Annotated in this window: 109 protein-coding genes, 4 tRNA genes and 1 pseudogene; 72 read left to right on the top strand and 42 right to left on the bottom strand. The window is 38.0% G+C overall.

What is annotated here, in order from left to right; genetic code table 11:
• Positions 1–73 precede the first annotated feature (73 nt).
• The 6 genes from FTV17_RS04725 to FTV17_RS04700 form a co-directional block, all read right to left on the bottom strand.
• A complete protein-coding gene (locus FTV17_RS04725) occupies positions 74–514 on the bottom strand; it encodes a hypothetical protein (RefSeq protein WP_179998379.1) in 441 nt (146 codons plus the stop codon).
• 11 nt (positions 515–525) lie between these two features.
• The gene (locus FTV17_RS04720) at positions 526–1,332 is read right to left on the bottom strand and encodes a hypothetical protein (RefSeq protein WP_179998378.1); all 807 of its coding nucleotides are present in this window, start codon (positions 1,330–1,332) and stop codon (positions 526–528) included.
• Positions 1,333–1,335: 3 nt separating this feature from the next.
• A complete protein-coding gene (locus FTV17_RS04715) occupies positions 1,336–1,890 on the bottom strand; it encodes a PAAR domain-containing protein (RefSeq protein ID WP_179998377.1) in 555 nt (184 codons plus the stop codon).
• Between the two features lie 181 nt (positions 1,891–2,071).
• Complete coding sequence (locus FTV17_RS04710) at positions 2,072–2,602, bottom strand: gamma carbonic anhydrase family protein (protein ID WP_179998376.1); 531 nt, start codon at positions 2,600–2,602, stop codon at positions 2,072–2,074.
• 85 nt (positions 2,603–2,687) lie between these two features.
• Positions 2,688–3,836, bottom strand: coding sequence for a D-alanyl-D-alanine carboxypeptidase PBP5/6 (gene dacC, locus FTV17_RS04705; RefSeq protein WP_179998375.1), 1,149 nt, complete (start codon positions 3,834–3,836; stop codon positions 2,688–2,690).
• A 119-nt stretch (positions 3,837–3,955) separates the two neighbouring features.
• Positions 3,956–4,354, bottom strand: a complete 399-nt coding sequence (locus FTV17_RS04700; RefSeq protein ID WP_035270480.1) for an MCR_0457 family protein — start codon at positions 4,352–4,354, stop codon at positions 3,956–3,958.
• A gap of 291 nt (positions 4,355–4,645) precedes the next feature.
• Here FTV17_RS04700 and surE point away from each other — a divergent pair, with 291 nt between their 5' ends.
• The 3 genes from surE (at position 4,646) to FTV17_RS04685 (ending at position 7,420) form a co-directional block, all read left to right on the top strand.
• Positions 4,646–5,416 (top strand): 5'/3'-nucleotidase SurE, encoded by a 771-nt coding sequence (surE, locus tag FTV17_RS04695; RefSeq protein ID WP_179998374.1) that lies wholly within the window; start codon positions 4,646–4,648, stop codon positions 5,414–5,416.
• Between the two features lie 128 nt (positions 5,417–5,544).
• Positions 5,545–6,384, top strand: coding sequence for a peptidoglycan DD-metalloendopeptidase family protein (locus FTV17_RS04690; protein ID WP_179998373.1), 840 nt, complete (start codon positions 5,545–5,547; stop codon positions 6,382–6,384).
• 103 nt (positions 6,385–6,487) lie between these two features.
• Entirely contained in the window at positions 6,488–7,420 is a 933-nt protein-coding gene (locus tag FTV17_RS04685) for a LysR family transcriptional regulator (protein WP_179998372.1), read from the top strand.
• A 55-nt stretch (positions 7,421–7,475) separates the two neighbouring features.
• Here the strand turns inward: FTV17_RS04685 and FTV17_RS04680 are convergent, their stop codons facing one another.
• Positions 7,476–8,687: an aspartate aminotransferase family protein gene (locus tag FTV17_RS04680; protein WP_179998371.1), complete on the bottom strand. Its 1,212-nt coding sequence runs from the start codon at positions 8,685–8,687 to the stop codon at positions 7,476–7,478.
• 161 nt (positions 8,688–8,848) lie between these two features.
• On the opposite strand from FTV17_RS04680, the gene grxD reads away from it, so the two are divergent.
• Both grxD and FTV17_RS04670 read left to right on the top strand, forming a co-directional pair.
• Entirely contained in the window at positions 8,849–9,190 is a 342-nt protein-coding gene (gene grxD, locus FTV17_RS04675; RefSeq protein ID WP_092766094.1) for a Grx4 family monothiol glutaredoxin, read from the top strand.
• Positions 9,191–9,270: 80 nt separating this feature from the next.
• Positions 9,271–9,660 (top strand): hypothetical protein, encoded by a 390-nt coding sequence (locus FTV17_RS04670; RefSeq protein ID WP_179998370.1) that lies wholly within the window; start codon positions 9,271–9,273, stop codon positions 9,658–9,660.
• A gap of 72 nt (positions 9,661–9,732) precedes the next feature.
• Here FTV17_RS04670 and FTV17_RS04665 read toward each other — a convergent pair whose 3' ends face one another.
• Entirely contained in the window at positions 9,733–12,351 is a 2,619-nt protein-coding gene (locus tag FTV17_RS04665) for an ATP-binding protein (protein WP_179998369.1), read from the bottom strand.
• Positions 12,352–12,534: 183 nt separating this feature from the next.
• Here FTV17_RS04665 and FTV17_RS04660 point away from each other — a divergent pair, with 183 nt between their 5' ends.
• The 4 genes from FTV17_RS04660 to rpmE all read left to right on the top strand — a co-directional run bounded on the left by FTV17_RS04660 (position 12,535) and on the right by rpmE (position 16,634).
• Positions 12,535–14,712: an MFS transporter gene (locus FTV17_RS04660; protein ID WP_179998540.1), complete on the top strand. Its 2,178-nt coding sequence runs from the start codon at positions 12,535–12,537 to the stop codon at positions 14,710–14,712.
• Positions 14,713–14,721: 9 nt separating this feature from the next.
• A complete protein-coding gene (gloA, locus tag FTV17_RS04655; protein WP_179998368.1) occupies positions 14,722–15,123 on the top strand; it encodes a lactoylglutathione lyase in 402 nt (133 codons plus the stop codon).
• 98 nt (positions 15,124–15,221) lie between these two features.
• On the top strand, positions 15,222–16,193 hold the full coding sequence (locus FTV17_RS04650) for a bile acid:sodium symporter family protein (protein ID WP_179998367.1): 972 nt from the start codon (positions 15,222–15,224) through the stop codon (positions 16,191–16,193).
• Positions 16,194–16,409: 216 nt separating this feature from the next.
• A complete protein-coding gene (gene rpmE, locus FTV17_RS04645; protein WP_004971624.1) occupies positions 16,410–16,634 on the top strand; it encodes a 50S ribosomal protein L31 in 225 nt (74 codons plus the stop codon).
• A gap of 56 nt (positions 16,635–16,690) precedes the next feature.
• On the opposite strand, the gene FTV17_RS04640 is transcribed toward rpmE, so the two are convergent.
• Genes FTV17_RS04640 through epmB form a run of 3 tightly spaced genes read right to left on the bottom strand, consistent with a single transcriptional unit; the run spans position 16,691 to position 21,684 of the window.
• On the bottom strand, positions 16,691–18,901 hold the full coding sequence (locus FTV17_RS04640) for an EAL domain-containing protein (protein ID WP_179998366.1): 2,211 nt from the start codon (positions 18,899–18,901) through the stop codon (positions 16,691–16,693).
• Entirely contained in the window at positions 18,898–20,655 is a 1,758-nt protein-coding gene (locus FTV17_RS04635) for a GTPase (RefSeq protein ID WP_179998365.1), read from the bottom strand. Before FTV17_RS04635 ends, FTV17_RS04640 begins: the two co-directional genes overlap by 4 nt.
• 12 nt (positions 20,656–20,667) lie before the next feature.
• Positions 20,668–21,684 (bottom strand): EF-P beta-lysylation protein EpmB, encoded by a 1,017-nt coding sequence (gene epmB, locus FTV17_RS04630; protein WP_179998364.1) that lies wholly within the window; start codon positions 21,682–21,684, stop codon positions 20,668–20,670.
• 347 nt (positions 21,685–22,031) lie between these two features.
• Here epmB and efp point away from each other — a divergent pair, with 347 nt between their 5' ends.
• The 14 genes from efp to FTV17_RS04560 all read left to right on the top strand — a co-directional run bounded on the left by efp (position 22,032) and on the right by FTV17_RS04560 (position 39,316).
• Positions 22,032–22,601 carry an elongation factor P gene (gene efp / locus FTV17_RS04625; RefSeq protein WP_179998363.1) on the top strand — a complete coding sequence of 190 codons (570 nt, stop codon included), beginning with the start codon at positions 22,032–22,034 and terminating at the stop codon, positions 22,599–22,601.
• Positions 22,602–22,771: 170 nt separating this feature from the next.
• Complete coding sequence (locus tag FTV17_RS04620) at positions 22,772–24,865, top strand: carbon starvation CstA family protein (RefSeq protein ID WP_179998362.1); 2,094 nt, start codon at positions 22,772–22,774, stop codon at positions 24,863–24,865.
• Positions 24,862–25,164, top strand: coding sequence for a YbdD/YjiX family protein (locus tag FTV17_RS04615; protein WP_179998361.1), 303 nt, complete (start codon positions 24,862–24,864; stop codon positions 25,162–25,164). Before FTV17_RS04620 ends, FTV17_RS04615 begins: the two co-directional genes overlap by 4 nt.
• Before the next feature lie 127 nt (positions 25,165–25,291).
• A complete protein-coding gene (locus FTV17_RS04610) occupies positions 25,292–26,308 on the top strand; it encodes a 2-dehydropantoate 2-reductase (protein WP_179998360.1) in 1,017 nt (338 codons plus the stop codon).
• Between the two features lie 98 nt (positions 26,309–26,406).
• Entirely contained in the window at positions 26,407–27,366 is a 960-nt protein-coding gene (locus FTV17_RS04605) for a MoxR family ATPase (RefSeq protein WP_179998539.1), read from the top strand.
• Between the two features lie 10 nt (positions 27,367–27,376).
• Positions 27,377–28,282: a DUF58 domain-containing protein gene (locus tag FTV17_RS04600; RefSeq protein WP_179998359.1), complete on the top strand. Its 906-nt coding sequence runs from the start codon at positions 27,377–27,379 to the stop codon at positions 28,280–28,282.
• 27 nt (positions 28,283–28,309) lie between these two features.
• Positions 28,310–30,322 carry a DUF3488 and transglutaminase-like domain-containing protein gene (locus FTV17_RS04595; RefSeq protein ID WP_179998358.1) on the top strand — a complete coding sequence of 671 codons (2,013 nt, stop codon included), beginning with the start codon at positions 28,310–28,312 and terminating at the stop codon, positions 30,320–30,322.
• A 26-nt stretch (positions 30,323–30,348) separates the two neighbouring features.
• A tRNA-Val gene (locus FTV17_RS04590) sits at positions 30,349–30,425 on the top strand.
• A gap of 565 nt (positions 30,426–30,990) precedes the next feature.
• The gene (locus FTV17_RS04585; RefSeq protein WP_179998357.1) at positions 30,991–33,222 is read left to right on the top strand and encodes an NADP-dependent isocitrate dehydrogenase; all 2,232 of its coding nucleotides are present in this window, start codon (positions 30,991–30,993) and stop codon (positions 33,220–33,222) included.
• 235 nt (positions 33,223–33,457) lie between these two features.
• Positions 33,458–35,662 (top strand): OsmC domain/YcaO domain-containing protein, encoded by a 2,205-nt coding sequence (locus FTV17_RS04580; RefSeq protein ID WP_179998356.1) that lies wholly within the window; start codon positions 33,458–33,460, stop codon positions 35,660–35,662.
• 239 nt (positions 35,663–35,901) lie between these two features.
• Positions 35,902–36,018 carry a hypothetical protein gene (locus FTV17_RS04575; RefSeq protein WP_092766106.1) on the top strand — a complete coding sequence of 39 codons (117 nt, stop codon included), beginning with the start codon at positions 35,902–35,904 and terminating at the stop codon, positions 36,016–36,018.
• A gap of 451 nt (positions 36,019–36,469) precedes the next feature.
• On the top strand, positions 36,470–37,789 hold the full coding sequence (locus FTV17_RS04570; protein WP_179998355.1) for an NCS2 family permease: 1,320 nt from the start codon (positions 36,470–36,472) through the stop codon (positions 37,787–37,789).
• A gap of 73 nt (positions 37,790–37,862) precedes the next feature.
• Positions 37,863–38,861: an adenosine deaminase gene (locus FTV17_RS04565; protein WP_179998354.1), complete on the top strand. Its 999-nt coding sequence runs from the start codon at positions 37,863–37,865 to the stop codon at positions 38,859–38,861.
• A 92-nt stretch (positions 38,862–38,953) separates the two neighbouring features.
• Positions 38,954–39,316 carry a hypothetical protein gene (locus FTV17_RS04560; protein WP_179998538.1) on the top strand — a complete coding sequence of 121 codons (363 nt, stop codon included), beginning with the start codon at positions 38,954–38,956 and terminating at the stop codon, positions 39,314–39,316.
• Positions 39,317–39,328: 12 nt separating this feature from the next.
• Here the strand turns inward: FTV17_RS04560 and FTV17_RS04555 are convergent, their stop codons facing one another.
• Positions 39,329–39,886, bottom strand: coding sequence for a cytochrome b (locus tag FTV17_RS04555; RefSeq protein ID WP_179998353.1), 558 nt, complete (start codon positions 39,884–39,886; stop codon positions 39,329–39,331).
• 203 nt (positions 39,887–40,089) lie between these two features.
• Between FTV17_RS04555 and FTV17_RS04550 the strand changes: the two genes are divergently transcribed.
• Together FTV17_RS04550 and rnhB are read left to right on the top strand one after the other, a co-directional pair.
• Positions 40,090–40,470: a hypothetical protein gene (locus tag FTV17_RS04550; RefSeq protein ID WP_179998352.1), complete on the top strand. Its 381-nt coding sequence runs from the start codon at positions 40,090–40,092 to the stop codon at positions 40,468–40,470.
• 65 nt (positions 40,471–40,535) lie between these two features.
• On the top strand, positions 40,536–41,102 hold the full coding sequence (gene rnhB, locus FTV17_RS04545; RefSeq protein WP_179998537.1) for a ribonuclease HII: 567 nt from the start codon (positions 40,536–40,538) through the stop codon (positions 41,100–41,102).
• 67 nt (positions 41,103–41,169) lie between these two features.
• Here the strand turns inward: rnhB and csrA are convergent, their stop codons facing one another.
• The 3 genes from csrA to alaS all read right to left on the bottom strand — a co-directional run bounded on the left by csrA (position 41,170) and on the right by alaS (position 45,707).
• Positions 41,170–41,424, bottom strand: coding sequence for a carbon storage regulator CsrA (csrA, locus tag FTV17_RS04540; RefSeq protein WP_035265869.1), 255 nt, complete (start codon positions 41,422–41,424; stop codon positions 41,170–41,172).
• A gap of 243 nt (positions 41,425–41,667) precedes the next feature.
• Positions 41,668–42,948, bottom strand: coding sequence for an aspartate kinase (locus FTV17_RS04535; RefSeq protein WP_179998351.1), 1,281 nt, complete (start codon positions 42,946–42,948; stop codon positions 41,668–41,670).
• Between the two features lie 65 nt (positions 42,949–43,013).
• Positions 43,014–45,707, bottom strand: a complete 2,694-nt coding sequence (alaS, locus tag FTV17_RS04530; RefSeq protein ID WP_179998350.1) for an alanine--tRNA ligase — start codon at positions 45,705–45,707, stop codon at positions 43,014–43,016.
• Between the two features lie 368 nt (positions 45,708–46,075).
• Between alaS and gap the strand changes: the two genes are divergently transcribed.
• The 5 genes from gap (at position 46,076) to FTV17_RS04505 (ending at position 51,216) form a co-directional block, all read left to right on the top strand.
• Complete coding sequence (gene gap, locus FTV17_RS04525; RefSeq protein ID WP_179998349.1) at positions 46,076–47,107, top strand: type I glyceraldehyde-3-phosphate dehydrogenase; 1,032 nt, start codon at positions 46,076–46,078, stop codon at positions 47,105–47,107.
• Between the two features lie 227 nt (positions 47,108–47,334).
• On the top strand, positions 47,335–48,501 hold the full coding sequence (locus FTV17_RS04520; protein ID WP_179998348.1) for an ATP phosphoribosyltransferase regulatory subunit: 1,167 nt from the start codon (positions 47,335–47,337) through the stop codon (positions 48,499–48,501).
• A 70-nt stretch (positions 48,502–48,571) separates the two neighbouring features.
• Positions 48,572–49,891 carry an adenylosuccinate synthase gene (locus FTV17_RS04515; protein WP_179998347.1) on the top strand — a complete coding sequence of 440 codons (1,320 nt, stop codon included), beginning with the start codon at positions 48,572–48,574 and terminating at the stop codon, positions 49,889–49,891.
• A 137-nt stretch (positions 49,892–50,028) separates the two neighbouring features.
• A complete protein-coding gene (locus FTV17_RS04510) occupies positions 50,029–50,337 on the top strand; it encodes a hypothetical protein (RefSeq protein ID WP_179998346.1) in 309 nt (102 codons plus the stop codon).
• A gap of 102 nt (positions 50,338–50,439) precedes the next feature.
• The gene (locus FTV17_RS04505) at positions 50,440–51,216 is read left to right on the top strand and encodes a M48 family metallopeptidase (protein ID WP_035265878.1); all 777 of its coding nucleotides are present in this window, start codon (positions 50,440–50,442) and stop codon (positions 51,214–51,216) included.
• Positions 51,217–51,332: 116 nt separating this feature from the next.
• Here FTV17_RS04505 and FTV17_RS04500 read toward each other — a convergent pair whose 3' ends face one another.
• Entirely contained in the window at positions 51,333–52,382 is a 1,050-nt protein-coding gene (locus FTV17_RS04500; protein ID WP_179998345.1) for an NADP(H)-dependent aldo-keto reductase, read from the bottom strand.
• A gap of 159 nt (positions 52,383–52,541) precedes the next feature.
• A complete protein-coding gene (crp, locus tag FTV17_RS04495; protein ID WP_035265881.1) occupies positions 52,542–53,255 on the bottom strand; it encodes a cAMP-activated global transcriptional regulator CRP in 714 nt (237 codons plus the stop codon).
• Positions 53,256–53,404: 149 nt separating this feature from the next.
• Between crp and FTV17_RS04490 the strand changes: the two genes are divergently transcribed.
• On the top strand, positions 53,405–53,830 hold the full coding sequence (locus FTV17_RS04490) for an OsmC family protein (protein ID WP_179998344.1): 426 nt from the start codon (positions 53,405–53,407) through the stop codon (positions 53,828–53,830).
• Positions 53,831–53,894: 64 nt separating this feature from the next.
• Here the strand turns inward: FTV17_RS04490 and FTV17_RS04485 are convergent, their stop codons facing one another.
• Positions 53,895–54,383 carry a rhodanese-like domain-containing protein gene (locus FTV17_RS04485; RefSeq protein WP_035265884.1) on the bottom strand — a complete coding sequence of 163 codons (489 nt, stop codon included), beginning with the start codon at positions 54,381–54,383 and terminating at the stop codon, positions 53,895–53,897.
• Between the two features lie 442 nt (positions 54,384–54,825).
• On the opposite strand from FTV17_RS04485, the gene clpB reads away from it, so the two are divergent.
• From clpB to FTV17_RS04460, 5 genes are all read left to right on the top strand, one after another.
• A complete protein-coding gene (gene clpB, locus FTV17_RS04480; RefSeq protein WP_179998343.1) occupies positions 54,826–57,402 on the top strand; it encodes an ATP-dependent chaperone ClpB in 2,577 nt (858 codons plus the stop codon).
• Positions 57,403–57,605: 203 nt separating this feature from the next.
• Positions 57,606–58,442, top strand: coding sequence for a hypothetical protein (locus FTV17_RS04475; protein WP_179998342.1), 837 nt, complete (start codon positions 57,606–57,608; stop codon positions 58,440–58,442).
• Entirely contained in the window at positions 58,442–59,965 is a 1,524-nt protein-coding gene (locus FTV17_RS04470) for a GH3 auxin-responsive promoter family protein (RefSeq protein WP_179998341.1), read from the top strand. Before FTV17_RS04475 ends, FTV17_RS04470 begins: the two co-directional genes overlap by 1 nt.
• A gap of 10 nt (positions 59,966–59,975) precedes the next feature.
• Positions 59,976–61,118 (top strand): GNAT family N-acetyltransferase, encoded by a 1,143-nt coding sequence (locus tag FTV17_RS04465; RefSeq protein WP_179998340.1) that lies wholly within the window; start codon positions 59,976–59,978, stop codon positions 61,116–61,118.
• Positions 61,119–61,271: 153 nt separating this feature from the next.
• The gene (locus tag FTV17_RS04460) at positions 61,272–61,652 is read left to right on the top strand and encodes a hypothetical protein (RefSeq protein WP_179998339.1); all 381 of its coding nucleotides are present in this window, start codon (positions 61,272–61,274) and stop codon (positions 61,650–61,652) included.
• 50 nt (positions 61,653–61,702) lie between these two features.
• Here FTV17_RS04460 and rlmKL read toward each other — a convergent pair whose 3' ends face one another.
• Complete coding sequence (rlmKL, locus tag FTV17_RS04455; protein ID WP_179998338.1) at positions 61,703–63,907, bottom strand: bifunctional 23S rRNA (guanine(2069)-N(7))-methyltransferase RlmK/23S rRNA (guanine(2445)-N(2))-methyltransferase RlmL; 2,205 nt, start codon at positions 63,905–63,907, stop codon at positions 61,703–61,705.
• A 170-nt stretch (positions 63,908–64,077) separates the two neighbouring features.
• Between rlmKL and FTV17_RS04450 the strand changes: the two genes are divergently transcribed.
• The 7 genes from FTV17_RS04450 to FTV17_RS04420 all read left to right on the top strand — a co-directional run bounded on the left by FTV17_RS04450 (position 64,078) and on the right by FTV17_RS04420 (position 71,077).
• Positions 64,078–64,638 (top strand): LysE family translocator, encoded by a 561-nt coding sequence (locus FTV17_RS04450; protein ID WP_257219886.1) that lies wholly within the window; start codon positions 64,078–64,080, stop codon positions 64,636–64,638.
• Between the two features lie 84 nt (positions 64,639–64,722).
• Positions 64,723–65,121, top strand: coding sequence for a hypothetical protein (locus FTV17_RS04445; RefSeq protein ID WP_179998337.1), 399 nt, complete (start codon positions 64,723–64,725; stop codon positions 65,119–65,121).
• Between the two features lie 586 nt (positions 65,122–65,707).
• On the top strand, positions 65,708–66,724 hold the full coding sequence (locus FTV17_RS04440) for an aspartate carbamoyltransferase catalytic subunit (RefSeq protein WP_035265895.1): 1,017 nt from the start codon (positions 65,708–65,710) through the stop codon (positions 66,722–66,724).
• Between the two features lie 10 nt (positions 66,725–66,734).
• Entirely contained in the window at positions 66,735–67,970 is a 1,236-nt protein-coding gene (locus FTV17_RS04435; protein ID WP_179998336.1) for a dihydroorotase, read from the top strand.
• A gap of 191 nt (positions 67,971–68,161) precedes the next feature.
• A complete protein-coding gene (locus FTV17_RS04430) occupies positions 68,162–69,061 on the top strand; it encodes a lysozyme inhibitor LprI family protein (RefSeq protein ID WP_179998335.1) in 900 nt (299 codons plus the stop codon).
• A 128-nt stretch (positions 69,062–69,189) separates the two neighbouring features.
• A complete protein-coding gene (locus FTV17_RS04425) occupies positions 69,190–70,215 on the top strand; it encodes a DUF1311 domain-containing protein (RefSeq protein WP_179998334.1) in 1,026 nt (341 codons plus the stop codon).
• 85 nt (positions 70,216–70,300) lie between these two features.
• Complete coding sequence (locus tag FTV17_RS04420; RefSeq protein WP_179998333.1) at positions 70,301–71,077, top strand: Rossmann-like and DUF2520 domain-containing protein; 777 nt, start codon at positions 70,301–70,303, stop codon at positions 71,075–71,077.
• 29 nt (positions 71,078–71,106) lie between these two features.
• On the opposite strand, the gene trmB is transcribed toward FTV17_RS04420, so the two are convergent.
• Entirely contained in the window at positions 71,107–71,823 is a 717-nt protein-coding gene (gene trmB, locus FTV17_RS04415) for a tRNA (guanosine(46)-N7)-methyltransferase TrmB (RefSeq protein ID WP_035265903.1), read from the bottom strand.
• 210 nt (positions 71,824–72,033) lie between these two features.
• Here trmB and FTV17_RS04410 point away from each other — a divergent pair, with 210 nt between their 5' ends.
• Positions 72,034–74,496 (top strand): ExeM/NucH family extracellular endonuclease, encoded by a 2,463-nt coding sequence (locus tag FTV17_RS04410; RefSeq protein ID WP_257219885.1) that lies wholly within the window; start codon positions 72,034–72,036, stop codon positions 74,494–74,496.
• A 37-nt stretch (positions 74,497–74,533) separates the two neighbouring features.
• On the opposite strand, the gene FTV17_RS04405 is transcribed toward FTV17_RS04410, so the two are convergent.
• Positions 74,534–75,979 carry a SulP family inorganic anion transporter gene (locus tag FTV17_RS04405; protein ID WP_179998332.1) on the bottom strand — a complete coding sequence of 482 codons (1,446 nt, stop codon included), beginning with the start codon at positions 75,977–75,979 and terminating at the stop codon, positions 74,534–74,536.
• A gap of 209 nt (positions 75,980–76,188) precedes the next feature.
• Here FTV17_RS04405 and FTV17_RS04400 point away from each other — a divergent pair, with 209 nt between their 5' ends.
• The 3 genes and pseudogenes from FTV17_RS04400 to FTV17_RS04390 all read left to right on the top strand — a co-directional run bounded on the left by FTV17_RS04400 (position 76,189) and on the right by FTV17_RS04390 (position 77,724).
• Positions 76,189–76,800, top strand: coding sequence for a glutathione S-transferase N-terminal domain-containing protein (locus FTV17_RS04400; RefSeq protein WP_179998331.1), 612 nt, complete (start codon positions 76,189–76,191; stop codon positions 76,798–76,800).
• 312 nt (positions 76,801–77,112) lie between these two features.
• A pseudogene (locus tag FTV17_RS04395) lies at positions 77,113–77,319 on the top strand (glutathione S-transferase family protein); the annotation flags it as partial.
• Between the two features lie 93 nt (positions 77,320–77,412).
• Positions 77,413–77,724 carry a glutathione binding-like protein gene (locus FTV17_RS04390; RefSeq protein ID WP_179998329.1) on the top strand — a complete coding sequence of 104 codons (312 nt, stop codon included), beginning with the start codon at positions 77,413–77,415 and terminating at the stop codon, positions 77,722–77,724.
• Between the two features lie 31 nt (positions 77,725–77,755).
• Here the strand turns inward: FTV17_RS04390 and FTV17_RS04385 are convergent, their stop codons facing one another.
• The 5 genes from FTV17_RS04385 to FTV17_RS04365 form a co-directional block, all read right to left on the bottom strand.
• Positions 77,756–78,541, bottom strand: a complete 786-nt coding sequence (locus tag FTV17_RS04385) for a thiazole synthase (RefSeq protein WP_092766137.1) — start codon at positions 78,539–78,541, stop codon at positions 77,756–77,758.
• A 12-nt stretch (positions 78,542–78,553) separates the two neighbouring features.
• Positions 78,554–78,751, bottom strand: a complete 198-nt coding sequence (thiS, locus tag FTV17_RS04380) for a sulfur carrier protein ThiS (protein WP_035265912.1) — start codon at positions 78,749–78,751, stop codon at positions 78,554–78,556.
• Positions 78,752–78,766: 15 nt separating this feature from the next.
• The gene (locus tag FTV17_RS04375) at positions 78,767–79,132 is read right to left on the bottom strand and encodes a DUF423 domain-containing protein (RefSeq protein WP_179998535.1); all 366 of its coding nucleotides are present in this window, start codon (positions 79,130–79,132) and stop codon (positions 78,767–78,769) included.
• Positions 79,133–79,250: 118 nt separating this feature from the next.
• Positions 79,251–80,120 (bottom strand): RNA polymerase sigma factor RpoH, encoded by an 870-nt coding sequence (rpoH, locus tag FTV17_RS04370; protein WP_035265916.1) that lies wholly within the window; start codon positions 80,118–80,120, stop codon positions 79,251–79,253.
• A 141-nt stretch (positions 80,121–80,261) separates the two neighbouring features.
• Positions 80,262–80,483 carry a sulfurtransferase TusA family protein gene (locus FTV17_RS04365; RefSeq protein WP_035265917.1) on the bottom strand — a complete coding sequence of 74 codons (222 nt, stop codon included), beginning with the start codon at positions 80,481–80,483 and terminating at the stop codon, positions 80,262–80,264.
• Between the two features lie 387 nt (positions 80,484–80,870).
• Between FTV17_RS04365 and FTV17_RS04360 the strand changes: the two genes are divergently transcribed.
• Both FTV17_RS04360 and rhlB read left to right on the top strand, forming a co-directional pair.
• Positions 80,871–81,083 (top strand): cold-shock protein, encoded by a 213-nt coding sequence (locus FTV17_RS04360; RefSeq protein WP_004824348.1) that lies wholly within the window; start codon positions 80,871–80,873, stop codon positions 81,081–81,083.
• Positions 81,084–81,189: 106 nt separating this feature from the next.
• A complete protein-coding gene (gene rhlB / locus FTV17_RS04355) occupies positions 81,190–82,341 on the top strand; it encodes an ATP-dependent RNA helicase RhlB (RefSeq protein WP_179998328.1) in 1,152 nt (383 codons plus the stop codon).
• Positions 82,342–82,390: 49 nt separating this feature from the next.
• Here the strand turns inward: rhlB and FTV17_RS04350 are convergent, their stop codons facing one another.
• On the bottom strand, positions 82,391–82,774 hold the full coding sequence (locus tag FTV17_RS04350; protein ID WP_179998327.1) for a hypothetical protein: 384 nt from the start codon (positions 82,772–82,774) through the stop codon (positions 82,391–82,393).
• A gap of 231 nt (positions 82,775–83,005) precedes the next feature.
• Between FTV17_RS04350 and FTV17_RS04345 the strand changes: the two genes are divergently transcribed.
• The 14 genes from FTV17_RS04345 to FTV17_RS04280 all read left to right on the top strand — a co-directional run bounded on the left by FTV17_RS04345 (position 83,006) and on the right by FTV17_RS04280 (position 96,286).
• Positions 83,006–83,581, top strand: a complete 576-nt coding sequence (locus FTV17_RS04345) for a nitroreductase (protein ID WP_179998326.1) — start codon at positions 83,006–83,008, stop codon at positions 83,579–83,581.
• Positions 83,582–83,634: 53 nt separating this feature from the next.
• Positions 83,635–84,708 carry an NAD(P)H-dependent glycerol-3-phosphate dehydrogenase gene (locus FTV17_RS04340; protein WP_092766141.1) on the top strand — a complete coding sequence of 358 codons (1,074 nt, stop codon included), beginning with the start codon at positions 83,635–83,637 and terminating at the stop codon, positions 84,706–84,708.
• 73 nt (positions 84,709–84,781) lie between these two features.
• Positions 84,782–85,237, top strand: a complete 456-nt coding sequence (locus tag FTV17_RS04335) for a phosphoglycerate mutase family protein (RefSeq protein ID WP_179998325.1) — start codon at positions 84,782–84,784, stop codon at positions 85,235–85,237.
• A gap of 42 nt (positions 85,238–85,279) precedes the next feature.
• Entirely contained in the window at positions 85,280–86,422 is a 1,143-nt protein-coding gene (gene gspL / locus FTV17_RS04330; RefSeq protein WP_179998324.1) for a type II secretion system protein GspL, read from the top strand.
• The gene (gene gspM / locus FTV17_RS04325; protein ID WP_179998323.1) at positions 86,422–86,901 is read left to right on the top strand and encodes a type II secretion system protein GspM; all 480 of its coding nucleotides are present in this window, start codon (positions 86,422–86,424) and stop codon (positions 86,899–86,901) included. The genes gspL and gspM overlap by 1 nt, the downstream gene beginning before the upstream one ends.
• Before the next feature lie 88 nt (positions 86,902–86,989).
• The gene (locus FTV17_RS04320; RefSeq protein ID WP_179998322.1) at positions 86,990–87,994 is read left to right on the top strand and encodes a quinone-dependent dihydroorotate dehydrogenase; all 1,005 of its coding nucleotides are present in this window, start codon (positions 86,990–86,992) and stop codon (positions 87,992–87,994) included.
• Between the two features lie 3 nt (positions 87,995–87,997).
• On the top strand, positions 87,998–88,582 hold the full coding sequence (locus FTV17_RS04315) for a CvpA family protein (RefSeq protein ID WP_179998321.1): 585 nt from the start codon (positions 87,998–88,000) through the stop codon (positions 88,580–88,582).
• 24 nt (positions 88,583–88,606) lie between these two features.
• A complete protein-coding gene (purF, locus tag FTV17_RS04310; RefSeq protein ID WP_179998320.1) occupies positions 88,607–90,145 on the top strand; it encodes an amidophosphoribosyltransferase in 1,539 nt (512 codons plus the stop codon).
• Between the two features lie 84 nt (positions 90,146–90,229).
• Positions 90,230–92,119 (top strand): M48 family metalloprotease, encoded by a 1,890-nt coding sequence (locus tag FTV17_RS04305; RefSeq protein WP_179998319.1) that lies wholly within the window; start codon positions 90,230–90,232, stop codon positions 92,117–92,119.
• 106 nt (positions 92,120–92,225) lie between these two features.
• Positions 92,226–92,954 (top strand): hypothetical protein, encoded by a 729-nt coding sequence (locus FTV17_RS04300; RefSeq protein WP_179998318.1) that lies wholly within the window; start codon positions 92,226–92,228, stop codon positions 92,952–92,954.
• A gap of 29 nt (positions 92,955–92,983) precedes the next feature.
• Entirely contained in the window at positions 92,984–93,943 is a 960-nt protein-coding gene (locus FTV17_RS04295) for a D-glycerate dehydrogenase (protein ID WP_179998317.1), read from the top strand.
• A 96-nt stretch (positions 93,944–94,039) separates the two neighbouring features.
• Positions 94,040–95,479, top strand: coding sequence for a M48 family metalloprotease (locus FTV17_RS04290; RefSeq protein WP_373687184.1), 1,440 nt, complete (start codon positions 94,040–94,042; stop codon positions 95,477–95,479).
• A 9-nt stretch (positions 95,480–95,488) separates the two neighbouring features.
• On the top strand, positions 95,489–95,860 hold the full coding sequence (locus tag FTV17_RS04285; RefSeq protein ID WP_179998315.1) for a GFA family protein: 372 nt from the start codon (positions 95,489–95,491) through the stop codon (positions 95,858–95,860).
• Between the two features lie 63 nt (positions 95,861–95,923).
• Positions 95,924–96,286 (top strand): hypothetical protein, encoded by a 363-nt coding sequence (locus FTV17_RS04280; RefSeq protein ID WP_179998314.1) that lies wholly within the window; start codon positions 95,924–95,926, stop codon positions 96,284–96,286.
• Positions 96,287–96,399: 113 nt separating this feature from the next.
• Here FTV17_RS04280 and FTV17_RS04275 read toward each other — a convergent pair whose 3' ends face one another.
• Both FTV17_RS04275 and rpsU read right to left on the bottom strand, forming a co-directional pair.
• Positions 96,400–96,846 (bottom strand): GatB/YqeY domain-containing protein, encoded by a 447-nt coding sequence (locus FTV17_RS04275; RefSeq protein ID WP_035268744.1) that lies wholly within the window; start codon positions 96,844–96,846, stop codon positions 96,400–96,402.
• 33 nt (positions 96,847–96,879) lie between these two features.
• A complete protein-coding gene (rpsU, locus tag FTV17_RS04270) occupies positions 96,880–97,095 on the bottom strand; it encodes a 30S ribosomal protein S21 (protein WP_001136722.1) in 216 nt (71 codons plus the stop codon).
• A 144-nt stretch (positions 97,096–97,239) separates the two neighbouring features.
• Between rpsU and tsaD the strand changes: the two genes are divergently transcribed.
• Positions 97,240–98,256: a tRNA (adenosine(37)-N6)-threonylcarbamoyltransferase complex transferase subunit TsaD gene (gene tsaD, locus FTV17_RS04265; RefSeq protein ID WP_179998313.1), complete on the top strand. Its 1,017-nt coding sequence runs from the start codon at positions 97,240–97,242 to the stop codon at positions 98,254–98,256.
• Between the two features lie 47 nt (positions 98,257–98,303).
• Here tsaD and FTV17_RS04260 read toward each other — a convergent pair whose 3' ends face one another.
• The 3 genes from FTV17_RS04260 to FTV17_RS04250 all read right to left on the bottom strand — a co-directional run bounded on the left by FTV17_RS04260 (position 98,304) and on the right by FTV17_RS04250 (position 100,638).
• Positions 98,304–99,251, bottom strand: a complete 948-nt coding sequence (locus FTV17_RS04260) for an aldo/keto reductase (protein WP_179998312.1) — start codon at positions 99,249–99,251, stop codon at positions 98,304–98,306.
• A gap of 152 nt (positions 99,252–99,403) precedes the next feature.
• Positions 99,404–99,931: an Ail/Lom family outer membrane beta-barrel protein gene (locus tag FTV17_RS04255; RefSeq protein ID WP_179998311.1), complete on the bottom strand. Its 528-nt coding sequence runs from the start codon at positions 99,929–99,931 to the stop codon at positions 99,404–99,406.
• A gap of 152 nt (positions 99,932–100,083) precedes the next feature.
• A complete protein-coding gene (locus FTV17_RS04250) occupies positions 100,084–100,638 on the bottom strand; it encodes a DUF4385 domain-containing protein (RefSeq protein WP_179998310.1) in 555 nt (184 codons plus the stop codon).
• A gap of 330 nt (positions 100,639–100,968) precedes the next feature.
• Here FTV17_RS04250 and FTV17_RS04245 point away from each other — a divergent pair, with 330 nt between their 5' ends.
• Positions 100,969–101,847: a LysO family transporter gene (locus FTV17_RS04245; RefSeq protein ID WP_179998309.1), complete on the top strand. Its 879-nt coding sequence runs from the start codon at positions 100,969–100,971 to the stop codon at positions 101,845–101,847.
• Here FTV17_RS04245 and FTV17_RS04240 read toward each other — a convergent pair.
• Both FTV17_RS04240 and FTV17_RS04235 read right to left on the bottom strand, forming a co-directional pair.
• On the bottom strand, positions 101,779–102,540 hold the full coding sequence (locus FTV17_RS04240; protein WP_179998308.1) for a hypothetical protein: 762 nt from the start codon (positions 102,538–102,540) through the stop codon (positions 101,779–101,781). The two genes, FTV17_RS04245 and FTV17_RS04240, sit on opposite strands and share 69 nt — an antisense overlap.
• Positions 102,541–102,928: 388 nt before the next feature.
• Positions 102,929–103,801 carry an ATP-binding protein gene (locus FTV17_RS04235; protein ID WP_179998307.1) on the bottom strand — a complete coding sequence of 291 codons (873 nt, stop codon included), beginning with the start codon at positions 103,799–103,801 and terminating at the stop codon, positions 102,929–102,931.
• 204 nt (positions 103,802–104,005) lie between these two features.
• On the opposite strand from FTV17_RS04235, the gene FTV17_RS04230 reads away from it, so the two are divergent.
• From FTV17_RS04230 to FTV17_RS04210, 5 genes are all read left to right on the top strand, one after another.
• A complete protein-coding gene (locus tag FTV17_RS04230; protein WP_179998306.1) occupies positions 104,006–105,550 on the top strand; it encodes a DUF3336 domain-containing protein in 1,545 nt (514 codons plus the stop codon).
• Positions 105,495–106,343, top strand: a complete 849-nt coding sequence (locus tag FTV17_RS04225) for a protein kinase (protein ID WP_179998305.1) — start codon at positions 105,495–105,497, stop codon at positions 106,341–106,343. The genes FTV17_RS04230 and FTV17_RS04225 overlap by 56 nt, the downstream gene beginning before the upstream one ends.
• Before the next feature lie 108 nt (positions 106,344–106,451).
• Positions 106,452–106,536 (top strand) — tRNA-Leu (locus FTV17_RS04220).
• A 38-nt stretch (positions 106,537–106,574) separates the two neighbouring features.
• A tRNA-Trp gene (locus FTV17_RS04215) sits at positions 106,575–106,648 on the top strand.
• Between the two features lie 38 nt (positions 106,649–106,686).
• A tRNA-Leu gene (locus FTV17_RS04210) sits at positions 106,687–106,771 on the top strand.
• Positions 106,772–106,925: 154 nt separating this feature from the next.
• Here the strand turns inward: FTV17_RS04210 and FTV17_RS04205 are convergent.
• Positions 106,926–107,129 carry a hypothetical protein gene (locus FTV17_RS04205; RefSeq protein ID WP_035267651.1) on the bottom strand — a complete coding sequence of 68 codons (204 nt, stop codon included), beginning with the start codon at positions 107,127–107,129 and terminating at the stop codon, positions 106,926–106,928.
• A 256-nt stretch (positions 107,130–107,385) separates the two neighbouring features.
• On the bottom strand, positions 107,386–108,117 hold the full coding sequence (gloB, locus tag FTV17_RS04200; RefSeq protein ID WP_179998304.1) for a hydroxyacylglutathione hydrolase: 732 nt from the start codon (positions 108,115–108,117) through the stop codon (positions 107,386–107,388).
• Between the two features lie 225 nt (positions 108,118–108,342).
• Between gloB and FTV17_RS04195 the strand changes: the two genes are divergently transcribed.
• Positions 108,343–108,729: a DUF4951 domain-containing protein gene (locus FTV17_RS04195; protein WP_257219884.1), complete on the top strand. Its 387-nt coding sequence runs from the start codon at positions 108,343–108,345 to the stop codon at positions 108,727–108,729.
• A gap of 40 nt (positions 108,730–108,769) precedes the next feature.
• On the opposite strand, the gene FTV17_RS04190 is transcribed toward FTV17_RS04195, so the two are convergent.
• The 4 genes from FTV17_RS04190 to FTV17_RS04175 form a co-directional block, all read right to left on the bottom strand.
• The gene (locus tag FTV17_RS04190; RefSeq protein ID WP_179998302.1) at positions 108,770–109,465 is read right to left on the bottom strand and encodes a methionine ABC transporter permease; all 696 of its coding nucleotides are present in this window, start codon (positions 109,463–109,465) and stop codon (positions 108,770–108,772) included.
• On the bottom strand, positions 109,462–110,487 hold the full coding sequence (locus tag FTV17_RS04185) for a methionine ABC transporter ATP-binding protein (RefSeq protein ID WP_179998301.1): 1,026 nt from the start codon (positions 110,485–110,487) through the stop codon (positions 109,462–109,464). The genes FTV17_RS04190 and FTV17_RS04185 overlap by 4 nt, the downstream gene beginning before the upstream one ends.
• 71 nt (positions 110,488–110,558) lie before the next feature.
• Entirely contained in the window at positions 110,559–111,428 is an 870-nt protein-coding gene (locus tag FTV17_RS04180; protein ID WP_179998300.1) for a MetQ/NlpA family ABC transporter substrate-binding protein, read from the bottom strand.
• Positions 111,429–111,791: 363 nt separating this feature from the next.
• Entirely contained in the window at positions 111,792–112,877 is a 1,086-nt protein-coding gene (locus tag FTV17_RS04175; protein WP_179998299.1) for an AraC family transcriptional regulator, read from the bottom strand.
• A 237-nt stretch (positions 112,878–113,114) separates the two neighbouring features.
• On the opposite strand from FTV17_RS04175, the gene FTV17_RS04170 reads away from it, so the two are divergent.
• Positions 113,115–114,509 (top strand): cytochrome P450, encoded by a 1,395-nt coding sequence (locus tag FTV17_RS04170; RefSeq protein WP_179998534.1) that lies wholly within the window; start codon positions 113,115–113,117, stop codon positions 114,507–114,509.
• A 111-nt stretch (positions 114,510–114,620) separates the two neighbouring features.
• On the opposite strand, the gene FTV17_RS04165 is transcribed toward FTV17_RS04170, so the two are convergent.
• On the bottom strand, positions 114,621–114,908 hold the full coding sequence (locus FTV17_RS04165) for a hypothetical protein (RefSeq protein ID WP_179998298.1): 288 nt from the start codon (positions 114,906–114,908) through the stop codon (positions 114,621–114,623).
• An 84-nt stretch (positions 114,909–114,992) separates the two neighbouring features.
• Positions 114,993–115,343: transposase family protein (locus FTV17_RS04160; RefSeq protein WP_179998297.1), on the bottom strand; the 351-nt coding region annotated here is incomplete at its 5' end.

Here is a 115,343-nt window from a genome sequence, read left to right as displayed (position 1 = left end):
TTTTGATTTAAATAATAAAATCAAAACAATCTCGTATCAGGTTTATTATGTTGTTTTTTAAAAAAATTAAAAATTATTGACATGACTCTATAGCATTTTTTCTGTCCTTGAAATTCACTAAACTATTATTTTTTAAACAAAAATAATTTTCGAATTCGTATTGCCGAAAAGTTTTTCCCTTTTTTAGCTCAACTTGAATATATGTTTCTAAAAAATCTGATTTCAAATTATTTTTAGAAAAACAAAAAATATATTTACTTTTATTATTTGATAGATTTTTTAAACTTTGTTTATAAATAGTTTCTGATAATTCATCATTAGGGTTTCCACTAATATCTCTAAAAAATGTATCGAACATTGAAAATTCTTGAGATTCAAAAACTTCTTCATGTTTCAATGAGCAAATATTCTCATTATCTACAATTTCATATTGAAAATAATCAACTCTTTTTTCTTTACAGCCACTTATTGCTATTGAGGCTAATAATATGCTTAAAAAAGTTATATATTTCATTGCTATATGCTTCAATAAAGTAAAAAAAGAAGTGGGACTACAGGAATTAATGAGATATTTGAGACTAGTTGATATCCTATAGGATCATTAATGATTGGTTGCATAACCTGTTTAATGTATTGTGAATTATTATTTCTGTGATTCCGCCAAGCGATACTAAAATTGATTTCATTATAACCTTCAATTATTCCAAAATAATCAGCGACTATATTCGCTTGTTGTTCGGGATTCAATTTTTTAAAGTCAGTATCTTTTGTTAAGCTGTAGTCATACGGATCATATACTGAGTCTGGTAAAGTCCACTCTAAAGTTTGTAATACCGCTCCTCTACTCAATACATTCATGCCTTTTTGAAATTGCCACACATGAGTCATTTCATGAATGAAAGTGAGTTTAGCTCTTATTCTTAAATCACTACCATTCACTCTGATTGGATTTTCTTGAAATTTAGGATTGGAAAAATCATCTTGATAAATATCAGATCCTGTTAATCCATCAGGATAGTGAGCATGTCCTCTTGGTGTCATAGGAACTTGCTGCTTGGGTAAAAATGCTTTGTTTATTATTTTAACCTTACTATAATCCATTGAGTCTTTAAATATTTTTCTGCACATAGATATTTCGCCAGCAGTCATTCCTCTATATTTTTTTGATTTATCTTCTCGAATAACGACTTTAGATTTTACCGTTGTATTTGTTAAAATTTTATCAGTGACGAACCTAATTACTGATTTTCCAGACGGTAAATCGGGTATATTAGGCAGCTGAAATCCTGGAATTTCTGGTACGTGTAAATCAGGTATAATTTTAAAATCCATTTTTTATGCTCCACAAGAACAAGATTCGTTGCAATTACTATCAACAATTAGATCGATAGAGACTATTGCTAAAGCTGATACAGTTTTTAATCTCTCCGTATTGCCATTTTTATCTGTCGTGCCATTGAGTGTAGAACCATCTTCAAACGTTACCAAATACTCAACATTTGCGTATGGTTCACCGTTAGCGTTCTCTAACTGTATTTGTTCATCATAAAAATGATTGTTATCAGCAATAAAACTACTTGAGAGATGTGCTGTGGTGTTTAAACTGGATTTACTGCTTCCTGATCCATTACTCATCACAGCTAAATCAGAATTTTTTAAATATTTTGATCCACAAGTAGAAGTATCACCCACAGTAACAATACTTTTTTCACCTACAATCAAAAAACCTTGATTAGGGGCGATTGAACGTGATTGAACCTTACATCTTGGACAATAATGGGTCATACCATCTAAATGAACTGCTTTACCCTCCACTAAAAAAGACGAATCACCTAAAACAATGATTCCACCATGATCTGTTTTACAACCGACTGTGATTAATGCTTTCATTTTTATTTTATAATTTCTTAATAATCTTATTATTAAAACATAATCAAGAAAGCCAGGCTACAAAATCAAAGAGATTTTAACGAATATTGTTATTATCTAACATAATGGGAGTTATGCGACATGCCTAAATTAAGGGCATCTAACATTTACTTAACATAAAATCTCTTATGCAAATTAAAAATTATTTGTAATTCCCCGAAACCTTTACATAATTCTGTGCTGAATACGGCAAAAACGCTTTTTCTTTTTCAGTCAGCGGACGTACTTTTTTTACAGGGCTACCCATATAAAGATAACCACTTTCCAAAACCTTATTCGGTGGAACAAGTGAACCTGCGCCAATCATCACATCATCTTCAACAACGACGTCATCTAAAATAATTGTGCCAATCCCCACCAACACACGATTACCAATAGTACAACCATGTAATTTGACATGATGACCCACAGTAACGTCCTCACCAATAATGAGCGGTGAGCCTTCTGGTTTATCCGCTTTCTTATGGCTAACATGCAACATGGAATGATCTTGGATATTGGAATTTTTACCAATCCGAATAAAATTAACATCACCGCGGATCACAGCATAAGGCCAGACTGAAACATTCTCAGCCAAAACCACATCACCAATCACTAATGCAGTTGGATCAATATAATTCGTTGTATCAAATTGTGGGTAAGTTTCTAAGTATTTGCGGATATTTTCAGTCATAAAAATTGCCTGTTTTTATTCATTATAAACAAAAAAAGCACCCAAAAGAATTTGAGTGCCTTTATATCTTTAGTCAAGCTGCGACTTAAAATAAATTACTAAAGAACTGTTTGATATGATCAATCATACGCGAGAAGAAACCAGCTTCTTCAACTGCTTGTAAAGCAACAAGTGGTTTCTCGGAAATGACTTTGCCGTCAAGTGTCGCTGTTAATTTACCTACAACTTGCCCTTGTTGAAGAGGGGCATTTAAGTTCGGTTGAACCGCAATTTGAGTCTGAATGGCATTTGCTTGACCTTTTGGCATAGTCACGTTGAAATTTTCAGCAAGACCCACACTCACTTGATTGGATTGACCAAACCAAACTTTAGAAGTGGTCAACTCTTTTTGAGCGGGTTGAACACTGACAGTTTCAAAGTTTGCATAACCCCAAGATAACAAATCACGTGTTTGTGTTGCACGTGCTTGCATTGATGGAGCACCAAAAATCACTGAAATTAAGCGCATCGGACCACGTTTAGCTGAAGTCGTTAAACAATAACCAGCTTCAGAAGTATGACCTGTTTTAAGACCATCTACACTCGGATCTGTATATAACAACGCGTTACGGTTGCCTTGCTTGATCCCATTAAAAGTAAACTCTTTTTCAGAGTAAATAGGATAATACTTTGAACTGTCATGAATGATGTGCTTCGCAAGGGTAGCCATATCTTTCGCTGTAGAATAATGACCTTCAGCAGGCATACCTGTTGAGTTCATAAAGTTCGTGTTGGTCATGCCAATACGCTTAGCTTCTTGGTTCATGCTGTGTACAAATGTACCTTCATTACCAGAAATATGCTCAGCCATCGCCTTAGATGCGTCATTACCAGATTGAATGATAATCCCGCGTAACATTTCCAATACGGTTGCTGTGCCGTTGAGAGGTACATACATACAAGATTCTGTACTACTACCACGACACCAAGCAGACTCGTTCATACGAACTTTTTCATCTTCCGTGAGTTCACCGTTCAACAACTTTTGTTCAATAATGAAACTGGTCATCATTTTGGTCATTGAAGCAGGCGCAAGTTTTTCATTTTCATTTTTACTTGCGAGAATTTGACCTGTTTCATAATCCATCAAAACGTAAGACTTGTTATTGAGTTCTGGTGGTGAAGATAAAACAGTTGCTGCATAAGTAAATGAAGGTAATAGTAATAATGCAGCAATGGCGCTTTTTCGGGTCATTCTATGTAGTTCCAATCTTGTATGAACGCAAAAATCAGCTTTGCATTCTAGGACAAAGCAAAGCCGACTTCTAGCAGTGGAGTCGGCTTATTTCAATCGAATTGTAACTATTTCGTGCTCTATTTAACTGAAGACTGATATTTTTTTATATCCTCGCACACTTGTTGATTTGCTTTGTCTCCAGCGTTTTTCGCATCTTGTCTCGCTTGAGCTAATGCTTGCTGATAATCCTGTTGTTTAATTAGATTGTTCAGCGTGGTTTGAGGTGAATTTTCATTAGGTAAATAGTCTTTTAATAGCTTTTGATAGCCTGCTTTAAACGCCGCATCTTCTTCCACTAAACTTGGGCATGATTCTGAAAAGACATAGATTGCAGCGAGTTCATCTTTAGTCACTTTTTGTTGAGTAACTTCGATATTTTCTTTTAAGTCTTGAGCATTGGCGAAAGTGAAACTTGAAAACAACATTGAACTGCTGATAAATGCGGTTGAAATCAATTGTAAAAAACGTTTTTGCATAAATGACTCAAAAATTAGTAAGTTAGTTATAAGAATAGAATAATCTTTTTTCGTGTTTAAAAAATAGAGAAAGTGTATTAATGCTGTTGGAACTCAGAAAGTAATGACGAAAACTTCAGGTTTGAACAGGGGGGATGACTACTTGTGTAGTTCTCAAGATTAAAGGATAAGCAGATTATCAAGATTAAAGGCGTTTAAAACCTCAACATCTATGCGTGTGCTCATTGTTGTGTGTGGGGATTTTGATTAGGCTATCGAACAGATGGGATTACATGAATTGAGTGAATTGTTTTGAATATTTTGATTGCCAACGATGACGGTGTGTTCGCACCAGGAATACAAGCATTAGCACAAGCATTAAAACCTTTGGGTCGAGTCGTAGTGGTTGCTCCAGAAAGTGAGCGGAGTGGTTTTTCAAGTGCATTAACGCTTGATCGTCCATTGCGACCCGTGCAAATTTCAGAAGATGTATGGGCAATTAATGGCACACCAGCGGACTGTGTTTATCTGTCCATGAATGGTCTATTTGATTTTGAATTTGATCTAGTCGTAAGCGGGATCAACAGTGGTGCGAATTTAGGTGATGATATCTTATATTCAGGTACAGTTGGGGCCGCGTTTGAAGGCCGACTCATGAAACAACCTGCAATCGCAGTTTCATTGGCTGGTCCAAATGTTCGTTCGTATCAAGATGCTCAAGATTATGCACAAGCTGCAAATTGGGTATATGAGTTTATTAAAAATGGTTTGCCTGAGTTACCACCGCGTCATATTTTCAATATTAATATTCCGGATACGGCTGAAATAAAAGGGACATTAGTGACTTATCAAGGAAGAAGAAAACAAACGAAACCGATTACCACACAAGTTGACCCGAGAGGCCGTCAAGTTGTTTGGATTGGTTTGGCTGGAGAGGCCGTAACAGATCCCGAAAAAAGCCAACTGGGTTATCAGTCAGACTTTTATGCCATTGCAAATGGATATGTCAGTGTGACACCGATCCAAATGGATGCTACCAATTATCAGGTGTTGGCTTCACTTGAATCTCAACTAGGGCTTTAATTGAGCGACCACAGGTAGGATGTGTTATAACTTTGTGAAAAATATATTTGAAACGGTGAATTTAGCATTAATTTTGCTACTCTTAAGCCGAATTCAGTCTTTTTAATCTTTTGTCAGAGAGGGAAATCATGCTTTTGGCCAGACCCAAAACAGTTTTGAAGTTGTCTAAACCATCTATTCACTCAGCATTGATCGCGGTTGCTGTCGCTTCTTTTCTTGGTTTGTCGGGCTGTGCATCGAAACCCCAAATCCACAATTCTGCTCGTTATGCGGTTGCTCCTGACTTCTATACAGTTCGTTCTGGCGACACTTTAAGTAAAATTGCGGCACGTTATGGATTGAGCTATTTGAGCATTGCGGAGATGAATGATATTGCACCGCCTTATCGCATCTATGTAAATCAATCTTTAAGATTAAAACCCTCTGGCAATCGACAAGTGACACGTTCGACCACGCGTCCTTTGACAGCGACTGAAACTCAGATTCAACGTCAAACCATTCAGTTACCAACAAAACCAGCTGTGGTTACGCCACCACCACAAACCACACCAGTACCAGCGGTAACTGCTGCAGTACCGACGACTTCGACTAAAGCAACTTCATTACGCTGGGTGAAACCATCGAATGGTCCAGTCATTGAAAACTTCAATGTGGCAAGTAATGTCAAGGGATTACGTTTTGGTGGCAATGTTGGTGATCCAATTTTTGCAGCAGCTGATGGTCAAGTGGTTTACGCAGCTGATGGTTTAAAAGAATATGGTAATTTGGTGCTCATTAAACATATTGATGGTTATATCACTGCGTATGCGCACAATAACCGGATGTTAGTGAAGAGTGGGCAAAACGTAAGTGCGGGGCAACAAATTGCAGAAATGGGCTCGAGTGGTGCAACCCGTACGATGCTTGAGTTTCAAGTTCGTTTAGATGGTAAGCCAATCAATCCAGCAAATATTTTGCCAATCAACTGAAGATATTTAGTGCAATTTAACAATTTCTTCGTATAATACAATGAGTTGCTTTTGTTAATTTTTGTTAATTGGAGAAGCATCTCATAATTTCAGAGGGAAATTTATGTTAGATCAACTTCGCTCGATGGGCGTATTTGCATGTGTTGTTGAAAAAAGCTCTTTCAGTGGTGCTGCTCGAGATTTAGGCATTACGACGAGTGCAGTTAGTCAGCAAATTCGTTCACTAGAACAAGAAATGGAAGTAACACTTCTGCACCGTTCCACAAGAAAACTAAGTTTAACGGAAGCAGGGCAGGCCTTTTTTCATAGCTGTCAAGAAATGCTCGCTGCAGCAGAGCGCGGTAAAATTCGAATTAATGAGTTACGAGACGATTTAGTTGGTGATTTACGTATTGCAACAACGCCAGAACTCGGTGCAACCCATGTAGTTCCTGCGTTGTCGCATTGGATTTCGGCACATCGTGGTTTAACCGTTCACTTTGAAGTTGAAAATCAGTTTGTCGATTTGATTCAAGAAAGAATCGATATTGCAGTGAGAATGTGTTCTCGCGTAGATGAGTCTAATCACTTATCTTGTCTGCCGCTTGCACGTGTGGATCAAGTCTTGGTGGCATCACCAAGTTATTTGAATCAAAATGCAGTTATTTCAAGACCTGAAGATTTAGCACAGCATGATTTGATTCCAGTAAATATTGTAAAAAATCAGCAAATGATGACATTTGAACACAGCACATCGCGTGAATTGGTGAATGTGTCCATGGAAAATCGTTTACAGACAAACAATGTTTATGTCGCTAAATCATTGTGCCAAAATGGTCACGGCATTGCGCGATTATTATATCTAGATGTGCAAAAAGAATTAATGAATGGCACATTGGTTGAAGTTTTACCTGAATGGAAGTTACCTGCATACACTTTGAATGCAATGACATTAAAACGTGAACAACAACCAATGAAAATTCATCGCTGCCTAGATGCTTTAAAACAATATTTCAGCCAGTTGCCTGGTGGTCGAGTATTCCAAGAAGCATCTTAAGTGTTCTTCTTAATAAAAAAAGCCGCAATATGCGGCTTTTTTTATTAATCTTGGTTTAAGCCAAGAAGTTTTTAATCGCAGGAACTAAGCGTTTTAATAAATCATCAGCTTGTTCTTGATTCATATTCAACGCTGGCAACAAACGAACGACATTACCTGCGGTGACATTAATAATTAGATTGTGTTCTATGCGTGCAATATCCACCAATTCTGCGCATGGTTTTGGTAATTCAATACCAATCATCATACCAAAGCCGCGAACAATAACGTTTTGATCTGCAAGTTGTGTACAGAATTGATCAACTAAGTATTGGCCAATTGTTGCTGCGTTTTCAACAATATTTTCTTTTTGCATCAAATCGATAATCGTGTAGACAATGCGCGAACCTAATGCAGTACCACTATAAGTTGATCCGTGGTTACCTGCAGTAAGAATACCTACACCTTTACCTTGAGTCATCACTGCACCAATTGGGAATCCATTACCCAAGCCTTTAGCTGTCGTCATGACATCAGGAATAATATTGGTATGTTGATACGCAAAATATTTTCCTGTACGACCGTTACCTGTTTGAACTTCATCTAGCATCATCAACCAATTATGTTGATTACAGATTTGACGAATTTCTTCAAGATAACTAAAACCTTGAGGGGCAGTATTTACACCACCTTCGCCTTGGATCGGTTCAACGAGAATCGCGACGATATCTGGATGGTTGATTGCTGCTTCTTCAATTGCCTCTATGTCGCCAAAAGGTACACGGATAAAACCTTCAACGAGCGGGCCAAAACCTTCTTGTACTTTTTTATTGCCTGTCGCAGAAAGTGTTGCCATTGTACGACCATGGAAAGAATGATCAGCGACAATGATTTTAGGTAAAGCAATACCTTGCATATGACCGTATTTACGCGCAATTTTAATTGCACCTTCATTTGATTCAGCACCGCTATTCGAGAAGAAAATTTCTTCCATACCAGACACTTCAGCTAACTTTTGCGCAGCTGCAGTCTGCCAAGGTACTTCATAAATATTACTGGTGTGAATAAGCGTCGCTGCTTGTTCTGCAATTGCTTCTGCCAAAACTGGATGTGCATGACCTAGACCACATACTGCAATGCCAGTCAGCGCATCTAAATATTCTGTACCTTCAGCTGTATAAAGATACGAACCTCGGCCACGCACAAAGCTGATCGGTTGACGGCTGAATACAGGCATCAAATGAGATGGTTGATCAGTTTGAACTGGAGCGAGGGTGATATTGTTCATGTCTAACTCGTATTTGTTAGGTGGAAAATAAAAGTTTATCTAAGCAAAATCTGCTTAAGATTAAAAGCCTAATTGCAAATTAAACTGGAAAAATTTAGCAATCCATACTCTTTACGGCGGTTTTAGGTATAATGCAGGCAGAATAGTTGAGGATTTAATCAATGACTGAACAAGTGCGTGATACAGAAGCGTTAATTCGTGATCAAATTGCAAAACATGCAGTTCTTCTTTATATGAAAGGCACACCACAGTTCCCACAATGTGGTTTCTCTGCACGTGCAGTTGAAGCATTGAGCCAAATTGGTCGCCCATTTGCTTATGTAAATATTCTTGAAAACCAAGACATTCGTGCGACTTTGCCTCAAATTGCAAACTGGCCAACATTCCCACAATTATGGATCAATGGTGAGTTGATCGGTGGTAGTGATATTATGCTAGAAATGTTCCAAACAGGCGAATTAAAAACGCTCGTGGAGCAATATAGCCCAGCGCCTGAAGCTTAATTTAAGCGCAATAAAAAAAGCACCGGTGGGTGCTTTTTTTATACAGATATATGGGAATGAATTAAAAAAAGTTTAAAATTATGAAAAAAATGAGTGTATTTTTTTTGGGTCTCGTTGTTATTCTGTTGAATAATCCTGTATCTGCAGATAAATATGAGCAAATGATATTTGAAATTGATTTTGAAAATAGTCCCGAGTTTTCAAAAAAGATCTCGAAGATGAATCAAATTAATTTGAACAAATTTATGAGCATTGGGGATTTTAAACGTAATCAAATGGTCAAACAGTATTTTGAAAGCCTTAAAATCAAGCAAAATAGACCACAAAGGAATTTTGAAGAAAATTGTGAAAATCGAATGACATTTGACGATTATCGTATAGAAGTAGCTATGCGTCATGGTTTTAGTATTAAACAAGCTGTCAATTCTTCTGGGTTTTATTTACCCTTCAATCTATGTAAAACATGGTAAGTTAAAAATTCAAAAATAGTTTCACGTAAATTAGCCTCTTAACAAATAATGTTAAAAGGCTAATTTGTTATCTCAGCTTTCAGCGTGATTAGTATCTATTTCAGATTCTGTTGTCTTTTCAATACTTTTGCCTTTTTTATCTTTATCTTTTTTCTTCTTTTTTTTCTTTTTCTTTGGCTCTTCTTCAATTTCAGCGCCATCTTCAATGGCTTGCCAATATTCTAGCTGCTCCATGACAGCAGCGTAAATTGATCCTTTGGTATAGCGCCCTTTTTTATTTAATTCTCCGACCGGACGCGCCATGAGAATCTCAAGTGCTTGATCAATTGTGTTGATGGCATGAATATAGAATTGACCGGCCTCGACAGCATCAATCACATCTTGACGTAACATTAGATGCTGCATGTTTTGACGTGGAATAATGACACCTTGTTTGCCTGTTAAACCTTGAAGTTTACATGCATCAAAGAAACCTTCGATTTTGGCATTGACGCCACCAATCGGTTGTACTTGACCCAGTTGATTCATTGAACCCGTAATCGCCCATGACTGATCAATCGGCAGTTGGCTGATCGCAGAAATTAAAGCGGAGAGTTCTGCAACGGTTGCACTATCACCATCGACTTGACCATAACTTTGTTCAAAAGCCAAAGCGGCAGAGAAGTGCAAGGTTTGTTCACGTCCGAAATGTGCCTTTAAGAAAGACGACATTAACAGTACACCTTTAGCATGAAGTGAACCACCTAACTCAACACTGCGTTCAATATCTAAAATATCGCCACCACCTTGATACACTGAAGCAGTCAATCGTGATGGTAAGCCAAACTCGACATCGGCGTAGTGAATCACAGACAAAGCATTAATCTGACCGAGTCGATGACCACGCGTTTCGATAAGCTGTGTACCACGAGATAAATCTTGCCAGTACAACTCTCGTAAGTAACCTAGACGATATTGGCGGTGTTTGAGCGCAGTGCCGATATGTTCTGCTGTCACCATAGTTGCATTAGATTTAGATGCATGGTGATGAGATTCATGAATCAGATCACCTAAAGTTAAGGCATGTAGTGACAACGAACTCTGATCCTCTGCTTGACGACTTGAGTCGGTCAGTAAAGCAGCCAAGGCAGAACGATCAAATGGAAGGAGTTTAGAGGATTGAACATAGTCTGCAATCAAATGCATATAAGCTTGTTCATTTTCGTCATTACGTTGTAATGTGTCGGTAAAATCAGCTCTGATTTTAAAGATACTTCCTAACTCAGGCTCCACCTCCAGAATTTCATAATAGATTTCTGGTTCAGCCATTAAAATGACTTTCAATTGTAATGGAATCGATGCGGGCTCAATTGAAATACTGCCCGTCAGCGTTAGCATATGCTCTAAAGATGAGAGTTTAATCTGACCAGACTTAATCGCTCGTTTGAGTCCTTGCCATGCATAAGGTTGTTCTAAAAGCTGCTCAGCCTCAAGCATTAAAAAACCACCATTGGCACGATGCAGTGCACCAGGTCGTATTAAAGTGAAATCAGTGCTGATAGTGCCATTTTGCGTTAATTGTTCAACATGTCCAAGTAAGTTGTAATGTGTGGGGAAATCTTCAAAGATGACTGGTGCCCCAGAATTTGGCTTGTTGCTAATGACTAAATTTGCTTGATAACGCGCAGGGACACGGTTAAATAATGCAGGTGAAAAATCACTTTCTTCCTGTTCTAGTACGGTTTCCACATTGTCGATAATATCTTGAGCATATAATTTTAAATATTGTTCAAGATGTTTGATATCTGGAAATTTATTTAAAATATGTTCCATGCGAGGAATAATGACTTGTTTGGCAATGTCACGATTCAACTCAGACACCATATCACGTGCTTCATCTTCGAGATCACCAATTTGTAAACCTAAACGCTCAAGCTTTTTATCCATATAACGGATATTGGACGCAATTTCAGAACGTTCTTTGCTACTCAGTGCATTGATGTCATCTTGAGACATCTCTTGAATTTTATTGTCTTTAATATGAACAGGAATAAAGCAGTGTTCTTCATTACGACTGATCAACTTTAAATCAAGCTCTTCACCTTCTTTGGTGAGCTCAATCAAAGCTTGTTGTTGTTCATGACCTGTCGTTAAACGAATTTTTTCAATCCGATTGTGATACGTTTCAGCACTAAAACGACGTTCGAGCTGTTTGAAAATGGTTTGCCATGTTTGATGTAGCGTACTTTGAAACTTTGCGCCTTGTCCTGCAGGAAAGTTAAGCGCAATTGGGTTGCGTGCATTTTTGAAGTTGTATACATAAACCCAATCATCCGGTGTAGGCATATCTTTGGCATGTTGTTGGAGTAAGCGCTTGATCATGGTGCGTTTACCCAAACCTGCCGTACCCACAGCAAAGATGTTATAGCCTGAGTATGGAAGGGCAATGCCTGCTTCTACAGATGCTTTAGCACGATCTTGTCCTAAAAAATTATTAAGAGGCTTGATACGTTTTGTAGACGCAGGAATATTGTCATAATTTGGAATATGCGTCAGTTGTTCTGGTTTGAGTGCTGTTGCATTCAAGGTGTTTTGCGTGGCTTCAAGTTCAAATACGGATAGGAGCTTGTTTTGCGAGTTTTGTTCTAAGTTTGTGGATGTCGTGGTTAAAGCTACTGCGGTGGAACTAATTTGATCGTGTCTCTGGGTCACAGGTGAAATCCAAAACTATAATTTACATTTGATAGTTTAAGGTATACAGGTTTAGCCAAAAATATCAAGTTGAGATAGATCAAATTGATGAAATACTCGGTGAAGTTTGCGTAAATTATATTGAAACCAAGCGCATTACAGAGTTGAATAGCGAGAGTACTTTTGACTGAAAATAACAACGCAATGACATCACAATCTTCGTCACCAGAATCAGCTGGATGGACTTCGGCATTTAAAGCCTTTCTTGATCGACGCGCGATCATTATGCTTTTTTTGGGTTTCTCATCAGGTATCCCAATTTTTCTGATTTTTTCAACTCTATCTTTCTGGTTGAGTGAAGCCGGTATTCAGCGTAGTACCATTACCATGTTTTCATGGGCAGCCTTAGCTTATGCCTTCAAGTTCATTTGGGCACCTTTGATTGACCGATTACCATTGCCTTATTTAACAAGGAAATTGGGTAAACGACGAGGGTGGTTGTTGGTTTCACAGATTTTGGTTGCAATTGCTATTTGTTCAATGGCATTTACTGATCCGAGTATTCATGGAGGAAGTGTAGGGCCATTTTCAAGTTTAACGTTCATGGCGATATCCGCAATCTTTCTCGGATTCTCATCAGCGACACAAGATATTATTGTGGATGCTTATCGTATTGAGTTGACACAAGATACGAGTGTTCAGACGGTTATGGCTTCGACCTATAACGCAGGTTATCGAATTGCGACCATCGTAACTCAGCTCGGTGCATTACTCTTCGCTGCATCACTTGGTACAGCCATGGGTAACTATATTTATGAGGCGTGGCAGTCCACCTATTTGCTCATGGCTGGATTGATGATGATCGGGATTGTGACGACTTTAGTGATTCATGAACCGGTAGTAAATCAAGAACCTCATCAATATCAAGCAAAGGATTATTTTCAGTTATTTATCGTCTTTGTGATTTCAACAGTAGTCTTCGTTTGTGGGTTTCTCCAATTTGGTGCTTGGATTTCACAGTTAAATATTGATGGTAATTTTTTGTCATTTATCGGGCAAGTTTTACGTTTCTTCGCGAGTGTGGCGTTGGCTGTGTTGGTCGTATTTGGATTAACCCGAGCAAAACTCATTGATGAAAAAATAGTCGTCGAGACATGGCTATCACCGATTTTAGATTTCTTCAAACGTTATGGTTTGAAAGTTGCGTTAGCTATTTTATTACTCATTGGTTTTTATCGAATTTCAGATATTGTCGCTGGGGTGGTCGCCAATCTTTTTTATCTTGATTTGAATTTTGATAAAGAAGAAATCGCTTGGTTTAACAAGTTTTTCGCCATTTTTTTTGTAATTTTAGGTGGCTTCCTTGGAGGCTTATTAGCTCAGCGTTATAACATTATGAAAATGATGTTGGTGGGCGCTATTGTTGCCAGCACGACCAATCTCATCTTTGTGGGGCTCGTAAAATCTGGACCAACGATGAATCAAGTCTTGGTACAAATGGGAGGTCAACAGCATCAAGTGACTCCTGATGAAGTGGGGAACTGGTCTTTAAAGCTCCCTGCATCTAATTTTGCTGAACATAATAGTATTCAAGTGTTATCCACCCCTGATGGTTATGATAAAGCCCTGAATGTTGAAATCCCGCTTCAACTCTATTCGAGTCAAGGTGATTCTCAGATTTTCATCCAAGCAATTGGAGGGGACAATGTTCTCTACCAAGATGAGTTAAGCAAGGATGTCATTATTCGCGGTCAACTCTCGAACTTAAAAGCTGATAGCACACTACAAACACTGAATATTCGTATTTCAAATCAGCAAGTGATACCTGCGAAGTTGGATCAAAATAATTGGAGCGTGGTCGTACCTGGAGAAAGTCTAAAAGACCACACTAAATTTACGGTGCAAGCGGTTGTGCAGCATGCAGGTCAGGCGCATGAATTAACCCAAGATCATATTTATAAAACAGTTTCAACCATCCAACCGAAATCACGTATGACTTTATCTGATCTTCCAGCTGTTCAAGTTGATAGTGATCAAGTAGTCGAACTTAAAGGTAAAGTGGTTGTCCCTTATAGCAAGGTGTGGCTGGTGATGGGCATTGTATTTGATAATCTCGCATCAGGACTTGCTGGTGCAGTATTTATTGCATTCCTATCGAGTTTGACTAGCGTTTCATTTACAGCAATGCAATATGCAATTTTTAGTTCATTGATGTTATTACTTCCAAAGATGATTGGTGGCTATTCAGGTACAATAGTGACAAACTTCGGTTATTCATCATTCTTCTTTATGACTTTTTTAATGGGTTTACCTATTTTGTTACTTGTTATTTGGGTGGCGAAATTGTTAAATCAGTTGAAAAGTACATCTTTCAATCAATAGGTAAATTTTATGCGAATGTTACATACCATGTTACGTGTAGGCAATTTAGAGCGTTCATTGGTGTTCTATACTGAAGTACTCGGTATGACTTTGCTTCGTAAACGCGATTATGAAGAAGGTCGATTCACTTTAGCCTTTGTGGGTTATGGTGATGAAGAAAACAATACTGTTCTTGAGCTAACGCATAACTGGGATACAGACAGCTATGAGCTTGGTAATGCGTATGGTCATATTGCGATCGCAGTGGATGATGCGTATAAAGCATGTGAAGAAATCAAAGCACGTGGTGGTAATGTTGTCCGTGAAGCTGGACCAATGAAAGGCGGCGTAACCGTAATCGCTTTTGTGGAAGATCCAGATGGTTACAAGATTGAACTTATTCAACAAGACAGTAATGCGAGAAATAATTAAGTTTCACTCGCTGATTGGTGAGTAAAATTTAAAAGATAAGCCCAATCGATGAGTATTGGGCTTATTTTCAATTTAGAGAATAAAAAGAGGGATATGGGGTGCTAAAGCTCTTAGCGTTAGATCGTTTCACAATATTGCTGTTTGTTATGGTGATTTTAGCGTCAGTGATGCCAATTTCAGGTGTTGCTGCTCACTATTTTTCTTATTTCACCACGATTGCAATTGCAATCCTATTTTTTTTACATGGTGCAAAGTTATCACGTGAGGCGGTGATTCAAGGCATTAAACATTGGCAATTACACAGTTTGGTCTTTGCACTGACGTTTGCAGTTTTCCCAATTCTAGGGTTAATGGCTAAACCTGTATTGCTACCGCTACTTGGACAAGAACTGTATTGGGGCTTCTTGTTTATGTGCTTCTTACCCTCAACAGTTCAGTCTTCTATTGCATTTACTTCAGTAGCAGGTGGTAATGTCGCAAGTGCTGTATGTAGTGCTTCATTCTCTAATATTATTGGTATGTTTATCACACCTATATTAGTGACCTTATTTATTTTAGGTCAGTCTGATCATGGGTTTGATCCAACCAGTGCGATCGTCAAAATTATTCTGCTGTTATTGGTTCCATTTATTTTGGGACAATTATTGCGTCCTATCGTCTTTCCACTGATTCAAAAAGCCCCGAGTATTGTCAAAACTTTTGATCAAGGCTCAATTCTTTTGGTGGTGTATGGCGCATTCAGTAGTGCAGTCGTAGCAGGTCTATGGAATGAAGTCAGTGGGGTGACCTTAATGTGGTTAATTATTGCATGCTCTGTGCTTCTGACCTTGATTATGCTTTTAGCCTATCACGCCCCAAAGTGGTTTGGATTTAATCGTGCCGATCAAATTGCTGTATTTTTTTGTGGTTCTAAGAAAACACTCGCAAGTGGAGTGCCTATGGCGCAAATTCTTTTCATTGGACAACCTATGGGGATGATCATATTGCCAATTATGATTTTCCATCAGATCCAATTAATGGTGTGCGGAATTATTGCAAATCATTGGTCCAAGCAAATTGAAAAGTCTTAAAGGAATAATTCGCTATCTGAAATAAAGTGGCGTATAATGTCGTCCACTTGTTGTGCTTAGCTCTGACGGAAGCCGTCTCGGTGGGCCAAAAGAATGGTCTGTTGTGGTGTTGATCTGCTGTATTTCAGCCTTTCCTCTGCGTCTGTTGTAATGGATGAAGAGAGTGATCAATTGCGATGACAGCTAAAGCCTTCTTAACTCTATGGAGAATCGACCATGCGCGCCGATATTCACCCAAAATACGAAAAATTAGTTGCTACTTGCTCTTGCGGTAACGTAATCGAAACTCGTTCAGCTGTTGGTAAAGAAACACTTTACCTAGACGTATGCTCAGCTTGCCACCCATTCTACACTGGTAAGCAAAAGAACGTTGACACTGGCGGTCGTATCGACAAGTTCAAACAACGTTTTGCTGGTATGTCACGTTCTATCAAACGTTAATACCCAAAATAAAAAAACAGGCGTTCAGCCTGTTTTTTTATGTCCAAAATTTGGAATTAACTTTGATCTTGAACATTCATGAGCTGATCCAATTTACGCTGGTAATAATCACCTTGTAAAAATCTCACGTCGACATTCCACGCGTTGGCAAAGCTATTCATATCATTGAGATTTTTGAGTAATAAATTGACTGATCGATGACTATTGAAGTATTCAATCGCCTGTTTAAAACGTTCAATACCTTCTTCAGTATTTAAATCATCTGTGAATTCTTCATGCAGCGTGAAATTCTGAATATTGGCAACTTTGAGAATGAGATTGCTACATTTACTTAATCCAAACTCACAAATGGCAATATCTGCACCTTGCGCTCTCAATACCTCAATCGCAGGCAGAATTTCATTTAAATGTTGAGCAATGTATTTTTCTTTAAACTGTAAAATCAGTGGTTGAGGTGCTTTTGCTCCTACAATCATGAGCAGTTTTGAAATTAATTCTGCCAATTGATGATGCTTTAAAAGAACATGGTGTCGTAAATTAATAATCAGTTTAGCTTCAGGATATTGTGTTAAAAAATTGTGCAGTTGCTTTGCTGCCTCAACCAAAATCCATCGGTCAATTTTAATAGACAACTCAGCGTCATCCACCAATTCTTCAATATCGTCCAATTGAATCCATTGGTTTTCAAAAATAAACCCGCTGCTTACTTCATAGGTATTAAGACTAGTGTCTTCTTTATCATAGATTTGTTGGAACTTTAGCGTAATTTGTTCACGTTCAAGAACTTTACGAAGATGTACTAGGATATCGCCGTGAACTTCGTCTGACTGTACAGGTTCTTCAATTGTTTGAAATACAAATTCTGTTGAATGATCAGGCTCTACTTCAGAAGAAGGTGTATTCAACTGAATAGAGGTCGGCTCATCTGCTTGAGTAACTTCAAAATGAATCTCTTCAATTTCTTCAAGCGTTGTCTCTAAAGCAGCATCATTGCTCAATAAATTGGGTAGGGGTGTGTTATAAGCATTTGCAATGAGCTGTTCAAAATTATCTACATTTAAATCTGACAGTTTGAAGAGACTATAACCAATTTTGACATGCTGTTGATAGGTTTGATCTCCCAGATTGACGAGTCTAGGTTTTTCAAGCGCATGTAGCGCAGAGAGTCTTGATTTTAGAACTTCAATCGTTTCAGCTTGAATGATAGTGGCATACAGGGCTGTTTCAATTTTAAATACAGCGCCATTGGTCTGTTCGAGAATAAAGTCTGAAAGTTTGCCGAAATAGCCTTTAAAAGTATCCCAATCAGAACTCAAGATATAGTCTGGACAAGTGGCTAGGCTGAAGATGACCAAAGCATTTTCTTGAGCAGGGTGTTCTTCAAGATGTTGTAAAATTTTTGCCAATGTTGTGTGTGGTGCAATTCTATTGTCTTGATGAGGTGCAGTCTCAAGTTGAGGACTAATTGAATGGTCACTTTTTTGAAAATGCGTTGAAATCGTAATTTCAATGACTTGATTTTGATCTGTAGGATTACATTCAATTTGGACTGGATTTTGATGTGTTAACTGTGGATTAAGAGAAACCAGTTCAAAAGGACCGTACTCAAATTTACCGAAAGCTAATTTTTTAAATCGTGCTTTAAAAGATTGAATATCCTCAGGTTGTATTAAATCAATGAGCGGGAATCCAATAACGTCATCACACGTGTTGAAGCCAAATAAATGCGCAAACTCATGGTTGCATTCAACGACAATCCCTTCTTCAATGATTGCAACTGCTTTTTTATGCTCTTCGATCCAATTTTGTTTAATTTGAACATTGTGTTTCAGTTCATCCGTTAATTGCATCTGATTTTTTTGTAAGCGACTAAAAGCCAATGCTCGAATAATTTTAAGTAAACATTGTTCAGGTTGATCAATATTTAAAACATCATAGATGCCCATCGAAATGAGTTTTACTTCAGACATTTCTAGAGCTTCTGGAGCTAGATAAAGTGTTGGGGTAAAAGCGTTATCAGAATCTGCAAGCAGTCGAAGAAAATGAGTTAAGGTCAGTTCATAGGCACGACCAAACAGAATTAAATCCCAACCTAAATGAAGTTGCTTTTCAAGACTCACTTGATCATCGAGTAGCACAGCTTCTACCTTGTACTCGCGTTTTTCGAGTAAAGAGATAATATGGTTATAACGAATCTGGTTATCATCGACAATGAGTAAGCGCATTCCAGATTGCTTTAATTGTGTTGATAGAAGTAGGTTTTTCACTTCAATGCTTCCCATACGTCTTGAAAACGATTTGATTCAATGTTTTGATGTTGTAAAAATTCATCAATCAAATATTGCTGCTCATCATTAAATAATTCAAATTCAAATTGAACAAAACTTTGTGTGATGAGCATGGTCTTTATCAATTCTACTTTGATATCTTGATCAGTTAAGCGTAGATAAATAGATTGTTGTTCTTTGAAAAACTGTAAATTTGGCAAAATAAGAGAATGCTGTGGAGCATCAATCTTCAAGGTTTGTACAAATAAACATGGATGATAATTAAAAGAACTTCGATCTGTATAAACTTTTGCGGCGCAAGGGTGGATGTCGGGTCCAATCACTTCAAGCCCAAGTTCATAGCTTTTTTTAACAGATTGTTTAATCCAACGAATTACACCACCTTTCCATTTGCTGTTCACCCCCTCATTGATCAGGATAAATTCACCAGTTCTCAAATTTGGAGGTGCTTCTTCTTCTAACCAACGTACGCGATAGCCATTTAAACTGATATCTAAAACTTGAGCCGCATGGATTTGACGTGCCTGTTTATCTAGAACTTTGTTTGATTTGTCTGTATAGGCATCTGGGTAGTCATTTAAATATGTAAACGCAAACTCGTCTTCTGATTTTGATTTAGGCGGTGTTAGTCGCAAGGTTTCGCTAAAAGTTTTGGTCTTTGAGAGATAATAATGTGCGGTAAGTAAACTGAAACAGAGTTGTAACTGAGCGGAATGTTCATAACGTTCATGTCTGCGCTCAATGGTCGAGCCTAAAACATTTTGTACATGAAATTTAAGAGGCGCAGTTAAATATGCTTTCTCTTTCTTAGATAGATATTCATTGTCCTTTTGAATGGTTAAGTTTACATGCTCAAGCAACGATTGTGTCGCTACGAAAATGTTTGGTTTAAAACTCTCATGGTGTTTTCGGTTGTAAACTGGCGGATGATCTTTAGTGGTATCAATAACGTAACGAGATAAAGCGGTTTCGCGTGGTAAAACTTGCACTAGTTGTGCCCAATCCGCTGTGCATTGATAGAGCGCGTAGATCTCAGAAGGACGAATTTGGTGAGTATTAAATATTTCTAATAATAAGACTTGGGCATAGCATTGTTGAATATTTTTTAAAGCGTGATGAGTGCCTTGCAATAAATTAATATTCACCGTGTGTTCTTGGTTTTTTAATGCCAAATCATACAGATAATGGGTCATTAACCATTGCTTAGACAAGGCAGAACGATAAAGCATCTGTTGTTGTACTAGCAATAAACCCAATTGTTGAAGAGCGTAATAACTGGAAAGGAGTCGTGCAGTTTTCACATTACGCTTTTGAGCAAACTTCAAAATAGAAAACTTTTGTTGTTTTAGCTGCATTTCACTGCGCTGTGCAATATCTATGTAGATATCAGCAAATAATGTTCTCAAGCGAGTGGTTAATTCTATAATATCTTTATTGCGATCTGATAGAAAAAGACCTTGATTTAAAAAATTTTTTTCAAGTCTCTCTAAAATATTTTCGATCAAAGGGTGTAGCGCTTGAATAAGATCAAAGCGTAATGTTTCCGAGCATTTGAGTTCAGCGATTTCATAGAGGGCTTTCAATACCGCTTCAGAGGTGTCACCTAATTGCATAATTGAAAGTTGAGATGCCCAAAAACCCAAGTCCTGAACATTTGCATTTGCAAAACTCAGTTGATCTCGAGTCAAGGCAGTAGGATAGTGAAAAATTTCTGAAATCTGAGCCTGAAGCATGTAAATGAGTCTCTAAAAAGTGGCAACTCCATAAAGCGGTGTTTTATTCTGTTCTCCCGCAATTTCTCTAACCAGCTTTGGAACCAAGTATCCAGGCAACCTTGCCAAAACCTCTTTATAGATTGAATCAATAGATTCACTTGGTAAATCAAAATGCTGAGCACCTTTCACTTTATCTAGCACATGTAAATAATAAGGCATCACACGCGCATCAAATAATCGATGATTTAGATCAACCAAAATATCAGGATGATCATTGATACCTTTTAATAACACAGCTTGATTCAACACCAAAATATTTTGTTGTGAAATTTGCATTAATTTCGAAGCGGTAAAGTCATCAATTTCAGCAGCATGGTTTGAGTGTACCACTAGAATAATACGTAGCCTACTGTTTTTTAAAAGAGAAATAAGTTCATCATCAAGCCGATTTGGAATAACGATTGGAACTCGAGAATGAATACGCAAAATTTTAAGATGTGGAATTGAACTTAATCTGTCGATCCAAATAGCAAGTTTACGATTTGAAAGTGTTAGGGGATCCCCTCCGCTTAAGATCACTTCATTGATTTCTGGATGAGCGAGTAAGTAGTCTTGTATTTTTTCCCAGTCGTCATTTTTAGGTAAATTTTCTTGATATGGAAAATGACGTCTAAAACAATAACGACAATGAACAGCACAGGCACCTGTTAAAGTCAGTAAAAAACGTGACTGATATTTATGCAATACGCCTGGAATTAAATTGGCAGCCTCCTCATCAAGGGGGTCTGTCACAAAATCAGGATGTTCATTTAACTCTAGATGATGAGGGAGTACCTGAAGTAACAGTGGGTCATTAGGATTTGATTTTTGCATCTTCGCGACGAAGGCACGAGGGACTCTTAATTTGAATTGGGCTGATGCCAAAATTGCACCATGTATTAAATCTTCAGGTTGCAATTCCAAGAGTTCAATGAGCTCATGTGGGTCAGTGATTAAATCGCTGAGTTGATTTTGCCAATGTTGCTCTTGATACAAATAGTGGGTCATAAAGTTTAAATTTAGAGGGAGATGAAAGGCTTCATTTTAAATCAAAACCCATTGAAAAACTCAGTTGTGTCCTGATTAAGTCTTCTTTATTGAATGTCGGGATGAAAATACTCAAGCCTAAAGATGATCAAATTAAGTCTACAAAAGTAGTTCTGCATGGAACTTAGACAGCTTAAACGTTGTATTTCGGAATTTATCATTGCGGCAGAGTAGGTTGGTCATTTAGAATACGCAACATAAATGCATGTGCATGTGGCATATCATGCACCTGTCAGACTTGCTAAATGACAGTGTAGCAGCCCATCGCATTAATAGATTAAAGTTAGTAAGTTTGGAGTGAGCCTCTCATGGCCTATTATTCTACGAACGATTTCAAGTCTGGCCTTAAGGTAATGCTTGATGGTAACCCATGCTCAATCATGGAAAACGAATACGTTAAACCAGGTAAAGGCCAAGCGTTCAACCGTGTTAAATTACGTAACCTTAAATCAGGTAAAGTATTAGAAAAAACATTCAAATCTGGTGATTCTTTAGAAGCTGCAGATATCGTAGAAGTAGAAATGGACTACTTGTACAACGACGGTGAAATGTGGAACTTCATGGATCCTGTGACTTTCGAGCAAATTGCGGCTGATAAAGTTGCAATGGGTGATGCTGCGAAATGGTTGAAAGACGATTCAAACGAAAAATGCACAATCATGTTGTGGAATGGTGTTCCTTTAACAGTGAATGCACCTAACTTTGTGGTATTAAAAATTGTTGAAACTGATCCAGGCGTACGTGGTGATACTTCTGGCGGTGGTGGTAAACCAGCGAAACTTGAAACAGGTGCTGTAGTACGTGTTCCATTATTCGTTCAACAAGAAGAAAGCGTTCGTGTTGACACACGTACTGGTGAATACTTAGAACGTGCATAATGGTGTAAATTTATACTATTATCGAAAGGGATGATGACAATCATCCCTTTTTTTATGCCAAGGTCTAAGGTAAAGAAGAATTATTGAGGAGTATAGTCGTAAGGGAAAACAGCAGTAACACGAATAATAAAATTGAGCTGATTGCAAATACGAAATAATGAGGGTTTGATATGGATCAAATACAACCGAAGTCATCCATGGCTTCGAAATTGATTTGGGTTATTGTGGCCATAATCGGTGCAGTATCCTTTGGAATATTAGCGGTTAGTCGTGGAGAACATGTCAACGCAGTTTGGCTCGTACTCGCTGCAGTCTGTGTTTACAGTATTGCATATCGTTTTTATAGTTTATTTATTGCAAATAAAGTATTCGAGTTAAATGCTCGGCGTTTAACACCTGCGCACCGTCTAGCAGATGGTCTAGATTATGTGCCTACAAATAAAAGTGTTCTGTTTGGTCATCACTTTGCTGCGATTGCAGGTGCTGGTCCGTTAGTTGGGCCTATTCTTGCTGCGCAAATGGGTTATTTACCAGGAACGATTTGGCTGTTAGTCGGTGTTGTACTGGCAGGTGCAGTCCAAGATTTTCTAGTTTTATTTATTTCTACACGCCGTGACGGACGTTCACTGGGTGAAATGGCAAAACAAGAACTGGGTTCATTTGCAGGAATTATTGTGATGCTTGGCGCATTAGGGGTAATGATCATTATCCTAGCTGTGCTTGCACTCGTGGTGGTTAAAGCATTAACCAATAGTCCATGGGGTGTGTTTAGTATTGCTGCCACCATTCCAATTGCATTATTTATGGGCGTATATATGCGATATATCCGTCCAGGAAAGATTGCCGAAGTTTCAATCATTGGCTTTGTACTGATGATGCTCGGTATCATCTACGGTGAAAATATTGCTCAACATCCTTATTGGGGGCAATTATTCACTTTATCTGGTACAGAGTTAACATGGGCATTGATTATCTACGGTTTCATCGCTTCTGTATTACCAGTATGGTTGTTATTGGCTCCACGTGATTATTTATCGACTTTCTTGAAAATTGGCGTGATTGCAGGTTTAGCATTGGGTATCGTATTTGCGATGCCTGAATTAAAAATGCCTGCAATTACCCACTTCGTAGATGGTACGGGACCTGTATTCTCTGGATCACTTTTCCCATTCTTATTTATTACCATTGCCTGTGGTGCAATTTCAGGTTTCCATGCACTGGTTTCATCAGGAACTACACCTAAGCTCGTAAATAGTGAGCGCGATATTCGGATGATCGGATACGGCGGTATGCTGATGGAATCATTTGTCGCAATCATGGCGATGATCTGTGCAACGATCTTGGATCCAGGCGTTTATTTTGCCATTAACTCACCAGCTGCGGTGATAGGAACGACGGTTGAAAGTGCCGCAGAGGCGGTACGTAATTTAGGATTTGTGGTTACACCTGAAGCTTTAACACTACTTGCTCAAGAGGTTGGTGAAAGCACAATTCTTTCTCGTACTGGTGGTGCACCGACGTTTGCGATTGGTATGGCGCACATCATCACTGAAATTTTTAATAGTCGTGAAATGATGGCATTTTGGTATCACTTTGCGATCTTGTTTGAAGCGCTATTTATTCTAACTGCTGTTGATGCAGGAACACGTGCTTGCCGTTTTATGGTTCAAGATACTGTAGGTATCGTTGTCCCTGCGGTTAAAAACTCTAAGTCGTTTGTGGGCAACTTGATTGGTACTGCCGTTGCAGTCTCAGGCTGGGGTTTCTTTGTATATCAAGGCGTAGTTGATCCACTGGGCGGTATTAATAGTTTGTGGCCATTATTTGGTATTGGTAATCAAATTTTAGCTGCGATGGCGCTGATGCTAGGTACTGTCATTTTGTTCAAGATGAAGAAAGAAAAATATGTGTGGGTCACCATTGTTCCAACGATTTTCCTATTCGTTACAGCGATGACTGCTGGTTGGCAAAAAATCTTCCATGAAAATCCAAAAATCGGATTCTTGGCACAAGCAGATCGTTTCAATGCGGCTATTGAGCGAAACGAAATTTTAGCGCCTGCGAAATCAATTGCGGAAATGCAAACTGTTGCTTTATCGAATCAGATTAATGCTGCGTTGTGTGCATTCTTTATGATTGTTGCTGTAGTGATGTTATTTGCTGCTATTAAAGTGATTCGTCGTGCTTTAGCAAATCCACAGCCAACGGCTCAAGAAGCTGAAGCAATTTATACAGATCAAATCCCTGCAGGAGAGACCAAATGAGTTTGAAAGAACAAATTCGTCAAAAGCTGGCATTGGGTAAAATCATTAAATTCACGATTTTGGCTCAGCCGAAGAAGTTTTTAATGTTGAATGGAATCAAAACAGTTCAACTGATTTGGCAGCGGCTACAACAAAGTTTTCGTTTAATGGTGGGTGTGCCAGATTACCAAAACTATGTAGAACATATGAAAAAGCATCACCCTGAGTTAGAACCAATGGATGAAAAAACTTTTCATCGCTATTGTGTCGATGCACGCTATCCAAGTGCAGCAGGCGGTATGAAGAAATGTCCATGTTAATTTTCTAGCTTTAAATAAAAAAACGGCACTGAGGTGTCGTTTTTTTATTTGTTTTAATTGTATAAAACCTGACAAATTTATTGTTCTGAAACTCGTATACTCTTGATCAATAACAAAGGATAAAAACATGAAAATTGGAATTTATGGTGCTGGGTCGATTGGGTGTTATATCGGTGGAAGAATGGTCGCAGCAGGCCATCAGGTGACATTTTACTGTAGGGAAAGAAGCTATCAAAAATTAAGCAAAAATGGGTTGGAGCTCAGTGATTTAAACGGCTACCATCATAAGCTCACTCCAGATCAATTAAGACTTACAACAAATCTAGCAGAAGTCTTAGACATGGACTTAGTCATGATTTGTGTAAAATCAGCAGCGACAGAGCAAGTGGCATCTGAAATACGAAGCTGTGACACTCTCAATAAACCACGTCTCATCAGTTTTCAAAATGGGGTGAGTAATGTTCCACGGTTAAAAAAAATGCTGCCAGAATGGGAAATTATGGAAGGAATGGTTCCATTTAATGTCGCAGAACTCAAACCGTCTCATTTTCATCAAGGTTCTGATGGAATATTAATGATAAAAAAATTTGCAGAAAATAATCAGCTAAAAATAGTGTTAGATGCGGCGAAACTACAAGTTGAATTCCGTGATGATATGTTAGAGGTACAGTGGGCTAAAGTCTTATTCAACTTGAACAATTCGATTAACGCTTTATCTGGTCTAACTTTAAGAAATCAACTTACTAATCGAATGTATCGAAAGTGCCTTGCTCAGGCACAGTTAGAGACGATTCAAATTTTAAAGCAGGCAAATATTCAACCCGCACAATTAACGCCTGTACCAGCGAACATCATTCCTCATATTCTTCAACTTCCTAACTGGTTGTTTAAGTTGATTAGTCGCAAAATGTTAGCCATTGATCCACTAGCTCGTTCATCTATGCAGGATGATCTGAATTTAGGGCGCACGACGGAGGTTGATTGGATTAATGGTGAAGTAGTCAGACTTGCCAATACACTCGGGGTGAATGCACCGATCAACAGCTATTTTATTGAACAGATCAAGCTAGCGGAAAACAATAATTCAAGCCTTCAAATTGGACCTGAAGAGATGCTCACACAGTTGAAGCTTATTCAGCATTAAGTTTGATACTGATTCTTTAATACACTGATTATTAGAAATATTTGAGAAAATAAAAAAAACCTGTATGGTAGAAATATACCGTTTTGGAAATGTAAATGATGATTTGGGGAATGAAGCAGAGTGTTCAATCAAAAGATATTATACAGCCTGAGTTAGAATCTCAGATTCAATCATTTACTCCCAAAATTTCATTATTTCTAGAACAAATCAATCAAATTGTTTTGGATAAAAATACGCAAACTGAATTGGCTTTATGTAGTTTAATTGCAGGTGGTCATATTTTATTTGAAGACTTACCTGGATTGGGTAAGACCACATTGGCCAGTAGTTTGGCATCTTTATCAGGTTTATCATTTCAAAGAATCCAATTTACCAATGATATGCTCGCCAGTGATGTGATTGGCGTGAATGTTTTTAATCAAAAAGAGCATCAGTTTGAATTTAAGTACGGACCTGTCTTTACCCAAGTGCTTTTGGCAGATGAAATTAATCGTTGTAGTCCAAAGACACAGAGTGCATTACTAGAGGCGATGGAAGAGGGCTACGCCACGATTGATGGACAGCGTTATGCTTTACCTCAGCCTTTTTGGGTGATAGCAACTCAGAATCCACTCTTTCAAAGCGGGACTTATGCACTACCAGAGTCTCAGTTAGACAGATTCCTCATGCGGTTATCTCTTGGCTATCCATCTCGCCATGCAGAAAAAATACTTCTTCAACAAGAATCACGTGCCAAATTAATCGCACAGTTGATCCATGTATTTAATGAGACTGAAATACTAAGATTGCAATCCTTGACTCATCAAGTCCATTTAAGTGATGCAATTCAAGACTATTTATTGGATTTGGCTGCGATAACACGAAAAAGTGCGCATGGTTTATCGACGCGTGGATTATTGGCTTTAAAACGAGCATCACAAGCGAGAGCGATCGTGCATGCCAGAGCCTTTGTCATTCCTGATGATGTAAAAGCTGTATTTTCAGCAGTATGCGCTCATCGATTAAACTTGAGTGATGATGAGACGGTCTCCCTAATGAATCAGGTTAAATTGATTTGAGGGCATGCAGGTGACCAGTATCTGGAAGCAATGGTTAAAAAAAAGATTTCGGTTTGGGCAGAGTAAAAAAATTGGTCAACGCGATATTTTGATTTTTATTTATCAGCAAGGTTTCTTGTATCTTGTGTTGATTTTGATCACATTTATCGCGGGTATTAACTATGCCAATAATTTGATATTAGGTTTCTGCTTTTTAATTAGTGCGATCTTGTGCATTAGTTTTTACATCACCTTTAAACAATTACATGGTCTTGAGATAGACATCATTACTGATGAAGTCGGACAGGTAGGGCACTCGATTTTATTTAAAATTTACTTGAATCAACCTTATTCATATTCACGTTATTTATCGATCTCCATCGATTCTGAGACACAGCACATTCACATTGACCAAAAACAGTCTGAATGTGTTATACCGATTCATGTTGATCAACGAGGACAGTATAACTATCCCGATATACACATTGCTTCAGTGTATCCATTTGGTCTTGTTCGAGCTTGGACTTATATCTTTCATGGACGACATGCATGGATTGCACCACAAGCCAAAATAAATCCGAATACAAGCTTTTCAAATGCATTTGTATTGGATCAGGAAAAAGATGAGTTTAAAGAATTAAGAAGTTTTCAGGTCGGCGACTCATTACAAAGTGTATCTTGGAAGCAGGCTGCTCGTGGACAAGGTTTGTATATTAAAGTTTTTGAAGAGCATCAACAAGATCGATGTGTTGATATTCATTATCATCATATGCCGTCAGTCGAGCATGAAGAAAAGCTCAAATATATGATGGGTGTGGTGGAGCAGTGTGAGCAATTACAAATCCCTTTTAAGCTGGTGTTACCTCATGCCGAATTGAATCAAGGATTTGGAACTGAGCATATCAAGCAGGCTAAAACTCTGCTTGCTCAGGCATAAAGTGTGAAATAGAAAATAGGTTTAGATATGGTACATCCTAAAGTTTCACAATCCATGCTATTGAGTTTGGCACTCATTTTATTTATCCAGATTATTTATCTGCCTTATGCTTTAATTTTGGTGCTCTGTATTGAGCTTATATATTTATGGCATATTCAAAAAAGTAAAAAAAATGTCTCCAAAACAATAAAATTTAGTTTTACAGCAATTGCACTTGGCGCGATTTATCTGCATTACCATACCTTTGTTGGTGTTGAGGCAGGGGTAGCATCGCTGACAACTTTTCTATTTGCAAAAGCATTAGAAACTCAAAAAAAACGTGATTTGATCATCGTTTTTAATTTTGCCTTATTCGTGGCGGCAAGTACGTTTTTATACAGTCAAACGTTGTATGTTGCTTTGGGAGTGGTATTGTGTTTAGTGAGCTGTTTTGTAGGACTGTATAGAATTCAAACCGCGGAGTTTCTGTCCACTTCTGAAACTAAAAATGGCTTAAAGCACGATATCATTCATGTCGGTAAATTCATCGGATTGGCAATTCCTTTTTTTATATTGCTCTTTATTTTTTTCCCACGATTACCTCCGCTTTGGCATATCCCGATTCAACAAAATAAGGGAATGACAGGAATCAGTGACTCTATGTCCCCAGGTGACATTGCGGAGCTGTCTCAGTCAAATGAATTAGCATTTCGTATTATTGGTGATATCACAAAATTACCGACGCGTTCAGAAATGTATTGGCGAGCTTTGGTCTTAGATCAATATGATGGTCAAAAATGGACGAGTCATGGATTTAATAGAGGGCTAAACGAGGTAAACTCTTATCAACTTTCTAATTTAAATCAAAAAGTTGAATATCAGTATTTGGCTAAAGATCCTTCTGTAGAATGGATCATGGGATTAGAACAATCTGTACCTCAACAACGAAATTATTATCTCCGTTATGATGGTGGTATTTCAGTTCAACGACCTATTCAAACGGCTCAACCCATAAACTTAGTTTGGTTAGGGCGTGGGACGAAAATAAATCATGAACTTAATCAATTTCAAACGCAGTATTACACCCAGTATCTCCGTCAGCGCGATATCAAAAGTCAAAGTTTAGCGTGGGATTTATTTGTTAAAAGTGGAGAGCAGCCAGAGCGTTATATCCAGCAAGTTTTAGACTGGTTTAAGCAAAATAGCTTTCAGTATTCTTTATCTCCCGGTGTTTTGAGTGGTGATCGGATAGATGCATTTATGTTTAATTCACGACAAGGATTTTGTGAGCATTTTGCTTCTAGTTTTGTCATGATGATGCGTTATGTCGGTATTCCTGCCCGAGTCGTGACTGGTTATCAAGGAGGTCAATTTGCGCCAGACCAAAAAAGTTGGGAAGTGAGGCAGTTAGATGCACATGCTTGGACTGAAGTATATTTTGGAGGTCAATGGCAGAGGATTGATCCCACTGCAATGATTGCTCCAGAGCGTATTGACCAGGGAATGCAAAGTTTAATTCAAAATAACCAAACACTTTACTCTGAGAATAAAAATTGGTCAGTTGCAAAATATCCTTTTTTGACAAAAATTCGCATATGGAGTGATTACGCAAGTTATCAATGGCAAAGTAAAGTTGTTGGATATAACGCTGATCAACAGCAGAGTTGGATGACAAAATTTGGAATTCATTCAGTTGCTTCAGTGCTTGTGATTATCCTTGCAGGCTCACTGATCATATTAGGATGTTATGCGCTATGGATGTTGAGAAAAAAGAGAAAACACTATTCACAAATTGATTGGGTACTTCATGTTTTCAATAGAAAATTAGAACTTCACAATCGCCGTTATTCTTACGAAACGGTTCGACAATGGTTGGAAAGAATTTCATCACCTTTAAGTCAAAATGATAGAGCTGTTTTCCTCGAAATTATCATTCTGTACGAGCGCTTAAGTTATTCACAATCGAGTATTTCTAAACAAGAGTTCGCAAATTTTAAGTCAATGATTAAAACTTGTTCACATCTTTTGGTTAAATATGAAAAAGGCTTGTCAGCCAAGTGATTTTTGCATAAGATGCGAAGCATTCTAGGTGTATAGCTCAGTTGGTTAGAGCGCTACGTTGACATCGTAGAGGTCTCCAGTTCGAGTCTGGATATACCTACCAAGATTTAAAAAAAGGGCTTAAGTATTTTACTTAAGCCCTTTTTTCGTAAGCAAGACATTACTTCTTTATTTAAAAGTAAAGTATTCGTTATCACTTGCTCTATCAAGAAAAATTGCGTTTCAAAAATCTCTAAATTTGATATTAAATTATATATTTTAAGTATAAATACCCAAAATGCTTTAATCTAAATATTGGGTATTTCCGTAATTTATTAATATACCCGTACATTAACACTTACAATAACGCCCGAAATGTACGCTTTTGCCATCCTGTTTAAATATGAGACACGTATAATGTTCATATTACAGGGAAGTTGAGATCAACGTTCATTACCAGTTCTTCACTTTTCATTCAGAAGTAATGAAATTCATACAGTATTATCAAACTAAAAATGGATACTATTTTGTATGTTATTTCATCAAAATAGCGTACTAAAAGCTTATTTCATTGACTGAAATGCGACGAAGAACGATACTCTCAACGTTTTAATTTAAGCAAATCGGTTCTAAGAGACTGGACCAAAAGTTCGGTGCTCTGTAACTCAATCCAAAGCAAGGGGCTATATATGGCTGGTGGAAAGTCAACTATCATCTACACACTGACCGACGAGGCGCCATTACTGGCGACTTACTCACTACTGCCGATCATTGAGACCTTTACTAAGCCTGCTGGTGTTGAGATTGTAAAAACTGACATCTCAGTTGCAGCACGCGTGCTCGCTGAATTCTCTGAATACCTTAGCGAAGAGCAGAAAGTATCAGACAATCTTGCAGAATTAGGTCGTCTTACACAAGATCCAGACACAAACATCATCAAACTTCCAAACATTAGTGCATCTGTAGCTCAGTTGACTGCATGTATCAAAGAGCTTCAATCAAAAGGCTATGCAATTCCAGATTATCCTGAGAATCCTACGACTGAAGAAGAAAAAGCACTCAAAGCACGTTTTGGTAAATGCTTAGGTTCAGCAGTAAACCCAGTGTTGCGTGAAGGGAACTCTGACCGTCGTGCGCCTGCTGCTGTTAAAAACTATGCGAAAAAACACCCACATTCTATGGGTGAGTGGAAACAGTGGTCACAAACTCACGTTTCTCACATGGATGAAGGTGACTTCTATCACGGCGAAAAGTCTATGACTTTAGATCGTCCTCGCAATGTGAAAATGGAATTGATCACGAATTCTGGTGAAACCATCGTTCTTAAAGACAAAGTTGCACTGCAAGACGGCGAAATCATCGATTCTATGTTCATGAGCAAGAAAGCACTTTGCGACTTCTATGAAAAAGAATTAGATGATTGTAAAGAAGCGGGCATCTTGTTCTCTTTACACGTTAAAGCAACCATGATGAAAGTTTCACACCCGATCGTATTCGGTCACTGTGTGAAGATTTATTACAAAGAAGCGTTCGAAAAACACGGTAAACTGTTCGACGAACTAGGTATTAACGTAAACAACGGTATGGCTGGTCTTTACGAGAAGATCGAAACTTTACCGACTTCTTTACGTGAAGAGATCATCGAAGATCTACACGCATGTCAAGAACACCGTCCTGCTTTAGCAATGGTGGATTCAGCAAAAGGCATCACTAACTTCCATTCTCCAAACGACGTGATCGTAGATGCTTCTATGCCTGCAATGATCCGTGGTGGTGGTAAAATGTGGGGTGCTGACGGCAAGCCTTACGACTGTAAAGCAGTAATGCCTGAATCTACATTTGCACGTATTTACCAAGAAATGATCAACTTCTGTAAGTGGAATGGTAACTTTGATCCACGTACAATGGGTACTGTACCTAACGTTGGTCTAATGGCTCAAAAAGCTGAAGAATACGGTTCACACGACAAAACTTTCGAAATCGCGCAAGCTGGTGTTGCTAACATCACAGATATCGAAACTGGCGAAGTTTTAATGTCTCAAAACGTGGAAGAAGGTGATATCTGGCGTATGTGTCAGGTGAAAGATGCACCGATCCGCGACTGGGTAAAATTAGCTGTAACACGTGCACGTAACTCTGGTATGCCAGCAATCTTCTGGTTAGACCCATACCGTCCACACGAAAACGAATTGATCAAGAAAGTTCAAAAATACTTACAAGATCACGATACAGATGGTCTAGACATCCAAATCATGTCTCAAGTACGTGCAATGCGTTACACACTTGAACGTGTTGCTCGTGGTCTAGATACAATCTCTGTAACGGGTAACATTCTACGTGACTACCTCACTGACTTGTTCCCAATTATGGAGCTTGGTACTTCTGCGAAAATGCTGTCTATCGTGCCTTTAATGGCGGGTGGTGGTATGTACGAAACTGGTGCAGGTGGTTCAGCACCTAAACACGTACAACAACTTGTTGAAGAAAACCACTTACGTTGGGATTCTTTAGGTGAGTTCCTTGCACTCGCTGTTTCACTTGAAGAGCTTGGTATTAAAGAAAACAACCCTAAAGCTAAACTTCTTGCGAAAACATTGGATGCTGCAACTGGTAAATTACTTGACAACGACAAATCTCCATCACGTCGTACAGGTGAGTTAGACAACCGTGGTAGCCATTTCTATTTAGCGAAGTTCTGGGCTGAAGAATTAGCAGCTCAAGACGAAGATGCTGAATTAAAAGCGACATTCTCTACTTTAGCGAAGACTTTAGCTGAAAATGAAGAGAAGATCGTTGCTGAACTTGCAGAAGTTCAAGGTAAATCTGTTGATATCGGTGGTTACTACGCAATCGATCAAGAGAAAGTAAATGCAGTTATGCGTCCAAGTGCAACTTTAAATGCTGCTATTGCAAGCATCTAATAATACTTAATTTGAACTGAATTTCAGTTTGGCGGATTAAAAAAGCTGGTACTTCGGTACCAGCTTTTTTTTATTAAAATTTTTGTAAATAAAACACTGATAACGCCTAATTAGAGAGAGCTTAAGGGGAGGATTTAAAAAACTTTCATTCAATTTGCAAGCATTTCTGATTACAATGCGTTTTAATTTATTTTTAACTTATCTAGCTGTTTGGATAAGTTCTGTAGGTGCCCGCATGGAAATCAAAGTCAATTATCTCGACAATCTTCGACAGGAAGCAAAGTTCGACGATTTCACGGTTATTGCCGATCAACCTATTCGTTATAAAGGTGATGGATCTGCACCAGGCCCATTTGACTATTTTCTTGCGTCTTCAGCATTATGTGCAGCTTATTTTGTAAAGGTGTATTGTGCTGCACGAGATATTCCTACAGAAAATATTCGATTATCCCAAAATAATATTGTTGATCCAGAAAACCGTTATAAACAAATTTTTAAAATTCAAGTCGAATTACCCTCAGATATCTCTGAGAAGGATCGACAAGGTATTTTACGTTCAATCGACCGTTGCACTGTAAAAAAAGTCATTCAAACAGGTCCTGAATTTGTTATTGAGGAAGTTGAAAGCATTGATGCGGATGCTCAAGCTTTACTTATGCCAAATATTGCCAAGAAAAATGTGACTGTTATTCCGGGCAAAGATTTACCGCTTGAAGAAACGATTGCCAACATGTCTGCAATTTTGGCGGGCTTAGGGATGAAGATTGAAATTGCGTCTTGGCGGAATATAGTGCCAAACGTATGGTCTTTACATATTCGCGATGCACAAGCGCCAATGTGCTTTACCAATGGTAAAGGTTCCACGAAAGAGAGTGCCTTAGCATCTGCATTAGGCGAGTTTATTGAACGTTTGAATTGTAATTTCTTCTATAACGACCAATTTTGGGGTGAAGAAATCGCAAATGCTGAATTTGTGCATTACCCAGATGAAAAGTGGTTTCAACCAGGTCCAAATGGTGAATTGCCATCAGAAATTTTAGATGAATATACACTTGAAATTTACAATCCTGAAGATGAGTTATTAGGTACACATCTGTACGATACAAATTCTGGAAATACTGAGAGAGGTATTTGTTCGTTACCATTTGTGCGCCAGTCAGACGGTGAGATTATATATTTCCCTTCAAATTTGATTGAAAATTTGTATCTGTCAAATGGTATGAGCGCAGGAAATACCTTGGCTGAAGCACAAGTACAATGTTTATCTGAAATATTTGAGCGTGCGGTGAAGCGCGAAATTTTAGAGGGTGAAATTACCCTGCCAGATGTACCTGAATATGTTCTAGCAAAGTACCCAAAAATTGTTGAGAGTATTAAGGGGCTTGAGGAGCAGGGTTTTCCTGTGCTGGTCAAAGATGCTTCATTAGGTGGGAAATTCCCAGTCATGTGCGTGACATTAATGAATCCAAGAACGGGTGGTGTTTTTGCATCATTCGGAGCTCATCCAAACTTTGAAGTTGCTTTAGAACGCAGCCTAACAGAGCTTTTACAAGGTCGTAGTTTTGAAGGTTTAAATGACTTACCACGTCCTACTTTCAATAGCCATGCACTGACAGAACCAAATAACTTTGTGGAACACTTTATTGATTCATCGGGCGTTGTATCTTGGAGATTCTTCAGTTCGAAATCTGATTATGATTTCGTAGAGTGGGATTTCACCAGTCAGGGTGAAAATACAAATGCTGAAGAAGCTGAAAAGATGTTCAATATCCTAAAAGAAATGGGTAAAGAAGTTTACATGGCTGTATACCAACATTTAGGTGCAACTGCATGCCGAATTCTAGTGCCAGGTTATTCTGAGGTGTATTTGGTTGAGGATCTGGTTTGGGATAATACAAATAAAGCTTTAGCCTTTAGAGAAGATATTCTTAACTTACATCGTTTAGATGATGAGCAGCTCGAAGCTTTGCTAGAGAAACTTGAAGAAGTTGAAGTGGATGACTATACCGATATTATTACCTTGATTGGTGTTGAATTTGACGATAATACGGTGTGGGGTCAGTTAACTATTCTTGAATTAAAATTATTGATTAACTTAGCTTTGGAAAATTTCGAAGAAGCGAAAGACCAAGTAGAACAGTTCTTACAATACAACACCAATACTGTAGAGCGCGGTTTATTCTATCAATGCATGGATGTCGTTTTAGAAGTATTGTTAGATGAAGAGATGGAAATTGAAGACTACGAACCGAATTTTAGACGTATGTTTGGAGATGAGAGAGTCGATGCTGCAATAGGCTCAATCGAAGGTGATGTACGTTTTTATGGATTAACGCCAACCAATATGCAACTCGAAGGTCTCGATCGTCATTTAAAACTCATTGAGAGCTATAAGAAGCTTCATGCTGCCAGAGCGCGTTTTGTTTCTCAACAAAACTGATCGAATGAAAGGCCACTAAGAATATAGTGGCCTTTTTATACTTTTAATGAACCGCAATTCGATGCATTTAGGTGGGTATTCAATTTTTTATAATAAAATGAAGTGGTTATGAAAAGTACTGATAGTATTTATTAAAAATAGTAATTTATTGATATTTAAGGAAAATAATTCTATTTCACTGGTATTATTTGCTAAATGCATTATCATAGTGCATGACGAGTTAACTTAAGACGAGCATTATGAATTTCTTGAAAAAAAAGAATAAAGCAAGTTTCGTTTTCTTTATTATTACTGCGTATTCCTGTCTAGGCTTTGGATTAGGTTACCTGATTTGGGAATACCTCCAAATGAAATAAAGTTCATGTTGATCGGTAAGAATGCAAATTTAGAAAGTATTCACTGTCAGCAAGCTTAATTTACTCTACCATTTAAAATTAAATGATCTAAAAATCATCAGTGATTTTTTAAGGGGTATATTTAACTTTATATTTTTTAAAATAATTTAAATAAAGCTTAAATTTTTGCGCCTTATAACCTATGACTGTGTATTCAGCCCTTCAAATTCAGTCTATGTTATAATTAAAAATATATCCCGATAGATCGAATTGTCTAGCGACTGTTCAATTGATAGATCATCATATCAAAGCTGCTTTATTGCAGCTTTTTTAATTGTGCTTCAATTTATCGGAAATGTCATTTTGGTACGTTTATTGAATGCGTCATCTGAGCTACATTTGCCAATGAATCATTGAATAAATGATCTAAATAATTTTTACGACTCGCTCGATCTTAAGCAGGGGCTCGACAATGACAAATCCAAATTCTTCAGCGGGTTTGCTTGAACGCTTATTTAAACTAAGCGAAAACAAAACAACTTTTCGAACTGAAATTATTGCAGGGATGACGACATTCCTGACAATGTGCTACATCATCATTGTCAATCCAATGATTCTGTCTGAAACAGGAATGGATCATGGTGCGGTATTTGTTGCGACATGTTTGGCAGCAGCAATTGGTTGTTTTGTCATGGGTATTATTGCTAATTACCCAATCGCATTGGCTCCGGGTATGGGCTTAAATGCATATTTCACCTATTCGGTATGTTTAGGAATGGGTGTGCCTTGGCAAACCGCTTTAGCTGCGGTATTTGTGTCTGGTCTGGTCTTCATCGCGATCAGTATGTTTAAAATTCGTGAAGCTATCGTGAACGCCATTCCAATGTCTTTAAAATTGGCTATTGGCGGTGGTATTGGTTTATTCCTAGCATTAATCGCTTTGAAAAATGCTGGCATTATTGTGGACAATCCTGCGACTCTAGTGGGTTTAGGTGATTTAAAACAACCAACTGTTCTGTTAGCGTTGTTCGGTTTCTTGATGGTTGTTGTTATGCATCACTTTAAAATACGTGGTGCGATTATCATTAGTATTTTAGTGCTGACTGCAATCTCAACATTCCTAGGATTGAGTGAATTTAAAGGTGTGATTGGTCAAATTCCTTCAATTGCACCAACATTCATGCAAATGGATTTTGAAGGCTTATTTACCGCAAGTTTAATCGGCGTAATTTTTGTGTTCTTCTTAGTTGATCTATTTGATTCAACAGGAACGCTGGTTGGTGTTTCACATCGTGCTGGTTTACTCAAAGATGGTAAATTGCCACGCTTAAAGAAAGCTCTGTTTGCAGACTCTTCAGCGATTGTTGCTGGTGCTGCATTAGGTACATCATCAACGACACCATATATTGAGTCTTCTGCGGGTGTAGCAGCAGGGGGGCGTACAGGTCTTACAGCGGTAATAGTTGGCTTACTTTTTATTGCTTGTTTGTTCTTAGCACCGTTGGCTCAATCTGTTCCTGGGTTTGCAACTGCACCAGCCTTACTCTTTGTAGGGGTATTGATGATTCAGGGTATTACGCATATTGATTGGGATGATATTACTGAAGCGGTTCCTGCTTTCTTAACGATCGTGTTTATGCCGTTCACTTACTCAATCGCTGATGGTATTGCCATGGGCTTTATCAGTTACGCATTGGTGAAGTTACTTACAGGTAAAGCATCTACAGTACCATATATGGTATGGATTATCGCAGTATTATGGGCGCTAAAATTTGCAATGTTTGGCGGCTAATTTTTAACAGTTTTTAAAAGGGTGTAAACTTAGTTTGCACCCTTTTTATTTTTTGGTTTCATGAGGAGTAGCAATGAACCGTGTTGAGTTAATTAAAGCTTTACCTAAAGCTGAGCTTCATGTCCATATTGAAGGGACATTTGAACCTGAGTTGATGTTTGCCATTGCTCAGCGCAATGAAATTGCAATCCCATATCAATCAGTTGAAGAAGTCAAACAGGCTTATAATTTTCGCAATCTGCAATCATTTCTAGATATTTACTATGCAGGTGCGAATGTATTGATCAACGAGCAAGATTTTTATGATCTTGCATGGGCATATTTTGAAAAATGTGCAGAAGATCGAGTGGTTCATACTGAAATGTTTTTTGATCCGCAAACCCATACGGATCGTGGTTTGTCATTTGAAACGGTAATTAATGGCTTAAAACGAGCTTGCCACGATGCTGAGGTAAAATTAGGCATCACAACGCATTTGATTATGTGTTTCTTACGTCATTTGAGTGAAGAGGCAGCATTTGAAACACTTGAACAAGCTTTACCTTACAAAGACCAAATTATTGGGGTAGGGTTGGATTCAAGTGAAGTTGGGCATCCACCTTCTAAATTTGAAAGGGTATTTGCAAAAGCACGTGATGAAGGATTCTTGGTGGTTGCACATGCAGGTGAAGAAGGTCCAGCAGAATATGTTTGGGAAGCTTTGGATGTGCTTAAAGTGAATCGTATTGATCACGGCGTACGCTCTGAAGAAGATCCAAAGTTGTTGGCGCGTTTGATTGCTGAAAAAATGCCTTTAACGGTTTGTCCATTATCAAATTTAAAGCTTTGTGTTGTAGATGATATGGCAGATCATAATATTCGCCGTTTGTTACAGCAGGGTGTGCATGTAACCGTCAATTCAGATGATCCATCTTATTTCGGTGGGTATATGAATGATAACTTTATTGCGATTGCTGAGGCCTTAGATTTAACAAATCATGAATTAAAGCAACTCGCTATAAATTCATTTGAAGCATCGTTTATTTCTGATGTGCAAAAACAAAAGTGGAAAGATAAAATTATCGCAATTTAAAACAGTTAAACTTGTTTATGTAAAATACTGAAAGGTGGGGCTCAAAATCCCACCTTTAGCTTAATATGCTTTAAACAATAGAGCCAAATGTGATGTTGAAATTGAAATCTGTGCTTTGCCTAAGTCTGCTAACGTTGCCTGTAGTTATCGCGAATGCAAATATGACTTTGACACAGCGTGTATTAAAGCCTGTCATCCAGCATCAATGTGAGCGTGAAGTCGACCATTCAAAAATATGGAAAATAACGACATATTTAATGAATGAAGAAAACAAAAAGAAATTAAAATTAGAAACCTGTGATTGTGTATCAAATCATGCTTTAAAAGATATTCCGGCTCAGGAACTTGCCAAAGCAACAATTAACGAAGATATCAAGCAAGAAGTCATTCGAAAAGCCATGTTGAATAGCCTAAAAGCATGTGTGATTAGCTCTAAATCTAACTCAGAAATTTAGAGCCGTACTAAATCAATCTTTAGGTTGTTTGGTCATGCTGTCTAAGACATGATCTTTATCTATAAAGTGATGCTTTAATGCCGCAGCAATATGTCCGAGTAAAAGTAAACCTGCAGCCCAAGAAATCCAAATATGTAGTGGTTTTACAATTTCAGTCACTTGAGGATTCTCACCTATTAAAGCAGGTAGATCAAATAAGAATAATACTGGTGCAGGGTAGCCTAGACTCCAGCTCCATAAGCAACCCGTAATTGGTAAGGCCAGAAGCATAAAATAAAGCCCGAGATGACCTAAATGTGCGAGTCTTTTCATGAGGCGAGACATTGTCTCTGGTAGCTCGGGAGCAGGATGGGTGTAGCGCCAAAAGATACGAACCACGACCAGAAAAATAATGGTGGTTGCAATATTTTTGTGAAGCGTGATGACGTCACCTTTGAAGCTACCATCTACTTCATAACTTAAAAAATTACCGCTATAAAAGCCGATCGTCCACGCCGTGATAAAAATAATCGCCATGACCCAATGCAAGACTTGAGCTGTGCGTGTGTAATATTTGGATTTATTATTCATGATATAAACTTATGATTGAATTTTGAATATCATAATTTAAGCATAAATGATTTATAAGTATTGAATTGAGACACAGTGTTGAAAATATGCAACGAAATGCGACTTATAACTGAACATATAGTCCGGAAATTCAAAAAATCTATTTCTTCATGATGTGACATTAGGCAAAATAGCTCAATTCGTAAGATCATAAGGACAACACTGTGAAAAAATTAATCGCTTTACTCGCACCAATGACATTCGTGCTCGGGGCTTGTGCTACAGGTACAACAGGGACATCATCACCTGCCGCAAATACCACTCAACAGTTAGGTTCGGCTGCACTTAAAATTGCGATCAATGCAAAATGCACAACTGAATTGAACAATATTTCTGCTTGGAAAACTGCAACGAAATTAATGACTGCAGAGCAGAAAGAAAATATCCAAGGTGAAATTTGTGGATGTGTAAGTGAAAAGGCTCCTCAAAGCGTGACTACGGTTGATTTGGCTACAGCGGCGATTGATCCAGCTGCACGAGCAACAATCGTTAGTAATATCGTGACTAAAACCATCAATGAATGTGTAGCTGAAGCTGTACGTTAATTTCAAAGATATATGAATGGGCTGATTTTGATCGGCCTATTTTTTTAGGAAAAATTAGGAAAATGATGTTGATTGCTGGTGCTGATGAAGCGGGACGCGGTCCACTTGTGGGATCGGTCGTTGCGGCTGCTGTAATTTTGGATCCTAACAATCCGATTCTTGGATTGAATGATTCTAAAAAACTCAGTGAAAAGAAACGTGAAAAATTATTTATAGAGATTAAAGAAAAAGCACTAGCTTGGGCTATCGCTGAAGCGAGCCATCAAGAAATTGATGAACTCAATATATTGCAAGCTTCATTATTGGCAATGCGTCGTGCCGTTGAACAATTAAGTGTGCAACCACAACATGTATTGGTTGATGGTAATAAAATTCCGCAAGGATTGAGTATGAGTTGTGATGCTGTAGTTAGAGGAGATGCATTACATCCAGAAATTTCTGCTGCCAGTATTTTGGCTAAGGTGACACGTGATCATCAAATGTTAGAACTTGATGCTAAATATCCTCAGTTTGGTTTTGCAAAACACAAAGGCTACCCGACCAAAGCTCATTTTGAAGCAATTGCGCAGTTTGGCGTGGTTGAAGAGCACAGACGTAGTTTTGGTCCAGTACGCAAATCATTGGGACTTTAACAGCATACAAGCTTAAAAAATTTAAAGCGGCTAAATTTAGCCGCTTTAGTCACAAAATCATTTCATATCAACGATTGAAATCATTCTGAGTGTAATTCTCTTCTTCGTAAGAAGGTTGGTAATCTTGGTCAAGATGTTGCAAGTGCTCATGCATCGCACGTTCATGCTGAATTCGTTGATAGATTTCTTCACGATGTACAGATACTTCTTTAGGCGCATTCACGCCAATTCGCACTTGGTTACCTTTTACACCAAGTACAGTGACACTGACTTGATCCCCAATCATTAATGTTTCACCAACACGACGGGTGAGAATCAGCATGTTTATCTCCTTGCTTAAACGCTAAACCTGCGATAGTTTTTTCAAAAAGCGAAATAACAACCTCGGCACCACGAAATATTTTAATAGAAAAATGTGACGAATTTAACCATTCGCACAGGACTATTGAAATTATCCCATAAACCTCTAGACCTAATATAACAGAGCCACTATAGGAAAAACTATAGTGGCTCTGAATATTTCTTCATCAAGTATGCATTGTTTCTGCTAACTCATGGTAGAAAATTAAGCACGTGCGTTTGATTCGCCATGTTCGCGGTCAAGACCAAATGCAGTGTGAAGAGAGCGAACTGCAAGTTCTAAGTAATTTTCTTCAATAATTACAGAGATTTTGATTTCTGAAGTCGAAATCATCAGGATGTTGATGCCTTCATCAGCGAGTGCAGTAAACATTTTGCTTGCAACACCAGCATGAGAGCGCATACCAACACCTACGATAGATACTTTTACAATATCATCACGTGTTGCCACTTCACGAGCACCGATTGCTTGAGCAGTTTCTTCAAGAATTTTTTTCGCTTTAGCAAGTTCGCCACGATTGACTGTGAATGTGAAGTCAGTTGTACCATCTTCTTCAACGTTTTGGATGATCATATCCACTTCGATATTTGCATCACCAATCGGTTTTAAAATTTTAGATGCAATACCAGGAAGATCAGGCACACCTAAGATAGTTAATTTAGCTTCGTCACGGTTAAATGCGATACCAGAGATAATTGGCTGTTCCATGTTGTCTTCCAATTCAGTAGTGATAAGTGTTCCGACGTTGTTTTTGAATTCTTCGTCAAATGCGCCATCATTTTCATTGTCGAAGCTAGAGAGTACGCGTAAAGGGACTTGATATTTACCCGCGAACTCAACAGAACGGATCTGTAAAACTTTAGAACCAAGAGAAGCCATTTCAAGCATTTCTTCAAAAGAAATACGATCAACTTTCTTCGCTTTTGGTGCAACACGTGGATCTGTTGTATATACACCATCCACATCTGTATAAATTTGGCATTCATCCGCTTTGAGTGCTGCTGCTAATGCAACACCAGAAGTATCAGAACCACCACGACCCAAAGTTGTTGTGTTTCCATTAGCATCAAAACCTTGGAAACCTGCAACAACGATGACACGACCAGCATCTAATTGTTCAGTCATGACATCTGTATCAATTGATTCAATACGAGCTTTTGTGAATGAGCTGTCAGTTTTGATACCAACTTGGCGTCCAGTCAAAGATTTCGCTTCCACCCCGATAGAATTCAGTGCCATTGCTAACATTGAAATCGTTACCTGTTCACCCGTAGAAACCATTTGGTCTAATTCTCGTGGGTCAGGGGTGTCGGTAATGGCTTTCGCTAAAGCGAGTAGGCGATTAGTTTCACCACTCATTGCTGATACAACAACCACAACCTTGTGGCCGTGATCATGCCAACGCTTTACACGACGAGCAACATTTAAAATGCGCTCAGGAGTACCCATTGAAGTACCGCCATATTTTTGAACGATTAATGCCATAGTTGTTCCATATAAACCATGACCTTGAAGAGTTGTTCAAGGTCAGTTACACAAAAGGTGAAGTTTTATTTTGCAGCTAGCCAAGCAGTTAATTCTGCCATGACGGAAGCAAACTTCTCGTTAAGTGGCGCGCCACCTTGTGCCAAATCAGGCTTACCACCACCTTTACCACCAAGCTCAGTTGCTAAGTGTTTGATGATGTCACCTGCTTTTATAGAAGCTGTGAAGTCTTTAGCTACAGACGCGATCAAGCTCACCTTGTCACCCTCTACACCTGCAAGGACAATCACAGCATTTTCTAATTTTGATTTCACGCCGTCGTGTAGATTGCGAAGTGATTTCGCATCCATACCTTGAACAGTCGTGATTAACGTTTTGCGACCTGCAATTTCCTCAACTTGGCTAAGTAGCTCACCCGCTTGTAAATGTGCAAGTTTTTGATTCAATTGATCGAGTTGCTTTTGTAAGCTTGATGCTGTGTCCGCTAAGGCTTCAACTTTCTCAATCGTTTGATCTTTTTGTGCTTTCAATAAGCCATTAATCGTGTTGATGTCACGATCAGCTTTTTGAGCCACTTCAATTGCTTTCGTACCTGTAACTGCTTCAATACGACGTACACCTGCAGCAACACCACCTTCAGAAGTGATTTTGAACAGACCAATGTCACCTGTACGTTTAACGTGAATACCACCACAAAGTTCGATCGAGAAGTTTTTCTCATCGATCACTGAACCCATAGAGAGTACGCGAACTTCTTCACCGTATTTTTCACCGAACAACATCATCGCACCTTTTGCTTTTGCAGATTCGATGTCGAGGAGTTCAGTTGTTACAAGTGTGTTGGCAATCACTTCAGCATTTACCAGACGTTCAATTTCTTGAATCTGTTCAAATGTCACGGGTTGATCATTGGCAAAGTCGAAACGTAACACGTCAGAAGCAACCAATGAACCTTTTTGTTGAACATGTGAACCCAAGATTTGACGAAGTGCAGCATGTAGAAGGTGAGTCGCAGAGTGGTTACGTGCTGTTGCTGCACGGATGTCTGCTTTAACTGTTGCTTCTACATTTTGAGTAACTTTAAAGTTACCCATGGTCACGATACCTTGGTGAACGAACGCACCACCAGATTTTTTCGTGTCTTGAACTTCGAAAATACCTGTATCGTTTTTAAAGATACCTGTATCACCGATTTGACCACCGCTTTCTGCATAGAAAGGTGTTTGGTTTAGAACGATTAAAGCTTCATCACCTTCAACGACTTCATCAACTTGTTCGCCATCTTTATAGATTGCGATGATTTGACCTTCACCGGCAGTTGCATCGTAGCCGTCAAACTGAGTTTCGCCTTCAACTTTTACAACGTTGTTGTAGTCGATTGCGAATTTACCCGCCTCACGTGCACGTTGACGTTGAGCAGCCATTTCTTTTTCAAAACCAGCTTCGTCAATGGTTAAATCACGTTCACGTGCGATATCCGCTGTAAGGTCAGTTGGGAAGCCGTACGTGTCGTAAAGTTTGAATACCACTTCGCCTGGAATTACAGAACCTTTTAAGTTAGCAAGTTCGCCTTCAAGCAATTTCAAACCTTGTTCTAAGGTTTTCGCAAATTGCTCTTCTTCTTTTAAAAGTTGAGCTTCAATACGCGCTTGTTGTGCTTCAAGTTCAGGATAGGCAGCGCCCATCACCTCAATTAAAGGCTTCAACATTTTGTGGAAGAATGAACCTGTCGCACCCAATTTGTTACCGTGACGTACTGCACGACGGATGATACGACGTAGTACATAACCACGGCCTTCGTTTGAAGGGTTTACGCCATCAGCAATCAAGAATGAACATGAACGTGCATGATCTGCAACTACTTTTAAAGACGCAGGGTATTCAACTGGTTTGCCTTCAGCTTGTGCTTTCGCTTCAAGTTCAGCAGTATCTAAACCAATAATTTCAGCTGCAGCTTTAAGCAAATGTTGGAATAGGTCGATTTCGTAGTTTGAGTTTACGTGTTGTAAAACTGCAGAAATACGCTCTAAGCCCATACCTGTATCTACAGATGGCGCTGGAAGAGGGTGAAGTACGCCATCAGCAGTACGGTTAAACTGCATGAATACGTTGTTCCAAATTTCGATGAAACGGTCACCATCTTCTTCTGGTGTGCCTGGTAAACCACCCCAAATGTGATCGCCATGGTCAAAGAAGATTTCAGAACATGGACCACATGGGCCTGTGTCACCCATTGCCCAGAAGTTATCTGAAGCGTATTGACCGCCTTTGTTGTCGCCGATACGGATAATGCGAGACTCATCTAGACCGATTTCTTTGTTCCAGATGTCGAATGCTTCATCATCAGTGTGATAAACCGTTGCATATAATTTGTCTTTAGGTAGACCTAACCATTTTTCATTGGTTAAGAAATCCCAAGCGAATTTAATCGCGTCACGTTTAAAGTAATCTCCGAAAGAGAAGTTACCTAACATTTCAAAAAACGTATGGTGACGAGCTGTGTAGCCCACGTTATCTAAGTCGTTATGTTTACCGCCAGCACGAACACATTTTTGTGACGACACTGCACGTACATAATCTCGTTTTTCTAGGCCTAAGAAGCAATCTTTGAACTGGTTCATACCAGCATTTGTAAAGAGCAAAGTTGGGTCGTTGGCAGGAACTAGAGAACTCGACGCGACACGTGTGTGGCCTTGCGATTCAAAGTAACGCAAAAATGCTTCACGAATTTCAGCTGATGTCATAAAACGAGTACTCACAACCAAGTCACTCCATTAATTCTGTATTGGCAAATAATATGTCTGGGAAATAATGTGCGAATTCACAAAAAAATTCACCCCAGCATACCGGGCTAAAAGTTTAAAAACGCCAAATTATAACGGAATTTGCCACCTGTACCAATGATTTTAAAGTGTTTTAATGACAATTCTCATTAATTCTGGTTTTAGGTGGAATTTTAAGCATTAACGTTGTTGAGACGATTCTTAAATGCTTAAGCTGTGTATCTCGTACGAAGATCAATCAAAAATATTGAGTAGTCATAAGACCATTATTTATTACTGTATATTTTAGAAATACTTTAACATAGAGCTTTCAAGAACTTGTATTAAAGAGTTGAAGGTTACATATGCAGCGTATCGCAATTAATGGATTTGGACGAATCGGGCGAAATGTTTTAAGAGCTTGGTTTGAAAATCCAAAACAATTCAATTTTGAAATCGTTGCGATTAATGATGTGGCTGATGTAGAAACTTTAATTCATTTATTTAAATATGACACCACACATGGAAGATTTCATGGGGAAGTGGAGTTGAGTTATGTGGCAGAGCAAGTATTTCTCAATATTTATGCCTATCAAAAAAAATTATCTATTGAAGTCCACTGTCAAACAGAACCAGATCAACTACCATGGAAGCGTTTAAACGTTGATGTTGTTTTAGAGTGTACTGGTTTATTTAGATCTCGAGCAGAAGCGACACGCCATCTCAATGCTGGCGCTCAACGCGTGATAATTGGGGCTGCACCTTTTGATACGGTTGATGCTGCAATTGTCTACGGGGTAAATCATACAGAGGTTAAAACTACGGATCAGATTATTTCGAGTGTTTCATGTACGACACAAGCATTGGTTCCTCTGGTCAAAATTATTGACGATGCCTTTGGCATAGAAAGTGCGTTAATGACAGAAATTCATGCTGTTACAGCGGATCAATCCGTTTTAGATCATGTTCACCGCGATTTACGTCGTGCGAGGGCATCTGGGCAAAACATTATTCCAACGACTTCATCTGCTCTAGGTGCAATCAAACGTGTCATGCCAAAAATGGAAGGGCGAATAGACGGTTACTCAATTCGTGTTCCTACCATTAATGTGGCAGCTATTGATTTGACATTTATAGCGCAACAGCCAATTACAGACCATCAGTTAAATGAAGCGTTAATTTCAGCAGCACGAGAGCAATTTTCGGAAATTATGTCGGTAACAGATGAGCCTTTAGTATCATCTGACTTTAATCATTCTCCATTTTCACTCATTGTTGATTTAACTCAAACCATGGTGGTCGGGAAGCTAGCTAAAGTCTATGCTTGGTATGATAATGAATGGGGATATACCAATCGTTTACTGGATTTATGTCATTCATTTCCAGATCAGTCATGAAACTGAAATGCTGTGTCTTTTATAAAGGCTTAAGTCTACAACATAGATCAACTGCTAGTGCGTTCAGAATTACCAATAGAAGCTTATGAATAATCTAAAATTCCTATTTAATTATTTAAAAGTCTGATGCACATGGGGGTTGATCGTGATAGACTAGGAGAAATCGGGTGTGTTCCCGATTTTTTTATGCGGATTTGTTCCGCGCTGACAGAATTTAGGTTTACAACATGCCCATTTCAGAGACATGGTTATTACCTGATGGTGTAGCTGATGTATTACCAGAGCAAGCGCAAGTTATTGAAACTTTGCGTCGTACCGCGTTAGATTTCCTCGCAGCTCGAGGTTATCAATTGGTGTACACGCCATTTATTGAATACATCGAATCTCTATCTTCTCTTTCAGAATCGAATCAAGATTTAGACTTAGCCACATTTAAAGTAATCGATCAACTTTCAGGTCGTTTACTTGGTGTGCGTGCAGATATGACGCCTCAGGTGGCGCGTATTGATGCACACGTGTATCCAGTTGAGGGTGTTGCACGCTATTGCTACGCTGGAACGGTACTTCATACCAAACCACAAGGTTTCAATACCACACGTGCGCCTTTACAGCTCGGTGCTGAGTTGTTTGGTTCAGATAGTATCGATGCTGACGTCGAAATGATCGATGTCATGTTGGAATTATTAAAAAATACAGGTGTAACTGAGGCGATCCATTTAGATATTGGACACGTTGGTCTATTCCGTAGCTTAGTTAAACATGCAGGATTGAACAAAGCTACAGAGTCGCATCTATCTGATTTATATCAGCGTAAAGCATTGCCAGAACTTGCTGAATATACGCAACAACTTAAATTCGGATCTGATTTTTATGCTCTTGGTCGTTATGCAAGTGATTTAGTCGCTTTAAAATCACATTTAAGCCAAGAAATCTTAGAAGATTCGGCATTCCAAGAAGCATTTAATGCAGTTCAAAGCACACAAGATGCGATTCAGCAACGTTGGCCAAATCTGCATATTGGTATCGATGTAGTAGAGCTTCGTTCATATCACTATCACACTGGTTTAATGTATGCAGTGTATGCACCAAATCGTGCTGCGCCATTAGCTCAAGGTGGACGTTATGATGGTATTGGTGAGCATTTTGGTCGTGCACGTCCAGCAACTGGCTTTTCATGTGACTTATACGCTTTAAGCGCTGGTCAATTTAAAGCATTGGAAGTGATCGTTGCACCTAAGGGAAATAATGCTGACCTAGTCAAAGCAATTCAAGGATTACGTGATCAAGGCAAAAGCGTTGTGCAGTTGCTTGGTCAAGATGAGTTGAATTCAGTACCTAACGCGACTCACCAGTTGGTGAATCAAGCGGGTGAGTGGAAACTCGAACAGATTTAATCACCTGATTTGAATACTAAATTTCAAATCATGTTCTTCAATTTTAACAGCATGATGCAATGAGGCTATTATGGGCAAGAATGTTGTGGTACTTGGTACCCAATGGGGCGACGAAGGTAAAGGTAAAATCGTTGACCTGCTCACAGATCAAGCGGCTGCAGTTGTTCGCTATCAAGGTGGACACAATGCAGGTCATACTCTCGTCGTAGGTGGTAAGAAAACTGTTTTACACCTCATTCCATCTGGTATTTTACGTGAAAACGTACTTTGCTTAATTGGTAACGGTGTAGTGCTTTCTCCTGAAGCGTTAATCAAAGAGATGACGATTCTTGAAGAGCAAGGTGTGCCAGTTAAAGAACGTTTACGTATTTCTCCAAACTGTCCATTAATTTTGCCAAACCATATTGCATTAGACCAAGCACGTGAGAAAAAACGTGGGAATGCCAAGATTGGTACAACAGGTCGTGGTATTGGTCCAGCGTATGAGGATAAAGTTGCACGTCGTGCGGTTCGTGTCGCTGATTTAGTGCGTGGTGGTGATCATCTTAAAGCATTGCTTGAAGAGTTACTTGAATACCATAACTTCCAATTAACACAATTCTACGGTGTAGAAGCGGTTAAGCTTGAAGACGTGCTTGTGTTATGTGATCAATGGCGTGAAGTTGTTGCTCCACTGGTTGTTGATGTTACTGGCGAATTGCATAAATATCGTAAGAACGGTGACAACATCATGTTTGAAGGTGCTCAAGGCTCACTTCTTGATGTTGACCATGGTACTTATCCATACGTAACATCTTCAAATACGACTGCTGGTGGTGTGAGTTCTGGTTCTGGTCTTGGTCCATTACACCTTGACTATGTATTGGGTATTACCAAAGCTTATACAACTCGCGTAGGTGCAGGTCCATTCCCAACTGAGTTGGTTTATGATGCTGCAAACGATGTTGGTGATGCAATTGGTAAGCACCTTGGTACTGTAGGTTCAGAATTTGGCGCATCTACTGGTCGCCAACGTCGCTGTGGTTGGTTCGATGCTGAAATCCTTCGTCGTTCAGTAGAAGTAAACTCACTTTCGGGTATTTGCTTGACTAAACTTGACGTTCTTGATGGTTTAGAAGAAATCAAAATCTGTGTAGGTTATGAAGCTGCGGATTCAGGTTGTGTAGGTTCTTCTGATGCGCTTGCATTTGAAACTTTAAAACCAATTTACGAAACAATGCCTGGTTGGACTGAGTCTACTTTTGGTGCTAAATCTTTAGACCAATTGCCAGAAGCAGCAATCAACTATATTAAGCGCCTTGAGCAGTTAATCGAATGTCCAATCGACATCGTATCAACTGGTCCAGACCGTGACGAAACGATTATTCTTCGTCACCCGTTTGAAGCTTAATTAGAAGTTTAAAAAAAGCCCTGTGATATCACAGGGCTTTTTTTGATCTAAACAACGACCAAAGTTGTATAAAAATTGGCTGTGCTGAATCTTAGAGATTGTTAAAATCGAATGTATAAAATAATAGAGTGTGCAGGATGCATAAAAATATTTCTGGAACAATGTTTTATTCGTTGTTATTTGCAATGGGGGGGGCACCCACGATTGCGATGATGATAATTCGATCTCAAACAGTAGCCGAAGATGTGGTCTACCAAGTCTTTATTGGGCTGTCGATTATGATCGCTTGCATATTGGTCCCTATTATTTTAATTCAGAACACCTGTTTATTTTTTAAACGTAAAGATGAGAAGCTTGAAACTCGTTTAAAACCGTGGAGTCAAACCTATCTCGTGCTTAATATTTTTTGTTTGGTCTTTTGGATCAGCTATCAATTTGTTTACTAAATTACATAACAAATAAAAAAGTGAAGAAAAATGAGATATTAAGCTTAGTTGAGTTTGTCTATAATTATGAACAAGTACTTTCAAGTAGATTGGAACATTATAATGAAGAACAAATTATTGCTCGGTCTTACAGCATCTGCGGTGATCTCGATTTCAGGGTGTACAACATTTGCGGATATGGCGGGTGCGGACTCAGCGACATTAAATGCAGCTGCTGCACAAAGTTACTCGCAAGCCATTGATACAGCTCGCAGCAAGGGCTTATTGGATACAAGCTCAAATACCTATAAGCGTATTACGAATGTCTACAATCGTTTGCGTCCATATGCTGATCAAATGAATCAAACGGGTCAGCCATTCCAATGGCAGGTATCTGTAATTAAATCGAGTGAATTAAATGCTTCTGTCATGCCAGGTGGTAAAGTTGTTTTTTATACAGGTATTGTGGAACGTTTAAATTTAACAGATGCTGAAATTGCGGCCATCATGGGACATGAAATGATCCATGCTTTGGAAGAGCATGCAAAAAGTAAATTGGGTGCTCAAGCTTTAACTGACTTGGCTTTAGGTGTTGGTTTAAGTGCAGCTGGGGTAGGTCAAGGTGGCGCAGCAGTTGCACAAATTGGTTCTCAACTGGGTGTAGGGTTGCCTTATTCACGTAACTTGGAGAGCCGTGCTGATCAGGGTGGATTAATGTTAATGGCTCGAGCTGGTTATAACCCACAAGCAGCGATTACATTATGGGAAAAGATGGCTAAAGCAAGTAATGGTGGTAATGCATCTTTCTTATCAACACACCCTTCAAATGCTCAACGAATTGAGGCGATGCGTAAAAACTTACCTGCAGCTCAAGCGATTTATAACCAAAGTCGCCGTTAAAAGAATAAAGCTAAAAAAGGATGCGATAGCATCCTTTTTTTATATTCACAACTTAGTAAATTGTTATCACAGTATGGCTTTGATTCAAATGTATTGAAATCGAATTTATGAGACACTTAAGGTGCTGGATTTGGCTGTTGTTTATGGATGATCTCAATTTCCTGAAGTATTTCTTCTGACAATGACACATTAAAAGCATCAATATTTTCTTTGAGTTGATTTAAATCAGTTGCCCCAATGATTGTGCTGGTCACGAAGAACTGCTGTTTAATAAAAGCTAACGCCAATTGCGTTAATGTCAGTCCATGTTTTTCTGCTAAGAGTGCGTATTGTTCAGTTGCCCATTCACTTTCAGGATTACTATAACGCGCAAATCTAGAGTATAAGGTGACTCTGGCATTTGCAGGTCTCGCACCATGTCTAAATTTTCCTGTTAAATAGCCAAAAGCGAGTGGTGAATAGGCCAGTAAACCGATGCCTTCAAATTTAGCAATCTCCGACATACCGATTTCATAGGTACGATTTAATAAGTTATAGGGGTTTTGTACAGAAACAAATTTAGACAGCCCTAACTTTTCTGCTAAATGTAAAAATTTCATGGTTCCCCATGATGTCTCATTGGAGAGTCCGATATAACGAATTCTGCCTTTATTAATTTCCGCTTGAAGGGCAGATAAGGTTTCCTCGAGTGGTGTGATATCTAGTGTACTGTGAGCATGGTGATTGGTATAACCCAATTGACCAAACATATTGGTTGGGCGTTGAGGCCAATGCAGCTGATAAAGATCAATATAGTCAGTTTTTAAGCGTTTAAGATTTAAGTCTAAGGCTGAGCTAATATCGCTGGCAGTATAGCGAGTTGTACCGCTTCTAATATTGCTACCACCTTGACCTGGACCTGCAATTTTGGAAGCAAGAAAAAGTTGATCACGTTGGCCACGCTGTTGAATCCAATTGCCGATAATTTCTTCCGTCGCGCCTTGAGTTTCGACTTTAGGTGGTACTGGGTACATCTCTGCAGTATCCCAAAAATTTAACCCCCGCTCGAGTGCATATTCCAGTTGTTGGAAAGCCTCGGACTGGCTATTTTGCTCACCAAAGGTCATTGTTCCTAAACAAATTTCGGGAACGTGTATATCTGTTTGCCCAAGTCGATTAAATTTCATGCTAAACATCCTTGCTGTATTTTTTAAGCTGATATATTGAAATCATACCTAATCTAAGATTCCAAACGTATGTAAAATAAATTCGAAAGTTTTCAGAAAAAAGGCAATAAAAAAGCAAATCGTCAGATTTGCTTTTTTGAATGTAGATCAGATGAAAATTTATTCATCATCATTGTTGTCAAAGTCTTCTTCAACAGAATTTACTGCTTCTAATGATGAATCAAAAATTAAGATAGCTTTACCATCAGTTTCAATCATGCCTTGTTCTTCAAGTGTTTTAAGAACACGACCAACCATTTCACGTGAACAACCTACAATACGACCAATTTCTTGACGAGTAATACGAATTTGGCGTCCATTTGGAAGAATCATTGCTTCAGGTTGAGCTGACAAGTCGATTAAACAACGTGCAATACGACCCGATACATCAATAAATGCTAGGTCAGTTACTTTTCGAGTTGTATTTTTTAAGCGACGAACGAGCTGTGCGAACACCGCATAGCTAAGATCTGGATACTGCTTACTTACTTCATGGAAGTTAGCATATGAAATTTCAGCAATCTCACATACATCACGTGTACGTACTTCTGCAGTACGCTGAGGATTACTTTCAAATAATCCCATCTCTCCAAAAAAGTCCCCTGGGTTTAAATAGGCTACCACAATTTCACGTTCATCATCTTCACGTAAAATAATTGAAACCGACCCTTTTAAAATTAGATACAGAGATTTCGACTCTGAGCCCGCATCAATAATTGAAGTTCGTTTTGGAAATCTATTGATGTGCGCACGCTTGAGCAAAGCTTTGACAGATTCAGGTAATTGACCTGGCGACAAAGCATCTGTACTAAGTTGTGAAAAATTAGAAGTCATGCTTTTTAAATTCCGATTTGGATAGTAACTAGATCTTTAGACCTAAATAAACTTGCCACGTGAAGCATAAGAGGTGAAATTCCTTATCAGCTCAATATATGCTAGTGTACAGTCCTAAGTAAATTTATAGTTTTTTTTAGGTAGTTGCAATGCATACTAGCGTACATTGGTTAGAGAATGTTGCTTTTGAAGCAAAATCTGAAAGCGGTCACCAAATTATCATGGATGGTGCTGAAGCTTACGGTGGTGAAAACCGTGGTCCACGTCCGATGGAACTCATTTTAATGGGGCTTGGTGGGTGTGCTTCGTTTGATATTGTGACCATATTAAAAAAATCTAGACAAGATGTGAGTGGTGTTCAATGTCAGTTGAAAGCTGATAGGGCAGACACAATTCCTGCGGTTTTCACGAAGATACATTTGCATTTTGTGGTTACAGGAAAAGCAGTCAAAGAAAAGCAAGTCGCTAAAGCAGTTGAATTATCTGCAGAAAAATATTGCTCAGCAAGTAAAATGCTTTCAGATGGCGGTGTTGAAATTACACATGATTTTGAAATTATTGAAGCGGAAGTTTAATTTTATCGAGTTGAAAAAAGCAACCTTAAGGTTGCTTTTTTTATGTAAAGTCATTAAATCAATTTTACTCTTGTACCCATGGCAGATTGTGAAATCGCCAACCATTATAAGTACCACGATGTGAGTTAGGGTCTAAATCACCTTCAAAACCTTGATCGATATTGTATACGTTCGTGAAACCTGCATTATACGCAACACTTGCTGCTGCCGCAGAGCGCTTTCCACTACGGCACATTAGCAAAATGATGTCATATGCATTAACAAAAGATTGTAACTTCTCTAAAAACTCTGGGTTACGTTCAAGTGAGATGCCTGTCAGCCAAGGAATATGTTCTGAATGTTCGACATAACCTACGAATTTTCGCTCTTCATGTGTTCTGACATCAATAATGATCGCTTGTTGGGATTGGAACAAAAGCCACGCATCTTGGGGTTTTAAAGAGCCTGCAAAAAGGAGTGTATGATCTTCTACATTTTTTTTTGCTTCAGATAAAATAAATTTAATTTTATCTTGATGAACTTTATTTTCTGAGAGATTTATAAAATGATTCATGTAAGTATGCCTGAATGATTAAATCATCCGTTTATGGAAAACGGTGATTATTATAAGTTTTATCTATATTCTTTAAATAAATATAAAATTGATTGTTTATCTTATAAATTCATATTGAATGATTTTGCACAACATGTACCGATTAAGTCGATATAAATTCGGCGTACTCCTATGTGATGATTTGAGAACAATAATGAACGTTTACGGGGAATATATTTTCTTTGTCATATCTAGTGAATATTAGATAAATATCATAATCACCATGAAAAAATTGTGAAGTGGTATTGAAAAATGTATGAGCAGCACAAATATTATAATTATAATCTATCTTTATTTTTTAAATAATTGAAATATAAGAAAATAATTAAAAAACCGACTTGAAATATGACGCTTCTCACCCATTAACTAAGCAAGTACCAAATTTGTTGTGAGGAAAATAATAATGCGTTTTGAAAAATTTACAAATCGCTTACAGCAAGCCTTATCTGATGCGCAATCTTTAGCAATGGGCAAGGATCATACAGCGATTGAAGGCATCCATATACTATCGACCCTGCTTGAAGAGCCATCAAATATGAGTTTGTTGCAGCAGGCAGGGGCGAATTTACGAGAATTAAGCACAAAGTTGCAACAAGCGCTTGCTGATGCACCAACACTTGCTCATCCAACTGGTGATATTAATCTGAGTCCAGATGCGGTTAAAGCGCTTAACTTAGCAGATAGTTATGCACAAAAATCGGGTGATGAGTTTCTTTCAACAGATTGGGTGTTACTTGGTTTAGCAGAAACAGGTGCAACCAAAACTATTTTAAATGCGGTTGGTGTTCAATCCGCAGGTTTAAAAGCGGCGATAACTAAAGTTCGAGGTGATGAAAAAGTCATGAGTAACAATCATGAAGATCAACGTGATTCATTAAACAAATACACCATTGATCTCACTGAGCGAGCACTTTCTGGCAAGCTTGATCCAGTGATTGGGCGAGATGATGAAATTCGTCGAACAGTCCAAGTTTTATCACGCCGTACAAAAAATAATCCTGTTTTGATTGGTGAGCCGGGTGTTGGTAAAACTGCCATTGTTGAGGGTTTAGCACAGCGTATCGTCAATGGAGAAGTGCCTGAAAGTTTAAAAAATAAACGTGTCTTATCACTTGATCTTGGATCGCTTTTAGCTGGTGCAAAATATCGTGGTGAATTTGAAGAGCGCTTAAAAGCAGTATTAAAAGATCTTGCTAAACATGATGGTGAAATTATTCTGTTTATCGATGAGTTGCACACTCTAGTCGGTGCAGGTAAAGGCGACGGTGCAATGGATGCAGGTAACATGTTGAAACCTGCTTTAGCACGCGGAGAATTACGTTGTGTAGGTGCTACAACTTTAGATGAATATCGACAATTCATTGAAAAAGATGCAGCACTTGAACGTCGTTTCCAGAAAGTATTGGTTGACGAGCCTAGCGTTGAAGACACGATTGCGATTTTACGTGGATTAAAAGAGCGCTATGAAGTACATCATGGTGTCAAAATCTTAGATTCTGCCATCATTGCTGCAGCTAAAATGTCACATCGCTACATTACAGATCGTCAACTACCAGATAAAGCGATTGATCTAATTGATGAGGCGGCATCTCGAATTAAGATGGAGCTTGATTCAAAACCTGAGTCTCTAGATAAATTAGAGCGTCGTCTTATTCAACTCAAATTACAGCTTGAGGCTGTAAAAAAAGACGAAGATGCAGGAAGTAAAGCTGAAGTTTCATACTTAGAAAAACAAATTGCTGAAGTGGAGAAGGAATACAGCGATCTTGAAGAAGTGTGGATTTCTGAAAAGCGTTTGGTCCAAGGCGATCAACAAACTCAGGCGGAGCTTGATCAAGCACGTATTGCGATGCAAAAGGCACAACGTGAAAATGATCTAGCTGAAATGGCTCGGCTTCAATACGGTGTTATTCCTGATTTGGAGAAACGACTCAGTGAAGAAGCATCTGAAGAGAAAGTTGAACCTAAATTATTGCGTAATAAAGTGACGGACAATGAAATTGCTGAAGTTGTAAGTGCAGCAACAGGAATTCCAGTAGCAAAAATGCTACAGGGTGAGCGTGAAAAATTACTCAGTATGGAAACATTTTTACATAACCGCGTCGTAGGTCAAGATGAAGCGGTAGTTGCAGTTTCTAATGCTGTACGACGCTCACGTGCTGGACTTTCAGATCCAAATCGCCCAAGTGGTTCATTCTTATTTTTAGGTCCAACAGGTGTCGGGAAAACTGAGTTAACTAAAGCTTTAGCAAACTTCTTATTCGACAGTGACGATGCCATGATTCGTATCGATATGTCTGAATTTATGGAGAAACATTCTGTTAGTCGTTTGGTGGGAGCACCTCCTGGTTATGTTGGTTATGAAGAGGGTGGTGTGCTAACTGAAGCAGTACGCCGTAAGCCTTATAGCGTGGTGTTATTTGATGAAGTAGAGAAGGCTCATCCAGATGTATTTAACATTCTGCTTCAGGTACTTGACGATGGTCGCTTGACTGATTCGCAAGGGCGTGTGGTGGATTTTAAAAATACAGTGATCGTCATGACTTCAAACTTAGGTTCAAATGAAGTGCGCGAATTAGGTGACATGGCGACGGAACAAGATGTACGCAGTGTTGTGATGGCTGCTGTTTCTGAGCATTTTAGACCAGAGTTTATTAACCGAATTGATGAGCTTGTAATCTTCCATGCACTGAAAAAATCGCAGATTCGAGGTATCGCGGATATTCAGTTAGATCGCTTACGTGCTCGTTTGGCTGATCGTGATTTAAGTTTGACTGTAGATGACACTGCTTTCGATGAATTAATTGAGGCAGGATATGACCCAATCTATGGGGCTCGACCACTTAAACGTGCTATTCAACAAAAGGTTGAAAATACATTGGCTCAAAAAATCTTGGCGGGAGAATTTTTGCCAGGAGATACAATTGTTATACAAAGCACTGATGGAAATTTTAGTTTTAGTAAACTTAAATTAAATTAGAATTTAATAAACAAACTTAGAAAACCTGAATTCGTTCAGGTTTTTTTTCATTTAAGTGATTTAAAAATAATAAATTTATTTTTAATAAAATTGCTACTCAAATCTATTAAGTATAAGATTGCACTCAATATTTTTGTGAATAAATGTTTAATTTGTTTATTGATTCGCAAAAGGAATTCATTGTTTAGCTTAATGGGATCAATATGCTAGAATTAAAACGACTCCGAAAATTAAAAAAAGAACCTTATAGTGAGTTTGTTAAGGTAAAAGATTTAAAATCCCGTGATATTGAAAAGATGTTCAATATTTACAGTAACTATTATTCGAATACAGTCTTTGAAATTTTTGAAAGAGACCTTCTGGAAAAGACTGGTGTGTTTATCATTCGAGAACCCAAAAAAGATTTTTTAGTGGGTTTCTCAACTGTAATGGAGCGAAATTTTACCGTGAATGGTAAAACTGCCCATGCTTTTTTTAGTGGTGATACCATTATTGAGGAGGCGTATTGGGGTAGTCGAGCATTACAACGTGCGATGTTCCGTTATGTAATGACCTTCAAATTACGTCATACGGGTGTACCGATCTATTGGATGCTGATCTCAAAGGGCTTTAAGACCTACTTACTTCTTGCAAATAATTATTATCACTATTATCCAAATCCAGAAAATAAAGATGAATATTTAAAAGATTATGTTGAAGCGTATTGTCGTGAGTATTTTGCAGAATACTATGATGATGAATCAAAGCTGATTGATTTTGGAGAAAACTATCAGTGTCTGAAACCTGATGTGGCCCCAATAACAGAAGAAATGCGCCAGAAAAATCGTAAAATTGAGTTTTTTGAGGAATGCAATCCATCTTGGGTTCAAGGTACTGAATTACCGTGTATTGGTGAGCTGCGTTGGGTTGATATTTTGCAAACAGCGGTAAGGTTTGTGAAAAAATCATCGCTCAAAAAAAATAAGTCGAATCTGAATAAAGATAAATTATCTAAATCGGCTCAAACCAAAGATCAAGATCAAGATTCTAAGGTGGCCTAATGTCTGTGATATTTGCAGCTCATCAAGTTTTAAATTTGGCCTGTAAAAAATCATTTAAAGACTTTTATCAATACGCTGATCAATTGGAAAAAGTTCAGCGTGATAAATTAAAAGTTATATGTGATGATCCAAAGATGGAATATGAGTCGTTTGCTCAACATTTTCCAGTAACACGTTATGCTGATTGGAAGCAGAAAGTTGAAGCATCACGTAATCAAGGCGTAAATTTACTTAATAAAAGTAAAATTATCCGATTCCAGCCTACAAGTGGTTCAAGTGAAGCACTCAAATTTATTCCATATACCCAACAATTTTTAGGTGAAATAGATCAGGCGATTGGTTTATGGCTCACGAGTTTATATCGTCGTTATCCTGAATTAAAACGTACAACACACTATTGGTCTGTATCTTGGTTGCCTGAAAGCCAGCGTCAAATCACGACCACTCATAATTTAAATGATGATAGTGCTTTACTTTCTTTTTCAAAACGAATTTTAACTCAAATTACGCAAGCAGTCCCTGCTGACATTGCTTTGGCAGAAACTGCTGAAGATGCGATGTTCGCTACGGCTGTATATTTAGTCAGAGATGAAAATCTCGGCATGATTTCAGTGTGGAGCCCAACTTTTGCACTGCAACTGATCGAAATTATCCAAGAAAATAAGAGTGAAATCGTTGAGGTTTTATCGACTGGTCAGTGGAGTCGTCAAAGTTTAGATTTTTTAAAAATCAAAAAATCAGTAAAACGTAGCCAGATTCTAGAACGATTAGATTTGGAAGATCCGACTTGTTGGAAAAAATTGTGGCCAAAGCTATTTTTAATTTCATCTTGGGATACCGCAAGCGCACAGCACTGGGCACAAATTTTAAAAACCAAAATTAAGGGTCTAAGTTTTGAAGGTAAAGGGCTTTGGGCCACTGAAGGGGTGGTGACTATACCTTTAGATGATCATTATCCCTTGATGTATCAAGCTCATTTTTATGAGTTTCAAGATTTAGGTACTCAGCAAATTTACCCTGCTTGGCAGCTTAAACCAGGTCAAATCGTGAGTCCGATTATTACGACAGGGTCTGGCCTAAAACGCTACATTATTGATGATGAATTATTGGTTGATTCTTTTTATCAGGGCATTCCGTGCTTTAAATTTCTCGGTCGAAAGATGACAGTTGATTTGGTCGGAGAAAAGATTGATCAATCTGTTGCTTTGAGTGTGATCGATACATTTAAACAAAACGGTTTTTTACCCATTAGTTTACTCGGAATAGAACAGACCGAATCCAAACCTTATTATGTTTTGCTTTCTGAGGGTAGTTTGAGTGGGCAGCCGTCCGATCAACAGTTAGATCAATTGCTAAAACAAAATTTTCACTATGAGTTGGCACGTAATTTAGGGCAATTAGATGAAGCACGCGTGATGCATGTGGAAGATGCATGGCATGAATATAAGACAATCGCAATGCGCAATGGCATGATTGAGGGGAATATCAAGCCAGAACCGTTGAAGAAAATGAAATTTATTTAAGAATTTAAAAATGACAGAGCAAAATTTACTATATCGATCAAAAACCTCGCCTGAATTTTATCTACGTTATGCTGCGGAGCAAGATGATCCTCAATTGATTGAGCTGATTTCTGAAAGTATGCCGAGTAACGGTATGGTAATTTCATTTGAGCGGAAACCGAGTTATTTTCGGGCTACACATGCACAATATAATAAGCCTGAAATTTTGGTTGTCGTACATCAAGATCAGCCTGATCTAATTATTGCCATGATGAACATCGGTTGGAAATCGTATTGGATCAATGGCGTCACTGAACAATTACGCTATGTATCAGATTTACGAATCAAACTTACAGCTCGGGGTAAAAAAGCGTTTAATGTATTTATGGAATACATTTTTGAATGTTTCCCTCGTGAAATTATCTTCCAAAGCGTGATTTTAGAAGATAATAAAGTAGCTCGTAATATGATGCATCGAGAAAGAGAGGGATACGCTTTACCTTATATCTTTGATTCGATGACTACTTTTACCATTTCTAAGGTACCTAAGTTTAAGCAGTCTGCTGAACTTCGCCTTCAAACAATGACCATAGATAAGATTGATGCGGTCAATGGTTTTATACAAGAAATGGCGTCCCATTATAATTTTTTACCTGATTATGACTTTAAAGTGTTATTGGAAGCTAATCATCCTTTTTGGTATGGGCTGAGGTTAGAAGACTTTCATTTAGTACTCAATTCAGATCATAAAATCGTAGGTTTATTTGGTTTGTGGGATCAAAAAGATTTCAAACAAACTAAAGTGGCGAGTTATTCTACAACGTTAAAACTGTTAAAACCTGTCTATAACACTTATGCTCGAATTACTGGACAATTAACGCTTCCCGAAGAAGGGCAATCCTTTGATTATCTCATGACGCATAGTTTCCTCTGTGATCCAAGTGCGTTAGACGTACTAAAGTTTATGCTGACCAATGTAAACACATTAGTGAAAGCTCAGGGTAAAACATCATTTTGTGTGACTGTGGTTGAGAATGACCCACGTAAGCAAGTTCTAGAGCAGTGTTCATCACATAAAATGAAAGCAGTTCACACGCTTCATAGTTATGAAAGTAAACCCTATGACGTGATTGATCGTTCTAAATACTCTTACTTTGAAGTGAGTCGTATTTAAGAATATGGTGCGTTCATCGGAATGCGGGTGAACGCACTTGATTAGCTGTAATTAATAAATATATAAATAAAATTACAATAATAATTTTCGAGATAAAAAATGGAATTTATAAGCGTTATTTTTCGACAGTCAATTTTAATTTCTGGCATGCTGATGAGTAGTTTTCAATGGGTAACTGCACAGCAATTAGATGAATCTGAACTCATCGAACAGCAAATGATTGATCAGAATTTGAATGAAAATTTAGTGCAAGAATTAAAAAAAGAAGTATTACAGAGCGCTGAGGTACAAATACAAAATCAACAATATTTGGCTCAGACTCAAGCAGAAGAATTTAATCAGAAGCAATTGGTTTCAAATGCGGTTTCTGATTTTGAATTGAGCAAAAAAGCAGATCCTGATCAGATTAGCAAAACCATTAAACCACTGACGTATTATCCTTATGATACGCTACCACGTACTGTCTATGTTTCCACAGATCCAACCATTATTGTGACAAAGGAATATTCACCTTCAAAAAATTTAAGAAAATAAAAAAGGGCAAACGAATTGCCCTGTTTTTTATTAGTCAAGCTCTCAAATCATTAGGCTTGAAGATGTCTAATTTTCCATGAACGGTGAATTTTAGTATTACGTTTAAAGTCTAGACCAATTGTTTCATGGGTGAGTTCTTCAATGTCATAAAATGCTTTGATTTCGTCGTCTAATTCAAAACCACGATAGTTATTTGAGAAATACAGTGTACCACCAGTGGTTAAACGATTCATTGCACGCTTAATCAGGGATAAGTGATCACGTTGAACGTCAAACGTACCATGGAATTTTTTAGAGTTCGAGAACGTTGGCGGATCGATAAAGATTAAGTCATATTGTTCATGACCTTCTTTTAACCATTCAAAACAATCACTGGCAAAGAACTGGTGTTGTTGGTCAGCATGATCAACCGTTAAACCATTTAAGACAAAGTTTTCTTTAGACCAGTTCAAATAAGTATTTGAAAGGTCGACACTGGTCGTGCTCGCAGCACCACCTAACGCAGCATGTAAACTTGCAGTTGAGGTATAACTATATAGATTAAGGAAATGTTTACCTTTCGCTTCAGCAGCGATGCGTAAGCGAATTTGGCGATGATCGAGGAAAAGGCCAGTATCCAAATAATCTGTGAGGTTAACCAAAATTTTCGCTTTGCCTTCTTGAACGATAAAGCGTTTAGAGGCAGTACTTTGTTTGGTGTATTGATTTTTACCTTCCTGACGAGCACGAGTCTTGATAAAAATGGCATCGCGACCTAAACCTGTGACAGCACGGATTGCTTGTAAAGCAAGATTAAAACGTTTTTTCGCTTTTTCAGGATCGATTGATTTTGGTGGAGCATATTCTTGAACATGCAATCGGTCACCATATAGATCTACAGCGACATTGAAGTCTGGTAGATCAGCATCATAAATTCGTAAACAATAGATATTTTCTTTCACTGCCCATTTTTTCAAATTCTGCATATTCTTTTGCAAACGATTTGTAAAATCTTCAGCACCTTCAATTTTATCGAATTGAAGTGGTTGCCAATTAGCTAAGAAAGGTTGTGTCACAACAGGTGGCTTAATCTTACCTGAGCGAATATAAATAGGTAGCTTACCATTCATTAAGCGAAGTGTTTGAGTTTCGCTGAATGCCAACACGTCTGCTTGTTCAATTTGAGCTGCAATAACTGCGGCAGTTTGGTTGGCAAAATTCTTTTGAAGTAAGCCAGATAGACCAAGATAGAATGAACGGCTAGAGCCTTTATCCCCAAGACGCTCACCATAAGGTGGGTTGGTGACAACGACCACAGATTTACCTTCTGCTTTAAAATCTGGCCAATCAGAAAGGGTGCGCTCTTCTATTTGAATTTGATCTAGCAATGCCTCAAATCCTGCAGCGCGGATATTATTTTGGGTTGCTTTTACTGCTTCCCAATCTGCGTCAAAGGCATAGAATTTTGGAAGCGGTTTTTCTAAGGCAACTTTGTGACGTTGCGCAGCTTCACCTTTAATTTGCATCCAAAGATCATGATCATGACCATTCCAGCCATTAAAGCCGAAACGACGAACTAAACCAGGCGCGCGGTCAGTTAACATCATCAAAGCTTCAATAATAAATGTTCCTGAACCACACATTGGATCAAGAACAATATCTGGATTCTTTTCAATTAATTGTGCATGTTGAAGGATGGCTGCAGCCAAGTTTTCTTTGATCGGTGCATCAGTCATATAGTGGCGATAGCCACGTTTATGCAATGAATCGCCTGACAAATCTAAACAGAAAGTATGTTCTTTTTTACCAGCCAAAGCGTAAATGGTTATTTCTGGTTGTTTGATATCGATGCTTGGACGCTTACCGACAGCCTCCATGAAGGAATCTACGATACCGTCTTTCACACGTAAGGTGGCGAATTGGCTGTTGACTTTGATCTCACGTTCGACATGTAAACGCACAGCAAATGTACTTTGAGGTGCAAAAATAAGCGACCAGTCAAAACTATTTGCACCTTCGTAGAGTTCTTCAGCTACATCGCGTGCATCGTGAGTAAATTCAACTTCAAACGTATGGATAGGCGTCAAAACACGTGATGCAAGACGAGACCACATACAAATGCGGTAGGCATCTGCCAATTGACCTTTGAAAACCAATCGCCCAGGGAAACGTTCAACGTTTTGTACTCCTAAACCTTCAATTTCTTCTTGAAGTAAGGTTTCAAGCCCATCTGCACAGGTAACCCAATATGTAGAAAGACGAGGTTTAGAATTCATGAACATTCCCAAAGACAAATAAAGCAATCGCGTATTTTAACTTATTTTTGATTTTAAAACTGCTTTAATGCGCTGATACAACCATTTTAAAAATAATTTAAATTTAAAGATTGATTGAAACTGGTTGATATAGCCCCATAAAACTAAAATACACTAAAAGATAAAAAAATATGCTGGCTTTAATTTTCTCTATGTTTACCTTTTCATTATCGATGTCTATCTCTCCTGGACCTGTTAATTTAACTATTCTCAGTAGCAGTATGAACTTTGGTGTTCGAAAAACTTTTGCTTTTATTTCAGGTGCTACCATTGGATTTACTGCTTTACTTGCAGCAGTTTGCTTTGGTCTATATCAGATTATTTTATTGTATCCGGTTCTTTTGGATGCTATTGCGCTGTTAGGAACGGCTCTGTTGGTTTGGATTGGCTGGAATATTTTAAGTGCTAAAGGCGAGAAAATTCAAACGGATCAACAAGATCTAGAGAAAATTCCAAATTTTACGCAAGGTGCTTTAATGCAGTGGCTGAATCCAAAAGCTTGGATTGCCGCTGTTTTAGGTATAGCTCTATTTTCAGCTTCAGAGAATAGTGTTTATTTAGCGCTTTTTGTTTCGATTTATTTTATGGTCTGCTATGTCTCTTTATGGCTTTGGGATATGCAGGGGAAAAATTGGCTCAGTTTCTTAATGTGGGAAATCGAGCAAGAATTTTTAATATTTGGATGGGATTGATTTTAATCTTTATTTCACTTCAGATGTGTTGGGCGCATTTTTATGGTTAAATTGAATCAATAAAAATGCCAAAAAAATAACCATATGAAAAAAATCGCTTTAATATTGAGTCTGTTTTTTCTCTTTCAAGGGCAAATATACGCACAAATTTCAACACATGCGTTATGGAACGCCGAAAAGACCTTAGCGATTGACACTCAAAAACAAGATAGAAAGAACAAAATCACAATTTATATGCAATTTGGACAAGATTTACTAGAAGAAATTGATATTAGTCAAGTTGAAGGAATGAATTTGGGGAAGTTGGGTCTTTATCGTTCTAATTATTATGATCGAATTGAAACAACACCTATCGCATGGATCAATCGTGATGATGGAAAGTTTCAGGTGGATATACAGACACGTGTTTGGAAAAATGGGCAGAGACAGACAGTGAAAGAATCTGTTGTTTTTGATAAAGATGGAATATTCTATTGGCGTTGAATTGACTCATGTTATCAATCTCGTTGAATCTAAACTACAGCACCTATAAATTTAAAAAAGGGGTAATGTCCATATTTTTAGATATTGAAAGACCATGAAAAAAAGTATCATGTAAACTTATAAAAATTAAATTTTTTAAAAAATTATTGCTAAATAGGATGAAACCTAAACAAATATTTTCGGTATTTATCTAATGGCTTTCTTTAGAAGAAGGAGGAAAGGACCATATTCCGAAAGGTGGGATTTATTATTCAACGACACAAATCAATCATTAATTTACTCAAGTTAGTGCCTAGTGATTGAAATAGACACCAATAATGTACAAGTTGCTAGAATGCAATATCTGATACCTGATGTACCAATAAAAATTGCAGTTGGAGATATACTTCCATTATTGGAAAGGTCTCGAATTGTTGCAAATATATGTATTAAGCGTGAATTATGGCAGCTTGGTTGTATTTGGAATAATTATATTTTTGAAATTTAATTGGTTTCTAGTTTTTAAAGAACTAATGTTTAAAAGTTAAACTGCGGTTAGAAAAGAATTTCTGTATAATACGTTAACTTAACGTATAAGGAATCTCTCATGCACTTCGCTGCATTGCATACACCGAGCCAGATTCAACTCAACCAAGATGGGAATCTCAAACACTTCCTCACCATCGAAGGCCTTTCAAAAGAAACTCTTACAAAAATATTGGACACTGCACAGTCCTTTTTTAATGACCAAAATCAGCTCATTACCAATAATTTGCTTGAAGGCAAAACGGTAATGAATCTGTTTTTCGAAAATTCGACACGTACACGAACGACATTTGAAGCAGCGGCAAAACGTCTTTCTGCCAACGTACTCAATATTGATATTGCCCGCTCAAGTACTTCTAAAGGCGAAACACTGAGAGATACATTGTGGAATTTAGAAGCAATGGCGGCCGATATCTTTGTTGTTCGACATTCTTCATCAGGTGCTGCACATTTTATTGCGAAGGATGTTTGTCCAACTGTTGCGATTATCAACGCGGGTGATGGACGTCATGCGCATCCAACACAAGCAATGTTGGATATGCTTACGATTCGCCGTGAAACCAATAAAAAATTTGAAGATATTTCCATTGCGATCATTGGGGATATTAAACATTCACGAGTTGCACGTTCTGATGTGGCTGCATTGCAAACATTAGGTTGTAAAGATATTCGTGTGATTGCGCCGAATACTTTACTTCCTTATGGCTTCGATGAATATGGTGAAGGTGTTCGCCTATTTAATAATATGGAAGCTGGGATTAAGGATTGTGATGTCATCATTACTTTACGTATTCAAAATGAACGTATCGATTCTCCTGCATTATCTTCACAAGCCGAATTTTACAAAATGTATGGTCTGAACAAAGAGCGTTTAGCTTTGGCGAAACCTGATTGTATCGTGATGCATCCAGGGCCGATGAATCGTGGTGTTGAGATTGATTCAAGTATTGCAGATGGTCCTCAATCCGTGATTTTGAATCAGGTGACCAATGGTATTGCGGTGCGTATGGCGGTTCTCGCGCTGGCGATGCAGGGTCAGTTACAAGAACAAGGTTTAATTGAAGCAGTTGCGGTATAAGGAATCAGTCATGTCTATTGTTAAAGTCGAAAATGTACGCGTCCTAGATCCAATTGCTCAAACTGATCAAATAGAAACTATTTTTATTCAAGATGGAAAACGCATCGAAGCGACTTCAGAGGTTCATGAAAGCATCGATGGGCAAGGCAAATGGCTGATGCCAACGATGGTTGATTTGTGTGCTCGTTTACGAGAGCCAGGTCAACAACAGCATGGAACGTTGAAATCTGAAGGTAAAGCAGCACGTGAAAATGGCATTTTACATGTATTTACCCCACCAGATTCAAAACCTATCGTTCAGGACAATGGCGCTTTAATTCATGGTCTTGTTGAAAAGGCAATGTTAGATGGCGGGATTTACCTAGAGGTGATAGGTGCACAAACACAAGGGCTTCAAGGAAATCAACCTGCCAACATGGCGGGTTTAAAAAAGGGTGGTTGTACTGCTGTATCAAATGCAAATGCACCTTTTGCGAATGACGATGTGGTGCTTCGTACGCTTGAATATGCTGCAGGTTTGAATTTAACTGTCGTATTCTATGCTGAAGAGCCTCAAATTGCGAAAGATGGCTGTGTGCATGAAGGCTTTATTGCTTCACGCCAAGGTTTACCAATGATTCCTGCTTTGGCAGAAACGGTCGCGATCGCAAAATATCTATTAATGATAGAGGCGACAAAAGTCCGCGCACACTTCGGATTACTGTCTTGTGGTGCTTCGGTTGAGTTAATACGTATCGCAAAGGAAAAAGGATTGCCAGTCACGTGTGATGTTGCAATGCATCAGTTACATCTTACGGAATCTTTAATTGATGGATTCAATTCCTTGGCACATGTACGTCCACCTTTACGTTCAGAATCTGATAAAGAGTTACTTCGTCAGGGGGTAAAATCTGGGGTAATTGACGCGATTTGTACGCATCATGAACCACTCAGTAGTTCTGCAAAAATGGCACCTTTTGCAGAGACTTTGCCAGGTTTTACTGCTTTTGATTCATATGTTCCTTTTGGAATCAAATTGATTGAAGAAGGTTTATTTAGTCCATTAGAGTGGGTTGAAAAAGTAACGAGTGCGCCAGCTGCTGTCGCACAAATGACTGAGACATGGAAAGCACAGGCTGGATGGGTGCTGGTTGATCCAGATTTGGAATGGACACTTGATAAATCTTCTATTATTTCTCAAGGTAAAAATACACCATTGATTAATCTAAAAGTCAAAGGTAAGGTAATTCGTACTTTCATAAAATAATGTGAATTCAATCATTTAAAGGTCGATTAATATCGGCCTTTTTTATTTTGGATGATTGAATAATTCATGATTCAGTATATTTTATGAAGATATTTATTTTTTAATAAAATTTAACTGAGAGCTTTAATAAGAATCAAAACAAAACCAATGAGGTTTGGTATCAAGAGCTTGAGTTTGATTGGGGGAGTAGCATGAAACTTCGGATGAAAACATTGACCACATTGTGCATGGTTGGTGCATTGTCAGGATGCCAACAAGTGTATTCAATCATGTATGCTTTTAATCGTTGTGATCAACCTGAAGTGCAATTAAAACTCGAACAAGTCATCCATAAAGACATCGCGAATATCTCAGCGACTCAACTCAAAAGTATTATAGAAAATGATCAAGTTATTATAGATGGTCAACTCTTACAGCGTAGTTTGAAACCAGTTCAATTTAAAATTGAAAACATTGATAAAATAAAGAAATTGAGATCCTCTGATCAGACGATGTGTACAGCAAGAATCATTGCTGAACTACCATCAAATTATCTGACGGATGCTGATGTATCGCGCGCATTAAATCGAGAGTCAAATGTTTTAGAATCAGCTGCACTTTCTCAATTAAACTTTGAGAACAATCAGATCTCTACTGAGTTAAATTATAGTGTACGAATTTCAGAGCATGAAGTAACTGTACAATTGGTGAATGCACTACATTTCACCAGTTTTATGCAAAAAGTTCTAATAGATGCCCATTTAAAACCATCACGTTTGACGGCTTTAGCGTTAGATCGTCAAAAGAAACAAGCACTTTTAAATAATCAAAATAAAACCTCAGATGATTATCAATCCATTCTTATTGCTGAAGCACAACTTAAATTAGATCAAGCTAATGAAGATCTAAATTCTGTATGGAGTAGAGCTTCACTTCAAGCACGCCAAAAAATACAATACGAGCAAGAACTGTGGGCTAAAAAGCGTAATTTAGAATGCAAACTAAATAGTGAAGGCGCCGATAATCCTGAAGTTTTTAGATTGAATTGCGAAACAAATATGGCGATTAGTCGAACATCTGAATTACAGCAAAAAATTTTCACTCTAAGTTAGGCATTGATTAAACAGGGTTGTTGAGCGTTAGCTTTTACGCATCAAATTTTAAAAAAATAAAAATGTGATGGAGTTGTTGTTTTTAATTTGATTAAATATGTCAAAATTATAAATATGCGGTATAAAAAATGACGTATAAGATTAAATTGGCTTTGATTATCTCTACCATCTTCGTTGCAGGTTGTGATCTGAATAAGAAAAGCAAAGACACCTCACAGAATGTAGAAATTGCTGATTGGAGTTGTACTTCTCCTACGAATGTCAAAGAAATTGAACGCTTTGCGCAACAGGAATATAACAACATTTTAGAGCGTCGTTTAAAAGCAACAGATCAGTATGAGTCAGATTTAAAATTACTTTCCCAAATCAACTCATCGCTTAGATTTGAACTCAAGTCGATTACAACAACGAATGATCCTTCAAATGCAACAAACAAACTGACGTGTTCAAGCCAGTTGGTTATCCACCTGCCGAAGGGACTTCAACGTCGTGCTGAAAATGCATATCTTGAAAAACCTTGCGAATATGAATGTGAACATGACGAAGGTAGTTATACGCTCCAACATTGGATTAATGATGTTCATGGCAATATCAGTTATGGGCAAGATAAGCTCACAGGCACTTTGAATTATGAGATTACCAAGACGGATAAAGAAGGTTTAATGCTGAGTGTGCAACCTGATAATGCATTGTTAGATATTGCTGCAAGTATGACGAGATATGCTGTTCAATTTGAAGCATTTCGTAAAGCAAATCAGAATGAATCAAAAGCTTACGAAGAATATGAGGCAGTACAACAAAAACAAAAGGCCTTGGCACTCAAAGCCATGCAATTGAGAAAATCTGATTTAGATAAAGAGCAAGCACGAGCTGTCGAGCGACTTAATTTAACTTGGGATAATTTGAGCAGCGAACAAAAAGAGCAGCTAAAGAGCGATCAAACTGAATGGTTCGAACGTCGTGACGTGGACTGTAAAGTGGTCTCTCAAAAGTCAATTGAGAGTATCCCAGAAAAAGAACGTGAAACTTATCAGCAACATTATCAATATTGGGACAATGAAATGAATCAAATAAATGTTGAGATGCAATATTCTAAATGTTTCATTCAAAAGACCAATGAGAGAATTGTGTACCTAAACAATGTGTTTAATTAATTCATTACAATATAGCAAAAGGGCGAATTGATTCGGCCTTTTTTTATCGGCATGCTTAGGTATACAGAATATATGTGGAAGCGATATGCGTATTAGTGTGATTGGAGCAGGGCGCGTAGCTCATCATTTGGCTCAGGTATTGAGTCAGCATCATGAGATTGTCCAAGTGTTTAGTCGAGAGCAATCTAAAGCCAATTTGTTGGCGGCTTTAGTAAGAGCTAGACCATGCAATGCAATTGAAGATCTCGAAAACACCGTTGATATTGCATTATTGGTGGTGAGTGATAAGGCAATTGAAGAAGTTGCTGAAAAAGTTGCAAAACAGCTTCCTCAGGCTTTAATTGTTCATACGTCTGGCAGTACCCATATCTCGAAAATCACGCAATATCATGCGCGTGCAGGTGTGTTCTATCCACTACAAACTTTTAGCTTTGAAAGTCAAATTGATTGGTTGAGTACGCCAATATTTGTTGAAGCAATGAGCGACCAAGATTTAGCATCCTTGACTCAAATGGCAAAAGAGTTGAGTCAAAAGGTTTATCAATATGACTCAACACAGCGCTTGAGTTTACATTTAGCAGCAGTATTCGCGTGTAACTTTACCAACTACTGCTATGACGTCGCTAAGCAGCTCGTAGATGCACAAAAAGTCGATTTTAATTTATTGTACCCCTTGATTTTGGAAACTGCGAAAAAAGCGACTTTGAATCCCCCAAAGCAGGTGCAAACTGGACCAGCGATGCGTGGTGATCAAAACATTATCCATATGCATCAAGAGATGCTGGCGCAGGCTGGACGTACGGATTTAAGCCAAGTGTATAGTGTGGTGAGTGACCAAATTTATAAAAGACAATCAGAATAAAAAAACAGGACTTAAGTCCTGTTTTTTTATTATTGAATCTTTTTAAATAAGAAGTCGTTAATTTTATGGCCTTCTTCAATTCCACGACGTTCAAACTTAGTTTGAGGACGCCAGTCAGGACGAGGATAACTGTTACCTTTACCCGCCATATTTTCTAAACGAGGGCGGTTATCTAATACATCTAACATCCATTCTGCATAGGGTTCCCAATCGGTCGCAGCATGGAATGTTCCACCCATTTCAAGTTTTTCTTCAACTAAAGGCATACGATCGTGTGAGACGAAGCGACGTTTATGGTGACGTTTTTTCTGCCAAGGATCGGGGAAATAAAGTTGAATTGCATTGATACTGTTATCTGGCATTTCACGCAAAACTTGAATTGCATCCGCATCAAGTAAACGTAAGTTTGTCAAACCAGCCATACCCGCTTCATATACACATTGTGCAATGCCAGGAACATGTACTTCAATGCCGACATAATTGCGTTCAGGATTGGCTTTTGCCATAAGTACAAGAGAGCGCCCCATACCGAAACCGATTTCAACCGTCAATGGACGTTCAGGATGCTCAAATTGCTGACGTAAATCACCAACAGGATATTCCAAAATTAAGTGACCATATTGTTCAAGCGCAGTTCGTTGAGAAGTATTCAACGGAGATGAACGGCGCATAAATGTGACAATTTCGCGATGCTCGTTCAAGTTGTCTAATTCTACAACTTGCGGGTCTAATTGATCGTTCGACATAACTTTGGCAAATGAGAAAAAATTCGAATGCGGTATTTTAAGACCTGAGACTCCTAAGTCAAACCTTTTTCTACCTGAAAGCGCTACGTAGCTATCAATGATTTATCGATCTATTCATGAACTTTTTCAAAATGTCATGAATTGTTCATCAACTTGTCATGCCTGTACACTAGGCTTGGAAAATAATATGAACAATGAATAAGACTTAAAATGAATAAAATAACGCTAAACAAATGGATGTTCAATAAACTCACATTATCTTTATGTTTGATCGGATTTAGTTCAACGTCGTATGCTGAACTCATGATCAGCCAGTATGTGGATGGTAATAACAACAAGAAAGGTATTGAACTATACAATCCAGATGGAGGTGTTGTTGATTTATCCGCGTATCAATTAAAAATATTTCCGAATGGTCAAACCACTGCGAATTTGACGGTCAAGCTGCAAGGAACTTTAACAGCTCAGCAGCACTTTTTAATTGGACATTCAAATTTAAAAACTGAATTGGGTGAAGCTGTTCAGCAAACTGCTAACCTTTCATTTAATGGCGATGATGCAATTGTTCTCTATAAAAACAATGTGGCTGTCGACCGTTTTGGTTCGATTGGAACACAGCAAAACTGGGCAACCGGTTTAAGCTTTGAACGTACTAAGAAAACACATGATGTTGTTTCGATAGATCCATCTGCACCCTTTGAAATTCAAAAAGAGTGGGCTAAATGGTCGGATCGCAATGCTTTTAACCAGTATTTAGCGATTAGTACAAATGAACCAATAGAGCCATCTCCGACGACTCTAAGTTGTAACTCTGCGAATACACCTATCGCTGAACTCTCACAAGCAGCTAAGAATCAAAACTATACTGTGAAGGGGGTGATTACTGCGGATTATCGTTATGCGAATGGATTCTCAGGTTTCTATATCCAAACCCCTGATGCCAAAGCAAAACCCAATCTAACTAACGCGATTTTTGTATATGCTCCTGCTTCAAGTCCTATAAAAGGAGGAAAAGTTGGAGAAGAAGTCGTTCTTAAAGGTCGATTAACTGAATATCAAAATCAGTTACAGATTGATAATTTATCCGAAAATATTTTAACTTGTAATCAAGCGGCAAGCGCTTGGGTAACGCCATTATCAATCGAGTTACCATTTGAGAGTTTAACTAACGCTTCAGGGCATGCGCCAAAGCGTTATCAAGGTATGTTGGTTAAAATACCTCAAACATTAACGGTAAGTGAAAATTACAATTATGGTCGCTACGGACAACTGTCATTAAGTCTAGGGCGTTTGTTTATGCCGACCAATATTTATCCAGCTAAATCAGCAGAAGCAACGGCATTGGCGCAAAAAAATCTTTTGTCCAAAATTGAACTTGATGACGGATATAATGCACAAAATTTAACGCCTACACTGCCAAGTCAGTTTAGTGCTTTAAATACCTTACGTGCAGGTGATCAGTTAAATGCTGTTGAGGGTATTCTAGAATATCGATTCAATTCTTGGCGTATTCAACCTGTACAAGGTCGTACTCAAATCCAAATTAAAGCGAATAACCCACGGCCACCAATGATTCAGAAAAATTCAAACCAAACCCGTGTCGTGGCTTTCAATGTTTTGAACTATGATAATGGTTTAAATGGTTTTCCAACTGAGCGAGGTGCTAGCAGCAAAGCTGAGTTTGAGAAGCAACATGCCAAAATAGTCAGTGCAATGAAAGAAATCGATGCTGATGTATTTGGTTTAATGGAAATTGCGAATAATGGTTATGGTGAAAATAGTGCAATTGCATATTTAACACGAGCACTTGGATCGGAGTGGAAATATATCACTCCGCCAAATTCAAATCGATTAGGTGATGATGCGATTGCTGTTGCGATTATTTACAACAGTAAGCGTGTAAAACCTGTTAACGCTGCTGCAGTGTTTGATGACCAGTCACAAAGAAATCGAGTGACGCTTGCTCAGAGTTTTCAATCATTGAATGGCGGTAAAATCTTTACGGTTATTCCGAATCATTTGAAGTCTAAAGGTAGTTGTCCTTCAAATGATCAATCTGCTGATGCGGATCAAGGTGATGGTCAGGGGTGTTGGAATGCGACACGAGTTAAAGCGGTACAACAACTCATGCAGTGGATTGCAAAGAATCCAACGCAAATTACAGGTCATACGAATACGCTCTTGATTGGTGATTTAAATAGTTATGCAAAAGAAGATCCAATTTTGGCTTTAGAGCGTGCTAATTATACGAATGTACTGGCGGACAAAGTTGTAGGGCTCGGCGAACAGGCGTATACCTATGTATTTGGTGTCGACAGTAACAAAGCTGGATTTGGTGGAGCAGGTAATTTGGATCATGCTTTAGCTGATGCTTCGCTCTTTCCTGCGGTTAAGCGTGCATTTGTATGGCACATTAACGCTGATGAGCCAACGAACCTAGATTATAACGAAGAATTTAAGACTACAGAGCAGAAGTCGCTCTTTTATGTAGATCATGCATTTAGATCATCTGATCATGATCCAGTGATTGTCGACTTAGAACTTAACAGCTCAACAAATGCTGAGCAGCCACAGCGTGACACTAAGTCAGGTGGTGGCTCGTTGAACTGGCTATCCATTTTAGGATTAAGCCTGTTAGCCTTGGTTGGTTGGAGACGCAGAAACCATTCCTAAAACTTAGCAGTAAAAAAAAAGCCATTTGGCTCTTTTTTTAAGTGTTTGAGATACGTTCTATCAATGTTACGCTCGCTTGGTTTAAACCAATCACACGTACCTGAGTCCCTTGAGCTTCAAATTTAGCCACGACATTCGCTAACATATTGACAGAAGTGATGTCCCAAATATGAGCATAGCTGAGATCTATTTCTACTTGCTTGATATCTTCTTTGAAATCAAAAAATGCATAAAAAATTTCTGCGCTACTGAAAAATATTTGACCTTTCACCGTATAGTAGCGCACGTGATTTTCTAATTCAGATTGAACTTTTACTTCACTCTCGAGTTTATTAATGAGAAATAGGGCTGACAGAATTACACCAATCAATACGCCTAGAGCAAGGTTATGTGTTGCAAGAACAATCACCACGACAGTAAGCATGACAACATTACTTTGCACGGGATGTTTGCGGAAATTTTTTACTGAATCCCAATTAAATGTCGTGAACGCGACCATGATCATAATGGCGACTAAAGCAGCCATAGGAATATAAGTCAACCAATCTTTAAAGAAGACCACAAGACATAGCAAAAAAACACCAGCCACTAATGTCGATAATCTTGTTCTTGCACCTGAGCTGACATTGATGATGGATTGACCGATCATTGCACATCCAGCCATACCCCCCATAAAGCCACTTACCATGTTCGCGATCCCTTGACCGCGACATTCTTGATGACGATCTCCTTCAGACTCAGTCATTTCATCAATCACAGTCGTAGTCATCATGGTCTCAAGCAAACCAACTGTGGCGAGCGTGAGAGAGTACGGTAAAATAATAAGTAAAGTGTCGAGATTGAATGGAATTTCAGGAACTAAAAATACAGGCAAGGTATCTGGGAATGCACCTAAATCACTAACTGTTCTCATGTCAGCGCCAAGTAAAAGTGCCAATACACTGAGTACAATAATACACACTAATGGCGATGGTATGATTTTTCCGATTTTGGGTAAATAGGGAAATGCGTAAATGACCAATAAACCAATCGCTAAAAATATATAGCCTAAGCTATTCATTTGAGCAATTTCTGGAAATTGAGCGATAAAAATGAGAATCGCTAAAGCATTTAAGAAACCATAGACCACCGACTGGGAAACAAAACGCATGAGTTTTGCGACTTTGAGATATCCAGCGATAATTTGAATTAAACCTGTCAGAATCGTAGCTGCCAATAAATATTGTAATCCGTGTTCTTTAACAAGAGTGATCATCAGCAGCGCCATTGCACCTGTAGCAGCCGAAATCATAGCAGTCCTACCACCAAAGAAGGCGATCGTAACAGCTATACAGAATGAGGCATACAGACCTACCTGAGGATCAACGCCAGCTATCGCCGAAAATGCGATTGATTCTGGAATCAAAGCTAAACCTACGACTAAGCCTGCAAGTACGTCAGTTCGAATGTTAGAAAACCACTGATCTTTCTTTAAATAAATCACAATTTGCCTTTCACAAAAATGTAGCAGCGCTATGGTAAAACATCACACAAATAAAAGCTGAAAAAAGCTTGAAAATTAATTCAATCTGCACAATATTCATAAGGAGATCATCGATGTTTACGCTTGCTTGCAATTTAAAAAACAGTTCTTATTGAAAAAAAGCGTGAAGCAATTTAAAAATGATAGTAGTTAGATAACAAGGAAAAAGTATGAAGTTGTATTATTCGCCAGGTGCATGTTCACTCGCAGCGCATATTATTTTAAATGAAATTAATGTTGATTTTGATTTGGTTCGTGTTGATCTTAAAACTCATACCACTGAAAAAGGCGAGGATTACTTCGCAATTAATCCGAAAGGCTATGTGCCGGCGCTAGAAATTAATCCTGGCTTAATTTTAACGGAAAATGTCGCAATTTTACCATTTTTGGCACAGCATGATCCTGCTCAAGATTTAATCCCACCTTCTGGATTAGGTCGAGCAAAAGTATTAGAGTGGCTTGGTTATCTAAATTCTGAATTACACGATGCTTATGCAGTGTTTTTCGGTGCACCGCTCACGGACGATGCAAAACAAAAAGCGTATGCCGAAGTTGATCGTTTACTGACATTTATTGATAAAACCATTGGTGAATCTAATAATGATTATTTGGTCGATGACAATTTTGGACCTGCAGATGCGTACTTATTTGTACTCACCAATTGGTCGAATCTTATTGAACATGACTTGAGTCCTTATAAAAATATTATTCATATACGCAATAAAGTTGCAGAGCGTCAGTCTGTACAGATTGCGATGCGAGATGAAGGATTGATTCCTTAACATATAAGGTTTCGTTCCGTTTGTTTCGAGAAAGAGCCGAAAGGCTCTTTTTTTACTCTAAAATTTTCAAAGAAATTTTACAAAGATTATTTAGAAATAGAGAGCATTAAAAAGACAAACTTTTCATCATAATTCGTTTCAGATTCGGTGGTAATTCATTAAATTAGATATCTTTATTCATGATATTTTTTGAACTAAACATTATTTAAGTTGCTGATTTAAATATGATATTTATATTTTGTATTTAAATCGCTGGACTAAAAAATGAGTTTGAAATTATATTCTTACAACTAATCAGGTAACAGTTATAAAGTACGTCTGTTAGCAGCATTATTGAAAGTGGATCTTGGAATTGTAGAACTAGATTATTTCAGTGATGAACAGCATAGTGAGAAATTTTTAAAAATTAATCCAAAAGGCGAAGTGCCAGCATTAGTAGATGGCGATATTGTTTTAACTGATTCTGCCGCAATTTTGGTGTATTTAGCAGGTAAATATTCAGATAAAAACACATGGTAGTCTGAGGATTTAGTAGAACAAGCTAAAATTGTAGATTGGCTTGCTTTTGCTGCCAGTTGGGTTCAATACGGGGTTTTCACGGCACGCGCGATATTGTCTTTCAAAGGTCCATACAATGGTTTGGGATTAGAAAGTACTGAGCAAACACTTAAAGAGGCGAAAATACGTGGTCACAAATCTTTGGCTATTTTAGATGGTGTGCTCAAAGACCGTGAATGGTTAGCGAATAATAGACCAACTATTGCGGATATCGCAGTGTTTGTCTATGTCGCGTTAGCACCTATGGGTGATATTTCTCTAGAGCCTTATCCAAATGTACGCGCTTGGATTGAAAGAATAAAAGATTTACCTAACTTTATCAAAATTGATGGATTGGATGATCCTTCGTATCGTCGAGTGAGTTAAGAAAAACCCACTTTTAAAAAGTGGGTTTTTTTTATTTAAAAAAGTATCCAGTTTCTGGAGAGCTTGCATTTGCCATACGTTTGCGTGGCATACGTCCAGCAAGATAAGCCTCGCGTCCAGCTTCAACGGCTTTTTTCATAGCAGAAGCCATTAGAATCGGATTCTGTGCAGCAGCAATCGCAGTGTTCATGAGTACGCCATCACAACCTAATTCCATCGCAATAGCAGCATCACTAGCTGTACCAACCCCTGCATCCACCAAGACAGGGACTTTGGCATTTTCTTTGATGATAGAAATGGTATGTGGATTAAGAATACCTAAACCAGAACCAATTAAACTCCCCAAAGGCATAATAGCGACACAGCCCATACTCTCAAGTTCTTGCGCGACGATAGGATCATCAGAGGTATAAACCATGATTTCAAAACCATCATCGATCAATGTTCTTGCAGCTTTTAAGGTCTCAGTAATATTAGGATAAAGCGTTTTTTCATCACCTAATACTTCAAGCTTGACTAAATTGTGACCATCTAAAAGTTCACGTGCGAGCATACAAGTGCGAATGGCACTATTGGCATCAAAGCAACCAGCTGTATTGGGAAGAATGGTGTATTTTTCCGGTGGAATCACTGAGAGCAGGTTAGGTTGATCTGGATTTTGACCAATGTTTACGCGACGGATTGCAACAGTAACGATCTCAGCACCACTGGCTTGGATTGCTAAGTCAGTTTCTTGCATATCCTTATATTTTCCAGTGCCCACTAATAGTCGTGAACTAAATGAACGTGATCCTATGATCAACGGACTATCTTCCATATTTACTCCGAGTTAACCACCGCCAACAGCATGAATTATTTCTATACGGTCAGCATCTGAAATAGGGGTATCTGCCAGTTTGCTTTTTGAAATGATCATTTCATTTTTTTCAACAGCAAATCGTTTACCTTCAAGCGATAATTCTTGAACTAGTTCTAATAAGTTTTGGCATTGCGTTTGAATCGACTCGCCATTTAAAAAAATATTCATCGGATGACCTTCAAATTAATGCTGAATTTTGAATGCTTGCCATGCTAAAAGTAGCCAGCCAATAATCATCAATGCTCCACCAAGAGGTGTAATTGCACCCAACCCGCGTGGGAGTCCTAAAGCCATGAGATATAGAGATCCACAAAATAAAATGATACCGAACTGGATGAAGATAAAACTGAATTGAGTTGAAAAGTTTGGAATTATTTTCGGTATGAGTGCGAGTATTAGTAATCCAATTGCATGATAAAAGAAATAATCAGTTGCAGTCTGCCACCATGTCAGTTGGGCTTCGGTTGCACGAGTTTTAAGGCCATGAGCGCCGAAAGCACCCAGTATTACGGCAAGCGCTAAATTAATGGCTGATATTGAGATCCACATCAGGTTATTCCCAATCAAAAATTGCGTCATACGATAGCATACATGACGTACGATTTTTTAAATTTGCATGTCGCGAAATACAAAAAAAGAGCTTGTGGCTCTTTTTTTGGGAATCGTATTAATTTGATGACATGGCGATCTTGATCTTGTCCATGGCATTTTTTTCAAGCTGGCGAATACGTTCAGCGGAGACATTATATTCGGCTGCTAATTCATGCAACGTAGACTTGTCATCATCTAACCAGCGGCGCTGTAAAATATTGCGTGAACGGTCATCCAGCTGATCCATTGCTTCATGTAAAGCAGAGGTGCTCTGAGATTCATAATCTTCTTCCTCTGCTAAACGAGCAGGGTCATAACGATTATCCTCTAAGTAAAGCGCAGGAGCGACATGAACTGAGCTTTCATCATCTTCATCGGATTGAGCTTCGAAGGCTGCGTCATAAGCTGTTAAACGACCTTCCATTTCAAGAACTTGTTCAGCCGTTACATTTAAATCAGCCGCAATAGATTGCGCTTCCTCGAGCGTTAATTTTTTGCTCGATTTTTTTAAGCTTCTTAAGTTGAAGAACAGTTTACGTTGAGCTTTAGTTGTCGCAATTTTAACAATACGCCAGTTACGAATAACATATTCGTGGATTTCAGCTTTAATCCAATGTACTGCAAAAGAAACTAAGCGTACTCCCATATTGGGATCGAAGCGTTTTACGGCTTTCATCAAGCCTAAATTACCTTCTTGGATTAAATCGCCTTGAGGTAAGCCGTAACCTGCGTAACTACGGGCAATATGCACAACAAAACGAAGGTGAGACATCACCAGCATTTTAGCCGCGTCTAGATCTTGGTCATAAAAATAACGTTCAGCTAACTCTTTTTCTTGTTCAGCTGTCAAAATAGGGATCTGGTTTACAGTACTAATGTAAGCACCTAAATTGACCCCGGGCGCAGACAATGACAGGGGCATCAATTGATTGCTGCTGTCAGTCATGAGTACTCCTTATAGGAAAATAGTTTAAAAAACCAATTACATTCATCTTAATCCTTATAGCATACAGAATTAAGCGAATTTGGGTAGTGAAATGTAAATTTAAATACAATATTTATCCATGATTAATTTAGATGAAAACACCTAAGATTCAATCACGTAATGAAATTCAGAATCCGAAACTTGTTTAAATGCGCATGTCAATTTATGTAGCTGACAATAACGTTGAATATCGATTTGACTATTCGGATCTGAAGCTTTTAATAAAAATTGCTGAGGTGCACTATTTTGTTTCATCGATTTCTTAAGTAGCAGTAAAGGTAAAGGGCAAGGTTTACCCATCGCATCGATTAACACTTGAGACATAGTAAAACACGAGATTGAATAATAAAGTTGGTCATTATTCTAGCAAAAGTGTGACTTAAGAATAAAATTAAATGATTTAGATGAACTGTTCAAATTTAGTGCAATTTTTACACTAAATTTGTGTGATTAATATACAAGTTTTAGTTAGATAATTAGCTAAAATTTTTCTATTAATTGTGTTGTACCCATGTTAAGCTCAATGCGTACTTAAGGATTGCGTAGAGAAATTTGTTTTCTAAGCCTTATTTATAATGGATATAACCGGGATTTTGTTAATAGTTTTACAGAATGATTACAAGCTTTGAAATAAAAAATGTTTTAAAATTTGTTTGCTCTGCTGTTTGCAACACCGGGTGGTCCCTTTTCTTACCAACTGAGGATTAACTTATGACAGCTCGCGAACAAGGCGTTGTTAAGTGGTTTAACGATACTAAAGGTTTTGGCTTTATTCAACGCGCAGGCGGTGATGACGTATTCGTTCATTTCCGTGCTATTCAAGGTGAAGGCCACCGTTCACTTCGTGACGGTCAACGCGTAGAATTCAGCGTTGTACAAGGTCAAAAAGGTTTTCAAGCTGAAGAAGTTCAGCCTTTAGACTAATCCTACTTTTCACTGAAAATTAGGTTGCGCTCCAATTTTGATAAATTGGGGCGTTTTTTGTTTATACTATAGACCATTATCAAATATTGATTGTAGAGCCCCTTATATGTCATCAGGTTTCGAAACCCTTAATTTACATCCGCAACTTAAGCAAGCGATTGATGCTTTAGGGTTTAATGAAATGACCCCCATTCAACAGAAAGTATTGAAATATACGTTGGCAGGGCATGATGCAATTGGACGTGCACAAACAGGCACAGGAAAAACTGCAGCATTCTTAATTAGTGTTATTAATGATTTATTGAACAATCCGATACAAACACATCGTTATCGTGGTGAACCCCGTGCTCTAATTATGGCACCAACTCGTGAGCTTGCGATTCAAATTGAAAACGATGCACGTGATCTGACTAAGTTTACCGACTTAAATGTTGTGACTTTGGTGGGTGGTGTAGACTTCGATAAGCAAAAAAAACAACTGGATGAAAATTTCGTAGATATTCTTGTCGCGACACCAGGTCGTTTGATTGATTTTACTGAACAAAAAGAAATTTGGTTGGATCAAATTGAATTTTTAGTCATTGATGAGGCAGATCGTTTACTGGATATGGGGTTTATTCCTTCTGTTAAACGCATTGTGCGATTCTCTCCACGCAAAGAACAACGTCAAACTTTAATGTTCTCTGCTACGTTTAGTTATGATGTACTCAATCTTGCTCAACAATGGTTATTTGAACCTGTTACTGTCGAAATTGAGCCTGAGAAAAAAACCAATGCTGACGTAGAGCAACGTGTTTATGTGGTTGGGAAATCAGATAAATACAAATTGCTTCAAGAAATATTGCGTGATGAGCCCATTGAAAAGGTCATGATATTTGCAAACCGCCGTGATCAAGTCCGTAAGCTGTATGATCATCTTAAACATGATGGTTACAAGGTAGTAATGTTGTCTGGCGAAATTGCGCAAGATAAACGTTTAAAGATGTTGGATCAATTTAAAAATGGCAAACATAACATTATGATCGCAACAGATGTGGCTGGTCGAGGTATTCATGTGGATGGTGTGTCACACGTGATTAATTTTACTCTACCTGAGCAGTCTGATGATTATGTACACCGTATAGGGCGTACAGGTCGAGCAGGAACAAGAGGTGTGAGTATCAGTTTCTTGTCAGAAGATGATGCTTTTTATTTACCTGAGATCGAAAAAGCGATTGGTCAAAAGATTCCATTGACACGTTTAGATGGTTATTGCTAATTGTTCAATAAAAAAGTCCCTTAAAGGGACTTTTTTATTGGCTATAAATTTAGCGAGTTGTATTGCAGCTGAAAGTGATTGTTGTTTGGTAGTCGGTATCTTTTTCGATTGTATTTTTAGTACCGATCACAGAGCCAAGTACTGATGAAGCGGCTGTTATGAGTTTACCAGTCTGTTCATCTACAACACCTTTTAGAGCGCCGTTATATTCAGTTTTTTCGTCAATTAGGACAGGTGAAGAATTCTTACCGCAAGTTTTGTTCGCGGCAGAAATTGCATTATTTTTTGCAAGAACTTGGGTTTTGCCTAATCCTGACACCTCATATTGATTATTTGGTTTTTGAATGGCAAGTGTTTCAGTCGGTGTTGATGCACAAGCACTCAGGAGAATTGTTGTAGTCGCTAATGAAGCCAATGTCATTAATTTTTTCATTTTATTTTTCCTTTAGCATTTGCAATATAAAGTTTGGAGCTCTGTCATGTATCCTAGGGCTTAAATTACAAAGAATTAAGCATGTTTTGTATCGATTTTGAAGTGAAATACCTGATTTATGTTTGATTGTAATCATGCTGGATGCATTGTGTATAAGTATAACTGTAGAGTAGTTTTCAATGTTTATGCTAAGCTTAAGTACATAGTGTTAGTTTAAAGATTAGTCTTCAAATGTCAGATCAATTTTCTCAAGTAGTGCATGACAATATTCATCAGCGTCAATCCGTTGGTCATTTGGTAGAACCTCATCCTAACGCAGAACAATTAGAATTAGCTTTTCAAGCCGCTTTAACCGCGCCTGATCATCATCGTCTGAAACCGACACAATTTATTGTTGTGAAAGGAGAGCAACGAGAAGCATTTGGTGTTTTACTCAGTGAAGCAGTAGCAGACCTTGGTGAAACTGATTCAATTCAAATTGAACGCGCACGTCAGCATCCTATGCGTGCACCTATGCTGATTATCGCTGTAACACGATTTCATGATCATGCGAAAGTTCCATATTTTGAACAAACTTTAAGTTCAGGTGCTGCAATACAAAATCTTTTGCTCAGTTTACAAGCTCAGGGTTTCAATACCATGTGGCGCAGTGGTGCTGTTGTGGAGTCGGATCTATTTAAAAGAAAGTTAGGGCTACAAACGCATGATTTAATTTCAGGTATCATTTATGTAGGGACTGCTTTTAAGGCGATTGCACCACGCACTGAGATTGAAACAGATGCATTCGTCAGTTTTTGGCAGCCGTAATTGCAACTTTGCAAATTTAACGATTAGAAAAAGAATGTTTAGGATTTAAAAGAATGTCGGAATTAAAGTTTTCAGATTTGGTCGAGCCAGTTGCAATTGATCATAAAACAGCCTTGCGTGTTACGATTCTTGGTGGTGGTAGTTTTGGTACAGCCATGGCGAATACGGCAGTGCGAAATGGTTGTGACACCATGATTTGGATTCGTGATGAGGAAATTGCGAATGAAATCAATCGAACACATGTTAATTCAAGATATTTGCCAGATTATAACCTTGAGCCAGCATTAAAAGCAGAATCCAATCTTGAAAAGGCTGTTCGAGATCGAGACATTATTTTGGTCGCTATTCCGAGCCATTCATTCCGAGATGTACTCAAACAGATCAAGCCCTTTATCACTGCTCAGGCGGTTGTATCACTCACAAAAGGGATCGAAGCTAAAACCTTTAGTTTCATGAGTGATATTATTCGTGAAGAGCTTCCAGAAGTACCTTATGGCGTTCTTTCGGGCCCAAATTTAGCGAAAGAAATTATGTCAGGAATGCCTGCTGGAACAGTGATTGCCAGCCATTCTGAATTGGTGAGATATGCAGTGCAGCAAGCATTACACAGTGCACTATTTCGTGTATTTGGAAGCGATGATGTACATGGCGTGGAGCTTGGAGGTGCACTTAAAAATATCTATGCTGTCGCAATGGGGATGGCTGCAGCTTACAACGTTGGCGAAAATACCAAAAGCATGATTTTGACACGTGCGTTGGCGGAAATGAGTCGCTTCGCTGTACAGCTAGGTGCAAATCCACTGACATTCTTAGGTTTGTCTGGTGTTGGCGATTTATTCGCAACGTGTAATAGTCCTTTAAGTCGAAATTATCAAGTTGGATTTGCTTTAGGTTCAGGTAAAACCTTAGAGCAGGCAACGACGGAACTGGGTCAAACAGCTGAAGGGATTAATACCATTGTGCAAGTGAATGCAAGAGCCAAAGAGCTTGATGTCTATATGCCAATCACCACAGCACTCTACGAAGTGATTTATGAAGGTGCACCACCATTACATATTGCATTATCTTTGATGAAGAATGGTCATCGAAGTGATGTTGAATTCGTATTGCCGCATCATAAAGTTTAAGATTAATGAATGGTTTATCATCATTGTCATAATGTTTAGATATGATGGATGACACATGGTTTAGGGAAAACAAATGCAACTCACTTTAGTTCGTCATGGTGAAGCCGCTCCACCAATTAATGGTAATGACTCGAAACGACCACTGACTGAGCGGGGTCATATTCAAGCTGAACAAACTGCGCACTTTTTAAAAGACGTAGTAGCACCTGATATATTTGTAGTGAGTACTTTGCTCAGGGCGCAGGAAACTTTAAAACATATACAGCAATTCTTTCCAAATGTTGAAGTTTTAGTATGTGATAAAATTAAACCTGACGATGATGCTAAAGTTGCAGTTGAGTGGTTATCTCAACTACCTTTTGAGAATATTGTGGTTGTATGTCATATGAATGTTGTGGCATATATTGAAGCAATTATTACGTCTGAATTTTTTAATCCTTTTTCGCTTGCTGAAGCGCGGATTTATGATCAGACAGTCATTGCTGCGGGACTTTCCACAAAATTAAAACATTTTGTACCGTCAGCTTAATAACCATAAGTGTTTAATGAATAAAACGGCAGAATAAAATTAATGTTGTATTTATGGATGCCAGTGTCGAATGGGGTTTGGCTCTGGTCAAATGGTGAAAATTGGAATTCATCAACAACGCTAGAAGAGTTGATTCAAGATACTCAGCCGTATCATGGACAAGAAGCTGTTGTATTCTTTTCAAGCCATGATGTGCAAATTATTCAACAGAATATGCCCAAAGCACAATTCAAGCAAATTGGAAGCGAAGGCACTAAATATTTACTTGAAGAATATACCATTCACTCCATTGATCAGATGAAAGTGCTTACTCAATTTGAGGCACCAGATCAGTTGTCAGTAATGGGGATTAGTCAATACCAAGTTCAAACAATGCAACATGCTCTGAACTTGATTCCGGTGAAAGTGGTTGCGCTATTACCCGATTTTTTGGTCTTACCAGTGCCAGAACAGGGGCAAACTATTTTAGCCAATATTCATGGGCATTTATTGGCGAGAGCAGGATCAAATCAAGGTTTTGCGATTGATGATTTAGCATTGTTTTTAAATTTACTGCCAAAGCCTATACATATTTTGCATGATCGTTTAAATGATGATCAGATGATGAGTTTGATTCATGCAACGGAACAAAATGAGCGGGAAAGCTTTAATTATGTATTTAAAGCTGAAAAAAAATTAAAGAATCATCCATTCAATGTTTTGCCTAAAGCAAAAAACACAGAGGGTAGAATCTCAGACTATTGGAAAGCATGCGCAGCACTGCTTGTGGGTTTGCTTGTAGTGCAATTCAGTTATGATCTGGTACGTTGGGTAAAGTTAAAAAAAGTATCTGATCAAACGGCTTTGGTTGCGGTAGAGCAATATCAATCTTGGTTTGGACCCAATAGTCGTCTCAATGAGCAAAATTTGCGAAGCCAATTTGAAAGTAATTTGCGGATGAGTAAACCTGCAAATACTGAGGTCTTACAGTTAATCAGCCGTGTAGGTCCGATTTTAATGCAACATCAAATTATCGCAAATCGTGTTTCTTATGAAGCATCTGGTTTAAGTATGGATTTGGTGGCGGACTCATCCGAAAAATTACAAAATCTAATTCAACAAATGAATCAGCAAGGCTTCAAAGCTGAACTTGGGAATGTGCAAACTCAGGATAAAATGGTCGTTGGTTTGGTGAAAGTACAATAATGAAAACTTTAGAAAAATTTCAAAATCAATTTGATCAATTATTTGAAAAGCTTGATGACTATTTATCGTCATTGAGTGTGCGTGAGCGTATCCTTGTCATCGCTGCAACGATTATCGTTGTCATCGCATCAATTGGATCTGCTTTGTGGAAAATGCACGAAGTAGCAGATAATCAGCAAAAAAGATTGAATGAACTGAAAGACACATTGGTGTGGATGCAATCCAATGTGGTGACAATGAAATCTTCAACAGATTTAAGCCTAACACCTTCGGATAAAATTCAGCGTGTGGCACAACAAGCAGGATTATCTGTGGTCACACAACCAAGCGATAATAAATTGATGATCAGTGCTGAGCATGAAAACTACGCGATCCTCGCAAATTTTCTTACCCAATTGGTTCAAATGGGTTTAAGTGTTGAAAAATTGGAACTTATTAAGTCTGGAGCTGCGATTAAATTAACAGCATCAGTACAGTAAGTGGTGAAAATAAACCTATGACAGGCATAGCCTTTTGGGCATACTCGGCCTATAATGTGGCAACTTAAAAAACCGCAGTTTTTGAGATATGTTATATTCGCTTGCTCGTCCATTTCTATTTTCGTTGGCGCCTGAGCGTGCACATGATTTGACATTATCAATGCTTAAATCGACATACAAGTTTGGCATAATGCGTCAAAAAATAGATCCAAAGCCAGTGACTTGTATGGGTATTCAATTTCCAAACCCAGTTGGTTTGGCTGCAGGTTTAGATAAAAATGGTGCATATATTGATGCACTTGCGAGTTTAGGTTTTGGTTTTATCGAAATTGGAACCATTACCCCTCGACCTCAATCTGGAAATCCTCAACCGCGTCTATTCCGCCTTCCAGAGGCTCAAGCGATTATTAATCGTATGGGTTTTAATAATGATGGTGTAGATCAGCTGATTGAGAATGTTAAGGCAGCAAATTATAAAGGTGTATTAGGCATCAATATCGGTAAGAACGCCGATACAGCAGTTGAAGATGCTGTAACTGATTATCTAATTTGTTTAGAAAAAGTTTATAATTACGCGTCTTATATTACTGTTAATATTTCATCTCCGAATACTAAGAACTTACGTAGTTTACAAAGTGGGCATGCATTAACAGAACTTCTTGAAACTTTAAAAAATCGTCAACTTGAACTTGCTGAACAATATCAACACTATGTTCCACTGGTATTAAAGGTTGCTCCAGATTTAACTGAGTCAGATGTTGAATTTATTGCATCTCAATTAATTCAATTTAAAATTGATGGTCTGATTGTGACCAATACGACTTTGTCACGTGAGGGTGTAGAAAATTTAGCGCATGGTGATGAAGCAGGTGGTTTATCTGGTGCGCCTGTATTTGAAAAAAGTACACAATGTCTATCTGCATTTTCAAAATTACTTCAAGGTCAAATCCCATTGATTGGTGTTGGTGGTATTCTTAGTGGTGATCAAGCCGCGACCAAACAGCAATCGGGTGCGCAATTGGTTCAAATTTACAGTGGTCTAATTTATACAGGGCCAAAACTGATTAAAGATTGCGTACAAGCTATGACCTAATCTATGAATACCATCGATATCTTTATACTGATTATTCTGCTCATTGGAGGGCTTAACGGTTTGCGTCAAGGATTCGTTAAAGCCTTTGCGAACTTGGTAGGATGGATTTTTGCACTCATTATGGGTGCAAAATTTGCGGGTCAAATTGCGCCTTCAATGTCCGCACTCAGTCAAGATCCAGTGGTTCAAAAAATAGCGGCATTTGCTTTTATTGTTCTGATTATTGTTGTTTTGACTTGGATCGTCACTGCAATATTAAATCGGTTGCTGAAAAGCTTAAAGCTTGGTCCATTAAATCGATTGGCAGGTGGTGCATTTGGCACCTTGAAAGGTCTCTTAATCGTCCTCATTACTATGCAAGGGATTGGTTCATTTGTAGAGAGCTCTCCACATTGGAAACAATCTAAGTTTATTCAAACTTTATTGCCTTACGCACCTTTAGCGACTGAGTACACCAAAGAGACAGCGTCAAAAGCTTTAAGTCATATGAAATCAGAAGAATCGAATCAATCATCAGATTCTTCTCGTCAATCATCTTCTGAACAAGATGATTCGTCATCTCATTCAACGAATAATCCTTTTTATTAATCCTAGCTTGTCTGCGAGGTTGCTATGTGTGGAGTTGTTGGTATAGCTGGTAAATCACCTGTTAACCAAATGTTGTTTGATGCATTAACGATGTTACAACATCGTGGACAAGATGCTGCAGGGATTGTGACATGCCATAATGGTCGTCTCTTTTTGAGAAAAGACAATGGCATGGTGCGTGATGTATTTCATACACGTCATATGCGTGCATTGTTAGGTAATTACGGAATCGGTCATGTGCGTTATCCAACAGCTGGCTCATCGAGTAGCGCTGAAGCACAACCATTTTACGTAAACTCTCCTTATGGTATTACCTTAGCGCACAACGGTAATTTAACCAATGCTGAAGAGATTCATGATGATCTGTTTAAAACAGATTTACGTCACATGAATACTGATTCAGATTCAGAAGTATTATTAAACGTCTTTGCACATGAGTTGCAAAAACGCGGCAAACTTACACCGACTGCGGATGATATTTTCCATGTAGTCACTCGTGTTCATGAGCGTTGTAAAGGTGGTTATGCTGTTGTTGCGATGATCACTGGTCATGGTTTGGTTGGTTTCCGTGATCCAAATGGTATTCGTCCTTTAATTTTAGGATCGCGTGATACCGATGAAGGTGTTGAATATATTCTTGCTTCCGAATCAGTTGCTTTAACAGCGCTTGGTTTTAAAGTTGAACGTGATGTGATGCCAGGTGAAGCAATTTTTATTGATGATGCGGGTAATCTATTCACGAAGCAATGTGCGGCTAACCCACACCATAGCCCATGTATTTTTGAGTATGTTTATTTTGCTCGTCCAGATGCCATCATTGACGGAATTTCGGTATACAAAGCACGTTTGAAAATGGGTGAGAAGTTAGCGCAGAAAATCCTGCGTGAATGGAGCGAGGAGCATGACATTGATGTTGTCATTCCTATTCCAGATACTTCGCGTACATCTGCCTTAGAACTTGCAAATACACTCGGTGTGAAGTTCCGTGAAGGTTTCATGAAAAACCGTTATATCGGTCGTACCTTCATTATGCCGGGTCAGCAGTTGCGTAAAAAGTCTGTACGTCAAAAGCTAAATCCAGTTGAATTGGAGTTTAAAGATAAGAACGTTTTGCTTGTAGATGACTCGATTGTGCGTGGTACAACGTGTAATGAGATTATTCAAATGGCACGTGATGCTGGTGCTAAAAAAGTTTTCTTTGCATCTGCTGCACCAATGGTGAAATACCCGAATGTCTACGGTATTGATATGCCAGTTAAAAACGAATTAATTGCTTCAAATCGTGATGTTGAAGAAATTCGTGAAATGATTGGTGCTGATCGTTTGATTTTCCAAGATTTGGAAGATTTAAAGCAAGCTGTTCGTACGAAAAAAGTACCTGAGTTAACTGACTTTGATTGCTCAGTATTTGACGGTATTTACGTTGCGGGTAACATTGATGAGTCGTATCTCGATGGTTTAGAGCGCAAGCGTAATGACTCTGCCAAGAAAACCAAAGATGGTTATATCGATCTAAATATTGATGCAGCCTCAGTTGATCTGAGTGGTATTAAAGAAAATTAATTTATAGTTTTCTATTTGAAAAAGCGGGTATTTCCCGCTTTTTTAATTTATGATCACAACACAATGTAATGAGGAAATTTTACATTGAAAGATGTGAGTGGTTACTTAATTAAAAACAAAAATATGCTGTGGTCATTAAGTGTATGTTTAATTGTTATTGTGCTCGCAATTATCATTTTAAACACGACGCTCGGATTGTTGGTTCATTATATTGATCCTTCTGAGTCCATTTGGTGGCATTTTCTCAGTCCATATATGATGGTGCTATTGATTAGCATTATTGGTGGTTCTGTCGTTTATGAGTTTTATGTCTTCCGCTCTGGTGGTCATACGCTCGCAAAACAATTGAAAGCACGACAACTCACTTTTATTGAAAGTACTCCAGAAGAAAGTACAGCGCTTAGGCTTGCTGAAAAATTAGCACATCGTTTCTCAATTGATACACCTACACTCTATGTCTTACCCGATGAAATAGGGGTTAATGCACTGACTGCGGGTTTTCATCCCAAAGATACTGTAATTATTCTAACTTGGGGGGCGCTACAAAATCTTGATGAGTTAGAGCTTTATGGATTGTTGGGTCATGAATTCCATAAAATTTTATCGGGTGAAACTCGAGAAAATACTCGTCTTAAAATTTTATACAGTGGGTTAATTACCTTTAGCCAATGGGGCAGCAAAATCGCGAAGCAGGGATTTCGACGTAATCGGGATCAATTGAGAGATAGTTTGGAAACAACTTTTGTGGCGATCGGTGGAGTCATATGGTTAATTGGTAGTTTAGGCGTCTTTATTACGCGTCTGATGAAATATATCACTTTGGGTAGTCGAACATTGTATAACGATGCAATGACAAGACGATTATTGAGTAGTAATGCTAATATTCAAACCTTATTGAGAATCTATGTTCATCACGCAGGATCACAGATTCATAGTGAATATTCTGAAGCTATTTCTCATATGTGCTTTGCTAACTCACTTAGTCCTCAAAGTTGGTTGAATATCCAACCTTGTATTCAAGATCGTATATATGAATTAAATCCGAATTTACTTGAGGATATTCAATTAGAAAATTTACAAAAATTACGCAATCAACCACTATTTAGTTTAATGCGTTCTTTAGAAGAATCGATTGCTGAAGAATATAATCCATGGATGTCACCACAGCCACTTCCATTATTAAGATTATCACCGATCAGCTTTGCAATTAAGGATGCCATCAAACCCTTAAATAGTGAAGTTAGACAGCAGATGAAACGTCCAGAACTCATTCAAAGGGCTTTGCAAACTTCGACTGGTTCGCGTGAAGTGATGGTGGCGATTTTAATGATTCGGCAATACCGTGAATTTATTCCTTCTGATGCGCCTGTAAGTCGTGCAATTGTCGACTCACTGTTAAATATAGATGGACGAGTGCATATTCAAATTTTTCATGAGGCATGTAGGCAATTGGGAAATATGCCTGCTACAAGTGCACGTCAGTTCATTACTAAATTGGCTAAAATTATTCAAGAAGATGGTGAAATTGGGCTTTTGGATGCTTTACTGATTGAAAAGGTGAAGTCTCAACTGGATTTATTGCCAATACATCGTCCAACCTCAATTGAGGATGCTAAGCCGCAAATTGTTAGGCTAATAGATGCGTTATTACATGTTCAGCAGTTAAATACTGCTAATCAGCTTGAAGTTAGAACCCAAATCTTAGAACGAATTTTAACTCGTGATGAAATTGAGTTTTATGAAGAAATTTCAGATGAACCTATCGACTTAGGTGAAATTCTCAATGATATTGCTGGATTGTTGTTGAGAGATCGGTTGAGTATTTTGGGTGTTGCTGAATTATGTTTATGGAATGATCGAATCATTACACAAGATGAGTTGGATGTACTTGAATTATTATATTGGCGACTTGGATTTGAAAGTGATGAAATTGTGGATCAAATGCATAAGAAAAACAGCGTCATTATTGTTTAGCTATCAATGCATTCTGAATTTAAAAGCAGCAAGGATATTAATGTGTCAGAAATGAAATTAAGTTATGATTGTTTGCGGATTAAAAGTTCAGTAAAAGATTAAAAAAGTGGGTAGAATACCCAGCCCTCATGCCAGTCCATCTGTAATGAATGTGAATATGTTAGAGCATCAAAGAAGCCTCTTAGCTGTGATGGGAATCGATATATGGATTCCACAAAATACGGCACAAACACGTCATTACAAACCTTCCTTATATCGCGATCAAGTTGAAGAAAATCATCCAACAGATGTATCTTTTCCTGAATTTGCGCAAGCTCAATCAGAACAGTTCATCACAAAACCAGCTTCACAAGCTGAACAGCTAAATAAAGATGACTCTTCGCTTCAGTTAAAAAGTAATCCAGACGGTGTGCAGCTTCCTCGAGAGTCTGTGGAAAATTACAAACAGTCTCAAGATGAGGTTGTTGAGCGTCAACCGCTTGTACTCGATGCTTTTGAAATTCAAGCGATGATCACTCAAACACATACTATTCTGCTAGATGCTACAGCGCTCACCACAGAACAAGAAAACTTATGGATGAATATCCAGCGTAGTGTGAGTTCGCAGTTTTACGATTTAAAATGGCCATTTAATTTCGCACAATTCCAAGATGGAAGAGGTGCTGAAGTATTTATACAGGGTTTTATCGATGCATTATCTGTTGATAAAAAAATATTGAGCTTAGGGTTTTTGCCGCATATATCGACGACGCAGCATATGCAGATTGCAAGTTTACAAGACATGATTGAGCAGCCATTGTTAAAACGTCGCTTGTGGAACTTAATTAAAAATTAAATCGATACTGGATCTAAAGAGGGAGTTTTATGAAAAAAAAGGTTGTGGTATTTAGTCAGATAGATCCAAAAATATTAAGTCAATTAGAATCGAAATATCAGGTTGCTCAAATAAATCCGAAACAGGGTGACATAAATGAGCAACTTTTAAGAGAAATTGCAGATGCAGATGGGATGATAGGCGCTGGACGTCGTTTAAATCAAGATAACTTGAAGACTGCAAAAAAACTTAAAATTATTTCGTCGGTCAGTGTGGGCTATGATAATTACGACGTTGAATATTTAAAACAACAGGGTATTTGGTTGACCAATACGCCTCATGTGTTGACAGAGACGACTGCTGATTTGGCTTTTACCTTATTGATGAGTGCGGCTCGTAAAGTGACACATTTAGATTCTTGGACAAAGCATGGACATTGGACGCGTACCGCTGGTGTTGCACAATTTGGTCAAGATGTTTATGGGAAAACGCTCGGTATCATTGGCTTAGGTCATATCGGTGCTGCGATAGCTCGACGTGGTTTTTATGGATTTAATATGAATATTCAATACCATAATCGAAAACCATGTATAGAGCGAGCTGAGCCTTTAAAGGCGAAATATTGTGATCTTGATACCTTACTTTCAACGTCTGATTTTATCGTCATTGCAGTCGATTTAAATGAACAATCGAAGGCGTTAATCGGTCAAGCTCAATTTGAGAAAATGCAAAAACATGCTGTGTTTGTGAATATTGCCAGAGGATCAGTTGTTGATGAGTCGGCCTTGATTGAGGCGCTTGAAAATCACAAAATTTTTGCTGCTGGTTTAGATGTTTATCAGAAAGAGCCGCTTCAAGAATCACGGTTGTTTCAATTGGAAAATGTCGTGACATTGCCGCATGTAGGTTCGGCGACAGCAGAAACCAGAATGAAAATGGCAAATCTTGCTTATGATAATCTGGTAAAAGCCTTAGATGGGGATGAGCCTCAATATATTGTGAATAAATAAAGTCTTATGAGCGTGATAATAAACGTAACAGTTCATCATTAATCTTCACATTATTCAGTGTTATAGTCGATGGAGTACACGTTTAGGAATACAGGTTTGAAGAAGATCATTTTGGCTTTATTGATAGCGAGTTCGAGTTTTTCAGCGGCGGCTGATGAACTCTACAATGCCAATAAAATTCAATTTGAAGTGCCTGATATTAATAGTGGTGTTGGATTTATCGATCAACAAAAAGAGAAAATGATCGGTGAAAAAGTCTATCGTCAAGTACAGCAGCAACTTCCAGTGTTAAACAATGTTTGGTTGGAAGATCAATTTATGGCTGTATTCCGAAAAATTATTGCGCAAACACAGTTAGGTCAACCAATTGCCTTGGTGATTGTAAACGATTCACAAATTAATGCCTTTGCTGTACCTGGCGGTTTATTTGCATTGAATAGTGGGTTAATTACGTCTGCAAAGAACATGGATGAAGTTGCGGGTGTGGTTGCTCATGAGGTAGCACACGTTTCGCAAAGACACTACAGCCGTTCTCAAGAGGCTTTTAAAGGGCAGGGATTGCTTGCACTCGCTGGTATCATTGTGGGTGCTGCAATTGCATCACAAGCTGATGGTAATGCGGGTGCTGCACTGATGATGGGAACGCAGGCTGCATTGGTGGATCGACAGTTAAGTTATAGCCGTAATCAAGAGCGTGAAGCAGACCGTATTGGAATGCAATTGATGTATCGTGCCGGATATAACCCGTACAGTATGTCTGAGTTTTTTGAAACCATGAATCGTGCGACTCCAAAAATTAGTTATCTTCCTGATTTTTGGTTAACACATCCTTTGACTACTCAGCGTATGAGCGAGGCTCGATTACGAGCAGATCAACTTCCTAAAGTTCCGTATAGCAACACACTCTCTGAGTTTGATCAGATCAAGTGGTATACCGCAGTTGTGACCAATCAAACCAATGAGGAACAGTTAAAGGGAGTGGTGAGAGCAAATGCATTGGCTGGAAGAATTGCACTGTCTGCTTTTTATTTAAAGCGAGGAGATTTTGATCTAGCACAAAAAGAAATTGAGGTTGCTAAGAAAATCCAGCCAAATCATCAGCTTATCGCGCTTATTCAAGCAGATATCTACTTGGCGACCAATCAATTTGATTCTGCGCAGGAAACGATATTGGTGCGTCAACGAATAACGCCTGAAAATCGTGCTTTAAGTTATAAATTAGCTGAAATTTATATTCGACAGGGAAATTTTGTTGCTGCTGAAAGGTTGGCGAATAAATTTATCCAAATCAATAATCGTGATACGCGAGCATGGTTCATCCGACAACAAGCGGCAAATTTAGATATTAAAAATCCTTTACGTACTGTAAATGTATTGCGATATCGGGCTGAAGTTGAATATTGGAAGGGAGCGGAAGAGAATGCGATTCGCTCACTCATTCATGCTCAGCGTTTAGCCAAGGAAAATAACTCTATGAGTGCAGTCATCAATCAAAGGCTGCGGATGATGCAGGATGAGCGTCAACAAAAATTATAAGAGGTTTAAATGATAAAAGGTCAATGCTTATGTGGGAAGGTGCAATATATTTATCATGGTGATCTTGAGAAAAGTATTTTGTGCTATTGCAAGCACTGTCAGTTGGCTCAAGGCAGTTTTGCTGCATGGAATAGCCCGATCCCGCTTGAAAACTTCGAGTTAATTTCTGGTGAAGATGTGCTTAAGTCTTATTTTCATACCGAGTTAAAGGCAAGAGTATTTTGTGGTGAATGTGGAAGTCCTTTATATTCACATCGGCTTGATTTACCAGGCGTTATACGTTTAAGGCTCGGTTCTGTTGTTCAAGGGAAAATACCGCCACCTTATGAAGAGTTTTTTCAGGAATACAAACCTAACTTTATTGAAACTATTCATTCTTAATGGTTAGATTGTTTTAGAATGATGAATGAATAAATATTTTAAATTATGTGATTGAATCTAATAATGAAATTGCCACTATCTTTTATGATGTTGTTTGGGGTAGGTGTGTTAACCCATGCGGAAACACTTCCTGTTAAATTTACTCAAGAAATTGAAGTTGTATCGCAAAAATATAATGCCGATATGAGGCATTTTCTAAAAACACTAGCGCCAAATACAACACATTTTAGCGTTGATCAGACTCAAAGATATTGTGTCATTGTTGGAACTTATGTCGATGGCTTTTATCAGGTGGTGGATAAATATCGAAAGGATTTACCATTTTCCTACTCTAGAATGAATAAGCAGGATGTTGTTGTGAAAGTGAAGCAATCGAAAGAAATGCAGATTTTACAAAGATATAATATTCAATGTGAGCTTAAATAATCAGAAAGTGAAAAACTAAAAAGTATTGTTGTAATAATATCGGGGATACGTGATTTAGACTGGACTATTTAATGACATTATTAAATAGACCAAATCAAACATAATACGAAAACTTAAGAAAGTTGAGCTTTAATTTTACTCGAAACTTGTGCAGGATCGGCACGTCCGGCTATGATCGGACGTAGAGAATTCATCACCTTACCCATATCTTTCATGCTAGTAGCTTGTTGCGCAGCAATCGTTTGCGCAATAATTGAATCAAGTTCTTCCTCAGTCATAGCTGCTGGTAGAAATTGAGATAAAACCTCAACCTCGGCTTGTTCCTTACTAGCTAAGTCTTGTCGATTAGCGCTTTCAAAAGCTTTAATCGATTCTTTACGTTGCTTGATTTGTTTTTCAATGACCGCGAGAACTCGACTATCATCTAGTTCTACGCGTTCATCGACTTCGATTTGCTTAATTGCTGCTTGGAGACTACGAATCACCGTTAACTTATCCATTTCTTTAGCACGCATTGTTGCTTTCAAAACGTCAGTAATTTGGTTTTTTAAAGTAGTCATTTATATATCCGAGCAGTCAATCACAAATTAATCTTAGTAAAGGCGAGTAGTACGTACTGATTCACGCGCCAATTTCTTTTGGTAGCGTTTAACAGCAGCAGCTTTTTTGCGCTTACGTTCTTGAGTTGGTTTCTCGTAGAATTCACGTTTACGAACGTCAGCTAAAACACCCGCTTTTTCGCATGAACGTTTGAAACGACGGATAGCTACGTCTACTGGTTCGCCTTCTTTCAATTTAACTTGTGGCATGAAGAATCCTCTAGTTTATGGATAAGACTAAGCGCCGAATTGCGCTGAGTCACAAGTGAAGGTCAGTATTTTACTCATTTACATCTCATATCACAAGTCTATAATAGCTTTAGCAATATTTTGAAATGGGTTAAAGGCAATTTAATGATCGTTTTAGGCTTAGAAACGTCGTGTGATGAAACTGGTCTCGCACTCTATGACAGTGAAGTCGGCTTAAGAGGACAGGTGTTATATAGTCAGATTAAATTGCATGCTGAATATGGTGGAGTGGTACCTGAATTGGCATCCCGCGATCATGTTCGTAAATTAATTCCTTTAATCAATCAATTGCTTGAAGAAAGTCAAATCAAAAAATCTGAGATTGATGCGGTGGCTTATACACGTGGTCCAGGCCTAATGGGTGCACTCATGACTGGAGCATTATTTGGTCGTACGCTTGCATTTGCGTTAAATAAACCAGCGATTGGTGTGCATCATATGGAAGGGCATATGTTGGCGCCTCTTTTATCAGCTACTCCACCGGAATTTCCGTTTGTCGCTTTGTTGGTCTCGGGTGGGCATACACAATTAATGGCGGCATATGATATTGGACATTATGAAATCTTAGGTGAATCGATCGATGATGCAGCGGGTGAAGCATTCGATAAAGTTGCTAAGATGATGGGGCTGCCTTATCCAGGTGGTCCAAATATCTCTAAACTTGCTGAACAAGGTGATGCCACTGCTTTTGAATTTCCACGTCCTATGTTGCATCAAGGTTTGGAATTTTCATTTAGTGGCTTAAAAACAGCGGTTTCTGTCCAAATGAAAAAATTAGGTGATGAAAACCGAGACGCTGATATTGCTGCGAGTTTTCAAGAGGCTATTGTTGATACATTGGTCAAAAAATCAGTTAAAGCATTAAAACAAACTGGTCTTAAGCGTTTGGTGATTGCTGGTGGTGTGAGTGCCAATAAGCGTCTTCGTGAACGTCTTGAAGCAGATTTAGCTAAAATAAAAGCTCAAGTATATTATGCTGAACCAACTTTATGTACGGATAATGGCGCCATGATTGCTTTTGCTGGATATCAACGTTTAAAAGCGGGACAGCATGATGGCTTAGCCGTGACGACGACGCCACGTTGGCCGATGACGGAACTCAAAAAACCTACTGAAGCATAAATGTTTGGTCACGAGAAAAAAGAGGCTTATAGCCTCTTTTTTTATATTTACATTACTGAAAGAATTTGCATGTCTTCTGGTGAGAGTTGAAGATTCACTGCATTTGAAAATTGGGTAATTTGTTCAAGATTTGTTGCACTGGCGATTGGTGCTGAAATATGCTTTTGCGCAAGTAGCCAAGCCAAAGCTACTTCAGCAGGTGCCGCATTGTGGCGCGATGCCACTTCTCTGAGCTTATCTAAAAGGTTTAAGCCTCGCTCATCAAAATATTTTACAAGCGTATCTGCACGTTGACGCCCTTGAATATTGTCTAAGGACGAATATTTCCCAGATAGAAATCCACTAGCCAGACTATAAAAACTTACGACACCAATTTGATGGCGTTCACAAATGGGTTGCAGTGTTTGTTCAAATACATCGCGATCGTAAAGATTATATTCAGGTTGAAGTACCTGATAATGTTGCACACCAATCTTTTGTGCAGCTTGAATAGAAGCCTCTAATTGATCAGCTGAAAAATTAGAAGTGCCATAGGCGCGAATTTTTCCTTGATCTTTGAGCTTTGAAAATGCTGATAATGTTTCCTCATGAGGTGTGTTTTCATCAGGCCAGTGTGCAAAATAAAGATCAATATAATCTGTTTTCAAACGGCTTAGAGAGTCTTCAACTGCTTGCATAATCCATTGTTCAGATAAACCTTGATGGCCAGGAATCCCCATATCTAAACCGACTTTAGTAAATAGCACGATGTCTTCACGTTTACTTGGATTTTGTTTTAACCAATTACCAATGATTGTTTCTGACTCGCCACCATGATTGCCTGGTGCCCAAATGGAATAGAAGTCTGCTGTATCAATGGTGTTAAATCCACGCTCATACAGTGAATCTAAAATTTTGAAACTTTGTTTTTCATCAACCGTCCAACCGAATACATTTCCTCCGAACACGATGGGAGCGATGAATAAATCAGTTTGTCCAAGTTTTCTTTTTTGCATGAACATCCTATGTAGAATAATACGACTTATTCTAGCTATACAGGATTCGTCTATTTCTCGCTATCCAAATAATGTATAAACATTATCCAATGATTTTGACAAAAAAAGAGGCTAAAAGCCTCTTTTTTAATTCTCTATGTATTCAAGCAGAATCAGAAACGATAACCTGCGCTGATGTTGAACCCATCAAATTTAGCCCCATCAACTTTAGTACCTTCATAACCGATATTGATCGCATATTGCGGAGCAGGATTAATATTAATACCAACACCATATGCAAATGCTGTTTCACTTAGATCCATGTTTTCGTATATGTTCAAGGCGCGATATGAACTTTCAACTTTTGAATGCGCGATCCCGACAACACCATAAACACTGAAATTCTCATTAAGACGATAAGCAGGGCCTGCTAGCAAAGAAAAATGCTTTACATCTGTATCTTGGCGTTCACCTGGTTCAATCCAAGTTTCATCACCAGTTTGATACGACATTGTTGCCATAACGCTTAAAGGAGTCTCGAGTTCATAGCGATATTGAGCGTGAACACCACGAATATCAAAGGCATTTTCAATTTCAGACTGAGCATAACCCAATGAAACGGTATGTTGTTGGGCAAAAGTTGTCGTTGTTAAAGTGGTCATCGAGAGGATTAAACCCAATTTAAAAAATTTAGTTATCATGGCGCATGCTCATTATTTGTGATTTATTTATCTTTAAATGCAAAAAATGGTGATCATTTTTTGGTAAATGCTATTTTACTTTCTATTTTTCTATTGTAAATAAAAATTAAAGAAATAGTTTTGTTTGTATTATAAATGGTGTGAGAATGTATTTATTGACTCGCAATTAAGTTTTTAAATCGTTCTTTTAATGCAATATAGTGAGAATGCTGTTTAGCTTCATCCCATTTCACTTTAAAAATTCGTGCTGCTGCAGCCTTAATTAGGTCCTCTTGTTGGCGTGGTAGTTCTTCACGCCCGTGAGCACCACTTAAACCTTTTTTGTCATTAGGTACAGGACCTTTATATTTTTTTCCACCTTTATAGTTGGCATAACGTCTCGCTCGGGTATAACCCATTTGTAAAAATTTACGAGCCATATCTGCACCGACAAAATCATCGACTGCTAAATATTCAAGAAAGAGTTGATAAATCTTATTAGAACTCTCTCTAGCTTTATCTTCATCTGCAAATTTCCAAAAAGGCAGAATTTCAGATTTGTAGGGTTCGACGAGTAATACACCCTGTTCACCACGACCAATTCGATAGAGTTCCGGTCTCTCTCTGAAATTAATTTTTTTAAAGTCCAAAGAGTAGTCAAAACTTTGAGAATAAACACGAGTGCTTCTATGTGAGATGGTATCAAGGTCGTTATGATTGCGAGTCATCACGTTCTCTTTTGTACTTTTAAAAAATATATTAGGTGATCTGAAATGAAAAACGATTATAGAATTGTGAGTGATATTTTAAAAATGTGATTAGTTGTTTTAAAGAGATGCGCTAAACACGCCGAAAGATTGAAATTGAACTGTACGAGAAATCAAAACAACGAATTAGGCTATGGACGATAGCGGGGCGAAATTAAGTTTTAAACTTAAAATCTAGTAGACACAAATGATTAGACATGGCGATGCTCTATAAGAAACATTTTGTCATATTAATTTTATATCTATGGATTAATCTAAGCGATACGTATAAAAATAATTTTGGAAGTCTGATTGGATCTTATCATCATCATTTTTGGCTATCTATATGGTCGTAAATTTCATCCCAAAAACTACATTGAACAAGTATTTTTTTTAGCCCTGATTTTATTTATATTTTTTTGCACTGTTTACGCAGCTCCAAACCTACTCGCATTAGAAAATCCTAAAGCTGTTTTGAGTAAGTTAGTTATTCTCGCACTCGGGGTATGTGCATTTACTTACTGGTTTAGTTCACTATTTTATAAGAAAAAACAGCAGGAAAACAGCAAACGTAAAACAATCCAAATTAAGAACATCATAAAAATATTGACAGTGTATCTTTTGCTTATTTTGGTGTTTGTGGGAGGGATCTTCACTTATCGAATGGATTTAATAGATGAGCAAGTAGTCTTAAGTATTCAAAACGTTCTGATCTACATTATTCTATTTTTGATCGGAGTTTTTATATCAGCATTTAACATCAAAACATTGCAATGGCATGATTTTAAACTCCCAATCATAATGGTATTGGCAAATACCATATTTGCCTGTTTTATGCTGATAATTTGGAAGGAAAGTGCTGTACTGCTTTCTGGATTCGGTTGGGCAAGTCTGTCTGCTGCGATGATTTCACAAAAACTAAATCCCTTATTGGCAGTTCAAGCTTTAATTGTGGATATGATTCGAGGGATGATTTCCATTATTTTTCTACAAGTTTTTGGAAGACATCAACCACAAGCAGCAATTAGCACCACAGGTGTACTGTCCTGTGATGCATTTTTACCAATGATTAAGCAACATTGTGGTGAGCAATATGTGCTAGATGCGTTTAAAGCGGGACTACTATTGTCGCTGTTTTGTCCATTGAATATATTTATTGCGATTCATTTTACCCAAAGTATGACAAGTTAAACGGTAAAACACCTCAAAGGCAGTGATTTTCGCAATCACTAACATGCCATCACCATTGATATATCCGGCATTGTGATTCAAAAAAAATGCAGCATCCTCATTCATATTATCGTGTTCGTGCTTACAACCGCGTGTTCCTCCAAGACCATCGTTATAAATAAAAACATGGCCAGATTTTGAAAGTTGATAATTGAATTGCTGAGAGAATAGGGTGCAAAGGTCTTGCATTTCTGTATTGTTATCGAGGTTTAGGCGAGTAGGCCATGTATTTTTTTTGAAAGCATATCGTGTAATTGCACGATAACTTGAGGGATGTAAACACACAGCAAAAAAATACGATGGTGCTGGGTGGCGGAGCATTTGAGAAATAATGAAATAAATGTATTGGAATTTTAACAGATTTGATTTTCGATAGGCGCTAAGAAGACCTGCTTGACCACGAAAAACATTTATTGTCTTGTCATACTTTTTGACTTCATAACGTTGCATACATAAAAATCCAACAGGTTTTTCTTCATCAAAATAGATCAAAACCCGTTTGCTTGCAGCATCATCGGGGGCATAGGCTTGAGCAATGTCATTCAAATCACAACCCTCTGGTGTCATGAAGATCGCTTGATGAAGCGTTTTTAATATATTTTGAACATCTGGGGATTGTGTATGTTGGTTACTATATTTTTTAATTTGGAGCATGGATGCAGCCTTTTTCTATAATTATTTGCGTCCCTCATACTATTTTTGAATTGTTAAGTTTGGGTTACATTATTTTTTTCGAAAAACAAAAAATGGTTGTTATGTTATATTGTTTCAAATTTAAATTATTTTTTTAATTTTTATTTATATAATAAATTTTATTTAAATTAATAACTTAAAGTAATATTTGAGATTTTTTTATTTAAAATTTTTTGATATCGATAGAGAGCAATGAGTTAAATTGTTAATTTTATCTTTATAATTATTCATGAATAATTTATTAACTTTTATCGTAATAAAAGCTAATAACTTAGCTTAAAGAGTGAAAGTCGAGAAACTAAGATGTCATTCCATCTTAGTTTCTTATTGCAGAAGCTGATGTAAATGCTTAATCACGCTTTAATTGAGTAGAGCCGATCCAATGCTTTGAAAATTGGAATGCAGAACGACCTGAGCGTTGACCTCTGGCTTGGCACCAACGTAGCGCTTCAGCACGTACTTCAGGTGTCATTTCAATATCAGATTTTTTTAAGTAGTGCTCTACAATCTCTAAATAAAGATTTTGATCCATAGGGTAGAACGAAAGCCAAAGACCAAAACGATCAGACAATGAGATTTTTTCTTCGATCGCTTCTTGTGGATGTAATTCAGTGTATTGAGGCACGTCTACTTTAGTGATCGGAGTGTTTTCATGCATAAATTCTGGGAGTAGGTGACGGCGGTTACTGGTCGCATAAATAATAAAGTTGCCAGAACCTGACTCAAGTGAGCCATCTAACACACTTTTTAAACTACGATAATTTTCGTCCTCAGCATTAAAGGCTAAGTCATCGCAATACACGATAAATTTTTCAGGACGATCTTCAATAATTTTTTGTATTTCTGGTAGGTCTGACAGATCATCACGCTCAATTTCAATGATGCGTAAACCACGGTCAGCATATTTAGACAGTAAAGATCTCACAATAGATGATTTTCCGGTTCCACGAGATCCAGTCAATAAAATATCGTTTGCAGGTAAACCTTGTAAAAATTGTTCAGTGTTTTGCAGTATTTTTTCTTTTTGTTTTTCGATACCTTTTAGATCATCAAGATGAATCATTTTAGGTTTTTGAATGGCGATTAACCGTTTATTTTGCCATTTGTATCCTAGTGCTGAGAAATCAATTTCCTGACTCGGTTCAGACAATGTGTGATTAAGTTGATCAATAAGTTGAGAAATTTTTGTTAACAGTTGATCTGGTAGTTCTAGAGTCGCCATAGGTATTTGTGAAATACAATTCAATAAAATCAAGTTTAATCTACATGATGACGACAGCGATGTGAACTGATCTAAGGGATAAATCTATGATGACTGGTCGATACAAGAAATAAATTTTATTAAGTTGATTATTTTCTGCTTTTTTTGCATAGTTTAAAAACTAAACAAAACTAATTGAATTAATAAAATCAAAGGACTAGCTCAATGGTTTTAGGCACTCGTAGTCAAATTAATCCGCATCAGGCGTATCGAATTAAAAAAATGCAACATGAGCTTGAACGTGCGGAGAGCTATGAAGAGTGGAAGGACATTGCCTTAAAGCTGGATGAGGAAACAGGCGCTCAAGAATGGAAATTTGATAATACTTCACCCTATTTTGATGCTGAAATTATATCACATCGTTTAAATCTTTTACGCCGTTACAAGCTGAATCATCGTGTAATTGATCTGATCTATATATTGCGAGAAGGCCTGAGTCATGATGTCGCCAATATTGGTCATCCCATGCTGTTCACACAAACATATATTGGCACTAAGAAACTCATTGAGGACTATATTGAAGAGGTTTCACAAAGTTTAATTTATATCGCTTCAGATGAATGTTCAGGTTTGACGCATCAAGAAAAATTTGATTTCTTTAAAAATTGTCAACTGACCTATGGTCAACCTGCAATGATGTTTTCTGGTGGGGCATCTTTAGGTTTGTTTCATACAGGCGTGTGTAAGGCACTGATGGAACAAGATCTGATGCCGAAGGTTCTATCAGGTTCAAGTGCTGGTGCGTTAATGACGGCGATGTTAGGCGTTTCTGATCAAAAAGATATTGATCAGCTGCTGACAGGAGAGAGCTTTTATAGCGAGGCATTTCACTTCAGAAGTTTTAAAGAGTTGCTTAGAGGAAATGGTGGTATTGCTGATGTGCGATATCTTAAGAAATTTTTAGTGGAAAATTTAGGAGACTTAACATTTCAAGAAGCGTATGAAAAGTCTGGACTTGATATTAATATCAGTGTCGCACCTTATGATGTCGCTCAGGAAGATGCTCGTATCATGAATAAATATACTGCGCCAGATTTACTGGTGTGGAGTGCAGTATTGGCATCATGTGCGGTTCCTATCTTATTTCCTCCAGTACGACTGACCAGTAAGCGTTATGATGGGGTGCATACACCATACTTGGCAAGTATTCGTTGGGTGGATGGCAGTGTGAAAAGTGATTTTCCACAAGAGAAAATGGCTCGTCTTTACAATATTAATTACACCATTGCCAGTCAGGTGAATCCACATATTGTGCCATTCATGCAAAGTGATGCGGAGCGTTTTAGAACAGATCTACTCAGCTGGCCGCAACGTTTAGTGCGTAAACATGGTAAAACGATTGCGATGGATGTCATGAATTTCACTCGTGACCGAATGGGCAGTGTGCCGACGATTAGACGACTATTGGATCATGGTTATGGTATTGTTGATCAGCGTTATTATGGTGATTTAAATATTGTAGGTAATTATAGTCTGCGACATTATCATTATATGTTACAAAATCCGCGACCTCATTTGTTTAAAGTCCTTCAAAGAGAAGGGGAACGGGCAACTTGGTCAAAACTGTCCAGTATTGAAACACATGCGCGTATAGGAAAAACCATTGAACATTGTTTGGATATGCTGACAAAACTGAAACAGCAAAATGAATCTCTTGAAAAACAATCTACAGTGGCAAACCATTCAGCCTCTGCTCAGGCAACCAGTTAATTCTGAACAAAGTCAGCAGTATGGTCGTCTAATTTATTGTATCGAAATAGACGACCAAACGTATTGGGTTAAGCGACAACAGCAGGGTATCAGTTCACAGCATGAGCAGTGGTTCGACAATGAGATAAAACACTACCAATCACTCAGTACTGGCTCTTCAAAGATCTTAGTGCCGTTTGAGATCGTGTATGACGAAAACAGTAGATTCAATACACCTACATCAAAACATGATTCTTCATCATTGATTCTGATTGAAAATGCGGCGCCGCTATTTGAAGTAGAAAATTCTGTGAATACCCAAATGCAGACATCTCGACAAAATGAGTTTTCAAATGTGGTCAATTTATTATTACAAAGTTTAGATGCATTACTATCGATTCATGAGCAAGGATTGGTTCATGCAGATCTCAAAAGAGAACATTTTAGAATATTGAATGGTCAACCCAAATTAATTGATTTTGAACAGATGTTTCACTTTGAGTGCCATCCTCAAGTTTCTACGCATGGAACACCAAGGTATATGGCGCCTGAGTTGTTTCATGGTGAATCAAAATCACAAGCATCTGATATATATGCACTCGGCATTATTTGGTTGGAATGGTTAAATCAGTACTCAATCCCTAAAAAAAGCTATATAGATTGGGCAAAATGGCATTGTCAGCAATTAAAAGTTGAAATTATTAAGCCTTTTTCTGACTTAACACCAGTACTTCAGCAGATGTTGATGAAAAATAAATCACAAAGATTGAACAATATTTATCAATTAAAACAGTTATTAAGCGAATTTGTCTAAAGAAAAACCAGTAAAATGGATAATTGTTTTATATTTAGTCAAACAATAAGGTTTTTCAAAAAAAGGGCTTGTCATGAGATAATGATCTCTATAATATACACAGCCATCGGGGACGTGGCGAAATTGGTAGACGCACTGGATTTAGGTTCCAGCGCCGCAAGGCGTGAGAGTTCGAGTCTCTCCGTCCCCACCAAGTAATTTACTAGGTGGAACGACCGAAGTAAGTGAAATAGAGGATTGGTGTAATGGTAGCATGACGGTCTCCAAAACCGTTCGTCAAGGTTCGAATCCTTGATCCTCTGCCAAGTTTTATGAAGCTCAGTAATATAATTGAGTATTCAAAGGGGACGTGGCGAAATTGGTAGACGCACTGGATTTAGGTTCCAGCGCCGCAAGGTGTGAGAGTTCGAGTCTCTCCGTCCCCACCATATTAAGGCAAGGTTTGATACCTTGCTTTTTTATTGCCTATATTTTATATAAATACAGGCTGAAATATCTAAACATAAAAAAATCGCCTACAAAGAGGCGATATTAATATTTAAATGATCTATTCAGTATTCATTCCTTTGAATTAAGCTGAAATTAAGCCTTTAAGTGATCCTCGAATTCTTCACCTAATTGCATTGCCAACGTATTTCCAGATAAGTCACACGTCACTAAACCATATTCTTTTTTAAAACTGAAAGTGAAGCCTTGGTTATCCTTTAAATTTCGAACGGAATAACCTAATTTTTCTAACCAAATTCTGAACGCAATTAAATTTTTTGCTTTGACCACTTTCTTCATGAGACAACTCCTTTGACTAATGAAATATTAATAAGGTTAATGATGGTCTTTTTAAAGGGCTTGACCATAAATTAATGTAAATTTATTGTAATTTTATAAAAATGTATATATTTCATGCGATTGAAAGAAGAAATTTGATCAATTTTTTATGAAGTGTTGAAGTAAAGAATAGAAAATTTTATCTTAAAGGGATAAAAAACTGAGCGAATGTCGCTCAGTCATACACCGCTATATTTTTGGTTAAATTGTGCTGAATTTAGAAATTGTCTTTCATTTCTCGAATACGTTTAAATTCTTCAGCGCTGTTGACGCGCAAGAAAGGATTGGTCTCAAGTTCAATTTCAATGGTGGAAGGTAAGGTTATTTGATTTTGATCTCGAAGTTTCTGGACTTGCTCAAATCTTTCTTGTAGTGCCTTATTTTCAGGTTCTACATGTAAAGCGAATTGTGCATTTGAAAGTGTGTATTCATGGGTACAGTAGACTTGAGTTCTTGGAGGGAGCGCTGAAAGTCGGTTAAGTGATTGATACATTTGTTCAGCCGTTCCTTCAAAAAGGCGTCCACATCCCATTGCAAATAAGGTATCTCCACAGAATAAACTGTCGATTTCATCTGCAAATATCGCGATATGACCTAAGGTGTGGCCAGGAACAGCGATGACGTCAAGTTTTAAGTCATTAAAATAAAATTCATCATCATGATTGAGTGGACAACTGATAAATGGAATTTTAGATAATTCTTCGCGTGGACCATAAACTTCAATATTTTTTTCCGCGATTAACTCTGGTACACCACCAATATGGTCTTTATGCCAGTGGGTTAGCCATATTTGCTTAAGTGTTAAACCATTCGAGTCACAATAGTTGACCACCAAATTGGCTTCTGTAGGGTCTACCACTGCAATTTCTTGGGTTTCAGTATCTTCAATAATCCATATATAGTTTTGTAGCGTATTGTTAACATCAATTACGCGAACTTGATAACGCATCCTAAATGATCCTAAAGCATGTGACTTATTTGATCTCATCCTAGATCAAGCTTATCAAATTGTAAAATTCCCCCAAATTTTAAACAGCGATGTATTGTAAATATTGATTTCGAATTTGATGAGGTGCAATGTTGTGACCCTAAGATTATCTGATCTGATGAATAAATTTCGAGTAAAAAGTAAATGAAGATAAAAGTGAGATTGAGTGCTTGCATCAGCGCAGTGATGAGTTCGATTATTCTTGTTGGTTGTATGCATAACTCTCAAGTTGATCAACTGCAAAAGTCTCACTTATACGAGCGTCCAAGCAGCTGTAAGGTCAATGAGACAATCGAACGTAAAGCGGTTCCTCAAACACCTAACCAAATGAGCCTTCCGAGTTTTGGGCAAGGGGTTATCGGTTGGGCGACAGGGCCAGAAGGTGCTCAAGCACGCTTAGAAAGTATATCCAAGCAAGAAATCCATCAGTTAAAGGCCCAAGGTGTTAGTTTGGAAATGATTCGCGAATGGCAAGCGTTTTATACGCATGAAGCAAAGCGTAATCCATGCAATCCGACTGCGCCGTTACGTGCGCAATTAATGGAAAAAATCGCTTCACTTTGGATGGATTGATGATAAAAAAAGATCTCATTTGAGATCTTTTTTTAATTTACTATCGCATTTTGGCGAGTTTTTCGCCTGTCATTTGCACCAATTGTACCAGTATTAAAAGAACAATGACGGTGAGTATAACGACACTGGTATCAAAGCGTTGATAACCATAGGAGATCGCAAGATCACCAATGCCGCCTGCACCGACCGCGCCAGCCATGGCTGTTGCACCAATTAAGCTGATTGCAGCTGTAGTTAAATTGAGAATGAGGGAGCTACGTGCCTCAGGCAGAATAAACTTGAAAATAATTTGTAGTGGTGTTGCGCCCATAGCTTGCGCTGACTCCACGATACCTTCGTTGACTTCAAGTAGTGAAGTTTCAACCAGACGACCAATATAAGGTCCTACATAAATGGTTAAAGGAACAATAGCTGCCCATGTCCCAATAGAAGTACCCACAATCATTTTTGTAAGTGGAATAACCGCGATCAGGAGGATAATAAACGGGAGGGAACGTAATGCATTCACAATAGGGTTTAATCCATAGTAAATCACACGATTGGCTAAAATCCCGTTTGGTCGTGTAATGAGTAGGGTTATCCCTTGAATTAAACCCCAAATCGTACCGAATAGCATTGCAAAGAAAACCATATGGAAGGTTTCTTGTAGGGCTGTCACAAATTGATCAATTGAAAGCGAGCTTTTCCAAAAAGGTTCAGTAATTTCTGTTAGCCATTGAACAATCATATCTCTCATGCACGTACTCCTGATTGCTCAACTTTAACGCCATGTTGTTGGAAAAAGCTGATGGTTTCTTGAATAATGTCTGGGTCACCCAGTAATTGTACAAACATTTGCCCAATCACAGCGCCATTAATTTCGGTCATGTTGGCAAATAAAATATTGAGACTAATATCAAATCGTTTAATGGCAGCTTGTACAACAGTTTCTTGGGCCGAAGTACCTAAGAACTGCAAGCTATAAATACTGTGGTGATTTTGATTTTCTAAGTTATTTAAAATATTGATAGGTAATTGCTGCTGTAAAACAGTTTGAATAAATGTTTTGGTCGTCGGGTGTTGAGGTTGACTAAAGATATCGAGAGTACTGCCGTGTTCAATCACTTTGCCTTGTTCCATAACTGCAACAAAGTCGCAAATCGACTCAATAACATCCATTTCATGCGTAACCATAACAATGGTGATTCCTTGCTCTTGATTGATTTTTTTCAAAAGGGCAAGTACAGACTTTGTCGTTTGAGGATCAAGCGCTGATGTTGCTTCGTCACAGAGTAGAATTTTTGGATGATTGGCAAGTGCCCGAGCGATACCTACACGCTGTTTTTGACCACCAGAAAGCTCATCTGGAAAAGCATCGCGTTTATGTTTTAAATCGATAAACTCAAGTAGCTCATCTAAGCGTTTTAGACGCTCAGCTTTACTCCAGCCAAGAAGTTTCATTGGCATTTCAATATTGGCTGCAACGGTTTTGGTTTGTAATAAATTGAAATGTTGGAAAATCATACCAATATTGGCGCGTTCTTGACGTAATTTTGAAGCGCTCAAAGCAGTAAAATCTTGACCGTGGATGATCATTTGACCTTGATTGGGTCTTTCTAGTAAATTGATCAAACGGATCAGTGTACTTTTACCTGCACCACTATAGCCTATAATTCCGAAGATACTTCCATCTGGAATCGTCAGATTAATATTGTCTAAGGCGTGAATAGTTTGGCCTTTGAGCTGATAATGTTTACTAATATTTTTAAATTCAATCATAACGTCAAGAACTATTAAAAATGAAAAACAGGCAAATTAAATTTGCCTGTTAAAAATACAGAAGTCTAGAATTATTGAGCTTCTGTGAGATATGTCGTTGGTTTATCAACATTAACTTTAGTGCCACCAAAGTTTTCTTTCACATATTGCTTAACTGCATCTGTATGATATAGCTGACCTACCTTTTGCAATACAGGATCATTCTGACGGCCTTCAGCTACAGCCAGTACATTCACATTCATTTTTGTACTTTGATCAATTGGCTCGTAGTAGATCGCATCTTTTAATACGTTCAGACCACCTTCCATTGCTAAGGTGTTGCCTAATACAATGGCATCCACTTCATCTTTCACACGTACCGCAGTTGCCATTTGAATCGGTTTGATGGTGATTTGTTTAGGATTCTCAGTTACATCAGAAGTTGTGCCTTTGACATAGTCAAATTGAGGTTTTAACTTTACTAAACCAGCAGATTGCAATAATAAAAGGGCACGTGATTCATTAGCACCATCGTTTGGAATTGCAATGGTCGAACCTGTTTTGAAATCATTTAAATTTTTAACTTTGCTTGAGTAAATCCCCATTGGCTCAAGATAAGTCGTAGATAATGGCGCAATTTTTTGAGTATTAGCATCATTGTATGCAACCATATATGCATATGATTGGAAGGCATTGATATCAATCTCTTTATTGGCTACCGCAGTGTTCATTGAAACATAATCAGTAAAGTTTTTAACATCTAACTTTAAACCTGCAGCTTCAGTTTCTGGCAATTTAGCAATGAACTTCCAGATATCTGCATCTGAACCTGTAGAAGCGATTGTAATGGTTTGAACTGAATCTTTATTCGTGTTGTTTGCAGCGGTTTCTGGAGCATCTTGTTTTGAGCATCCAGCGATACCCACTGATAGGCCCAAAACTAAACCAAGAATTTTCTTCATGATATTTCCTGAGTATGTTGAAACAATCTTCAACTTACATATGCAGTGAGATGAATAGTGAAATGAACTGTCCTTGTTTAAAGAGCATTTCAACCTATTCATCTGCTAGAGATAATTCGGTATTTAGCTATCAATTATTTAAGCATTGATAACAAAAAAGTTGGTTGATGATAACAATTTTTTTTTATTCAATATAGTGATGTTAATGAACTAGCTTAGCATAAAGCATCATATACAATTTATGAGAATGTATAAATAAACTTTAAATATCATACTTATAATTTGAGTGTTTAAAATTAGAAAGACCCGTTATCAGCCGAACACCTTATAATGATTTAATATATCAATATGAATAATATGGATTTAATTTAATTTAGAAATTTGCTTGGTAAGATCATTATTGTATTTCTGCCGATATTGGCTAGGGGTCATACCAAACCAACGCTTGAATGCTCGTCTGAAATTTGAGGCATCGTGATAATTAATAAGCATACCAATTGTTTCAATCGTGAGTTGCGTATGCTCAAGAAAATAAGCACTTTGTTGTGCAAGCACCTGATCTTTGACCTCTTTAAAGGTTAAACCTTCTTTTTCTAAATGACGAGCTAAGGTACGTTTGCTCATGAATAATGAAGCGGCAATCTCAGATTCATTTTTGGGATCTGATAAATGCTCAATCAGTATTTTTTTGACACGAAACTGATAAGTATTTTGGGGTGTAAGAAGTTCCTTAAGTACATTTTCACATTGTTTTTTTGCAATGAGATAGTTCTCCTGACTTGCTGAAGCATTCGGGATTTTACACACAGATAAAGGTATCTGAATGCCATCAAAAGATTGTGAAAATGCGAAATCACATTGAAAAATTTTTGTATAAGCAGCATGGTAAGTAGGTTTAGGATAGCTAAAAAGCAACTTCGCCTCAGTTAATGGCTTACCTAAAATAAATTCAGCACACTCTTTAAATACCACCATGCAAGACTCGATCATGCTTTGATATACAAGGGTGGAGCAATCGATATTAAAGTGAATTTTACAATTCATCTGCTGATCACGCTTTTCGAGAATGACTTCTGCAAATCCAATTCGAGTAGGTAGATAATGTTGAATCGCTTCAAGTGCAGCATAAAGGTTTGGGCAACTGTGCATCAAAAAGCCCATTGCGCCATGAGTCGTGGGTTTAAGGCGATGCCCAAGTTCTAAACCGAAATCGGGAACATCTGTCATGTTCAATGCATTTTCAAATATACGAATAAAATCAGATGCTGAAATCCGAGAATCTTCTTGTTGAATAAATTCAGCAGTCAGTGATGTGCCATTCAATAAAGTTGGGAATACACGCAGCCCACCTCCCAATTGTTGCGCAATAATTCTGACATAGGCGCAGGGAATCAATGCCCGAATTGCATTATTGTCCTGATTGCTATGTTCTATTCCTTTAGAAATCATACTCAAGTCCAGATAGCGTGATACTGATCTTTCTTAAATCTAGCCTCATTAGAGCTGCTAATTTGGATAAAAAGAATGTCAAAAAATGACTTATTAATGTCAAAAAATGACCTGATTGTGTATTTTTAAAATTCTATGCTCAAACACAGATCATCAGCTTAATGGAATAAAGGCTGAATATAAATTTAAAGATGAGATCACATAGGACACATTGTCATGAATAATTTTGTCAAAAAAATGAATGCTGTTCGAGTAGATTTGGTGAATTTTAGCGCTCGCTATATTCCCTTAGAAAATCATATCAAAGCTGCCCATGTATACCATAAATTAAAAAGTAGCTTATTTAAGAATCCTGATTTTGATCAAATTGAAGAAACTCAACTTCCAGATCCAAATGTTTGCCCCTTACAAGAGCTTGATGTCAGTAGCCCTTTTTTATACAAGCAAGGTGTATGGAAGGATACTTTTAAACGATTACGGAAAGATGCACCGATACATTATCAATCAAACAGTTTATTTGGTCCTTTTTGGTCGATGACACAGTACGAAGATGTCATGTACGTTGATAAAAATCATCAGCTCTTCTCTTCAGAACCGATCATTATGTTGGGTGAGCAACCGCAAGGTTTAGAGCTTGAAATGTTTATTGCGATGGATCCACCGAAGCATGATATTCAGCGTAAAGCTGTGCAGGGGGTTTTTGTACCAAAAAACTTAAAAGACATGGAAAGCTTGATTCGGACACGTACCCAAGACGTACTTGATCACTTGCTTTTAAATGAAGCTTTCGACTTTGTAGATCGGGTTTCAATTGAACTGACCTCAAGAATGTTGGCGACATTGTTAGATTTTCCTTACGAAGAACGACGTAAATTGGTGTATTGGTCTGAAATTGCATCCTCATCGCCAGGTACGACAGGCGGTACGATGACCATTGAAAATACTTTTGATGGTCTAAAAGAGATGGTGAGAGATTTGTCTCAACTCTGGCATGATAAGGCTGCACGTATAAAAGCAGGTGAAGCTTCAACTTTTGACTTGATGAGTATGCTTATTCGGAGTGAGGCGACCAAAGACATAATCAAACGACCTTTAGAGTTTTTAGGTAATTTAGCATTGTTAATTGTTGGTGGGAATGACACGACTCGTAACTCGATGTCGGGCGGGGTTTATGCAATGCATTTGTTCCCTCAGGAATTAGACAAGCTGAAGAATAATCCTGATCTGTTGCCTAATATGGTTAGTGAGATTATTCGTTGGCAGACACCATTGGCGTATATGCGCCGTGTAGCGACTCAAGATCTAATTTATAAAGGTCAGTATATCCGTAAAGGTGACAAAGTTGTTATGTGGTATGCGTCTGCTAACCGTGATGAAACTGTGTTTGAGAATGCGGACGAATTTCTTATTGATCGTGAGAATGTAAAAAAACATCTGTCTTTTGGGTATGGAATTCATCGATGTATGGGTAGTCGTTTGGCTGAGATGCAACTGACCATTCTGTGGGAGGAGATTCTCAAACGTTATGACAGAATTGAAGTGCTTGAAGAACCTGAAATTGTTCAATCTAATTTTGTTCGTGGGTATTCTAAGATGATGGTAAAGCTGCATCCAAAGTCAGAATCTAAATAGTCCAAAATCCCTCATATTAGAGGAGGGATGTTTTCTTATAATAAATAATGTAGAAATGTATTTGTTCTTTTTGATGGCTGTATGAGGGTTTTATTGCTTTTAAATTTAAGATTATCTTCTATATACAAAAGGAAAAAGATCAAAAACTTTTTTAGCAGGGTAGTCATGTAAATATTTATATCTAGAAAGGCGATAATATTCGTTCCAATAACTTACAGATCTTTGATAAGTGATATAGCTGAACTTCTTGTTTTCCTGAATAAATTTTTTAATAACAAATTTGTTTGCATTTATATATAGGTAGAGATCTTCAATAATTTCTAAAACATACTCACCTAGCAAAAGAAAAATATAAGGAATTACAAAGTCATTTTCCTTTAATACAGGGTGAATTTTCATAATATGTTTCACCATATCATGACGTATAAATCCATTGTGATGACGTGTATAAATACAAAATAAAATAAAGGGTTCTTTCATAAATCATTTTTTACTCAGTTCTAAATTATAAATCCCTGCGATTAAACTGAATCTCAATCCCAATCTTTTGCCACGGTTGCGATATCGCTCAGCAAGGATTTTGAAGGTCTTCAAAGTCCCAAATACATGCTCAATCCCAATTCTTCTTTTATTGATTTCTTGATTGTAAACTTTTAACTCAGGTTCTAGTTTACAGTGCTTTTTTGCTTTTAATGGCACTAGACTATTTAGATACACCTTATAAATCCCTTGATAGCCTTTATCTGCAAGGATAAAAGACCCTTTAGGAATTTGATTCAGGTTGCGTTTGAAGAGCTCGAAATCATGTACTGCACCACGACTCGTGCATAAACT

It is taken from the genome of Acinetobacter sp. YH12239, assembly GCF_013417635.1.
In the GTDB taxonomy this organism is placed as follows: Bacteria; Pseudomonadota; Gammaproteobacteria; order Pseudomonadales; family Moraxellaceae; genus Acinetobacter.
This window is presented reverse-complemented; position numbering and strand designations above follow the sequence as displayed.

Bases quoted from the DNA above. Each gene is read 5' to 3' on its own strand.
- FTV17_RS04725 (WP_179998379.1), bottom strand. From the start codon at position 514: ATGAAATATATAACTTTTTTAAGCATATTATTAGCCTCAATAGCAATA.
- FTV17_RS04720 (WP_179998378.1), bottom strand. From the start codon at position 1,332: ATGGATTTTAAAATTATACCTGATTTACACGTACCAGAAATTCCAGGA.
- FTV17_RS04715 (WP_179998377.1), bottom strand. From the start codon at position 1,890: ATGAAAGCATTAATCACAGTCGGTTGTAAAACAGATCATGGTGGAATC.
- FTV17_RS04710 (WP_179998376.1), bottom strand. From the start codon at position 2,602: ATGACTGAAAATATCCGCAAATACTTAGAAACTTACCCACAATTTGAT.
- dacC (WP_179998375.1), bottom strand. From the start codon at position 3,836: ATGACCCGAAAAAGCGCCATTGCTGCATTATTACTATTACCTTCATTT.
- FTV17_RS04700 (WP_035270480.1), bottom strand. From the start codon at position 4,354: ATGCAAAAACGTTTTTTACAATTGATTTCAACCGCATTTATCAGCAGT.
- FTV17_RS04690 (WP_179998373.1), top strand. From the start codon at position 5,545: ATGCTTTTGGCCAGACCCAAAACAGTTTTGAAGTTGTCTAAACCATCT.
- FTV17_RS04685 (WP_179998372.1), top strand. From the start codon at position 6,488: ATGTTAGATCAACTTCGCTCGATGGGCGTATTTGCATGTGTTGTTGAA.
- FTV17_RS04680 (WP_179998371.1), bottom strand. From the start codon at position 8,687: ATGAACAATATCACCCTCGCTCCAGTTCAAACTGATCAACCATCTCAT.
- grxD (WP_092766094.1), top strand. From the start codon at position 8,849: ATGACTGAACAAGTGCGTGATACAGAAGCGTTAATTCGTGATCAAATT.
- FTV17_RS04670 (WP_179998370.1), top strand. From the start codon at position 9,271: ATGAAAAAAATGAGTGTATTTTTTTTGGGTCTCGTTGTTATTCTGTTG.
- FTV17_RS04660 (WP_179998540.1), top strand. From the start codon at position 12,535: ATGACATCACAATCTTCGTCACCAGAATCAGCTGGATGGACTTCGGCA.
- gloA (WP_179998368.1), top strand. From the start codon at position 14,722: ATGCGAATGTTACATACCATGTTACGTGTAGGCAATTTAGAGCGTTCA.
- rpmE (WP_004971624.1), top strand. From the start codon at position 16,410: ATGCGCGCCGATATTCACCCAAAATACGAAAAATTAGTTGCTACTTGC.
- FTV17_RS04635 (WP_179998365.1), bottom strand. From the start codon at position 20,655: ATGCTTCAGGCTCAGATTTCAGAAATTTTTCACTATCCTACTGCCTTG.
- epmB (WP_179998364.1), bottom strand. From the start codon at position 21,684: ATGACCCACTATTTGTATCAAGAGCAACATTGGCAAAATCAACTCAGC.
- efp (WP_179998363.1), top strand. From the start codon at position 22,032: ATGGCCTATTATTCTACGAACGATTTCAAGTCTGGCCTTAAGGTAATG.
- FTV17_RS04620 (WP_179998362.1), top strand. From the start codon at position 22,772: ATGGATCAAATACAACCGAAGTCATCCATGGCTTCGAAATTGATTTGG.
- FTV17_RS04615 (WP_179998361.1), top strand. From the start codon at position 24,862: ATGAGTTTGAAAGAACAAATTCGTCAAAAGCTGGCATTGGGTAAAATC.
- FTV17_RS04610 (WP_179998360.1), top strand. From the start codon at position 25,292: ATGAAAATTGGAATTTATGGTGCTGGGTCGATTGGGTGTTATATCGGT.
- FTV17_RS04605 (WP_179998539.1), top strand. From the start codon at position 26,407: ATGATTTGGGGAATGAAGCAGAGTGTTCAATCAAAAGATATTATACAG.
- FTV17_RS04595 (WP_179998358.1), top strand. From the start codon at position 28,310: ATGGTACATCCTAAAGTTTCACAATCCATGCTATTGAGTTTGGCACTC.
- FTV17_RS04585 (WP_179998357.1), top strand. From the start codon at position 30,991: ATGGCTGGTGGAAAGTCAACTATCATCTACACACTGACCGACGAGGCG.
- FTV17_RS04580 (WP_179998356.1), top strand. From the start codon at position 33,458: ATGGAAATCAAAGTCAATTATCTCGACAATCTTCGACAGGAAGCAAAG.
- FTV17_RS04575 (WP_092766106.1), top strand. From the start codon at position 35,902: ATGAATTTCTTGAAAAAAAAGAATAAAGCAAGTTTCGTTTTCTTTATT.
- FTV17_RS04570 (WP_179998355.1), top strand. From the start codon at position 36,470: ATGACAAATCCAAATTCTTCAGCGGGTTTGCTTGAACGCTTATTTAAA.
- FTV17_RS04565 (WP_179998354.1), top strand. From the start codon at position 37,863: ATGAACCGTGTTGAGTTAATTAAAGCTTTACCTAAAGCTGAGCTTCAT.
- FTV17_RS04560 (WP_179998538.1), top strand. From the start codon at position 38,954: ATGTTGAAATTGAAATCTGTGCTTTGCCTAAGTCTGCTAACGTTGCCT.
- FTV17_RS04555 (WP_179998353.1), bottom strand. From the start codon at position 39,886: ATGAATAATAAATCCAAATATTACACACGCACAGCTCAAGTCTTGCAT.
- rnhB (WP_179998537.1), top strand. From the start codon at position 40,536: ATGTTGATTGCTGGTGCTGATGAAGCGGGACGCGGTCCACTTGTGGGA.
- csrA (WP_035265869.1), bottom strand. From the start codon at position 41,424: ATGCTGATTCTCACCCGTCGTGTTGGTGAAACATTAATGATTGGGGAT.
- FTV17_RS04535 (WP_179998351.1), bottom strand. From the start codon at position 42,948: ATGGCATTAATCGTTCAAAAATATGGCGGTACTTCAATGGGTACTCCT.
- gap (WP_179998349.1), top strand. From the start codon at position 46,076: ATGCAGCGTATCGCAATTAATGGATTTGGACGAATCGGGCGAAATGTT.
- FTV17_RS04520 (WP_179998348.1), top strand. From the start codon at position 47,335: ATGCCCATTTCAGAGACATGGTTATTACCTGATGGTGTAGCTGATGTA.
- FTV17_RS04515 (WP_179998347.1), top strand. From the start codon at position 48,572: ATGGGCAAGAATGTTGTGGTACTTGGTACCCAATGGGGCGACGAAGGT.
- FTV17_RS04510 (WP_179998346.1), top strand. From the start codon at position 50,029: ATGCATAAAAATATTTCTGGAACAATGTTTTATTCGTTGTTATTTGCA.
- FTV17_RS04505 (WP_035265878.1), top strand. From the start codon at position 50,440: ATGAAGAACAAATTATTGCTCGGTCTTACAGCATCTGCGGTGATCTCG.
- FTV17_RS04500 (WP_179998345.1), bottom strand. From the start codon at position 52,382: ATGAAATTTAATCGACTTGGGCAAACAGATATACACGTTCCCGAAATT.
- crp (WP_035265881.1), bottom strand. From the start codon at position 53,255: ATGACTTCTAATTTTTCACAACTTAGTACAGATGCTTTGTCGCCAGGT.
- FTV17_RS04490 (WP_179998344.1), top strand. From the start codon at position 53,405: ATGCATACTAGCGTACATTGGTTAGAGAATGTTGCTTTTGAAGCAAAA.
- FTV17_RS04485 (WP_035265884.1), bottom strand. From the start codon at position 54,383: ATGAATCATTTTATAAATCTCTCAGAAAATAAAGTTCATCAAGATAAA.
- clpB (WP_179998343.1), top strand. From the start codon at position 54,826: ATGCGTTTTGAAAAATTTACAAATCGCTTACAGCAAGCCTTATCTGAT.
- FTV17_RS04475 (WP_179998342.1), top strand. From the start codon at position 57,606: ATGCTAGAATTAAAACGACTCCGAAAATTAAAAAAAGAACCTTATAGT.
- FTV17_RS04470 (WP_179998341.1), top strand. From the start codon at position 58,442: ATGTCTGTGATATTTGCAGCTCATCAAGTTTTAAATTTGGCCTGTAAA.
- FTV17_RS04465 (WP_179998340.1), top strand. From the start codon at position 59,976: ATGACAGAGCAAAATTTACTATATCGATCAAAAACCTCGCCTGAATTT.
- FTV17_RS04460 (WP_179998339.1), top strand. From the start codon at position 61,272: ATGAGTAGTTTTCAATGGGTAACTGCACAGCAATTAGATGAATCTGAA.
- rlmKL (WP_179998338.1), bottom strand. From the start codon at position 63,907: ATGAATTCTAAACCTCGTCTTTCTACATATTGGGTTACCTGTGCAGAT.
- FTV17_RS04450 (WP_257219886.1), top strand. From the start codon at position 64,078: ATGCTGGCTTTAATTTTCTCTATGTTTACCTTTTCATTATCGATGTCT.
- FTV17_RS04445 (WP_179998337.1), top strand. From the start codon at position 64,723: ATGAAAAAAATCGCTTTAATATTGAGTCTGTTTTTTCTCTTTCAAGGG.
- FTV17_RS04440 (WP_035265895.1), top strand. From the start codon at position 65,708: ATGCACTTCGCTGCATTGCATACACCGAGCCAGATTCAACTCAACCAA.
- FTV17_RS04435 (WP_179998336.1), top strand. From the start codon at position 66,735: ATGTCTATTGTTAAAGTCGAAAATGTACGCGTCCTAGATCCAATTGCT.
- FTV17_RS04430 (WP_179998335.1), top strand. From the start codon at position 68,162: ATGAAACTTCGGATGAAAACATTGACCACATTGTGCATGGTTGGTGCA.
- FTV17_RS04425 (WP_179998334.1), top strand. From the start codon at position 69,190: ATGACGTATAAGATTAAATTGGCTTTGATTATCTCTACCATCTTCGTT.
- FTV17_RS04420 (WP_179998333.1), top strand. From the start codon at position 70,301: ATGCGTATTAGTGTGATTGGAGCAGGGCGCGTAGCTCATCATTTGGCT.
- trmB (WP_035265903.1), bottom strand. From the start codon at position 71,823: ATGTCGAACGATCAATTAGACCCGCAAGTTGTAGAATTAGACAACTTG.
- FTV17_RS04410 (WP_257219885.1), top strand. From the start codon at position 72,034: ATGAATAAAATAACGCTAAACAAATGGATGTTCAATAAACTCACATTA.
- FTV17_RS04400 (WP_179998331.1), top strand. From the start codon at position 76,189: ATGAAGTTGTATTATTCGCCAGGTGCATGTTCACTCGCAGCGCATATT.
- FTV17_RS04385 (WP_092766137.1), bottom strand. From the start codon at position 78,541: ATGGAAGATAGTCCGTTGATCATAGGATCACGTTCATTTAGTTCACGA.
- thiS (WP_035265912.1), bottom strand. From the start codon at position 78,751: ATGAATATTTTTTTAAATGGCGAGTCGATTCAAACGCAATGCCAAAAC.
- FTV17_RS04375 (WP_179998535.1), bottom strand. From the start codon at position 79,132: ATGTGGATCTCAATATCAGCCATTAATTTAGCGCTTGCCGTAATACTG.
- rpoH (WP_035265916.1), bottom strand. From the start codon at position 80,120: ATGACTGACAGCAGCAATCAATTGATGCCCCTGTCATTGTCTGCGCCC.
- FTV17_RS04365 (WP_035265917.1), bottom strand. From the start codon at position 80,483: ATGTCTCAAGTGTTAATCGATGCGATGGGTAAACCTTGCCCTTTACCT.
- FTV17_RS04360 (WP_004824348.1), top strand. From the start codon at position 80,871: ATGACAGCTCGCGAACAAGGCGTTGTTAAGTGGTTTAACGATACTAAA.
- rhlB (WP_179998328.1), top strand. From the start codon at position 81,190: ATGTCATCAGGTTTCGAAACCCTTAATTTACATCCGCAACTTAAGCAA.
- FTV17_RS04350 (WP_179998327.1), bottom strand. From the start codon at position 82,774: ATGAAAAAATTAATGACATTGGCTTCATTAGCGACTACAACAATTCTC.
- FTV17_RS04345 (WP_179998326.1), top strand. From the start codon at position 83,006: ATGTCAGATCAATTTTCTCAAGTAGTGCATGACAATATTCATCAGCGT.
- FTV17_RS04340 (WP_092766141.1), top strand. From the start codon at position 83,635: ATGTCGGAATTAAAGTTTTCAGATTTGGTCGAGCCAGTTGCAATTGAT.
- FTV17_RS04335 (WP_179998325.1), top strand. From the start codon at position 84,782: ATGCAACTCACTTTAGTTCGTCATGGTGAAGCCGCTCCACCAATTAAT.
- gspL (WP_179998324.1), top strand. From the start codon at position 85,280: ATGTTGTATTTATGGATGCCAGTGTCGAATGGGGTTTGGCTCTGGTCA.
- gspM (WP_179998323.1), top strand. From the start codon at position 86,422: ATGAAAACTTTAGAAAAATTTCAAAATCAATTTGATCAATTATTTGAA.
- FTV17_RS04320 (WP_179998322.1), top strand. From the start codon at position 86,990: ATGTTATATTCGCTTGCTCGTCCATTTCTATTTTCGTTGGCGCCTGAG.
- FTV17_RS04315 (WP_179998321.1), top strand. From the start codon at position 87,998: ATGAATACCATCGATATCTTTATACTGATTATTCTGCTCATTGGAGGG.
- purF (WP_179998320.1), top strand. From the start codon at position 88,607: ATGTGTGGAGTTGTTGGTATAGCTGGTAAATCACCTGTTAACCAAATG.
- FTV17_RS04295 (WP_179998317.1), top strand. From the start codon at position 92,984: ATGAAAAAAAAGGTTGTGGTATTTAGTCAGATAGATCCAAAAATATTA.
- FTV17_RS04285 (WP_179998315.1), top strand. From the start codon at position 95,489: ATGATAAAAGGTCAATGCTTATGTGGGAAGGTGCAATATATTTATCAT.
- FTV17_RS04280 (WP_179998314.1), top strand. From the start codon at position 95,924: ATGAAATTGCCACTATCTTTTATGATGTTGTTTGGGGTAGGTGTGTTA.
- FTV17_RS04275 (WP_035268744.1), bottom strand. From the start codon at position 96,846: ATGACTACTTTAAAAAACCAAATTACTGACGTTTTGAAAGCAACAATG.
- rpsU (WP_001136722.1), bottom strand. From the start codon at position 97,095: ATGCCACAAGTTAAATTGAAAGAAGGCGAACCAGTAGACGTAGCTATC.
- tsaD (WP_179998313.1), top strand. From the start codon at position 97,240: ATGATCGTTTTAGGCTTAGAAACGTCGTGTGATGAAACTGGTCTCGCA.
- FTV17_RS04260 (WP_179998312.1), bottom strand. From the start codon at position 99,251: ATGCAAAAAAGAAAACTTGGACAAACTGATTTATTCATCGCTCCCATC.
- FTV17_RS04255 (WP_179998311.1), bottom strand. From the start codon at position 99,931: ATGATAACTAAATTTTTTAAATTGGGTTTAATCCTCTCGATGACCACT.
- FTV17_RS04250 (WP_179998310.1), bottom strand. From the start codon at position 100,638: ATGACTCGCAATCATAACGACCTTGATACCATCTCACATAGAAGCACT.
- FTV17_RS04240 (WP_179998308.1), bottom strand. From the start codon at position 102,540: ATGCTCCAAATTAAAAAATATAGTAACCAACATACACAATCCCCAGAT.
- FTV17_RS04235 (WP_179998307.1), bottom strand. From the start codon at position 103,801: ATGGCGACTCTAGAACTACCAGATCAACTGTTAACAAAAATTTCTCAA.
- FTV17_RS04230 (WP_179998306.1), top strand. From the start codon at position 104,006: ATGGTTTTAGGCACTCGTAGTCAAATTAATCCGCATCAGGCGTATCGA.
- FTV17_RS04205 (WP_035267651.1), bottom strand. From the start codon at position 107,129: ATGAAGAAAGTGGTCAAAGCAAAAAATTTAATTGCGTTCAGAATTTGG.
- gloB (WP_179998304.1), bottom strand. From the start codon at position 108,117: ATGCGTTATCAAGTTCGCGTAATTGATGTTAACAATACGCTACAAAAC.
- FTV17_RS04195 (WP_257219884.1), top strand. From the start codon at position 108,343: ATGAGTTCGATTATTCTTGTTGGTTGTATGCATAACTCTCAAGTTGAT.
- FTV17_RS04190 (WP_179998302.1), bottom strand. From the start codon at position 109,465: ATGAGAGATATGATTGTTCAATGGCTAACAGAAATTACTGAACCTTTT.
- FTV17_RS04185 (WP_179998301.1), bottom strand. From the start codon at position 110,487: ATGATTGAATTTAAAAATATTAGTAAACATTATCAGCTCAAAGGCCAA.
- FTV17_RS04180 (WP_179998300.1), bottom strand. From the start codon at position 111,428: ATGAAGAAAATTCTTGGTTTAGTTTTGGGCCTATCAGTGGGTATCGCT.
- FTV17_RS04175 (WP_179998299.1), bottom strand. From the start codon at position 112,877: ATGATTTCTAAAGGAATAGAACATAGCAATCAGGACAATAATGCAATT.
- FTV17_RS04170 (WP_179998534.1), top strand. From the start codon at position 113,115: ATGAATGCTGTTCGAGTAGATTTGGTGAATTTTAGCGCTCGCTATATT.
- FTV17_RS04165 (WP_179998298.1), bottom strand. From the start codon at position 114,908: ATGAAAATTCACCCTGTATTAAAGGAAAATGACTTTGTAATTCCTTAT.